Annotated in this window: 98 protein-coding genes (1 of these 98 only partly in view); 52 read left to right on the plus strand and 46 right to left on the minus strand. The window is 71.3% G+C overall.

All coding sequences use genetic code 11. The features are described from left to right. The first annotated feature begins 10 nt into the window (after positions 1-10). On the plus strand, positions 11-889 hold the full coding sequence (locus ACH4DZ_RS28250) for a helix-turn-helix transcriptional regulator (protein ID WP_398290170.1): 879 nt from the start codon (positions 11-13) through the stop codon (positions 887-889). 172 nt (positions 890-1,061) lie between these two features. Here the strand turns inward: ACH4DZ_RS28250 and ACH4DZ_RS28255 are convergent, their stop codons facing one another. The 10 genes from ACH4DZ_RS28255 to ACH4DZ_RS28300 form a co-directional block, all read right to left on the minus strand. Further along, positions 1,062-1,745 (minus strand): response regulator, encoded by a 684-nt coding sequence (locus tag ACH4DZ_RS28255; protein ID WP_398290171.1) that lies wholly within the window; start codon positions 1,743-1,745, stop codon positions 1,062-1,064. Further along, complete coding sequence (locus ACH4DZ_RS28260) at positions 1,742-2,989, minus strand: sensor histidine kinase (RefSeq protein ID WP_398290172.1); 1,248 nt, start codon at positions 2,987-2,989, stop codon at positions 1,742-1,744. Before ACH4DZ_RS28260 ends, ACH4DZ_RS28255 begins: the two co-directional genes overlap by 4 nt. A gap of 7 nt (positions 2,990-2,996) precedes the next feature. After that, complete coding sequence (locus ACH4DZ_RS28265) at positions 2,997-5,240, minus strand: MMPL family transporter (protein ID WP_398290173.1); 2,244 nt, start codon at positions 5,238-5,240, stop codon at positions 2,997-2,999. A 172-nt stretch (positions 5,241-5,412) separates the two neighbouring features. Further along, positions 5,413-6,741 carry an alpha-glucosidase/alpha-galactosidase gene (locus tag ACH4DZ_RS28270; protein ID WP_398290174.1) on the minus strand — a complete coding sequence of 443 codons (1,329 nt, stop codon included), beginning with the start codon at positions 6,739-6,741 and terminating at the stop codon, positions 5,413-5,415. Then, positions 6,741-7,781, minus strand: coding sequence for a carbohydrate kinase family protein (locus tag ACH4DZ_RS28275; RefSeq protein WP_398290175.1), 1,041 nt, complete (start codon positions 7,779-7,781; stop codon positions 6,741-6,743). The genes ACH4DZ_RS28270 and ACH4DZ_RS28275 overlap by 1 nt, the downstream gene beginning before the upstream one ends. Positions 7,782-7,915: 134 nt before the next feature. Further along, entirely contained in the window at positions 7,916-8,839 is a 924-nt protein-coding gene (locus tag ACH4DZ_RS28280; RefSeq protein ID WP_398290176.1) for a carbohydrate ABC transporter permease, read from the minus strand. After that, complete coding sequence (locus ACH4DZ_RS28285) at positions 8,836-9,870, minus strand: carbohydrate ABC transporter permease (protein ID WP_398290177.1); 1,035 nt, start codon at positions 9,868-9,870, stop codon at positions 8,836-8,838. The genes ACH4DZ_RS28280 and ACH4DZ_RS28285 overlap by 4 nt, the downstream gene beginning before the upstream one ends. Positions 9,871-9,881: 11 nt before the next feature. Further along, positions 9,882-11,219, minus strand: a complete 1,338-nt coding sequence (locus ACH4DZ_RS28290) for an ABC transporter substrate-binding protein (protein WP_398290178.1) — start codon at positions 11,217-11,219, stop codon at positions 9,882-9,884. A gap of 673 nt (positions 11,220-11,892) precedes the next feature. Next, positions 11,893-12,738 carry a hypothetical protein gene (locus tag ACH4DZ_RS28295; protein ID WP_398290179.1) on the minus strand — a complete coding sequence of 282 codons (846 nt, stop codon included), beginning with the start codon at positions 12,736-12,738 and terminating at the stop codon, positions 11,893-11,895. A gap of 545 nt (positions 12,739-13,283) precedes the next feature. After that, a complete protein-coding gene (locus ACH4DZ_RS28300) occupies positions 13,284-14,759 on the minus strand; it encodes an XRE family transcriptional regulator (protein ID WP_398290180.1) in 1,476 nt (491 codons plus the stop codon). Positions 14,760-15,126: 367 nt separating this feature from the next. On the opposite strand from ACH4DZ_RS28300, the gene ACH4DZ_RS28305 reads away from it, so the two are divergent. The 3 genes from ACH4DZ_RS28305 to ACH4DZ_RS28315 all read left to right on the plus strand — a co-directional run bounded on the left by ACH4DZ_RS28305 (position 15,127) and on the right by ACH4DZ_RS28315 (position 16,574). Beyond that, positions 15,127-15,453 (plus strand): hypothetical protein, encoded by a 327-nt coding sequence (locus tag ACH4DZ_RS28305; protein ID WP_398290181.1) that lies wholly within the window; start codon positions 15,127-15,129, stop codon positions 15,451-15,453. A gap of 134 nt (positions 15,454-15,587) precedes the next feature. After that, entirely contained in the window at positions 15,588-15,770 is a 183-nt protein-coding gene (locus tag ACH4DZ_RS28310; protein WP_398290183.1) for a hypothetical protein, read from the plus strand. Positions 15,771-15,803: 33 nt separating this feature from the next. Then, positions 15,804-16,574 (plus strand): hypothetical protein, encoded by a 771-nt coding sequence (locus ACH4DZ_RS28315; protein WP_398290184.1) that lies wholly within the window; start codon positions 15,804-15,806, stop codon positions 16,572-16,574. A 189-nt stretch (positions 16,575-16,763) separates the two neighbouring features. Here the strand turns inward: ACH4DZ_RS28315 and ACH4DZ_RS28320 are convergent, their stop codons facing one another. Together ACH4DZ_RS28320 and ACH4DZ_RS28325 are read right to left on the minus strand one after the other, a co-directional pair. Beyond that, complete coding sequence (locus ACH4DZ_RS28320; RefSeq protein WP_398290365.1) at positions 16,764-18,101, minus strand: AbfB domain-containing protein; 1,338 nt, start codon at positions 18,099-18,101, stop codon at positions 16,764-16,766. Positions 18,102-18,272: 171 nt separating this feature from the next. After that, on the minus strand, positions 18,273-19,517 hold the full coding sequence (locus tag ACH4DZ_RS28325; protein WP_398290185.1) for a right-handed parallel beta-helix repeat-containing protein: 1,245 nt from the start codon (positions 19,515-19,517) through the stop codon (positions 18,273-18,275). A 303-nt stretch (positions 19,518-19,820) separates the two neighbouring features. Between ACH4DZ_RS28325 and ACH4DZ_RS28330 the strand changes: the two genes are divergently transcribed. The 5 genes from ACH4DZ_RS28330 to ACH4DZ_RS28350 all read left to right on the plus strand — a co-directional run bounded on the left by ACH4DZ_RS28330 (position 19,821) and on the right by ACH4DZ_RS28350 (position 26,871). Further along, complete coding sequence (locus ACH4DZ_RS28330; RefSeq protein ID WP_398290186.1) at positions 19,821-20,192, plus strand: four-helix bundle copper-binding protein; 372 nt, start codon at positions 19,821-19,823, stop codon at positions 20,190-20,192. A 108-nt stretch (positions 20,193-20,300) separates the two neighbouring features. Next, a complete protein-coding gene (locus tag ACH4DZ_RS28335; protein ID WP_398290187.1) occupies positions 20,301-21,491 on the plus strand; it encodes an acyl-CoA dehydrogenase family protein in 1,191 nt (396 codons plus the stop codon). 119 nt (positions 21,492-21,610) lie between these two features. Continuing rightward, complete coding sequence (locus ACH4DZ_RS28340; protein ID WP_398290188.1) at positions 21,611-22,468, plus strand: oxygenase MpaB family protein; 858 nt, start codon at positions 21,611-21,613, stop codon at positions 22,466-22,468. 74 nt (positions 22,469-22,542) lie between these two features. Beyond that, a complete protein-coding gene (locus tag ACH4DZ_RS28345; RefSeq protein ID WP_398290189.1) occupies positions 22,543-24,948 on the plus strand; it encodes a tetratricopeptide repeat protein in 2,406 nt (801 codons plus the stop codon). Between the two features lie 360 nt (positions 24,949-25,308). Continuing rightward, on the plus strand, positions 25,309-26,871 hold the full coding sequence (locus ACH4DZ_RS28350) for a phytoene desaturase family protein (protein ID WP_398290190.1): 1,563 nt from the start codon (positions 25,309-25,311) through the stop codon (positions 26,869-26,871). Between the two features lie 132 nt (positions 26,872-27,003). Here the strand turns inward: ACH4DZ_RS28350 and ACH4DZ_RS28355 are convergent, their stop codons facing one another. Then, positions 27,004-28,809: a serine hydrolase gene (locus ACH4DZ_RS28355; RefSeq protein WP_398290191.1), complete on the minus strand. Its 1,806-nt coding sequence runs from the start codon at positions 28,807-28,809 to the stop codon at positions 27,004-27,006. 181 nt (positions 28,810-28,990) lie between these two features. Between ACH4DZ_RS28355 and ACH4DZ_RS28360 the strand changes: the two genes are divergently transcribed. The 4 genes from ACH4DZ_RS28360 (at position 28,991) to ACH4DZ_RS28375 (ending at position 35,539) form a co-directional block, all read left to right on the plus strand. Next, positions 28,991-30,100: an NAD(P)H-dependent flavin oxidoreductase gene (locus ACH4DZ_RS28360; RefSeq protein ID WP_398290192.1), complete on the plus strand. Its 1,110-nt coding sequence runs from the start codon at positions 28,991-28,993 to the stop codon at positions 30,098-30,100. Beyond that, positions 30,097-31,647, plus strand: a complete 1,551-nt coding sequence (locus ACH4DZ_RS28365) for an acyl-CoA synthetase (protein WP_398290193.1) — start codon at positions 30,097-30,099, stop codon at positions 31,645-31,647. The genes ACH4DZ_RS28360 and ACH4DZ_RS28365 overlap by 4 nt, the downstream gene beginning before the upstream one ends. 159 nt (positions 31,648-31,806) lie before the next feature. Then, positions 31,807-33,381, plus strand: a complete 1,575-nt coding sequence (locus ACH4DZ_RS28370; RefSeq protein ID WP_398290194.1) for an acyl-CoA synthetase — start codon at positions 31,807-31,809, stop codon at positions 33,379-33,381. A 169-nt stretch (positions 33,382-33,550) separates the two neighbouring features. Next, a complete protein-coding gene (locus ACH4DZ_RS28375; protein ID WP_398290195.1) occupies positions 33,551-35,539 on the plus strand; it encodes a sulfatase in 1,989 nt (662 codons plus the stop codon). A 75-nt stretch (positions 35,540-35,614) separates the two neighbouring features. Here ACH4DZ_RS28375 and paaK read toward each other — a convergent pair whose 3' ends face one another. Then, positions 35,615-36,910: a phenylacetate--CoA ligase PaaK gene (gene paaK, locus ACH4DZ_RS28380; protein WP_398290196.1), complete on the minus strand. Its 1,296-nt coding sequence runs from the start codon at positions 36,908-36,910 to the stop codon at positions 35,615-35,617. A 177-nt stretch (positions 36,911-37,087) separates the two neighbouring features. Between paaK and ACH4DZ_RS28385 the strand changes: the two genes are divergently transcribed. Beyond that, positions 37,088-37,546: a hypothetical protein gene (locus ACH4DZ_RS28385; RefSeq protein WP_398290197.1), complete on the plus strand. Its 459-nt coding sequence runs from the start codon at positions 37,088-37,090 to the stop codon at positions 37,544-37,546. A gap of 9 nt (positions 37,547-37,555) precedes the next feature. Here ACH4DZ_RS28385 and ACH4DZ_RS28390 read toward each other — a convergent pair whose 3' ends face one another. Continuing rightward, positions 37,556-39,175 (minus strand): acyl-CoA synthetase, encoded by a 1,620-nt coding sequence (locus ACH4DZ_RS28390; RefSeq protein ID WP_398290198.1) that lies wholly within the window; start codon positions 39,173-39,175, stop codon positions 37,556-37,558. Positions 39,176-39,405: 230 nt separating this feature from the next. Between ACH4DZ_RS28390 and ACH4DZ_RS28395 the strand changes: the two genes are divergently transcribed. The 9 genes from ACH4DZ_RS28395 to ACH4DZ_RS28435 all read left to right on the plus strand — a co-directional run bounded on the left by ACH4DZ_RS28395 (position 39,406) and on the right by ACH4DZ_RS28435 (position 48,831). Further along, positions 39,406-40,206 carry a crotonase/enoyl-CoA hydratase family protein gene (locus tag ACH4DZ_RS28395; protein ID WP_398290199.1) on the plus strand — a complete coding sequence of 267 codons (801 nt, stop codon included), beginning with the start codon at positions 39,406-39,408 and terminating at the stop codon, positions 40,204-40,206. A gap of 137 nt (positions 40,207-40,343) precedes the next feature. Further along, positions 40,344-41,324, plus strand: coding sequence for a Zn-ribbon domain-containing OB-fold protein (locus tag ACH4DZ_RS28400; RefSeq protein WP_398290200.1), 981 nt, complete (start codon positions 40,344-40,346; stop codon positions 41,322-41,324). Next, positions 41,325-42,413 carry a thiolase domain-containing protein gene (locus ACH4DZ_RS28405; protein ID WP_398290201.1) on the plus strand — a complete coding sequence of 363 codons (1,089 nt, stop codon included), beginning with the start codon at positions 41,325-41,327 and terminating at the stop codon, positions 42,411-42,413. It abuts the gene before it with no gap. Then, on the plus strand, positions 42,410-43,612 hold the full coding sequence (locus ACH4DZ_RS28410; protein ID WP_398290202.1) for a thiolase domain-containing protein: 1,203 nt from the start codon (positions 42,410-42,412) through the stop codon (positions 43,610-43,612). Before ACH4DZ_RS28405 ends, ACH4DZ_RS28410 begins: the two co-directional genes overlap by 4 nt. 82 nt (positions 43,613-43,694) lie before the next feature. Continuing rightward, the gene (locus tag ACH4DZ_RS28415; protein WP_055617755.1) at positions 43,695-43,937 is read left to right on the plus strand and encodes a DUF397 domain-containing protein; all 243 of its coding nucleotides are present in this window, start codon (positions 43,695-43,697) and stop codon (positions 43,935-43,937) included. A 153-nt stretch (positions 43,938-44,090) separates the two neighbouring features. Further along, positions 44,091-44,555, plus strand: a complete 465-nt coding sequence (locus ACH4DZ_RS28420; protein ID WP_398290203.1) for a universal stress protein — start codon at positions 44,091-44,093, stop codon at positions 44,553-44,555. A gap of 9 nt (positions 44,556-44,564) precedes the next feature. Beyond that, a complete protein-coding gene (locus tag ACH4DZ_RS28425; RefSeq protein WP_398290204.1) occupies positions 44,565-44,990 on the plus strand; it encodes an ACT domain-containing protein in 426 nt (141 codons plus the stop codon). A 125-nt stretch (positions 44,991-45,115) separates the two neighbouring features. Further along, positions 45,116-48,247, plus strand: coding sequence for an ATP-binding protein (locus ACH4DZ_RS28430; protein ID WP_398290206.1), 3,132 nt, complete (start codon positions 45,116-45,118; stop codon positions 48,245-48,247). An 86-nt stretch (positions 48,248-48,333) separates the two neighbouring features. Then, complete coding sequence (locus ACH4DZ_RS28435) at positions 48,334-48,831, plus strand: hypothetical protein (RefSeq protein WP_107019075.1); 498 nt, start codon at positions 48,334-48,336, stop codon at positions 48,829-48,831. Here ACH4DZ_RS28435 and ACH4DZ_RS28440 read toward each other — a convergent pair. The 4 genes from ACH4DZ_RS28440 to ACH4DZ_RS28455 all read right to left on the minus strand — a co-directional run bounded on the left by ACH4DZ_RS28440 (position 48,828) and on the right by ACH4DZ_RS28455 (position 55,122). Further along, a complete protein-coding gene (locus ACH4DZ_RS28440) occupies positions 48,828-50,039 on the minus strand; it encodes a type III PLP-dependent enzyme (RefSeq protein WP_398290207.1) in 1,212 nt (403 codons plus the stop codon). The two genes, ACH4DZ_RS28435 and ACH4DZ_RS28440, sit on opposite strands and share 4 nt — an antisense overlap. Beyond that, the gene (locus ACH4DZ_RS28445; protein WP_398290209.1) at positions 50,036-51,931 is read right to left on the minus strand and encodes an IucA/IucC family protein; all 1,896 of its coding nucleotides are present in this window, start codon (positions 51,929-51,931) and stop codon (positions 50,036-50,038) included. The genes ACH4DZ_RS28440 and ACH4DZ_RS28445 overlap by 4 nt, the downstream gene beginning before the upstream one ends. A 99-nt stretch (positions 51,932-52,030) precedes the next feature. Continuing rightward, complete coding sequence (locus tag ACH4DZ_RS28450) at positions 52,031-53,887, minus strand: IucA/IucC family protein (protein WP_398290366.1); 1,857 nt, start codon at positions 53,885-53,887, stop codon at positions 52,031-52,033. 53 nt (positions 53,888-53,940) lie between these two features. Next, a complete protein-coding gene (locus ACH4DZ_RS28455; protein WP_398290210.1) occupies positions 53,941-55,122 on the minus strand; it encodes an acetyl-CoA carboxylase biotin carboxylase subunit family protein in 1,182 nt (393 codons plus the stop codon). A 288-nt stretch (positions 55,123-55,410) separates the two neighbouring features. On the opposite strand from ACH4DZ_RS28455, the gene ACH4DZ_RS28460 reads away from it, so the two are divergent. After that, entirely contained in the window at positions 55,411-56,265 is an 855-nt protein-coding gene (locus ACH4DZ_RS28460) for a (2Fe-2S)-binding protein (RefSeq protein WP_398290211.1), read from the plus strand. Positions 56,266-56,312: 47 nt separating this feature from the next. On the opposite strand, the gene ACH4DZ_RS28465 is transcribed toward ACH4DZ_RS28460, so the two are convergent. Next, positions 56,313-58,331 (minus strand): N-acetylmuramoyl-L-alanine amidase, encoded by a 2,019-nt coding sequence (locus tag ACH4DZ_RS28465; RefSeq protein WP_398290212.1) that lies wholly within the window; start codon positions 58,329-58,331, stop codon positions 56,313-56,315. A 311-nt stretch (positions 58,332-58,642) separates the two neighbouring features. Then, positions 58,643-59,785: an aminoglycoside phosphotransferase family protein gene (locus ACH4DZ_RS28470; RefSeq protein ID WP_398290213.1), complete on the minus strand. Its 1,143-nt coding sequence runs from the start codon at positions 59,783-59,785 to the stop codon at positions 58,643-58,645. A 232-nt stretch (positions 59,786-60,017) separates the two neighbouring features. On the opposite strand from ACH4DZ_RS28470, the gene ACH4DZ_RS28475 reads away from it, so the two are divergent. Beyond that, a complete protein-coding gene (locus ACH4DZ_RS28475) occupies positions 60,018-61,517 on the plus strand; it encodes a hypothetical protein (protein ID WP_398290214.1) in 1,500 nt (499 codons plus the stop codon). A 50-nt stretch (positions 61,518-61,567) separates the two neighbouring features. Here ACH4DZ_RS28475 and ACH4DZ_RS28480 read toward each other — a convergent pair whose 3' ends face one another. The 4 genes from ACH4DZ_RS28480 to ACH4DZ_RS28495 all read right to left on the minus strand — a co-directional run bounded on the left by ACH4DZ_RS28480 (position 61,568) and on the right by ACH4DZ_RS28495 (position 67,042). After that, a complete protein-coding gene (locus tag ACH4DZ_RS28480) occupies positions 61,568-63,040 on the minus strand; it encodes a PP2C family protein-serine/threonine phosphatase (protein ID WP_398290215.1) in 1,473 nt (490 codons plus the stop codon). A 190-nt stretch (positions 63,041-63,230) separates the two neighbouring features. Next, entirely contained in the window at positions 63,231-63,986 is a 756-nt protein-coding gene (locus ACH4DZ_RS28485) for an HAD family hydrolase (protein WP_398290216.1), read from the minus strand. Between the two features lie 166 nt (positions 63,987-64,152). Beyond that, on the minus strand, positions 64,153-65,250 hold the full coding sequence (locus ACH4DZ_RS28490) for a chemotaxis protein (protein WP_398290217.1): 1,098 nt from the start codon (positions 65,248-65,250) through the stop codon (positions 64,153-64,155). Positions 65,251-65,404: 154 nt separating this feature from the next. Beyond that, positions 65,405-67,042 (minus strand): alpha/beta hydrolase, encoded by a 1,638-nt coding sequence (locus tag ACH4DZ_RS28495; protein WP_398290218.1) that lies wholly within the window; start codon positions 67,040-67,042, stop codon positions 65,405-65,407. Between the two features lie 283 nt (positions 67,043-67,325). Between ACH4DZ_RS28495 and ACH4DZ_RS28500 the strand changes: the two genes are divergently transcribed. Further along, the gene (locus ACH4DZ_RS28500; protein WP_398290220.1) at positions 67,326-68,039 is read left to right on the plus strand and encodes a chaplin; all 714 of its coding nucleotides are present in this window, start codon (positions 67,326-67,328) and stop codon (positions 68,037-68,039) included. A 105-nt stretch (positions 68,040-68,144) separates the two neighbouring features. Here the strand turns inward: ACH4DZ_RS28500 and ACH4DZ_RS28505 are convergent, their stop codons facing one another. Both ACH4DZ_RS28505 and ACH4DZ_RS28510 read right to left on the minus strand, forming a co-directional pair. Then, the gene (locus ACH4DZ_RS28505; RefSeq protein ID WP_398290221.1) at positions 68,145-69,254 is read right to left on the minus strand and encodes an acyltransferase family protein; all 1,110 of its coding nucleotides are present in this window, start codon (positions 69,252-69,254) and stop codon (positions 68,145-68,147) included. A gap of 61 nt (positions 69,255-69,315) precedes the next feature. Beyond that, on the minus strand, positions 69,316-70,551 hold the full coding sequence (locus tag ACH4DZ_RS28510; protein ID WP_398290222.1) for an MFS transporter: 1,236 nt from the start codon (positions 70,549-70,551) through the stop codon (positions 69,316-69,318). Between the two features lie 212 nt (positions 70,552-70,763). On the opposite strand from ACH4DZ_RS28510, the gene ACH4DZ_RS28515 reads away from it, so the two are divergent. After that, on the plus strand, positions 70,764-71,543 hold the full coding sequence (locus ACH4DZ_RS28515) for a GNAT family N-acetyltransferase (protein WP_398290223.1): 780 nt from the start codon (positions 70,764-70,766) through the stop codon (positions 71,541-71,543). Positions 71,544-71,730: 187 nt separating this feature from the next. Here ACH4DZ_RS28515 and ACH4DZ_RS28520 read toward each other — a convergent pair whose 3' ends face one another. The 3 genes from ACH4DZ_RS28520 to ACH4DZ_RS28530 all read right to left on the minus strand — a co-directional run bounded on the left by ACH4DZ_RS28520 (position 71,731) and on the right by ACH4DZ_RS28530 (position 73,388). Then, positions 71,731-71,997 carry a GlsB/YeaQ/YmgE family stress response membrane protein gene (locus ACH4DZ_RS28520; protein WP_398290224.1) on the minus strand — a complete coding sequence of 89 codons (267 nt, stop codon included), beginning with the start codon at positions 71,995-71,997 and terminating at the stop codon, positions 71,731-71,733. Between the two features lie 279 nt (positions 71,998-72,276). Then, positions 72,277-72,834 (minus strand): GNAT family N-acetyltransferase, encoded by a 558-nt coding sequence (locus ACH4DZ_RS28525; RefSeq protein WP_398290225.1) that lies wholly within the window; start codon positions 72,832-72,834, stop codon positions 72,277-72,279. A 53-nt stretch (positions 72,835-72,887) separates the two neighbouring features. Further along, positions 72,888-73,388 (minus strand): phosphotransferase, encoded by a 501-nt coding sequence (locus ACH4DZ_RS28530; RefSeq protein ID WP_398290226.1) that lies wholly within the window; start codon positions 73,386-73,388, stop codon positions 72,888-72,890. 189 nt (positions 73,389-73,577) lie between these two features. Here ACH4DZ_RS28530 and ACH4DZ_RS28535 point away from each other — a divergent pair, with 189 nt between their 5' ends. The 6 genes from ACH4DZ_RS28535 (at position 73,578) to ACH4DZ_RS28560 (ending at position 80,001) form a co-directional block, all read left to right on the plus strand. Further along, positions 73,578-74,348, plus strand: a complete 771-nt coding sequence (locus ACH4DZ_RS28535) for an ArsR/SmtB family transcription factor (RefSeq protein WP_398290367.1) — start codon at positions 73,578-73,580, stop codon at positions 74,346-74,348. 164 nt (positions 74,349-74,512) lie between these two features. Further along, on the plus strand, positions 74,513-75,799 hold the full coding sequence (locus ACH4DZ_RS28540; RefSeq protein ID WP_398290368.1) for an NAD(P)/FAD-dependent oxidoreductase: 1,287 nt from the start codon (positions 74,513-74,515) through the stop codon (positions 75,797-75,799). A 146-nt stretch (positions 75,800-75,945) separates the two neighbouring features. After that, the gene (locus tag ACH4DZ_RS28545) at positions 75,946-76,608 is read left to right on the plus strand and encodes a DUF1365 domain-containing protein (protein WP_398290369.1); all 663 of its coding nucleotides are present in this window, start codon (positions 75,946-75,948) and stop codon (positions 76,606-76,608) included. Next, on the plus strand, positions 76,605-77,873 hold the full coding sequence (locus tag ACH4DZ_RS28550) for a class I SAM-dependent methyltransferase (protein WP_398290227.1): 1,269 nt from the start codon (positions 76,605-76,607) through the stop codon (positions 77,871-77,873). Before ACH4DZ_RS28545 ends, ACH4DZ_RS28550 begins: the two co-directional genes overlap by 4 nt. After that, a complete protein-coding gene (locus tag ACH4DZ_RS28555) occupies positions 77,870-79,198 on the plus strand; it encodes a class I SAM-dependent methyltransferase (protein ID WP_398290228.1) in 1,329 nt (442 codons plus the stop codon). The genes ACH4DZ_RS28550 and ACH4DZ_RS28555 overlap by 4 nt, the downstream gene beginning before the upstream one ends. Next, positions 79,195-80,001, plus strand: a complete 807-nt coding sequence (locus tag ACH4DZ_RS28560; RefSeq protein ID WP_398290229.1) for a DUF1295 domain-containing protein — start codon at positions 79,195-79,197, stop codon at positions 79,999-80,001. Before ACH4DZ_RS28555 ends, ACH4DZ_RS28560 begins: the two co-directional genes overlap by 4 nt. A 79-nt stretch (positions 80,002-80,080) precedes the next feature. Here ACH4DZ_RS28560 and ACH4DZ_RS28565 read toward each other — a convergent pair whose 3' ends face one another. From ACH4DZ_RS28565 to ACH4DZ_RS28575, 3 genes are all read right to left on the minus strand, one after another. Then, complete coding sequence (locus ACH4DZ_RS28565) at positions 80,081-80,833, minus strand: anti-sigma factor domain-containing protein (protein WP_398290230.1); 753 nt, start codon at positions 80,831-80,833, stop codon at positions 80,081-80,083. Then, positions 80,830-81,414 carry a sigma-70 family RNA polymerase sigma factor gene (locus ACH4DZ_RS28570; protein WP_398290231.1) on the minus strand — a complete coding sequence of 195 codons (585 nt, stop codon included), beginning with the start codon at positions 81,412-81,414 and terminating at the stop codon, positions 80,830-80,832. Before ACH4DZ_RS28570 ends, ACH4DZ_RS28565 begins: the two co-directional genes overlap by 4 nt. A 507-nt stretch (positions 81,415-81,921) precedes the next feature. Beyond that, the gene (locus ACH4DZ_RS28575) at positions 81,922-82,527 is read right to left on the minus strand and encodes a sigma-70 family RNA polymerase sigma factor (protein ID WP_398290232.1); all 606 of its coding nucleotides are present in this window, start codon (positions 82,525-82,527) and stop codon (positions 81,922-81,924) included. A gap of 124 nt (positions 82,528-82,651) precedes the next feature. Between ACH4DZ_RS28575 and ACH4DZ_RS28580 the strand changes: the two genes are divergently transcribed. Then, positions 82,652-83,773 (plus strand): MerR family transcriptional regulator, encoded by a 1,122-nt coding sequence (locus ACH4DZ_RS28580; protein WP_398290233.1) that lies wholly within the window; start codon positions 82,652-82,654, stop codon positions 83,771-83,773. A 49-nt stretch (positions 83,774-83,822) separates the two neighbouring features. Here the strand turns inward: ACH4DZ_RS28580 and ACH4DZ_RS28585 are convergent, their stop codons facing one another. Together ACH4DZ_RS28585 and ACH4DZ_RS28590 are read right to left on the minus strand one after the other, a co-directional pair. Beyond that, positions 83,823-85,196 carry a cryptochrome/photolyase family protein gene (locus tag ACH4DZ_RS28585; protein ID WP_398290234.1) on the minus strand — a complete coding sequence of 458 codons (1,374 nt, stop codon included), beginning with the start codon at positions 85,194-85,196 and terminating at the stop codon, positions 83,823-83,825. A 136-nt stretch (positions 85,197-85,332) separates the two neighbouring features. After that, positions 85,333-86,865: an SDR family oxidoreductase gene (locus ACH4DZ_RS28590; RefSeq protein WP_398290235.1), complete on the minus strand. Its 1,533-nt coding sequence runs from the start codon at positions 86,863-86,865 to the stop codon at positions 85,333-85,335. Between the two features lie 189 nt (positions 86,866-87,054). Between ACH4DZ_RS28590 and ACH4DZ_RS28595 the strand changes: the two genes are divergently transcribed. After that, positions 87,055-87,222: a hypothetical protein gene (locus ACH4DZ_RS28595; protein ID WP_398290236.1), complete on the plus strand. Its 168-nt coding sequence runs from the start codon at positions 87,055-87,057 to the stop codon at positions 87,220-87,222. A gap of 25 nt (positions 87,223-87,247) precedes the next feature. Here ACH4DZ_RS28595 and ACH4DZ_RS28600 read toward each other — a convergent pair whose 3' ends face one another. Beyond that, a complete protein-coding gene (locus tag ACH4DZ_RS28600; protein WP_398290237.1) occupies positions 87,248-88,168 on the minus strand; it encodes a LysR family transcriptional regulator in 921 nt (306 codons plus the stop codon). 143 nt (positions 88,169-88,311) lie between these two features. On the opposite strand from ACH4DZ_RS28600, the gene ACH4DZ_RS28605 reads away from it, so the two are divergent. The 7 genes from ACH4DZ_RS28605 (at position 88,312) to ACH4DZ_RS28635 (ending at position 94,927) form a co-directional block, all read left to right on the plus strand. Then, complete coding sequence (locus tag ACH4DZ_RS28605) at positions 88,312-88,389, plus strand: putative leader peptide (RefSeq protein WP_398290370.1); 78 nt, start codon at positions 88,312-88,314, stop codon at positions 88,387-88,389. A 201-nt stretch (positions 88,390-88,590) separates the two neighbouring features. Further along, positions 88,591-89,775, plus strand: coding sequence for a dimethylsulfone monooxygenase SfnG (gene sfnG / locus ACH4DZ_RS28610; RefSeq protein ID WP_398290238.1), 1,185 nt, complete (start codon positions 88,591-88,593; stop codon positions 89,773-89,775). A 51-nt stretch (positions 89,776-89,826) separates the two neighbouring features. After that, positions 89,827-91,023, plus strand: a complete 1,197-nt coding sequence (locus ACH4DZ_RS28615; RefSeq protein ID WP_398290239.1) for an acyl-CoA dehydrogenase family protein — start codon at positions 89,827-89,829, stop codon at positions 91,021-91,023. A gap of 56 nt (positions 91,024-91,079) precedes the next feature. Then, positions 91,080-91,634, plus strand: coding sequence for an NADPH-dependent FMN reductase (gene ssuE, locus ACH4DZ_RS28620; RefSeq protein WP_398290240.1), 555 nt, complete (start codon positions 91,080-91,082; stop codon positions 91,632-91,634). Positions 91,635-91,636: 2 nt separating this feature from the next. Then, on the plus strand, positions 91,637-92,860 hold the full coding sequence (locus tag ACH4DZ_RS28625) for an SfnB family sulfur acquisition oxidoreductase (protein WP_398290241.1): 1,224 nt from the start codon (positions 91,637-91,639) through the stop codon (positions 92,858-92,860). Between the two features lie 82 nt (positions 92,861-92,942). Then, positions 92,943-94,088 carry an LLM class flavin-dependent oxidoreductase gene (locus ACH4DZ_RS28630; RefSeq protein ID WP_398290242.1) on the plus strand — a complete coding sequence of 382 codons (1,146 nt, stop codon included), beginning with the start codon at positions 92,943-92,945 and terminating at the stop codon, positions 94,086-94,088. A 143-nt stretch (positions 94,089-94,231) separates the two neighbouring features. Continuing rightward, positions 94,232-94,927 carry a DNA polymerase beta superfamily protein gene (locus tag ACH4DZ_RS28635; RefSeq protein WP_398290243.1) on the plus strand — a complete coding sequence of 232 codons (696 nt, stop codon included), beginning with the start codon at positions 94,232-94,234 and terminating at the stop codon, positions 94,925-94,927. Between the two features lie 10 nt (positions 94,928-94,937). On the opposite strand, the gene urtE is transcribed toward ACH4DZ_RS28635, so the two are convergent. From urtE to ACH4DZ_RS28665, 6 genes are all read right to left on the minus strand, one after another. Beyond that, positions 94,938-95,633 (minus strand): urea ABC transporter ATP-binding subunit UrtE, encoded by a 696-nt coding sequence (urtE, locus tag ACH4DZ_RS28640; protein WP_398290244.1) that lies wholly within the window; start codon positions 95,631-95,633, stop codon positions 94,938-94,940. Continuing rightward, positions 95,630-96,481 carry an urea ABC transporter ATP-binding protein UrtD gene (gene urtD / locus ACH4DZ_RS28645; RefSeq protein ID WP_398290245.1) on the minus strand — a complete coding sequence of 284 codons (852 nt, stop codon included), beginning with the start codon at positions 96,479-96,481 and terminating at the stop codon, positions 95,630-95,632. The genes urtE and urtD overlap by 4 nt, the downstream gene beginning before the upstream one ends. Further along, positions 96,478-97,656, minus strand: a complete 1,179-nt coding sequence (gene urtC / locus ACH4DZ_RS28650) for an urea ABC transporter permease subunit UrtC (RefSeq protein WP_398290246.1) — start codon at positions 97,654-97,656, stop codon at positions 96,478-96,480. Before urtC ends, urtD begins: the two co-directional genes overlap by 4 nt. Next, a complete protein-coding gene (gene urtB, locus ACH4DZ_RS28655) occupies positions 97,653-98,549 on the minus strand; it encodes an urea ABC transporter permease subunit UrtB (protein ID WP_398290247.1) in 897 nt (298 codons plus the stop codon). Before urtB ends, urtC begins: the two co-directional genes overlap by 4 nt. A 61-nt stretch (positions 98,550-98,610) precedes the next feature. Continuing rightward, positions 98,611-99,837, minus strand: a complete 1,227-nt coding sequence (gene urtA / locus ACH4DZ_RS28660) for an urea ABC transporter substrate-binding protein (RefSeq protein ID WP_398290371.1) — start codon at positions 99,835-99,837, stop codon at positions 98,611-98,613. Between the two features lie 287 nt (positions 99,838-100,124). Continuing rightward, positions 100,125-101,267, minus strand: coding sequence for a substrate-binding domain-containing protein (locus tag ACH4DZ_RS28665; RefSeq protein ID WP_398290249.1), 1,143 nt, complete (start codon positions 101,265-101,267; stop codon positions 100,125-100,127). Positions 101,268-101,454: 187 nt separating this feature from the next. On the opposite strand from ACH4DZ_RS28665, the gene ACH4DZ_RS28670 reads away from it, so the two are divergent. The 3 genes from ACH4DZ_RS28670 (at position 101,455) to ACH4DZ_RS28680 (ending at position 104,509) form a co-directional block, all read left to right on the plus strand. Then, positions 101,455-101,901 (plus strand): MarR family winged helix-turn-helix transcriptional regulator, encoded by a 447-nt coding sequence (locus ACH4DZ_RS28670; RefSeq protein WP_398290250.1) that lies wholly within the window; start codon positions 101,455-101,457, stop codon positions 101,899-101,901. A 91-nt stretch (positions 101,902-101,992) separates the two neighbouring features. Next, the gene (locus tag ACH4DZ_RS28675; RefSeq protein WP_398290251.1) at positions 101,993-103,393 is read left to right on the plus strand and encodes an aldehyde dehydrogenase family protein; all 1,401 of its coding nucleotides are present in this window, start codon (positions 101,993-101,995) and stop codon (positions 103,391-103,393) included. 228 nt (positions 103,394-103,621) lie between these two features. Continuing rightward, a complete protein-coding gene (locus ACH4DZ_RS28680; protein WP_398290252.1) occupies positions 103,622-104,509 on the plus strand; it encodes a glycoside hydrolase family 19 protein in 888 nt (295 codons plus the stop codon). A gap of 71 nt (positions 104,510-104,580) precedes the next feature. Here ACH4DZ_RS28680 and ACH4DZ_RS28685 read toward each other — a convergent pair whose 3' ends face one another. Further along, positions 104,581-104,799, minus strand: coding sequence for a DUF4190 domain-containing protein (locus ACH4DZ_RS28685; protein WP_398290372.1), 219 nt, complete (start codon positions 104,797-104,799; stop codon positions 104,581-104,583). Positions 104,800-104,902: 103 nt separating this feature from the next. After that, positions 104,903-105,070, minus strand: a complete 168-nt coding sequence (locus ACH4DZ_RS28690; protein WP_398290253.1) for a hypothetical protein — start codon at positions 105,068-105,070, stop codon at positions 104,903-104,905. 208 nt (positions 105,071-105,278) lie between these two features. On the opposite strand from ACH4DZ_RS28690, the gene ACH4DZ_RS28695 reads away from it, so the two are divergent. From ACH4DZ_RS28695 to ACH4DZ_RS28705, 3 genes are all read left to right on the plus strand, one after another. Next, positions 105,279-106,595, plus strand: a complete 1,317-nt coding sequence (locus ACH4DZ_RS28695) for an acetyl-CoA carboxylase biotin carboxylase subunit family protein (RefSeq protein ID WP_398290254.1) — start codon at positions 105,279-105,281, stop codon at positions 106,593-106,595. A gap of 75 nt (positions 106,596-106,670) precedes the next feature. After that, on the plus strand, positions 106,671-108,728 hold the full coding sequence (locus ACH4DZ_RS28700; protein WP_398290255.1) for a CocE/NonD family hydrolase: 2,058 nt from the start codon (positions 106,671-106,673) through the stop codon (positions 108,726-108,728). Positions 108,729-108,813: 85 nt separating this feature from the next. Then, on the plus strand, positions 108,814-109,206 hold the full coding sequence (locus ACH4DZ_RS28705; RefSeq protein WP_384813939.1) for a DUF3662 domain-containing protein: 393 nt from the start codon (positions 108,814-108,816) through the stop codon (positions 109,204-109,206). Between the two features lie 56 nt (positions 109,207-109,262). Here ACH4DZ_RS28705 and ACH4DZ_RS28710 read toward each other — a convergent pair whose 3' ends face one another. Then, positions 109,263-109,754 (minus strand): DUF5709 domain-containing protein, encoded by a 492-nt coding sequence (locus ACH4DZ_RS28710; protein WP_398290256.1) that lies wholly within the window; start codon positions 109,752-109,754, stop codon positions 109,263-109,265. A gap of 251 nt (positions 109,755-110,005) precedes the next feature. On the opposite strand from ACH4DZ_RS28710, the gene ACH4DZ_RS28715 reads away from it, so the two are divergent. Then, entirely contained in the window at positions 110,006-111,370 is a 1,365-nt protein-coding gene (locus ACH4DZ_RS28715) for a phospholipase (RefSeq protein WP_398290257.1), read from the plus strand. Between the two features lie 76 nt (positions 111,371-111,446). Here ACH4DZ_RS28715 and ACH4DZ_RS28720 read toward each other — a convergent pair whose 3' ends face one another. Continuing rightward, on the minus strand, positions 111,447-112,157 hold the full coding sequence (locus tag ACH4DZ_RS28720; RefSeq protein WP_398290258.1) for a dienelactone hydrolase family protein: 711 nt from the start codon (positions 112,155-112,157) through the stop codon (positions 111,447-111,449). A 166-nt stretch (positions 112,158-112,323) separates the two neighbouring features. Between ACH4DZ_RS28720 and ACH4DZ_RS28725 the strand changes: the two genes are divergently transcribed. The 3 genes from ACH4DZ_RS28725 to ACH4DZ_RS28735 form a co-directional block, all read left to right on the plus strand. Then, positions 112,324-112,734 (plus strand): VOC family protein, encoded by a 411-nt coding sequence (locus tag ACH4DZ_RS28725; RefSeq protein WP_398290259.1) that lies wholly within the window; start codon positions 112,324-112,326, stop codon positions 112,732-112,734. Between the two features lie 48 nt (positions 112,735-112,782). Beyond that, positions 112,783-113,880, plus strand: a complete 1,098-nt coding sequence (locus tag ACH4DZ_RS28730; RefSeq protein ID WP_398290260.1) for an adenosine deaminase — start codon at positions 112,783-112,785, stop codon at positions 113,878-113,880. A gap of 284 nt (positions 113,881-114,164) precedes the next feature. Next, on the plus strand, positions 114,165-114,901 hold the 5' portion of the coding sequence (locus ACH4DZ_RS28735; protein ID WP_398290261.1) for a cytochrome P450. The gene runs 490 nt beyond the window's last position; only the first 737 of its 1,227 coding nucleotides appear in the window; it begins with the start codon at positions 114,165-114,167; its stop codon lies beyond the right edge, outside the window.

Raw genomic sequence — 114,901 nt, forward strand, 5'->3', positions numbered from 1 at the left:
TCGTGACGGCATGGACAGTGGCAATCCCTTGGGCGGGTTCCTCCGCGCCCGGCGAGAGATGACCGATCCGTCCCGGGCCGGACAGCCCTGGTCGGGCCGGCGCAGGACGCCGGGCCTGCGCCGGGAGGAGGTCGCCCGGTTGTCCGGAGTCAGCGCCGACTACTACGCCCGGCTGGAACAGGGACGGGAGAAGCATCCCTCCGCGCAGGTGGTGCACTCCCTGGCCGGCGCCCTCGGACTGGACCCCGAGGAAACGGCGCACCTGCACCAGCTGGCACGAACGGCTCGGGGCTCCGTACGACGAGGTGGCCGTGCGCCCGTCGGGCCGAGTCTGCTGCGCCTCATGGACGGCTGGCACCACACACCCGCGCTGGTCCTCGACCGCCGACTGGACGTACTGGCAGGCAACCGCCTCGGACGCGCCCTCTTCGCCACGATGCTGGACCGGGGCGAGACCAACCTGGTCCGGTTCACCTTCCTCGACCCGGACGCCCGGGACTTCTACCCCGACTGGGAGCGCGTCGCCCGGTCGGGGCTCGCGGCCCTGCGCGCGGGCGGCGGCGACCTGGTGAACGACCCCGGGCTCACCGAACTGGTCGGCGAACTGTCCCTGAAGAGCCCGGAGTTCCGCGCGCTGTGGGCCCGGCACGACGTACGGGGCAAGGGCCATGAGGCCAAGTCCTTCCATCACCACGAGGTCGGCGAACTGACCCTGACCTACGACTCGTTCACCGTCGACAGCGCGGCGGACCAGCAGCTCGTCGTGTACCAGGCCGAGCCCGGCAGCGCTTCCGGGCAGTCCCTCGCACTGCTCGCCACGGTGGCCGCCGATCTGCCCGCCTCCGACCTCGTGACCGTCCCCCGGGTGGGTGCGAGGGACCCTGCCTGAACTACGCCCGCGGTCCTGGCGTCGAGTCATGACCCATGAGAACGACGAACGAGCGATCGCGGAACTGCACAGCCGATGGGTGTCTCATGTCGTCGACGACGGCCCGCACGTCGTGGCCGGCCACGCCCTGGCCGCGTCCGGCCCGCAAGAACGGCGGACCCCCGGCAGCGCACTACGACAAGCTGTCGGGGGCGGTGCGGGCCAGGCCCGTCCGGTAGGCGATGACGACGAGCTGCGCCCGGTCGCGGGCCTCCAGCTTCGTCATGGCGCGCTGCACGTGGGCACGTACGGTGAAGGGGCTGAGGAACATCCGCTCGGCGATCTCCTGGTTGGACAGACCGGTCGCGACCAGCGCCACCATCTCGCGTTCGCGCGGGGTGAGCACGGCGAGCTGTTCGGCGTGCTGCGGCAGGGCGTCGTCCGGCGTGGCCAGGAAGCGGGCCACCAGGGAACGGGTCGCGGCGGGCGACAGAAGAGTGTCCCCGCCCGCGATCGTCCGCACGGCGTCCAACAGGTCCTCGGCCCCGATCCCCTTGCCGATGAAGCCGCCGGCCCCCGCGCGCAGCGCCTGAGCGACGTACTCGTCGGTCTCGTACGTGGTGAGGACCAGGATGCGGCTGGAACGCAGTTCAGGGTCCGCGCAGATCTCCGAGGTGGCGGTGAGACCGTCCACCTCGGGCATACGGATGTCCATGATCACCACGTCCGGGCGCAGCTCCCGGGTGAGTCTCACCGCCTCCCTGCCGTCGCCCGCCTCGCCGACCACGGTGATGTCGTCGGCGCTGTCGAGCAACATCCGGAAGGCGCCGCGCAACAGGGCCTGATCGTCGGCGAGGAGCACCCTGAGCGTCGTCACGGCGTCTCCCCGGTGTCCTTGGCGGGCGGGAGGGGCAGCTGGGCGGAGACGAGGAAACCGCCCTCCGCGCGCCTGCCCGCGGAGAGGTGACCCCCCACCGCGGTGGCCCGCTCGCGCATCCCGATCAGACCGAAACCGGGCGGACGATCCGGCCCCGTGGACCCGGCCGGTGTCGTAGGTGGCGTACGTGTCGTATGCGTCGTACGAGCGCCCCCTCCGTCGTCGGCGACCGTGATGGTCACGCGCTCGCGGTTCCAGGCGAGACGCACCCGGGCGCTCCGGGTTCCGGCGTGTTTGGTCACGTTGGTCAGGGCCTCCTGGACGATGCGGTAGGCGGTGAGGTCCACTCCCGGCGGCAGCGGTCTGGCCGTGCCCTCCTGGTGCACCGACACCTCCAGACCCGCGCGGTGGAAGGACTCGATGAGCGTGGGAAGCCGGGACAGCCCGGGCGCCGGTTCGGCGGGCGCGACCGCGTCCCCCGACTGCCGCAGCAGACCGACCGTGGCCCGCAGTTCGTCGAGCGCGTGGCCGGTGGTCTCGACCAGCTCCCCGAGGCTCTTACGGGTCTGCTCCGGGCGTGTGTCGAAGAGGTGGGCGGCGACCGTGGCCTGCGCGTTGGCCAGGGTGATCTGATGGGCCACGAGGTCGTGCAACTCGCGGGCGATACGCACCCGTTCCTCGGCCACGCGCCGGCGCGCCTCCCGGTCCCGGCTCTCCTCGGCCCGCCGGGCCCGCTCCTCCACGGCCGCCAGATAGGCCCGGCGGTTGCGCACCGAGTGACCGAGCACGCCGGCCATCAGCGGGAAGGCCGCCACCACTCCCATCCGGCTCGCGTCCTGCCACGAGAGGCCCCCGGTCAGGGGGAAGATGGAGGCCACCAGCAGCACGACGGCACTGAGCGACACCGCGCCCGCCGCGCGCCGTTCGGTGCGCGCGGCGAGCGCGTAGGAGTACGCGGTGATCACGGCGGGGGCCACGACGAGCGGGCTCAGCAGGAGGCCCAGGGGCGGTGCCAGGACGCCGGCCGCGGTGGTGGCCGCCAGGGTGGCCAGGTGCGCCCGGTGCCGCACCGGCAGCACCGCACAGGACAGCACGGCGACGAGGTAGGCGGCGACGGGCGGCGCCGACAGGGTGTCGTCGACCCGCACCGCGCCGCCGAACAGACAGAGCACGAACGCCGTCGCCGTGACCGCTGCCTCCCGCCACCACGTGCCGGGTGACCGCGGGCCGTCTGCGTCCGTCATGGCCGGTTCAGCGCCGGCCGACGGGGAACGGCGGCACCGCCGCGCCCGGCCCGGTCGTGGCGGCCGGGGCATGCCTGCTCAGTGCCTCACCCTCGATGTCCACATTCGGCAGCACGCGGTTCAGGATACGGGGCAGCCACCAGGCCCGGTGGCCGAGCAGGGCCAGGACCGCGGGTGCGATCGCCATCCGGACCACGAAGGCGTCGAAGGCCACAGCGGCGGCCAGACCGACCCCCATCGTCTGGATGGTCGGGCTGCTCATCCCGACGAAACCGCCGAACACACTGATCATGATGATCGCCGCCGCGGCCACCACACGCCCGCTGTGCCGGAAGCCGGTGACGATCGCCTCGCCGGGGGACGCGCCATGGACGTAGGCCTCCCGCATCCGGGTGAGGAGGAAGACCTCGTAGTCCATCGCGAGGCCGAACACTATGCCGATGATGAGGATCGGCATCAGCGACATGACCGGTCCGGTCTGCTCGATGCCGAGGAGGTCGGCCGCCCAGCCCCACTGGAAGACGGCGACGAGGACGCCGAAGGCGGCACCCACCGACAGCAGGAAGCCGAGCGCGGCCTTGACCGGGACCAGGAGCGAGCGGAAGACCACCGTCAGCAGGAGGACCGCCAGGCCGATGACCACGGTCAGATAGGGGAGGAGGGCGTCGGACATGGCTTCGGAGATGTCGATGTTCAGCGCGGTGGTGCCGGTCACCAGGACGGTGGCGCCCGTGCCGGCCTCGACGTCGGAGACCGCGTCCCGGATCGCCTGCACCAGGTCCTTGGTCTCGCCGCTGTTCGGCGCGGTCCGCGGGACGGCGGTCAGGACGGCCGTGTCCTTGGCCCCGCTGAGCACCGGATCGCCGACCGAGGCGACCCCGTCCACTCCCCGTACGGTCCTGACGACCAGGTCCGTGGTGGTCCGGGCGTCCTTGGCCTCCGAGGTGTCCACGACCACGGTCAACGGCCCGTTGAAACCGGGACCGAAGCCTTCCGACAGCAGGTCGTAGGCGCGGCGCTGAGTGGTCTCCACCGACTTGGACTCGTCGCCGGGCAGGCCGAGTTCGAGGCTCAGCGCCGGCAGGGCGACAGCCCCGAGACCGAGTACGGCGGTCAGCAGCACGGCTCCCGGCCGGCGCAGCACGAACCGCGCCCAGCGGGTGCCGAGCCCGGACCGGACAGGGGCGGCGGGCGCCTGGTGCACGCGCTCGCCGCCCGGCCGGCCGGCCTTGCGGACGGCGCGGGACAGTACCCGCCGGCCGAAGAAGCCGAACAGCGCGGGGACCAGGGTCAGCGCGACGAGTACGGCGAGGGCCACGGCGCCCGCGCCACCCATGCCCATTCTGGTGAGTTCGGGGATACCGACGACGCCCAGTGCGACCAGGGCGATGAAGACGGTCGCGCCGGCGAAGACGACGGCGGAACCGGCCGTGCCCACCGCCCGCCCGGCGGCCTCCTCCGGGTCGCTGCCCCGGGCACGCTCGTCGCGGAAGCGGGAGGTGATGAAGAGCGCGTAGTCGATGCCGACCGCGAGGCCCAGCATCAGCGCCAGGATGGCGACGGTGGACGTCAGTCCCAGTGGCACCGCCAGCGCGGAGACCAGGCCGAAGGCGATGGCCACGCCCACGACGGCGGTCAGCAGTGACAGCCCGGCCGCGACCAGTGATCCGAGGGCGAGGACCAGGACCACCGCGGCCACGGCCACGCCGATGACCTCCGTCGTGCCGCCCGGCTCCTCCTCCGAGTCCAGGGCTGAGCCGCCGATCTCCACGGTCAGCCCCGCGTCCCGGGCGCGGCTCGCGGCGCTTTCGAGGGCGCTCTTCGTCGGCCCGGTCAGGTCGACGGCGTCCACGGCGTAGGTGACCGTGGAGTAGGCGATGGTGCCGTCCTCGCTGACGGCGCCGGACTCGTAGGGGTCGGAGGCGGACGCGACCTGTTCGCTGCCGTTCAGCGAGCCGAGGGTGTCCTCGACGGCCGTCCTGTTCTTCCGGGCCGCCACCCGCTGCCCGTCCGGGGCCCGGAACACCAGACGGGCCTCGGCGCCCTGGGAGTTGCTCTCGGGGAAGCGCTCGTCGAGCAGGTCGAACGCCTTCTGCGACTCGGTGCCGGGCATGGAGAGGTCCTCTTCCTCCCCGGCCGGCGCCAGGGCGGCGGCGGCCACCGCCAGCACCAGGACACCCAGCCACATACCACCCACGAGCCGCCGGCGCCGGAAGGCCCACCGTCCGATCCGGTAGAGAAAAGTTGCCACCTGTTGATCACTCCAGACACCGGGAGAAAGGGGAGACGCGTGCGGTTCACGCGTCTCCCACACTTCCCTCCGGCGCCCCTGCCGGGCATCGTTCCCTGCCGCCGTCCTCCCCTGGTGCCAACGGACCAGTCACGCCCAAGTCCTGGTGCCTACGCACTACATCGGGTCGGTGTCAGTGGCCCAGGGTGGCACGCAGCGACGGCTGGAGCAGCTCAGCGTGGGCTCGTACCATGTCGTCGCACAGGTCCCAGATGCGCTCGACCGGGAGGGCCGCGGCGGTGGCGGGATCGGCCATGGCCGCCTGGCGGACGGACCGGGGGTCGTCCTCCACGGCGGCGCGGACCACCAGCTCGTTCATGCTGAGGTAGTTGCGGTTGAGCGCGGCCAGCTGTGCGGGCAGCGGACCGACCCTGGTGGGCTGGACGCCCAGCCCGTCCACCAGGCAGGGCACTTCGACGGTGCCGGAGGCCGGGAGGTTGTCGATCAGACCGTGGTTGGGGACGTTGCCGTAGACCGTGCGCGGAGTGCCGGTCACGATGCTGTGGATGATCTGCGGGGCGTACTCCATGGTGCCCTCGACCGTGAGGGGCGTACCGGCGGCGAGTGCCTGGCGGGTCTCCTCGTAGGCGGCGACGTTCTCGTCCACGATGCCTAGGTAGGCGCCGATCGGGAGCCGGAGCCTTTCGATCTCGCTGTCGTGGTGCAGGTACCAGGGGACGTACTCGGAGGAGTGCTCGCTCGTCTCGGTCGGGTAGAAACCGAGGCGCCGGTACATGTCGACGCGGACCCGGCGCCGCAACTGCGGGTCCTGCTCGATCAGTTTGTCGAGGAGGGGGTAGAGGTCGGTGCCCTGGTGCTCCAGGCGCAGCACCCACGCCTGGTGGTTGACGCCGGCGGCACGGTAGGTGATCTCCTCGTACGGAATGCCGAGCAGTTCGCCCAGGTCGTGGATGGTCCAGTACACCGAGTGGCACAGTCCCACCACGCGGGTCAGACCGGTGGCCCGGGTCAGGTACTGGACGTTCATGGCCATCGGGTTGGTGTAGTTGAGCAGCCAGGCGTCCGGGCAGACCTCGGCGATGTCGGCGGCGAGCGACTTCAGCACGGGAAAGGTCCGCAGCGCGCGGAAGATGCCGCCGATACCCAGGGTGTCGCCGATGGTCTGCCGCAGGCCGTGACGCTGCGGGATCTCGAAGTCGGTCCGGGTGGCCTCGCCCATGCCGACCTGCACGATGTTGATGACGAAGTCGGCGTCCTGGAGAGCCGCGCGGCGTTCGAGGTGAGCGGTCACCCGAGGACGGGAAGAGCCGGTCCCGGTGAGCCGCTCCGCGATCTGCCGGGCCGCTCCCTCGGCGGTGGCGAGGCGCTCGGTGTCGATGTCGTGCAGCGCGATGTGGGCGCCCCGCAGTTCGGGGAAGGCCAGCAGATCGGCCAGCAGGCCCTGGGTGAACACGACGCTGCCCGCGCCGATGAACGCGATCTTCGGAGTGCTGAGAGTCATCAGAGGTTCTTTCCGTTACGGGAGAGTGCGGCCACGGCCTCGTCCCAGGTGGGCTGGGACGGGGTGCCGCCGTGGGCGCGGGTGGACAGCGCGCCGCAGGCCGCGGCGAGGGCGAGGGCGTCGGCGGTGGACAGGCCGCGCAGGTGCGCGGCGACGAATCCGGCGTCGAAACTGTCACCCGCCCCGACGGTGTCCACCGGCCGGGCGGGGATGCCGTCCGTGCGCAGGAGGATGGAGCCGTCGTGGGCCACGGCTCCGTCCGGACCGTTCTTGACGATCACGTGCGGGCCGTACGCCGCCAGGGCCGCGGCTGCCGCTTCGACGGACTCAGGGGCCGCTCCGGCGGCACTCGACGAGCCGGGGCTCCACGAGCCGGAACTCGACGAGCCAGTTCTCGACGAACTAGTTCTCGACGAGGCGGCGGCCGAAAGGGCCATGGCCTCCTGGGCGTTGGGCAGGAGGAAGTCGGTGACGGCGAGCGCGTCCGGCAGAGCGTCCGGCGCCCATCCACCCGAGGGGTCGTCGTTGGTGTCGAGAGAGGTGGTGGCTCCTCGGGCCCGGGCCGTCCCGAACAGCTCCGGCAGCGCGGCGGCCAGTCGGGGCAGCAGGAAGTACGAAGCCGCGTGGACGTGGCGGGCGGCGCCGAGCAGGGACTCGGGTACGTCCTCCGGTCCCGTGGCGGTCAAGGTGCCGGGCGAGGTGAGGATCGCCCGGTCACCGTCCGGCCGGGTCAGGACGACGGTCAGGGGAGTGGCCAGCGTCCTGTCGACGCGCAGGGCACCGGTGTCCACGCCGCGGTCGTGCAGAGCGGCCCGTACGAAACGGCCCGCGTCGTCGTCACCGATCCGTCCGGCGAAGGCCACCTTGAGACCGAGCCGGGCCGCGCCACAGGCCATGATGGCGGCCGAGCCACCGAGGGTGAGGAGTCCGGAGTCGACGAGTTGTTCGTGCTGCCCGAAGGCGAGCGGTGCGTCGAGCGGACCGAGGACGACATCGGGATTGGCGTCCCCGATGACCAGCAGGTCGAAGGTGTGCGGCATACGTCTTCCTGAGAGGGGGTGCGGGTGCGTGCGCGTACGGGCGGAGCCGCACGGGGCACGTGGGCGTACGGGCGGAACCGCCGTGGGCAGCCGGACGGCGGACCGGGCGGAGTACGAGAGACGCCGGACGGGGGCTACCCCTTGAGGCCGCTCGACGTGATCGACTGGATGAAGGTCTTCTGGGCGAACAGGAAGGCCAGCAGCACGGGCAGCACGGTGATCATGTTGCCCGCCATGACCGCGGACCACCTGGTGTGGTGCTGGCCCTGGAAGGTCGTCAGGCCCAGTTGCAGGGTGTACTGGGTGTCGTGGTTGATGGCGATCAACGGCCAGGTCAGGTCGTTCCACGTGGTGAGGAACGTCAGGACGGCCACGGTGCTCAGTGCCGGCCGGGACAGCGGCAGCACGATCCGCCAGAGCACGCCCAGCCGTGAACAGCCGTCGAGCCAGGCCGCCTCCTCCAGCTCCCTGGGCAGCGACAGGAAGAACTGGCGCAGCAGGAACACCGCGAACGGCGTGACCAGCGAGGGGACGATCAGCGCGCCCAGCGAGTCGATGAGTCCCAGCCGCTTCATGACCAGGAAGGTCGGGATCATCGTCAGCTGGAAGGGGATCGCCATCGTGGCCAGCATGAGGGCGAGCAGGACCCGCGAACCGGCGAACCGCATACGGGCGAAGGCGTAGCCGCCCAGGGAACCCAGCACCAGGTTGGACGCCACCGCGGTCAGGGACACGATCAGCGAGTTGGCGAACCACCGGGGGAACATCGCGTTGCCGATCACATACCGGTAGCCCTCCAGGTCGATCCCCGAGGGCCACAGCGAGGGCGGGAACCGGTTGATCTCGGCGTCGCTCATGACGGAACTGAGCAGCAGCCAGATCAGCGGGATCGCGAAGACCAGACAGAGCGGGGCGAGCAGGAGGTGCCAGGCACTGAACGGCAGCAGTCTCCGGCGCCGGCCCGGTCCGGCGGCAGGTCCGGCGGCAGCGGGATCAGCGGTGTCGGCGTACACGGCGGCTGTGGTGGACGCGGCGGGCGAGGGGGATGCGGTCGTCATCGTGCGGCTCCTTCGAGGTGCCGGTCCGCGCGGGCCCGGTCACGCAGGCCGCGTGTCAGCCGGGGGACCGCGGCGAGCACCAGCAGGGCCAGCGCCAGGGCGTACGCCGCCGCCGCGCCGTAACCCGCCGTGAAGTTCTTGAACGCCTGCTCCCAGATGAAGTAGACGATCACCGTCGTCGACCCCAACGGGCCGCCCTTCGTAGTGACATAGACGAGGTCGAAGACCTGCAGGGAGGTGATGGCCTGCCACAGCAGGAGGAAGACCATGACGGGTCCGAGCGAGGGGAGGACGACATGGCGCAGCAGGTGCAGACGCCCGGCCCCGTCCAGGCGGGCCGCCTCGATGAGGGAGGGCGGGACGTCCTGCAGAGCCGCCAGCAGCACCACCACGCAGAAGCCGGTGCCGCTCCACAGGGAGATCGCCAGCAGGGCGGCGAGCGCCTGACCCGGGTCGTTGAGGAAGCCCTGGGGCGAGATCCCGACCTTGTCCAGGAGGGCGTTGGCCGCTCCGAACTCCGGGTCGAGGATGAAGGAGAACAGCACTCCCTGGGCGGCGGCCGAGATGACGAACGGCACGAAGATGAGGGTCCGGTAGAGCCCGACCAGCCGGATGCGCCGGTTCAGGGCGAGGGCGAGCAACAGGCCGAAGCCGATGCTCAGCGGTACGTACAGCACCGTGTACACGATGGTGTTGCGCACCGCCTGGTCGAAGTGGGGGTCCTGTGCGAGAGCCCGGTAGTTGTCCAGGCCGACCCACCGGCTCGGCGTCACGAGATCGTCGGCCTGGAAGGACAGCAGGAGCGACCAGATCACGGGGACGACACTCAGTCCGAGGATGACCAGGACGGAGGGCGCGACGAACGCCCAGGCGGTCGCCGTCTCCTGCCGCAGCCGCCGGCGTGGCGTGTGACGGCCCGGCGGGGCGTCGGGAGCCGTACCGCCCTTGCCGAGGAGGGGTCGTGTTCGCGTACGGGGACTGCGCTTCTCGCCCCGGTCCGGGAGAGTCACAGGGGTGGGCAGGCGGGGCATGACAGGTCCTCTCAACGCGGAATGAGCAGAGCGGCGTTGGCTTCGTCCACGCAGTCGCGGAGGGCCTCGGCGGGGGAGCTGCGGCCGAGGAGCACGGCGGTGATCGCCTGGCCGAGTGACTGCGAGATCTGCGGATACGCCGGATGCACCGGCCGCACCCGCGCCGATTCCAGGGACTTGGTGAACACCCGCAGCCCCGGGGTGTCGTCCTCCTGCTTCCGCCACCGGGGCAGCGCCTGGGTGCCCCGGCTCATGGGCAGGCTGCCCGCCTGGATGTCCCACTGCACGTCCTGGGCGGGCCGCGACAGCCAGGTCACGAAGGTACGGGCGGCCTCGACGCGGGCGGCGCCGTTGTCGAAGACGGTCCAGGTGTCGGGCCCGGAGATGGTGAGGGGTCTGCCGCTGTAGCTGGGCAGCGGTACGACGTGGTAGTCGACCTTCGCCTGCCGGATGTCGGGGAGTTGCCACGGGCCGGTGACAGCCATGCCCATGCGGCCCGAGAGGAAGACCCGGTACATCTGTTCGCTGCCGGACTTGGCGTCGATGTAGACGCTCCGCGTCTTCACCAGGTCCTCCACCGTCTGCAGGGCCCGGAGACCGGTGTCCTCGAAGCCGATCCGCCGTCCGTCCCGGCTGGTGACGTCACCTCCGAGGTCCCAGATCATCGGCCACAGCCGCCACACGGTGTCCTCGTCGCCCACTCCGGGCCAGCCCGTGCCGAAGACACCGCGCGCACGATCGGTCAGCTCGGCCGCCGTCCTGGTGAAGTCGTCCCAGCTCCAGCCGGGCCGGGGCAGTGGCAAACCGGCGTCACGGAAGAGCTTCTTGTTGCACACGACCGCCAGCGAGTCGATGAGGGCGGGCGCGGCCCGCACCTGCCCGTTGAGGGTGACGGCCTCGCGGGCCGGTGCCCAGAAGTCCTTCCACGGAACAGGACCGGAGTGGAACGTGTCCGTCAGATCCACCACGGAGGGACTGCGGGCGACGCTCGCCAGGTCGGAACCGAAGATGTAGGCGATGTCCGGGAACGAGCCGGAGGCGAGGGCGGCGGTGATCTTCTGCAGCATCGCGTCGGAGAGGACACCGCCGCCGAGGTCGACCCGGATGCGCGGATGCGTCCGGTTGAACTCGGCCGTCAGGTCTTCGATCGCGGCCCGGCCGGTGTCGGTCTGTCCGTGCCACACCTCGATCCCGACCCGGCCGTCGGCGTCGACACCGCTGCCGGGTCCCGCGCATGCCGACACGGCTGCCGCCGCGGCTGCGCCTCCCGCCACCGCCGCACCGCGCCGCAGCACCGTGCGGCGGGTCGGTCGTGCGGGAGTGCCGCTCGGGCGATGTGCTGCGGCCATATGAGCCCCCAGGAGTACGTGCGTGAGGCGGTACGGGACGGTGGTGCGGGACTGTGGTGGTGCGGGCGGTGGTGCGCGGCGCCACGACACGGCCGGCTGTGCGGGTCGGTGAGGTGACGCGCGCTGCCACCGGCGGCAATGGCGGTACCGGCGGCAACGGTGATATCGGTACGACCGGCAGCGCGGGTTGCCCAAGAACGCGGAGTGCGCGGTGCGGGGTGCGCGATACGCGGTGCGCGGGGCTGCGCCGAGGCGATCAGCGCGTACGGTGTCGCACTCGCGGAGGGGTCGGCTCCTGGCACCCGGCCACGTTCGCGTGGTCGCCGAACGAGATCGTCCGGTGGGGGAGGGGGAGGAACATGATGAGCTCCAGAGACCGGGGGGTACGTCCCCGCCTCGGAATCCGCCGCTGCGCGGCCGTCCTGGCGACTTTGTCCGGGCTCACGGTGCGTCGACCGTCTACCGGCTGGGCGTCCCTCTCGCGCCAGGTGCTCGGCTGGCGTTGGATGGAGTAAAGCGACCTGGTCGGGGCGTGTCAAGAGCCGCCGGGGAGAGCCCCATTGCGCGTGACGGGCCGAGCCGCCCCGTGTCGCGCCAGGTCACGCGTCTGCACCCGTGGGCGTACGGCGGAGGACGGCGGAGGACGACGGAGGACGACGGCGTACGGCGGAGATCAGGTCCGGCCGAGCAGGCGGTGGAGCGATGCCCTGAAGCTCGCCACGAAGGAGTCACGGGTCGCGTCGTCCAGGAGGTCCAGGGACAGATAGGGGTTGAGATCCTCCAGCTCGACCAGCAGCAGTCCGCCGTCCGGGGCGCGGCAGGCGTCGACGCGCTGGATTCCGTGGTCGATGTCGTTCCAGTCGATGAAACGTGCCGCGAAGTCCAGGTCGGCGGGGGTGGGTTCGTAGCGTTCGAGATGCCAGCGCCGGTCGGGGCGGGGCGCGTACAGGGCGTACTGGAAGGTGTGGTCGACGTAGTAGAACGACACCTCGTACCGGAAGTCGATGCGCGGCTGGACGAGGACGCCGGGTCCGGCGTCGAACGCCAGGGTCCGCAGCCGCCGGCGGGGGACGAACTCCAGGCCGATCGAGTCCGCGCCGAGCTTCGGCTTCACCACGTATGCGGCCGTTTCCGGGAGCAGCCCGAGATCCTCCGGCCGGTCGACGGTCGGGATCACGGGAAAGCCCTGGGCGGTGAGGTCGACGAGGTACTGCTTACCGGCCTGGTCGCCCTTGCCCGTCAGCTGGGTGCAGACCGGTACACCGCGGGCCGTCGCCCGGTCGCGGAAGGCGTCGTACGCGGCCTGGTGGTGCAGGACGGGTCCGCTGTTGCGGACCACGACCGCGTCGAAGCCGGGGGCGTCCACCAGCGCGGGCGCGTCGAGCGGGTGGCACAGCGCGAGGTCGAAGTCCTCGCGGAGCCGGGAGGTCAGGAAGATGTCCTCGTCGCAGTACCGGCGGCCCTTGGCGGGGTAGGTCAGATCGGTCACGAACAGCAGTCTGGGCCGGTCGGCGACCATGGACACTCCTGGTGGTGCGGTCTCTGGCCCCCCATTACACACCGGCCGATTCCACTCGCCGGACGGCGGGTTCCGGTGGGGGTGGAGCGCGGGCGGGACGCGGCCGGGCTTTCGAGGTGCCTGACCAGGGGTGGGACGGAGTTGGCCGGATGCGGACTGTGCGGGGCGTTGACTAGAAAGCGCTTACCGAATACGTTCCGGTTCATCAGCGTGACCCGCGTCCGGAAACCCGAACGCGAGATGCGCCGGAGAAGTACTGCCCGGCAAGAAGCTCCGCCCCGGACGGTGATTCCGGCCCCACCCGGAAGCGCCGCCCGGACACCGCCCATGAGCACGCCGACGTCCGGCGGCCGGACGGACCTCTCTTCCCCCATGGAGGTTCGCCCGGCCCCGGACAAGGGCTCGGGCATGGGCCGGGAGACGGGCTCCGACATGGCTCCTGGACACGGACCGCGGTCGGGGCGTGACTTCCTGCGTGACGGCGGGTGGTGGCCACGTTCAGCAGGCTGGACCGGGGTGTCCGCCGGCCGGTCCGTCAAAGGGACTCACACCAGCGCGCTGGCCCGCCGGTTGCCCGAGATGCCCAGCCACCAGGCCGCCGCCGCGCGTGCGGCGGGCAGGGAGCGGTCGTTCGCCAGGACGCCGGCGAGCAGGTCGTCGCGTGCTGCCATGCCGACCGCGTAGACCAGGCTTTCCAGGGTCGCGGCGGTCACAGGATCCCGGCTGCCCTGCCACGCGGCCTCGTGGTGGGTGACCGCGTCGTGCAGAAAGTCGCCGGCGCACGACTCCGCGCCGACGTGACCGAGACCGCGCACCGCCGCGTAGGAGGTGAAACGGGGCACGCCCGGAGTCACGGCCAGCCATTGCAGGAGAGGGCGATGGCGATGGTCCCCCAGGACGCGCAGTCCCTCCAGCACCGGCACCGCGATCCTCTCGCGCCGGACGGCCATCGGCCGCGTCAGCTCGGTGGCGAGCGCGTCCGCCACCACCGCCCGGAACGGTGTGGCGGCCAGCAGGAAGGCGGCGTACAGCCGAACGTCGAACAGTGGGCTGGCCAGCGCCTCCGCGATCAGGGCCGCCGGTACCGCGAGGTCGTGTATGCGGTCGAGGTCGATCGCGCTCAGACTCGCCACGACGCGGTGCACGACTCCCGCCGTGTCCTGCGGGGTACGGTGCGCCGTCGTGCGGTCCCGCGCGGCCTCGCCCGGGGGCGGGGCGCCGCCGAGGAGCGCGCGGGCGTACTCCGGGTGCACCGCGGCGAGGTGCCACTTCAGTGGTTCTACCTGGTCGCCGAAGGGGCTGCTCCCGGCGGAAGCCCGCACCGAGCGGGCCAGCAACTCCAGTTGTCGTTCGTCGAAGTGGCGGTAGTCCACCTTGCGGAAGCTGGCCATGACAGCTCCGCGATGTGCCAACGGCCCGCTGGGGCTGCGTAGTTCACGCAGTACGCGGTGGGAAGCGTCCGGGTGCGCGCAGTTGTCCAGGGCGCAGACGATCTCGGTCGCCGTCGGGCGGGCGCGGCCGGAGGCCATCGCCGCGCAGACGGCGATCACCGTCCGTGCGCCGCGCGGATGGTTGAGCAGCCGGTTGAGCGACTCGAAACGGAGCATCCACGGCACGTCGTCCGCGATCACCATCTCCTCGACGAGTCGTTCGGCGACGTACTCCCAGGAGCCGGTGGGCATCAACACGATGTCGGGGCGGGCACACAGGCCGTCCACCAACCGGTCCCAGTCGTCGCCGGTCATCACGTCGTCGGACATGGCCCGGTCGAGCAGGTCCTCCAGCGGTGTCGGGGAGGCTGCTACGGCCTCGACGTCCAGGACCGGCCCGGGAGCCCAGTAGCGCCACACGGTGCGCGCGGTTGCGGTCAGCTGGTTGCGGGGGAGGCCGAGCAGTTCCTCGTAGCGGCGCATCGCCCGCCAGGGGACGGGGGTCTGTGCGGTTTCCCAGCGCGAGACCGTGCTGACGCTCACCTCGCGGTCCCAGGAGCCCCCGCGGAAAGCCGTCGCGAAGGCGGGCATCGCCCGGAAAGAACTCTCCTCCGCCCCGAGGCGGTTGGACCGTAACAGCCATGCGACGCGAGATCGCCGCCCGAGACGCGAGCCCGCGGCGTGCGCGGTATCCCCGTTCATCGGGTCAGTGTGGCACCAGTCGGTCCACGACATTGCAAGAACGACAAACCGGAAGCACATATCCGAATTCACGCTCTCCGGGGGACCGCGTTGCAGTGCACCGGCCGGTCTGCAACGCAGACGTACGGGGCGACACGGAGGTGGTACCAACGACGAACCAGCTCTTCGGACGCGGGAGTTGAGACAGGCACGCTGAGACAGGTACGTCGAGACAAGCGCGTCGAAAGGGCCCGTAGAAGGAGAAGGAGGGGGAGCGGTGGAAACGGTCATGGCACTCGGGCATCTGCTCGGACTGGGGATCGCGATGTGGACGTTCAACGCGCGGGCGGGCGGCTCGTTCTGGCACGGGGTTCCGCCGCGGCTGATGCTGATCAGCCCGGAGTGGACCCTGGTCAGTTTCGGCAAGGCGTTCGCCTGGGAGATCACGCTCGTCGTCTGGCTGGTACGTGGAAAGCCGTCCTCGCCGTGGGGTGTGCGCGCGGACAGCCGCTCCGGGCGCATCGCCCGGCTGTCCCCGGCGGAACGAGCCGCGCGGGACCGCGCCGCACGCGAGGCGGAGAGGCAGCGGATGCCCGGGAGGTGAGCCGGCCGGGCGCCGATCCGGCGCTCGCGCCGACCGCGGGACCACGACGCTTTTCGGCGCGGACGGCATGGCGCCCTCCGAAACGGACGGCATGGCACGGCAGAACACCTGTGGCACAGGGAATCGAGGTCAGCATGCGTTACACCGGCGACAAGGACGTTCACTGCGGCGACCGGCGCTGCGGCAAGAGGGTGCGGGCGGTCCGCTGTCCGCGCTGCGACGGCAGGGTGGGCCCGCACACGACCTGCCGGCGGTGCGGCAACACGGGTTACGTCTGCCCGAATTCGACGGACGACCACCACACGAAGGTCGGCTGAGGCCGGCCCGGACCTTCGGACACCCAGGGGGACATGATGGAGATATTGCGCAGACTGCTGCAGCCCAGGCTGCTGCCGCCCACCAAGGACGGCTACCAGGCGCCGGTCGGCGCGCTAGCCGACGGCTGGACGTGTGACGACCCGAGCTGCGGAGGCGGAGAGTTCTTCGATCCCGCGAAGGCCGCGATCCCGCGTCGCTGCGCGAGCTGCGGGAGCGGCACCTACCCCGTTCCCGCCTGGCCTTGGTGGCACGGGGCGCGGCGGGCCGAGCTGGACGCCCTGTCGGACCAGGCCGGACAGGAGGGCGACGAGGTCCTCGGGACCTTGGTCGACTTCCACCTTCTGACCTGGACGTTCGAGAACCATCTCATGCTGGGACACCGCAGGGACGCTCTGGTGTCGCTGCAGGAAACCGACGTGAGGCTGCGCACCGCGATGCGCGAGGACCGCTTTTTCACGGAGGGCTCGTACCGCCTCGAACTCGTGCGGGGGGCGTTGCGCAGCGGCGACCCGGACACGGCACTGCGGGTGATCGAACCGTGGGTCGCGCTCGCCCGCGAAGAGGGCGCCGGCTACGGCACGGACCTGAAGTCGGACAACGCGGCGCGTACCAACTACCGCTGCCTGGTGGCCGCTTGCCTCGCCTGGACGGAGGATGCGCGCACCTCGAATCACGGCAGGCGCACCACCCTGGTGACGTGGACATTGGACACGGCGGGTGCCCATCATGTGCGGGACTGGCTGACCGGCCCCCAGGACGCGGCCCTCGACGCCCTCGAACCCGGCCGGCGCGGGCGCCGCTGACCCCACCGCCGGACGGAACGGCAACCGGCCCGCGGGGGCCGGTGACCCCACTGCCGGGCGGAACGGCAACCGGCTCGGCCCTCGACGGGCTTGCCGGTGAGATCGCTGCCGGGCCGCCTCCGGAGGTGGCCCGGCAGGAGTCCGCATGCGATGGGCGACGGCTCCTCACCGGCGAGGCCGCGGCGCGGGTCAGAGCGGGTTCACCGCCACGAACGAACTGTCCTGCCGGAAGAGGTCCGTGCCGTCCGACGGGGCCACGCCCAGCTGGTAGTTGTAGTGCCGCAGGTAGTAGCCGGGATAGTTGTACGACTCCAGCCGTACGGAGCCACTTGCGCTGCCCGTCCGGGCGATGAAGGTGGCGTCCCTGGCGAACGTGGACGTGCCGTTGTTCGCGTCGAAGCGGCCCCGGAAGTCCCAGTGCCGCAGATAGTTGCCGGCCGCGTTGCGGAACGAGTAGCCGTTCCCGTCGGCGAGGCCCGCCACGACGGTGAACGTGGACGCCTGCTTCTCCGCTGCCGTGCTGGACGCGGTCACCACGGGGAGGTTGAGCAGGGCGGACTGGTCCTGCCAGTAACGGGTGGTGTAGTTGCCCGACCGGAGCGAACGGGTCACTCCGGTCGGCAGGCTCACCCCGCCGGAGACCGTCTCCTTGACCACGGTGAAGTGGCGCGCGGTACCGGAGATGCCCGGCAGTGCCCGGGGTGCGCTCCAGGTGGTGAAGCTGTCGTAGCTGTCGCTGTAGTAGTAACTGCCGTCGCCGTACCCGTCGAAGAAGATCCGCCACGCGCCGTTGTCGAGCTGGATCAGCGCGGCGCCCTCACGGGTGCCGCCCCAGCCCGCCCAGTTCCCGGTCCGGCTGATGGTGTACGGCCCGGTGAGCGCGCCGGCCGTGGCGTACTCGATGTACTTCGACGTCTCGTTCTTCGTGAAGGCGTGGTAGGTCGAGCCGGTCCGCACCACGAACGTGTCGATGTGGTTGCTGCCGATGCCGGACAGCGTGACCGGTGAACTCCACGCGGTCAGAGCCGAGTTGGTGGCCCGCAGACGGTACGGGGTGAAGATCCACTCGTCGTTGGTGGTCGAGCAGGACACCAGGATGTTCACGCTGCCGTCGCTGTCGACGAACCACTCCGGCGCCCAGGCGCGCGACAGGTTGGCGATGGGGACCGGGTAGTCGTACAGGAACGTCCAGTTGCTCCGGTCCGAACTGCGGGCGAAGCCGATGGTGGTGCTGGTGTCCTGCCAGGTGTGCGTGGTGTAGGTGATGTAGTAGTAGCCGTCGGTGTGCTTGAAGATGCTGGCGTCACGGATCCGGTTGGCCGGCGGGGTGTACGCGGAGGCCTTGAGGAGCCGGAAGTCCGTCGCGTCGTCCGACTGGTAGACGTTCACGGTGCCGTCGTTGCTGTTGAGGAACGGCACGATGGTGTAGCGGGTGGCGGAGCCGCTGGGCGGCGCGGTCGCCGCGGCCGAACCGAGCAGGCCCGGCAGTCCGCCCACGGCGAGGGCCGAGACGGGCAGGGCCGCCATCGCCCGCAACAGGCTCCGGCGCGAGGGCGCCAAGGACGCAAAGGACGCAAAAGGCGCAGAGGGTGTGAGGGGTTCGACGGGTCCGTCTGGCGTGATCATGTGCGGCTCTCCTTGTTGGCGCGTTCCGGCGTTCCGGCGTTCCAGCGTTCCTGTGTCCCTGGCCGTTGTGGTTCAGAACCTGGCGCCGATCGGCGTGCCGTCCCGCGGGACCAGGAAGTCCCGGGCCGGTGGCAGTGAGCCGTCCGACGCGCGCGGGCCGGTGACGGCGCCCGCGTCCGTGCTCACGACCGACGACTCAACCCAAGTGCCGCCCAGGTCCCAGGAGTTGCCGGAGGACGTGGTCGTGGGACCGAGGGCGGCGGCCCGGGAGTCCGCGACGGAGAGGTTGGCGGTGAGGACCGCCGTCCCGCCCGTGCCGTCCGCGTCGAAGCCCGTGCCCGTGTTGCGGAACGTCGTGTTGCGGTTCAGGGCGAGCGCGCCGGGATTGCCGTTGTCGGTGACACCGTGCGCCGCGTTCCGGTACGCGACCGAGTTGCGCAGCGTGTGGGCCACCGCCGGAGCCGGGCTCCCGCCGCCCAGCTTGAAGCCGTTGCCGTCACCGGCGAAGTCGGGGAAGTTCCAGCGGTTGTAGCCGTTGCCGTACGCGATGGTGTTCTCCACCACGACCGGCGAGGTGAACTTCCAGGCGTCGTAACCGTCGTCCACGTTGTTCCACAGCCGCGCGCCCCGCACGATGTTGCCGGTCCCGCTGCCCTCCTTGATGGCCAGCCCGTCGGCGCTCTCGCCGTTCTTGCGCGGGTCGCGGTTGCCGTAACTGTCCAGGTTCAGGATCTGGTTGCCCGCGGAGGCGCCCTGGAGCTGGAAGCCGGACTCGTAGTTGTCGTGCGTGGTGAGGCCGGAGAACACGTTGTTGTCGCAGCCGTCGCAGTAGTAGCCGTACGGGCCGTTGACGATCTCCAGACCGGAGACCTTCCAGTACGAGGCCTCCTGGTGGACGGCGCCACGCTCGGCGCGCGGGATGCTGCCGCCGACCGGTGTGTGAGCGGCCGGCAGCTGTTCGCCGTCGATGACGACCCGTTCGCCCTGGTAGGCGCCCAGCGAGATCGGCTGCGACGCCGTTCCCGAGGCGGTGACGGTGATGTTGTCGGTCAGGGGGTAGGTGCCGCCGCGCACGGCGATGACGTCGCCCGGCTTCGCCCTGTCGACGGCCTGCTGGATGGTCCGCAGGGGTTGTCCGAGGGTGCCTGCGGCGGAGTCGTTCCCGTCGACCGCCACCACGATGGTCGGCGCGGTCGGCGCGGTCGATGCGGTCGACGTGGTCGACGTGGTCGGTACGGCCGTCGCCTGAGCCGCGGTCACCACCGTCGTCAGCACGGCACTCAGCGCTGTCCCTGTGAGCATGCCCGCAGTGCGCACGAGGCCTCCTTGTCTGCCGATCCGTACGTTGTCGTGGATCAGTGGTCGCCCGCACCGGGTTGGTTGCCGGGACACGCGGTCGCGGTGGCCTGCCGGAATCCAACGGCATCCGACGGTCTCCGTCGGCCGTCGACGGATCTGTCGATATATCGAACGAGGTTCGGCGAGCCGGTCAGAACGTAGAGCGCGGTCGTGACCACGTCAATAACTTCTGCACGCTCGGTCCGCCCTGCACGCTCGGCCACTCGCGGCGCGCTTGTTTTCGCCGGGTTTGGCGCGGCGGCGTCCGGCTACCCGGACCATGTGTCAGTAACAGAGCTTCAGGAACTCGTTCGTTTCCTTGAGGACCGGTTCGCCTGCGCGCAGGCCTGCACCGAGTGCGCGAGGGCGTGTGCCCTGCGTGCGAGCCTCGCCGACATCGACGGTCCCGAGGACCAGCAACTGATCCGGCGCAAGGGCATTCTGTGCACGGAGGTCTGCGACGCGACCTGCCGTCTCCTGGCGGAGCAGGTCACCCAGTCGGAGGACGCCATGCGTTCCCAGGTCGAGTGGTGCCGCACGGTCTGCCTCGAAACCGCCCATGTCTTCGACCTCGGCCCCGGTTCCGAGGAGAGCGCCCAGGCCTGCCGCGACTGCGCCCGTGCCTGTACGGAATTCCTCGCTCAACTGCGGTGAGCCGGCCGGGCCTGTCACCGGCATTCCCTATTTCTGAAACACGTTCTACGGTGTGCGCCGTCAGGTCCGGGTGCCCGCGGCAGTGGGCCGGGGAACCAGGGAGGCGCCGTGCATCTCGAATACACGCCGGAGCAGCAGCGGTTGCGCACCGAACTGCGCGCCCATTTCGCCGAACTCGTGCCGGCCGACGTGCACACCCGGTACGACGACCCGGCCGCGCAGAAGCGCTTCTACCGTGACACCATCCGTCGGCTGGGCTCCGACGGCTGGCTGGGCGTCGGCTGGCCGAAGGAGTACGGCGGACGCGGTCTGACGCCGATGGAGCAGTTCATCTTCTTCGACGAGGCCGCCCAGGCCGGCGTACCGCTGCCGCTGATGGCGCTGAACACGGTCGGTCCGACCATCATGAGGTTCGGCACGGACGAGCAGAAGGCGTACTTCCTGCCGAGGATCCTCTCCGGCGAGATCGACTTCGCGATCGGCTACAGCGAACCCGACGCGGGCACGGATCTGGCCGCCCTCAAGACGCGGGCGGTCAGGGAGGGCGACGAGGAGAGCGGCCACTACACGGTCGACGGGCAGAAGATCTGGACGACGAACGGCGACACGGCCGACTGGGTCTGGCTCGCCGTCCGCACCGACCCCGACGCGCCGCCGCACAAGGGCATCACCATGCTCCTCGTCCCGACCTCCGACCCCGGCTACTCCTGCACGCTCATCAACACCCTCGCCTCGCACGACACCACCGCCAGCTACTACGAGAACATCCGCGTCCCCGCCTCCCGCCGCGTCGGCGAGGAGAACAAGGGCTGGCGGCTGATCACCAACCAGCTCAACCACGAACGCGTCACGCTCGCCGCCCACGGCACGATGGCCATCCGCGCCCTGCACGACGTACAGCGCTGGGCCATGGAGACCAAACTCGCCGACGGCCGCCGGGTCGCCGACCTGCCCTGGGTACGTCGGACGCTCGCCCGGACCCACATCAGGCTGGACGCGATGAAACTGCTCAACTGGCAGATGGTGAACGCCGTCCAGGAAGGCAGCCTCACTCCGCAGGACGCCTCCGCGGTCAAGGTGTACGGGTCCGAGGCCCGCCGTGACGCGTACGCCTGGCTCATGGAGGTCGTCGCCGCCGCGGGCGCCCTGAAGGACGGGTCGGCGGGCGCGGTCCTCCACGGCGACCTGGAGCGCGGCTACCGCTCGGCCGTCATCTTCACCTTCGGCGGCGGCAACAACGAGATCCAGCGGGAGATCATCTCGTGGATCGGCCTGGGAATGCCGAGGGTACGACGCTAGCCGAACCCGCCGTACCACCGGCTTGTGCCGATCGGTGACGTCTACTCATGGCTATCGCCGTGACGGTGCCCGCGCCATGTGCAAGTCGGTAGGCGCATTGGGCAGTTAGGGTTGAACACATGGATGTGGAGCACACAGACGATCCCGGTCTGTTCGGTCCCGGCTCCGTGACCTGGCAGTTGCACGGCGACCCCATGATGTGGGTCGCCGGGGTCCGCGCGCTCTACCTCCAGGCGCTGCACCCGCGCGCGGTACGCGGTGTCATGCAGAACTCCGACTTCCGCAGGGACGCCTGGGGCCGCCTGATGCGTACGGCCCACTTCGTCGGCACCACCACGTACGGGACGAAGGAGGCGGCCGAGAAGGCCGGTGCGCGCGTGCGGAGGATCCACACGATGCTCACGGCGACCGATCCCGCCACGGGGGAGTGCTACGGCATCGACGAACCCGCGCTGCTGCTGTGGGTCCACTGCGCCGAGATCGACTCCTATCTGCACGTCCTGCGCCGCTCCGGCTTCCGGCTCACGGACGCGCAGGCCGACCGGTACGTCGACGAACACCGCGTCAGCGCACGGCTGGTGGGGCTCGACCCCGCCGACGTACCGTCCGACCAGGGAGAACTGGCCGCCTACTTCGACAGGACGCGGCCGGAACTGACCGCCGGCCCGGAGGCGCGGGACGTCGACGACTTCCTGCGCAGGCCGCCCGTCCACCCGCTGCTGGTCCCGGCGCGGGCCCTGCTGTGGCGCTGGGTGGCGCAGACCGCGTACGCCTCACTGCCGCCCCACGCCCATGAGTTGTACGGAAGATCCGTACGGTCGCCCCGGGCGGTGACCCGGCGGCTACGCCTCACAGGCACCGTGCTGCGCTGCGTTCCCGCACGTCTGCGCTGGCAACTGCCGCCCAAACACATTATCCGGGCCATGTCACGGCTCGGCCCCGGCTCGCGCCCCGCACCGTACAAAGTCGGACCATAGCTCGTCATACTGGGCTCGTCATACTGGGCGGGCCAGGGGAGGGCGGGCCCGGACGACGGGGGCGATCGCGGCAGATGGGGGAGACCAGGCTCATCCAGGGCCGGTACCGATTGCTCGACCTGATCGGTCGAGGCGGCATGGGAGAGGTATGGCGGGCGCGGGACGAGTCGCTGGGCAGGCTGGTCGCCGTCAAGTGCCTCAAACCGCTGGGCCATCATCAGGAGAACGCGTTCACACGTGTGCTGCGGGAGCGGTTCCGGCGCGAGGCCCGGGTGGCCGCGGCCCTCCAGCACCGCGGTGTGACCGTCGTCCACGACTTCGGTGAGTCCGACGGTGTCCTGTACCTGGTGATGGAGCTGCTCGGCGGCCGCAACCTGAGCCAGCTCCTGGAGGACAACAGGCAGCACCCCCTGCCGGTCGGCGACATCGTGGACGTCGCTGAACAGGTCGCCGCCGCCCTCGCCTACACCCACCAGCAGGGCATCGTGCACCGCGACCTGAAGCCCGCCAACATCATGCGGCTCGACGACGGCACGGTGAAGATCTGCGACTTCGGCATCGCCCGCCTCGGCCATGACATCGGCTTCACCTCACGCCTCACCGGCACCGGCATCGCCATGGGCACCCCGCACTACATGTCGCCCGAGCAGATCGGCGGCACCGAGGTCGACCAGCGCAGCGACCTCTACTCCTTCGGCTGCGTCCTGTACGAGATCGCCACCGGAGCCCCGCCGTTCGACCTCGACGACGCATGGGCGGTCCTCGTCGGACACCGTGACACGGCACCCGAGCCGCCGCGCAGCCACCGGGCCGAAATCCCCGAGTTCCTGGACCGGATCATTCTCGACCTGCTGGCCAAGGAGCCCGGACGGCGACCGCACGACGCCCGCGAGCTGGGACGCCGGATTGGCGCGGGCCGCACCACACCGCCATATGTGCCGACCATGGTGTCGGCGCCCGTGCGGCCCGAGGCGGTGAAGTGGCCCGAGGTACGGGAGTGGCCCGAGGCGGCGGGACACCTTGAGGTGACGGTACGTCCTGAGGCGACGGCAGGCCCTGAAGCGACAGCAGGCCCTGAAGCGACGGCAGGCCCTGAAGCGAAAGCGGGCCCTGAAGCGAAGGCGGGCCCTGAGGTGGCCGAGCGGCCCGTCCCGCGCGAGGCGCGTCTGCCGTCCTGGACCCGCGGCATGACCACCGGCCACAAGGCGACCGGGACCGGCGTGGGACCGCGCGCCACACCGCCGGACGCCGCCGCGGGCCTCACCGGCGACTGGATCGCCCGTACCGACACCCGCGGCGCCCCGGACCAGACTCCCGCCGAACGGCCCACCCCGTCCCCCGAGTTGCTCACCGCACTCACCGGCCGCCACAACGCGGGGCTGAGCCTCGGACGGCTGAGCCGCTGGGCGGAGGCCGGCGAGGTGCACCGCGCCGTCGCCGCCGAACGCGAGCACGCCCTCGGACCCGACCACCCCGACACCCTGGCCAGCCGCTACGAGGTCGGCTTCACCCTCAGCCGCACGGGCCGCCCCGCCGACGCGCTGCGCGCATACACGCACGTGGCCCGCACCAGGGAGCACGTGCTCGGCCCCGAGCACCCGGACACCCTGGCCGCCCGCCAGGAAATGGCGTACGTACTGGGCCAGTTGGGACGCCACTTCGAGGCGCACCAGGTCTATACGGGCGTGCTCGCCACCCGAGAACGCGCGATGGGCCCCGACCACCCGGACACCCTGCGCTGCCGCCACAACCTCGCCTTCAACCTCAGCAGGCTCGGGCGCCTTGAGGACTCGTACCGGATGGCGAGCGAGGTGGCCGCGGCCCGCGCCCGGGTGCTCGGCGCGAACCATCCCGACACCCTCGTCACCCGGTACGAAGTCGCTTACGCGCTCAGTCAGTTGGGGCGGTGGACCGAGGCGCTGGGCACCTACCGGGAGGTCGCCGGGGCTCGGGCGCAGGCGCTCGGACCCGACCATCCGGACACGCTCGCCGCCCGCTACGAGGTCGGCATCAGTCTCGGCAGGCTCGGGCACAGCGCGCAGGCCCTGGTGCTGTACCGCGCGCTGATCGACGACCGCACCCGTGTGCACGGGCCCGTCCATCCCGAGACCCTGCGCGCCCGGCACGGCCTCGGGGTCAACCTCGGACGGCTCGACCGGTGGGAGGAGGCGCTCGCCGAGTCCCGTGACGTGTGTGCCATCCGGGAGCGGATCCTCGGGCCCGATCACCCGGACACCCTGGTGAGCCGTCGCGAGGTCGCCGTCGGGCTCGGCTGGCTCGGCCGGTGGGGGGACGCGCTCGCGGAGTACCGGCTGGTGGCCGGGGCGCGTGAGCGGGTGCTCGGGGCCGACCATCCCGATGCTCTGGCCAGCCGTAATGACGAGGCGCACTGTCTGGAGCAGTTGGGGCGGGTGGGGGAGGCGGCGGAGTTGTATAGGAGGGTGGCTTCGTTGCGGCAGCGGGTTTCCGGGGCCTATTGAGGCACCGGGCTGTCTTTTGCCTGTACTGGGGCTGCGCCCCATGCCCCCTTGGTCGTTTTTCGGGTGCGGGTCGGGTGTGGCTGGTCGCGCAGTTCCCCGCGCCCCTTGGGGGGTGGGGGTGGGCGGGGTTTGGTGGGTGCGGGTTGGGCGTGGCTGGTCGCGCAGTTCCCCGCGCCCCTTAGGGGGTGGGGGTTGGGCCGGGTGTTCGGGTGCCGGCCGGCCGCGGGCTGGGTGCGCAGTTCCCCGCGTCCCTTAGGGGCGCAGCTCCTCGCGTCTCTTCGGGGGAGGGCGCCCCACATGGGGGGCCGCCGGGTGCGTGTGGGGGTGGTCGGTGTGGATCTTTGCGTGTTACCTAGGGGGATGGGTGCTCACGAGGGATACCGGGAACACGACGTCGTCATTGTCGGCGGAGGGCACAACGGACTGGTGGCCGCCGCCTACCTGGCCCGCGCGAGAAAGTCCGTGCTCGTGCTGGAGCGGCTGGCGAACACCGGCGGTGCCGCCGTGTCGACCCGGCCGTTCGCCGGGGTCGACGCCCGGCTGTCGCGTTACTCCTATCTGGTCAGTCTGCTGCCCCGGAAGATCGTCCGGGACCTGGGCCTCGACTTCCGGGTCCGCGGCCGCAACGTGTCCTCGTACACCCCCACCGAGCGGAGCGGCCGACCCGCCGGACTGCTCGTCGGGGGCGGCGAGCGGCGTACCCGGGAGGCCTTCGCCAAGCTCACCGGTTCGGGCAGCGAGTACCAGGCCTGGCAGCGCTTCTACGGCATGACCGGCCGCCTCGCCAAGAAGGTCTTCCCCACCCTCACCGAACCGCTCCCCACCCGCGACGAACTGCGCCGCCGCATCGACGACGAGGACGCCTGGCGCATCCTCTTCGAGGAACCGCTCGGGATCGCCGTCGAGGACACCTTCGCCGACGACCTCGTCCGCGGAGTCGTCCTCACCGACGCCCTCATCGGCACCTTCGCCGACGCCCACGACCCGACCCTGCGGCAGAACCGCTGCTTCCTCTACCACGTGATCGGCGGCGGCACCGGAGCCTGGGACGTCCCGGTCGGCGGCATGGGCGCCCTCACCCACGCGCTGGCCACCGCCGCGCGCAGCGCCGGCGCGGTCCTCGCGACGGGCCACGAGGCGCTCCGGGTGGAGACCGACGGACGCGCCGCCGAGGTCACCTACCGGACCGCGGACGGCGAGGGAACCGTCGCCGCCCGGCACGTGCTCGTCAACGCCTCCCCGCAGGAACTCGCGCGGCTGACCGGCGACGAGCCGCCCGCCCCCGCCGAGGGCGCCCAGCTCAAGGTCAACATGCTGCTGAAGCGGCTGCCCCGGCTGCGCGACACCTCCGTCGACCCGCGCGAGGCCTTCGCCGGGACCTTCCACATCGCCGAGGGGTACGAGCAACTGGCGACCGCGCACGCGCAGGCCTCGTCCGGTGTGCTGCCCGAGGCACCGCCTTCCGAGATCTACTGCCACTCGCTGACCGATCCCACGATCCTGGGCCCCGACCTGGTCCAGCAGGGCTACCACACGCTCACGCTCTTCGGACTGCACACACCGGCCCGGCTCTTCGCCCAGGACAACGACGGCGTACGCCGGGAACTGCTCAAGTCGACTCTGGCGCAGCTGGACGCACACCTCGCCGAACCGATCGTCGACTGCCTGGCGGCCGACTCGGACGGCCGCCTCTGTGTCGAGGCGAAGACACCCCTCGACCTCGAACGCGACCTCAGGCTGCCCGGCGGCAACATCTTCCACCGCGACCTCGCCTTCCCCCACACCCACGAGGACACCGGCCGCTGGGGCGTCGAGACCGCCCACCCCAACATCCTCCTCTGCGGCGCGGGCGCGGTGAGAGGCGGAGGCGTGAGCGGCGTCCCGGGCCACAACGCCGCCATGGCGCTCCTGGAAGCCCCCTAGGGGCTGTTCAGGGGCGCGGGGAACTGCGCTGAGCAACCCCCACGACCCGCAGTCGCATCCGTTACGGCAGGACCAACGGCGAACGCGACCGCGGGTCGTGGGGGCTCGGGTCCCCCGGGTCCCCCAGGGCGCTCAGTCCGAGGACGCCACCCACCCCACGGCCTCGACGCGCGCCGAGTCCGCCGGACGGCCGTCGTCGAACAGGACATGCCCGGCGTCACCGACCCGCAACGCGTCCACGTACGCCCCACGCCCCACGTACAGCCGGTCCGTCGCGTACCGCCACCGCAGGACGAGCCGCGCGGCAGCGGGAAGGTCCGCGCCGACCAGGTGCCACACCCGGCCCGACCAGCCGGTCACCGACCCGGCAGGATGCCCGGCGGGAGCCTCCCCGTCGCGGACGGTCGTGAACGGCACCACCTGCCACGTCTGCCCGCCGTCTTCCGACGACTCCAGGAAGAGCGCATCCGCCTGCGGTTCGGTGTCCCACCACAGCGCGCACCGCAGCCGCCCGCCGGCGCCCACGTCCAGCGCGGGCAGCGTCAGCGTCGCGGAGGCCGCGGTCGCCATGCCGGAGAACCAGGCCGTACGCCCCCGCGTGGGCCGCACCGGAACGGCGCGGGCCAGGTGGTTGGCCGCGGCGACGCGCGGAGCGGAACCGGAGCGCCAACCGCGCACAGGGTGAACGGAGTTGCCCAGCAGGACGAGGAAGGAGTCGGTCGTCGGGTCGAGCACGAGCGAGGTGCCCGTGAAACCCGTGTGACCCGCGGTCCGCGGAGTGGCCATCGCGCCCATGTACCAGTGCTGGTAGAGCTCGAAGCCGAGACCGTGCTCGTCGCCCGGGAAGGCCGTGTTGAAGTCGGTGAACATCAGGTCCACGGACTCCGGCTCCAGGATGCGCGCCCTGCCGTACACCCCGCCGTTGAGCAGTGTCCGGCCGAGGACCGCGAGGTCCCACGCGGTGGAGAAGACACCGGCGTGCCCCGCGACACCGCCCAGGCTGTACGCGTTCTCGTCGTGCACCTCGCCCCATACGAGGCCGCGGTCGAGCCCGGACCACGGCTTGCGGGCGTCCTCGGTGGCCGCGATCCCCGGCTTCCAGGAGGGCGGCGGGTTGTAGCGGGTGCGGCGCATCCCGAGCGGAGCGGTGATCTCGGTGCGGAGCAGAACGTCCAGGGTGCGGCCGGTGAACTTCTCCAGGACCAACTGCAGCGAGATCAGGTTGAGGTCCGAGTAGAGGTAGGCGGAGCCCGGCGGGTTGAGCGGCGCCTCCTTCCAGACGAGCTGGAGCTTCTCCTCGTACGTCGGCGCGCTGTAGAGCGGGATCCAGGCACGGAACCCCGAGGTGTGGGTGAGCAGTTGGCGGATCGTGATGTCCTGCTTGCCCGCGCCGCCGAAGTCGGGGAGGTACGAGGCGACCCTGCCTTCCAGGTCCAGCGTGCCGCGCTCGATCTGCTGCACGGCGAGGATCGAGGTGAACAGCTTCGACACCGAGGCCAGATCGAAGACCGTGTCCTCGGCCATCGCGATCTGCCGCTCCGCGGGGAACTCCACTCCCGTGTCGGTCTTCTCGTCGTACGCCGAGTAGCGCACCGCCTGGCCGATCGGCTCGTGCAGGGCGACCGTACCGCCGCGGCCCGCGAGCAGCACGGCACCCGCGTACCAGGGGTGCTGGGGGGAGGGGCCGAGGAACGACTCGGCGTCGGTGACGAGTTGGCGCAGAGGATCGGAGAGCAGGCCGGCGCGTTCGGCGGAGCCGTGGCGCAGGGTCGGGTGCTTGTCGCCGGCGCCGTCGCTCTCGGCCGTGCCGGGCGCCGCCGACGCCGCGGGCAGGGGCGCCAGGATCAGCGCGCCTCCCAACGCCGTCAGACCGCGCCCCACTTGACGCCGCGTCGGCCCGTCGCCCGCTCTGTCCCCCGCCGATGACATCGATGCCATTGAAGAGCCTCCCGTCGCACCGCCTGAAAGTATCTTTCCGCCCGCACTGTGCCCGGTGAAACTTTTGTGTCAGAGGAGGGCGGTGTCAACGGTGGCGCCCCGACTCGTCCGCCGTCCAAAAAACTGACGGGTCATCAGAAAAGGTCTTCCCTCGTCCGGAGGACTGCGGCATCCTGCGCCCATGCAGACGGAGCTGAGCAAGAAACTGGGAGTCGAGCACGCCCTCTTCGGCTTCACGCCGTTCCCCGCCGTCGCCGCTGCCATCAGCCGGGCCGGCGGACTCGGCGTGCTCGGCGCGGTCCGCTACGCCGACCCCGACGAGCTCAGACGGGACCTCGACTGGATCGAGGCACACGTCGACGGAATGCCGTACGGGCTGGATGTCGTCATGCCTGCCAAGAAGGTCGAGGGCGTCACCGAGGCCGACGTCGAGGCCATGATCCCCGAGGGGCACCGCCAGTACGTCCGGGACACCCTGGCCAAGTACGCGGTGCCCGAACTCGACGAGGGCGAGGCCTCCGGCTGGCGCATCACCGGCTGGATGGAACAGGTCGCCCGCACCCAGTTGGACGCCGCCTTCGACTATCCGATCAAGCTGCTGGCCAACGCGCTCGGCTCGCCGCCCGCCGACGTCATCGAGCGCGCCCACGAGAAGGGCGTTCTCGTCGCCGCCCTCGCGGGCAGCGCCCGGCACGCGCGCAAGCACGCCGAGGCGGGCATCGACATCGTCGTCGCCCAGGGCTACGAGGGCGGCGGCCACACCGGTGAGATCGCCTCCATGGTGCTCACTCCCGAAGTCGTCGAGGCCGTGGCGCCCCTGCCCGTACTCGCCGCCGGAGGTATCGGCAGCGGACAGCAGATGGCCGCCGCGCTCACGCTAGGCGCCCAGGGTGTGTGGCTCGGCTCTATATGGCTGACCACCACAGAGGCCGACATGCACTCGCGCGCCCTGACACAGAAGCTCCTCGCCGCCGGATCCGGCGACACGGTCCGCTCACGCGCGCTGACCGGAAAACCCGCACGGCAGCTGCGTACCGAATGGACCGACGCCTGGGACGACCCGAACGGACCCGGCACGCTCCCCATGCCCCTGCAGGGACTCCTGGTCGCGGAGGCGGTCTCACGGATCCAGAAGCACGAGGTGGAACCGCTGCTCGGCACACCCGTCGGGCAGATCGTCGGCCGCATGAACAGTGAACGCGGCGTCCAGGCGGTCGTCGACGACCTCACCCGCGGCTTCGAGGAGGCCGTGGACCGACTCGACCGCATCGCCGGAAGGAGCCACGAGTGAGCAAGCCCCCGAACGGCTTCTGGTCCCAGGCCACCGCCGACCCCGAACGCGTCGTGCTCGTCGCGACCGACGGCGAGGAGTGGACCGCCGGACGGCTGCACGCCGAGGCCAACCGCCTGGTCCACGGACTGCGCGCCGCCGGGCTCGAACGCGGCGACTCCTTCGCCGTCGTGCTGCCCAACGGCGTCGAGTTCCTCACCGTCCACCTCGCCGCCTCGCAGGCCGGCTTCTACCTCGTGCCCGTCAACCACCACCTGGTCGGCCCCGAGATCGCCTGGATCGTCGCCGACTCCGGGGCGAAGGCGCTCATCGCGCACGAGCGGTTCGGCGACGTCGCACGCCACGCGGCCGACGAGGCGAAGCTCCCCGCGGACCGGCGGTACGCGGTCGGCACGGTCGACGGCTTCCGGCCGTACGGTGACCTCCTCGACGGGCAGTCAGGGACCGTTCCCGGGGACCGGACGCTCGGCTGGGTCATGAACTACACCTCCGGCACCACGGGGCGACCGCGCGGCATACGTCGCCCGCTGCCCGGCAAGCTCCCCGAGGAGACGTACCTCGGCGGCTTCCTCGGCATCTTCGGCATCCAGCCGTTCGACGGCAATGTGCATCTGGTGTGCTCACCGCTCTACCACACGGCGGTCCTGCAATTCGCGGGCGCTTCCCTGCACATCGGGCACCGGCTGGTGCTGATGGACAAGTGGACACCCGAGGAGATGCTCCGGCTCATCGACACCCATCGGTGCACCCACACCCATATGGTGCCGACCCAGTTCCACCGCCTGCTCGCGTTGCCGCAACACACCAGAGAGGCGTACGACGTGTCGTCCATGCGGCACGCCATCCATGGCGCCGCCCCGTGTCCGGACCATGTGAAACGGGCCATGATCGAGTGGTGGGGCCACAGCGTCGAGGAGTACTACGCGGCCAGTGAGGGCGGTGGGGCCTTCGCCACCGCCGAGGACTGGCTGAAGAAACCCGGCACGGTCGGCAAGGCGTGGCCCATCAGTGAACTCGCCGTCTTCGACGACGAAGGGAACAGGCTGCCGCCCGGCGAACTCGGCACCGTCTACATGAAGATGAGCACCGGCGGATTCTCGTACCACAAGGACGAGACCAAGACGAGGAAGAACCGCATCGGGGACTTCTTCACCGTCGGCGACCTGGGGTACCTCGACGAGGACGGCTATCTCTTCCTCCGCGACCGCAAGATCGACATGATCATCTCGGGCGGGGTCAACATCTACCCCGCCGAGATCGAGGCCGCGCTGCTCACCCACCCCGCCGTCGCCGACGCGGCCGCCTTCGGGATCCCGCACGACGACTGGGGCGAGGCGGTGAAGGCGGTCGTCGAACCCGCTCCCGGCTTCGAACCGGGCGAGGCGCTGGCCGCGCGGATCCTCGAACACTGCGCGCAGCGACTGGCCGCGTACAAACGCCCCAGGAGCGTCGACTTCATCGAGACGATGCCACGCGACCCCAACGGGAAGCTGTACAAACGACGGCTTCGGGACCCCTACTGGGAGGGTCGTACGCGACCGGTGTGAGGCCTCGGCCCAGCTGCGGTCCGGCCCCATGTGGTTGCGGCCCACATGTGCCCCGGTCCCGTGTGGTCCCAAGCCATACGGGACCGTCCATGTCCCCCGTTCCGGAGCCCGTGCCGCCCGGCTTGACCTGCGACCTGGACGGAACCAGGATCAGGTCCCATGACGCCTGGACACGGCAGCACGGTTGACGGGGTGCTGCGACGCAGCGCCCGGCGCACCCCGGTTCGCGTCGCGGTCACCTACCGCGAACGCACCTGGACCTACGCCGAACTCGACGAGGCCGTGTCCCGCGCGGCCGAGGTACTGCGTTCCTCGGGACTCGCCCCGGGCGACCGCGTCGGCGCCTACGGGCACAACTCCGACGCGTACCTCATCGGTTTCCTGGCCTGCGCCCGCGCCGGACTGGTCCATGTACCGGTGAACCAGAACCTCACCGGCGACGATCTCGCGTACATCGTGGGGCAGTCGGGCAGCACACTGGTGCTGGCCGACCCGGACCTCGCGGACCGGCTCCCCGACGGCGTCCGGGTGCTGCCGCTGCGCGACGCCGAGGACTCGCTGCTCGCCCGGCTGGAGTCGACGCCCCCCTACGACGGCCCCGAGCCGCGCACCGAGGACCTGGTGCAGCTGCTCTACACCTCGGGCACGACGGCACTGCCCAAGGGGGCGATGCTGACCCACCGCGCGCTGGTGCACGAGTACCTGAGCGCCATCACCGCCCTCGATCTGAGCGCGGGCGATCTGCCCGTGCACTCGCTGCCGCTCTACCACTCGGCGCAGATGCACGTGTTCCTGCTGCCGTACCTCGCGGTCGGCGCCTCGAACACCATCCTCGACGCACCCGACGGGGACCAGTTGTTCGACCTGGTCGAAGCCGGCCGGGCGGACAGTCTCTTCGCGCCGCCCACCGTGTGGATCGGCCTGTCGAATCGCCCCGACTTCGCGACCCGCGACCTGGGCGGACTGCGCAAGGCGTACTACGGGGCGTCGATCATGCCGGTGCCCGTCCTGGAACGGCTGCGGGCCCGGCTGCCGAAACTATCCTTCTACAACTGCTTCGGCCAGAGCGAGATCGGTCCGTTGGCCATGGTCCTCGGGCCGCACGAGCACCGCAAGAAGCGGATGGACTCCTGCGGGCGTCCGGTGCTCTTCGTGGACGCGCGGGTGCTCGACGAGGACGGCAAGGACGTGCCCGACGGCACCACCGGTGAGGTCGTCTACCGGTCACCGCAGCTCTGCGAGGGCTACTGGGACAAGCCCGAGGAGACGGCCGAGGCTTTCCGGGACGGCTGGTTCCACTCCGGTGATCTCGTGGTGCGGGATGCCGAGGGATACTTCACCGTCGTCGACCGGGTGAAGGACGTCATCAACTCCGGGGGCGTACTGGTCGCTTCCCGTCAGGTCGAGGACGCGCTCTACACCCACCCCGAGGTGGCCGAGGCCGCGGTGATCGGTCTGCCCGACGAGCGGTGGATCGAGGCGGTCACCGCGGTCGTCGTCCCCCGCGGCGAGGTCACGGAGGAGGAACTGGTCGCCCACGCACGCGAGAAACTCGCCCACTTCAAGGCGCCGAAGCGGGTGGTGTTCGTGGATGAACTGCCGCGCAACGCGAGCGGGAAGATCCTCAAGCGGGAACTGCGGGACCGGTTCGGGGAGGGCTCCCCGGCGGCGGGCCCCGATGACCTTGACCTACCAGTGACCGAATCTTTGCCGGGCGAACCCCCGCCCCACTGAACCGGACCCGCCGGTGGGCCGTACCAGTTACGTTACGGCGGTCCGACCACCCGAGCCTGGTCCGCCCAGCCACCACCGGGTTTCGCACGGAAGGACCTTCGGGTTGTCTAGCACCACGAACTCTCACCAGTTGCCGGACCTGGACCGGACAACGCCGAAGGAACCCGAGATGCCCGAGGCAGTGCCTCCGGCGGACAGCACGCCCTCCGAGAAGGCCGGCAGGCCCCCCGAGAAGGCGGACACGCCCGCCGGGACAGCGGACGCGCCGATCGGTGCGGCGGTCGCCCCGGCCGAGACCGAGGACGAAGAGGCCCACGCCGGGGAGGACGAGGCCGCAGCCGCCGACGCGGACATACCTGCCGACGCGGACGCATCCGCCACCGGGGAGGCGCCCGCCGTCGCGGGTGAGGGTGCCTCCGCCGATGCCGATGCCGATCCCGATGCTGACGCTGATGCCGACGAGGACGCCCCAACCGGCGTCGACGGGACTGCCGAAGCACCCCCCACCCCCCGCGGCTGGCGCGCCAAGCACCCTGGCGCCGCCCGGACGGTGACCTACACGATCACCTCGCTCGCCGCCGTGCTCGTGCTCTTCGCGCTTCTCATGCCGAACGAGCCCGACCGCTTCCGGCCGGCCGTGTTCCTCCGGCTGCCGGTGGAGGCGATCTTCGGCGCGGCCGTCCTCATGGTCCTGCCGAAGACGCTGAGGCTGGTCACGGCCGTCCTCGCCGGTCTGAGCCTCGGCGCGATGACCGTCCTGAACCTCCTCGACCTCGGCTTCAACGAATTCCTCGGACGCGGCTTCAACGTCGTACTCGACTGGGTCCTGTTCGACGACGCCCGGACGTACCTTGAGGACTCGATGGGCAAGTCCGGCGCGGTCGGTGTCGTCGTCGCGGTCATCGTGCTCGTCGTCGCCGTGTTCGCGCTGATGGCCCTCTCCGTCGTCCGCCTCGCCAACCTGCTGGCCCGGCAGGGCGCCCGTGCGACCCGTGCCACGCTGGTCGCCGGCACGGTCTGGGTGGCCTGCTCGGCGCTCGGCGTGCAGTTCGCGGGGGTGCAGTTCGCGGCCCGCAGCACCGCGGGGGCCGTCCAGAACCGCGTGGACCGGGTGCAGGCGACCCTCAAGGACGAGGCGGAGTTCGCCAAGATCGCCAAGAAGGACGAGTTCGCGAAGACACCGCCCGCCCAGCTCGTCCCCGACCTGCGCGGCAAGGACGTCATCTTCGCCTTCATCGAGAGTTACGGCCGCAGCGCCATCGAGGACCCGGTCATGGCGCCCGGAGTCGACGCCACGCTCGACGACAAGACGGCGGAGCTGACCGAGGCCGGTTACGCCGCCAAGAGCGGCTGGCTCACCTCGGCGACGTACGGCGGCAGCAGCTGGCTCGGCCACTCCACGTTCCTGTCCGGGCTGTGGATCAGCAACCAGGCCCGCTATCGCACCGTCACCGCGGGCGACCACCTGACGCTCACCGGTGCCTTCCAGCGCTCCGGCGCCTGGCGGACCGTCGGCATCATGCCGGGCATCCAGAAGAACTGGCCCGAGGGTTCGTTCTACGGCCTCGACAACGTCTACGACTCACGCGAACTCGGCTACCAGGGCCCCAAGTTCAGCTGGTCGACCATGCCCGACCAGTACGCCCTGAGCGCCTACCAGCGTCTTGAGCACGGCAAGAAGCGCGACAAGCCGCTGATGTCGGAGATCATCCTGACCTCCAGCCACCAGCCCTGGGCGCCGATCCCCAAGACGATCCCCTGGGACGAGGTCGGCGACGGCTCGGTCTACGAGGACATCCAGAAGGACGGCAAGAAGGCCTCGGACGTCTTCTACGACTCCACCAAGGTCAAGGAGGAGTACGGCAAGTCCATCGAGTACTCCGTGACCAGCCTCATCGACTACGTGGTCAAGTACGGCGACAAGAACACCGTGCTGGTCTTCCTGGGCGACCACCAGCCCCTCGCCCGGGTGAGCGGCGACCACGCCAGCCGGGACGTGCCGGTGTCGATCGTCGCCCACGACAAGTCCGTACTCGACAAGATCGACGGCTGGAACTGGACCGAGGGCCTCAAGCCCGACGACACGGCCCCGGTCTGGCGGATGGACTCCTTCCGCGACCGCTTCCTGACGGCGTACGGCTCGACGCCCCACCCCTAGGGCCTGTCTGGCACCCCACCCCCAGCCCGGAACCACCTGGTCCGGACCCATCCGGCACCGAACAGGCGGCGCCGGCTATCGCGGGCGCAGGTCCACGATGCGCCTGATCTTGCCCACCGACCGTTCCAGCGACTCCGGTTCGACGATCTCGACCCGCGCCGAGACGCCGATGCCGTCCTTCACGGCCGCCGCGATGGCGCGCGCGGCGGCGTCGCGGATCTCCGGGGTGGCGCCCGCGCGCGCCTCGGCCCGTACGGTGAGCGAGTCGAGGCGGCCCTCGCGGGTCAGCCGCAGCTGGAAGTGCGGGGCGACGCCCGGGGTGCGCAGGACGATCTCCTCGACCTGGGTGGGGAAGAGGTTCACCCCGCGCACGATGACCAGGTCGTCGCTGCGGCCGGTGATCTTCCGCATCCGGCGGAAGACCCGGGCCGTACCGGGCATCAGCGTGGTCAGGTCCCGGGTCCGGTAGCGGATCACGGGCATCGCCTCCTTGGTGAGGGAGGTGAACACCAGCTCGCCCTCCTCGCCGTCCGGCAGCACCTCGCCGGTGAGCGGATCCACGACCTCCGGGTAGAAGTGGTCCTCCCAGATGTGCAGTCCGTCCTTCGTCTCCACGCACTCCTGGGCCACGCCGGGGCCGATCACCTCCGACAGCCCGTATATGTCGACCGCGTCGATGGCGAACCGCTCCTCGATCTCCCGGCGCATCTCCTCGGTCCACGGCTCGGCGCCGAAGATGCCCACGCGGAGCGAGGTGTGGCGCGGATCCACACCCTGCCGCTCGAACTCGTCGAGAATCGTCAGCATGTAGGAGGGCGTCACCATGATGATCCCGGGCTTCAGGTCCTGGATCATCTGGACCTGGCGCGCGGTCATGCCGCCGGACGCGGGAACGACCGTACAGCCGAGCCGTTCGGCGCCGTAGTGTGCGCCGAGCCCACCGGTGAACAGCCCATAGCCGTAGGCCACATGTGCGATGTCACCGGGCCGGCCGCCCGCCGCGCGGATCGAGCGGGCCACCATGTCGGACCACATGGAGAGGTCGTTCTCGGTGTATCCGACGACCGTGGGCAGCCCCGTGGTGCCACTGGAGGCATGGATGCGGCGAACACGCTCCCGCGGCACGGCGAACATCCCGTACGGGTAGTTGTCGCGCAGGTCCGCCTTCGTGGTGAAGGGGAAGCGGGCCAGATCGGCGAGCGAGTGGCAGTCCTCGGGCCGCAGCCCCGCCTTGTCGAAGGAGTCGCGGTAGAAGGGCACGTTCTCGTACGCGTGCCGCAGCGTGGTCCGCAGCCGCTCCAGCTGGAGCGCGCGCAGGCCGTCGGCGTCGAGCCGTTCGCCCGCGTCCAGCGAGTCCGTCGCATCCGCCACAGGCCTTCTCCCTCGCCCTGCACCATTTCGGGCGACCGATCATTCGGTCGTGTTCCCGGGGATCAAGTAATCCAGCCGTACGGGCGGCCGTCAAGGTGTGCGGCGGGAACCGCACCTCCCGTTCACCCCTCTTCCCCGCCGAGAGAACGATCGCTGTCCGGGAGCGGAGGGGTACGGGTGCCACGTACGGGGAAGAGGGCCGCCGGGACGGCAGGACTGGTCGCCGTGCTGGCACTGACCTGCCTGGGGTGCGGAGCGTGGGAGACGGCGCCCGCCGTACGCGACGAGGGCGGGGCCGCGCGGACGGCGGAGGTCCCCTGCCGGGAGGCGCTGCGGTTCGCGGACCAGGAGCGGCTGCCGTCCGGGGCGGAGGGCGCGTCCTGCACCATGCAGCACGGCATCGACACGCTCTACGACATCCGGTTCCGTATCGGCCGGACCGACCTCGACACCTGGCTCGCCGACGCCTACCCCGGCATGGAGTTGCGTACGGGCTGTGTCCAGGAGGAGGCCGACCGCTGCGGGCTCCTGACCCTGGACCCGTACGCCGAGGGAGGCGCCGTGGCGGTGGAGCTGACGGTGCGGGACGGGAGCGACGGCCACGCCCTCGTGCACTACCGGCCCTTCAACACGTGAACCGCCCCTTCAGCGTGCGGCCTCCGCCGCCACCGACCGTGCCCACCGGTAGTCCGCCTTGCCGCTCGGGGACCGCTGGATGGAGTCCGTGATCACCAGCCGGCGCGGGATCTTGTAGCCCGCCAGATGAGTACGGCAGTGGGTCTGGATCTCGTCCAGGGAGGGCCGCCCCCCGCCTTCGCGCAGTTGCACCACGGCCGCCACGTGGTTGCCCCAGGTCTCGTCGGGCACTCCGGCCACCAGCGCGTCGTACACGTCGGGGTGCGACTTGAGCGCCTGCTCGACCTCCTCCGGATACACCTTCTCCCCGCCGGTGTTGATGCACTGCGAGCCGCGGCCCAGCACGGTGACGATGCCCTCCTCGTCGACGGTCGCCATGTCGCCGAGCAGGACCCATCGCTCGCCGTCCTTCTCGAAGAAGGTCTCGGCGGTCTTCCCCGGGTCGTTGTAGTAGCCGAGAGGCACGTGTCCGCGCTGCGCGATGCGTCCGGGCTCGCCGACGGCGACCGGCTCGTACGTCGCCGGGTCCACCACCCGCGTACGGGAGTTGACCTGGATGCGGAAGCCGCGGCCGGGGCCCGAGTCGGCGGTCGCCGTGCCGTTGAAGCCGGACTCCGAGGAGCCGAAGTTGTTGAGCAGCATCACGTTCGGCACGAGGGCCTGGAACTGGGCGCGGACCGTCTCCGACATGATCGCACCCGACGAGGAGACGCTGAACAGGGAGGAGCAGTCGGTGCCCTTCATGGGCCCGTTCAGCGCGTCGATCAGTGGCCGCAGCATCGCGTCGCCGACCAGCGACACGCTGGTGACCTTCTCCTTCTCGATGGTCCGCAGCACCTCCTCGGGCACGAACTTGCTGTGGATCACGATGCGTTGGCCGAAGTGGAAGCCGATGAAGGCGGTGAGGGTCGAGGTGCCGTGCATCAACGGGGGCGTGGGGAAGAAGGTGATCCCGTCGCCGCCGGCCGCCACCCGCTCGGCCAGCTCCTCCGGCTTCTTCACCGGCTCGCCGGTCGGAGCGCCACCGCCGAGGCCCGCGAAGAACAGGTCCTCGTGCCGCCACATCACACCCTTCGGCATCCCGGTGGTGCCGCCGGTGTAGATGATGAACTGGTCGTCGGCCGAGCGTGCCGGGAAGCCCCGCCCGGGGGATCCGACGGCCTCGGCCGCCGCGAAGTCCAGCGCCGGCAGCGGGGGCGCGTCCAGGGCCGGGACCCCCACCCGCACGAGCAGGCGCAGCGCCGGGGCGTGCGGCAGCGCCGCCGCCACCCGCTCGGTGAACTCCGCGTCGAAGACCAGCGCGACCAGGTCGGCGTCCTGGTAGAGGTAGATCAACTCCTCTTCGACATAACGGTAGTTGACGTTGACCGGCACGATCCGCGCCTTCAGGCAGCCCAGGACGGTCTGCAGGTACTCGATGCCGTTGTAGAGGTGCAGCCCGAGGTGCTCACCGGGACGGATGCCGGCGTCGATCAGGTGGTGGGCGACACGGTTGGCCGCCGCGTCCAGCTCCGCGTAGGTGAGGCGCCGCTCGGCTCCAGTACCGGGATGGTCGAGGTGGACCAGCGCCTCACGGTCGGGGACCACGTCGACGACCGACTCGAACAGATCGGCAAGGTTGTACTCCACCGCTCCTCCAGACCCCGGCAAGCATCGACGGACATCGACGTGCGCCGGGACGGGCATCGGACGCGCATCGATGAGTGGACGTGCGTCATCGCTTCGCCGGTCATCAGAGCAAAGCCCGCCACAACTGTGAAGGGTCCGCGCAGAAGAAATCTGACTGTCTGTCAGAAAACCCTTGAACTGCTTCGGCGCCTCCTGCAACCTGTTCTCGTTCCTGAGACGGGAGGACGGCTATGGGTGGGACGGAACACCTCACCGTGCAGCGCGAAGGCGCCACACTGGTGCTCACACTCAACAGGCCCGAGGTCAAGAACGCGCTCTCGCTGCCGATGCTGGTCGGCCTGTACGACGGCTGGGTCGAGGCCGACGAGGACGACGCCATCCGCTCGATCGTCCTGACCGGTGCGGGCGGCGCGTTCTGCGCGGGCATGGACCTGAAGGCCCTCGCGGGCAAGGGGATGGAGGGGCAGCGGCACCGGGACCGCCTCACGGCCGACCCCGATCTGCACTGGAAGGCGATGCTGCGCCACCACCGGCCGCGCAAACCCGTGATCGCCGCGGTCGAGGGCCACTGTGTGGCCGGCGGCACCGAGATCCTCCAGGGGACCGACATCCGGGTCGCGGGGGAGTCCGCCACGTTCGGGCTCTTCGAGGTGCGGCGCGGGCTGTTTCCGATCGGCGGCTCGACGGTCCGCCTCCAGCGGCAGATTCCGCGTACGCACGCGCTGGAGATGCTGCTGACCGGGCGGCCGTACTCGGCGCGGGAGGCGGCCGGCATCGGGCTGATCGGGCATGTCGTGCCCGACGGGACCGCTCTGGAGAAGGCCCTGGATATCGCCGAGCAGGTCAACGCCTGCGGCCCGCTCGCCGTCGAGGCGGTGAAGGCGTCCGTGTACGAGACCGCGGAGATGAGCGAGACGGAGGGTCTCGCGGCCGAACTGAAGCGGGGGTGGCCGGTGTTCGACACCGCTGACGCGAAGGAGGGGGCTCGGGCCTTTGCCGAGCGGCGGGCCGCGGTGTATCGGCGGGAGTGACGTGCCGTCAGTGGGACGGTTCGTAGCTGCGGGCCCGTCGTGGCCGGCCGCGCAGTTCCCCGCGCCCCTTTCGGAGCGCAGCCCGTTCGCAGGTGCAGCCCGTGCCGGAGCGCGGCCCCAAACTGTGAGGAGATTCCGTGCCCGAAGTTCTCAAAGCTCCCCTTGTCGTCGAGTTTCCTTTTACGCGGTCCCTCGGGCCCGTTCAGAGCGCGTTCCTGACCGGGCTGCGTGAGCGGGTCGTCCTGGGGGTGAAGACCGTCGACGGGCGCACGCTGGTGCCGCCCGTCGAGTACGACCCGGTCAGCTCCGAAGAGTTGAGCGAGCTCGTCGAGGTCGCGGCGACCGGGACGGTCACCACCTGGGCCTGGAACCATGAACCCCGTCGGGGACAGCCGCTCGACCGGCCGTTCGCGTGGGTACTGGTGCGGCTCGACGGGGCCGACACCGGGCTGCTGCACGCTCTCGACGCCCCCGGCGGCCCTGACTCCGTGCACACCGGTATGCGCGTCCGGGTCCGCTGGGCCGCGGAACGCTCCGGTGGCATCACGGACATCGCCTGCTTCGAGCCGCACGAGCCGCACGAGCCGCACGAGCAGTACGAGCCGGCCACGGGGGAGACCTTCGAACCGGCCGGTCACGACGGGCGGTTCGAGAATCCGGTGACAGGCATCGTCGCGCCCGCCCGGCTCGACTACACGTACTCGCCCGGCCGTGCCCAGACCGCCTACATCCACGCGCTCGCCGAGCGGCGCGTCGTCGGGGAGCGCTGTCCGTCGTGCCGCAAGGTGTACGTCCCGCCGAGGGGGGCGTGCCCCACATGTGGTGTGGCCACATTGGAACGGGTCGAGGTGGGTCCGCGCGGCACAGTGACGACCTACTGCATCGTCAACATCAAGGCGAAGAACCTCGACATCGACGTGCCGTACGTCTACGCGCACATCGCTCTCGACGGTGCCGACCTCGCCCTGCACGGCCGGATCGGCGGCCTCCCCTACGACCAGGTGCGCATGGGGCTGCGGGTCGAGCCGGTGTGGTCGGACGGGGGCGGCCATCCCGACCACTACCGGCCCACCGGCGAACCCGACGCGGACTACGAGACGTACAAGGAGCTGTTGTAGATGCCCGCACCGAGGCCTGCGCCGAGGCCCGCAGCCGGCCCGCTCAGGGACATCGCCGTCGTCGCCTTCGCGCAGACCGACCACCGGCGCACCAGCGACGAGCTCTCCGAGGTGGAGATGCTCATGCCGGTCCTGCACCAGGTCCTGGCGCAGACCGGGATGAAGACCAGCGACATCGGCTTCACCTGCTCCGGCTCCACGGACTATCTCGCGGGCCGGGCCTTCTCCTTCACCATGGCCCTCGACGGCGTGGGAGCCTGGCCGCCGATCTCCGAGTCGCACGTGGAGATGGACGGCGCCTGGGCGCTGTACGAGGCCTGGACGAAGCTCCTCACCGGCGACGCGGACACCGCGCTGGTGTACGCGTACGGCAAGTCGTCCCCCGGCTCCGTACGCGATGTGCTGACCCGGCAGCTCGACCCGTACTACGTGGCCCCCTTGTGGCCCGACTCCGTCGCCCTGGCCGCCCTGCAGGCGCAGGCGCTCATCGACGCGGGCGACACGGACGAGCCGGCGCTCGCCGCCGTCGCCACCCGCAGCCGAGCCTCCGCCACCGGCAACTCCCATGCGCAGCTGCGCGGTTCGGTGCCGCGGGGCGAGTACGCCGTACGCCCCCTGCGCACCGGGGACTGTCCGCCCATCGGGGACGGAGCCGCCGCCGTGATCCTCGCCGCGGGGGAGCGGGCCCGTGAACTGTGCGAGCGGCCCGCCTGGATACGGGGTATCGACCACCGCATCGAGGCACACGGCCTGGGGGTACGGGATCTGACCGACTCGCCCTCCACACGGCTGGCGGCGGAACGGGCGGGCGCTTTCGAACGGCCCGTGGACACCGCCGAGTTGCACGCGCCCTTCAGCTCCCAGGAGGTGGTGCTGCGCAAGGCCCTGCGGCTGGGCGACGGTGTCGACGTCAATCCGTCCGGGGGAGCGCTCGCCGCCAACCCCGTCATGGCCGCGGGTCTCATCCGGATCGGCGAGGCCGCCGCACGGATAGGGCGCGGTGACTCCGACCGGGCTCTGGCACACGCCACTTCGGGGCCCTGCCTGCAACAGAACCTGGTCGCCGTACTGGAAGGAGACCCGCGATGAGCCCCGCGACAGGTCCCGCGACGAGCCCCGCGACGGGCAAGGAGCCCGTGGCCGTCGTCGGGATCGGCCAGACCAAGCACGTGGCGGCCCGACGGGACGTGTCGATCGCGGGACTCGTCCGCGAAGCCGCTCAACGCGCCCTCGCCGACGCGGAGGTGACCTGGGCCGACATCGACGCCGTCGTCATCGGCAAGGCGCCCGACTTCTTCGAGGGCGTCATGATGCCCGAGCTGTACCTCGCCGACGCCCTCGGCGCGGTCGGCAAACCGATGCTGCGCGTCCACACCGCGGGCTCCGTCGGCGGTTCCACGGCGCTCGTCGCCACGAACCTGATCGCGGGCCGCGTCCACGGCACCGTGCTGACCCTCGCCTACGAGAAGCAGTCCGAGTCGAACGCCATGTGGGGCCTGTCCCTGCCGATCCCCTTCCAGCAGCCCCTGCTCGCCGGAGCGGGCGGCTTCTTCGCCCCGCACGTGCGCGCCTACATGCGACGCACCGGCGCGCCCGACGCGGTCGGCTCCCTGGTCGCGTACAAGGACCGTCGCAACGCGCTCAAGAACCCGTACGCGCATCTGCACGAGCACGACATCACGCTGGAGAAGGTCCAGGCCTCACCGATGCTCTGGGACCCGATCCGCTACTCGGAGACCTGCCCGTCCTCCGACGGCGCCTGCGCGATGGTCCTCACCGACCGGGCGGGGGCCGCCCGGTCGCCGCGGCCGGCCGCCTGGATGCACGGCGGCGCGATGCGCAGCGAACCGACGCTCTTCGCGGGCAAGGACTTCGTCTCCCCGCAGGCCGGCAAGGACTGCGCGGCCGACGTGTACCGGCAGGCGGGCATCGCGGACCCCCGCCGGGACATCGACGCGGTCGAGATGTACGTCCCGTTCTCCTGGTACGAGCCCATGTGGCTGGAGAATCTGGGCTTCGCCGCCGAGGGCGAGGGCTGGAAGCTCACCGAGTCCGGGGTCACGGAACTGGACGGCGACCTTCCGGTGAACATGTCGGGCGGGGTGCTCTCCACCAACCCCATCGGTGCCTCCGGAATGCTCCGCTTCGCCGAAGCCGCGCTTCAGGTGCGTGGACAGGCCGGAGAACACCAGGTCGACGGCGCCCGCCGGGTCCTCGGGCACGCCTACGGCGGCGGCTCCCAGTTCTTCTCGATGTGGCTGGTCGGAGCCGAGCCGCCCACCTCGTGAACTGTCCCTCTTACGTGGCCTGTGCGCGGCAGGTGCCGAAAGCTAGGCTGGCCGCGGACGACGAACCGGGAGGAGCACGGACGTGGCCGAGAGCACCATCCAGCAGCACCCGCTCGCGGGCTGGGACAAGCCGGAGCTTGACCTCAGCAGCGCCGACTGGCATTCGAGCAGCCGAGGGCAGGGGGATGTCCAGATCGCCTTTGTCGAGGGTTTCATCGCTATGCGCAACAGTGGCCGCCCGGAGAGCCCGTCCTTGATCTTCACGCCCGCGGAGTGGGGCGCGTTCGTGTCGGGGGCGCGGGAGGGGGAGTTCGACCTCACCTGAGACCTGATCCCGCCGGAGACCCGATCCCGCCTGAGGAGGGGGCGTTTCCCGTCCCTTCTTCCGGACGTGCGATCTTCGACGCCTTCCTGGGGTCCTGCCTGAGCGAGGCCGGCCACAGGAAGCGGAAGAAGGCGTTCCGGAGGCGAGAATCCCATGAACACCCTGCCGGCCATCGCTGCGGTCGACGGATCGGACGACAGCCTGCGCGCTCTCGACCGGGCCCTCGACGCGGCCCGCCGACGCGAGGCTCCGCTCCGTGTGGCCCACGTGCGGGAGTACGGCCCCTGGCTGCGGCCGGAGACGCTCACCGCCGCCCAGCCCGAACCGGACACCGACCAGGTGCTCGACCTGGCCCGCGACCGGCTCAAGGGCCTGGGCGAGGAACGCTTCCTACCTCAAGAGTCTGTGCGCGACGGCTCGGACCTCGCGCCGGCCCTGGCCCGTGCCGCCGATGCCTTCCTCGCGAGCCCCGACCGGCAGCGGTTGCGCGCCTGCCTCGCCCCGCGCTGTGTGCGCTACTTCCGCAAGGACCACCCGCGCCAGGGGTGGTGCACACCCTCGTGCGGAAACCGTGCTCGTGTCGCCCGCCACCACGAGCGGCACAAGAAAACGGCATAACCTCCTGGCATGAGCGGAACGAGCGGTGGAACGGGCGCGGAACGTGATCTCGGGCGGCTGCTGAGCGGTATGGAACCCGCCCTGCACCCCGGCCGCTACGTCTTCACCACCGTCCCCGGCAGCACGGCACCCCCCGGTCTCTCACCCGTCGTCACCGTCGTCGAGGACGAGGGCCTGACCCTCGTCGTCGAACAGGAGGACGCCGACGCCGCACGCCTGACCTACGACTATGTGGCCGGGTGGATCACCCTGCGCATCCACTCGGCGCTGGACGCCGTCGGACTCACGGCAGCCGTCGCCCAGGCACTCGCCGCAGAGGGCCTGAGCTGCAACGTCGTCGCGGGCTTCCACCACGACCACCTCTTCGTCCCGCACGAGCGGGCCGCCGAGGCGGTGGCCCTGCTGGAACAGCTGGCCGAACGCTCCGGCCGGTAACAGCCGGACGGGCCCGCGGCACTCGCCCCCGGCGTACGCTGAGCTGCCTGTAGGCCACGGTGCGCACCGTCTCCCCGCGTCGGCCGCACCACCGTGGCAGGGGGTGCGTCATGGGGCGGCAGGGCATGCGGAGCAGGAGAACGCTCTTCGAACGCGAGATGGAACTCGCCGCGGTGGACGAGGCGTTGGGCGAAGTGACCGGGCTGCGCACGGACCCCTTCGGACCCGGTACGGACACCCTCGGACTCAGCGCGGACCCTCTCGGACTCAGCGCCGACCCTCTCGGGCTCGGCGCGGACCCTCTCGGACTCCGTGCGATCGCCGCCGGGGCCCGTACGGACACCCCCGAGCCGCAGCAGCCGCGCCGAACAGCCCCCGAGCTGCAGCACGACACCGTCCGTCCCAGGAACACCGTCCCTCCCGGGAACACCGCCCCTCTCAGGGACGGCGCCGAGCCGCCCGACCGGTCCCGGGGCGGACTGCTCGCCTTCGCCGGACGGGCCGGCATCGGCAAGACGAGCCTCCTCGCCGAAGTGCGCAGGCGCGCCGAGGACAAGGGCTGCACGGTCCTGTCCGCACGAGGCGGCGACCAGGAACAGCGCGTCGCCTTCCACGTCGCACGGCAACTCCTCCAACCCCAGCTCGCGGGCATCCCCGAGATCGAACTCCGTACCTCGCTGGGCAGTTGGTACGCCATCGTCGGACCCGCACTCGGACTGTGCGCCGCCACCGACGGCCCGCCGCCCGACCAGCAGGGCCTGCGCGACGGACTCGACTGGGTCCTCACCCACCTCGCCGTGCGCCGGGCGCCGATGGTTCTCGTCCTCGACGACGCGCACTGGGCCGACCCGGAGTCGCTGCGGTGGCTCGCCGCGTTCGCACCCCGCGCCGAGCAACTGCCCCTGCTCCTCGTCGTCGCCTATCGCCCCGACGAACTCCCGGACCACGCCGAGGCGTTCAGGGGCCTGCCCGGCCGCGCGGGCGGACGCCCCCTCGATCTGGAACCGCTGAGCGCCGACGCCGTCGCCCGCCTGGTACGCGAGACGCTCGGCACGCGGGCCGACGACGCGTTCTGCCGCGAGTGCTGGGCCGTCACGGCGGGCAACCCGTTCGAGACCGTCGAACTCACGGCGAAAGTACGCGACCGCGGCCTGGCCCCGACCGAACCGGGCGCGCACCTGCTGCGCGACCTGGCCGCCGCGGTCAAGGGCAGCGGACTCGTCGCCCGCCTCGAACGCCTCGGCACCTCCACCGTGCGCTTCGCCTGGGCCTGCGCCCTCCTCGGCACCGAGATCTCCCCGACGCTCGCCGCGGCCGTGGCGGGCCTCGGCTCCGAGGAAGCGGCCGACGCGGCGGACGCCCTGCGCGACGCGCGTATCCTGACCGGCGCCGTGACGGGCGAGGGCCCACTCGAATTCGTCCACCCGCTCATCGCCACCGCCGTCTACCGGGCCATCCCCGGCAGCTTCCGTGTCGCACTGCACGGACAGGCCGCCTGGTGCGTCATCGACGCGGGGCTCGGCCCGTCCGCCGCCGCCCGGCACCTCATGGAGACCCACCCCGACGGCGACACCTGGGTCGTCCAGCAACTGCGTGCCGCCGCCCGCGAGACCCTGCGCGCCGGAGCCCCCGACGCCGCGCGCCGCCACCTGGCCCGCGCCCTGCGCGAACCCCCGCCCCTCGCGGAACGCGCCGCGGTCCTCTACGAACTCGGCTGCGCCTCCCTGCTCACCGAGCCGGCGACCACCGTCAACCATCTGCGCGCCGCCCTGGAGGAGCCGATCCACGACCCCGGGCTGCGCCACAACATCGTCTACCGGCTCTCCCAGGTCCTCGCCCACAGCGACCGGCTCGGCGAGGCCTCCGACACCCTCGCCCGCGAGATCAGGGTGACCGCAGACGTACGCGTACGGCTGCGGATGCAGTCGGAACAGTTCATGTGGGACGCCTTCCGGGCCGACGAACCCGAGTCGCCGGCCCGCTCCCGCCGGCTGGCCCGGCTCGCCGACCGGCTCACCGGCCGCGACCTCACCGAGCGCTATGTGATCGGCCTGCGTGCCTGGGACGCCACCCTGCGCGGCGAACCCGCCCACCTCGCGGTCCACCACGCGGAGCGCGCCCTGGCCGGCGGCTTCGGCTGGGCCGAGGCCGACCGTGGCTTCGAGGTGCCCGTCCTCGTCGCCCTCACCTTCATGTACGCCGACCGGCCCGGGCGCGCCGAGGAACTGTTCGCCGCCGGGATCGCCGACTTCGAACGGCAGGGCTGGCACGGCGCCCACCTCTCCTTCGGCTACACCCTGCTCGCGTACGTACGCTTCCGCCGCGGCAGGCTCGCCGAGGCCGAGGACTTCGTCCGCGCGGGGCTCGGGCTCGCCGAACGGGTCGGCCCCGGCACCCCCGCCCACTGGTACGCGGTCGGCATCCTCGTCGAGGTCCTGCTCGCCCGCGGCCGGCTCACCGAGGCCACGCGGATCGCCGAGGACCACGCCTTCGAGGAGCCGTTCCCCGCCGCGGTCGTCTTCCCCGACTCCCAGACCGTCCACGGCGAGCTGCTGCTGGCCAGGGGCCTGGCCAAGGACGCCGCCGCCGAACTCGCGGCGGCCGGGCGCCGCCTCGACCCGCGCGGCATGCGCAATCCCGCCTGGTGTCCGTGGCAGCTGCACCTGGCCCGGGCCGAGAGCCACGACGCGCCGGAGCGGGCCGTGGCCACGGCGGCCGACGCGGTGCGGCGGGCCCGGCAGTACGGGGCGCCGTCAGCGGTGGGCCAGGCGCTGCGCGCGGCGGCCGACGTCTCCTCGGGACTGGCCCGCGTCAACCTCCTCGAAGAGTCCGTGCACCATCTGGAGCGCTCCCCGGCGGCGTACGAACTGGCCTGCGCGCTCGTCGCCCTCGGCGCGGAGCTGCGCCGCAGCAGCCGTCCCGGGGAGGCCGCCGAGCACCTGTACCGGGGGCTCGACGCGGCCGTGCAGTGCGGCGCCGACGGGCTGGCCGCGGCGGCGCGCGACGAACTGGAGGCCGCCGGGCTGCGGCCCCGCCGCCTGCACAGCGCCGAGACGGACACGCTCACCGCTCGGGAGTGCGCGGTCGCGGAACTGGCCGTGCGGGGCCTCACTCCGGCGACCATCGCCGAACGGCTCCGCACGGAGGAGACCACGGTGGTACGGCTGCTGTCGGCGGTGTACCGGAAGGTGGGAACGGAGCGGACGGGGCTGAGGGCGGCGTTGGGCACGGCGAGGAGGGAGAGCCCTCGGGCCTAGGGGCTGCTGGGAGAAGTTCGTGGATCCAGGCTCGGTGGCCGCCGACCCCAAGGCCGTACGCCCTCCGATGCACGTACCATTGCGGCATGTCCTTCCTCCGCCGCCGTAGCGCCACTCCCGCCGGGCCAGACTTCGACGTTCTGGCCATGGATCCGGGCGACTGGCCGGGCAATCTCGGCGCGGGCCTGCTGCCCGCCCCCGATGGCAGCTGCCAGGGTGTGTTCTTGCGTTACGACCTGTTCGGCGGCCGCGGTCCGGCGATGATCATCGGCAATCTGCCGGAGGGCTCCCCGGCCCGGGAGGTCGCCGAGGGAGAGGTCCCCTTCGAGGTGGCGCAGCTGCTGCAGGCGCTGGAGAACGACGAAGAGGTCGTCGTCACCGGCGCCGAGGACATGCCGGTCATGCAGGGTGACAACCTCCTCATCGTGCGCCGCCTCAAGCTCTCCGAGACGCGTATCTCCTGTGTGCAGTTCGACCGCAGCGACAAGGTCCTCGTGACGATCGCCGCCTGGGACCGCCCCATCACCGACGACCTGTACGCGCTTTTGAAGCCGCTGCCCGCGGAGCTGTTCCAGCAGGGCTAGCCCGGCGCACCGACGAAGTGGAAACCGGGGTGCGGGTGCATGAGGAAGTCGTGGTGCGAGATGTTCCACGCGTAGGCACCCGCCAGCCCGAACGCCACGCGATCACCCGCGCGCAACGCAGGCGCGGGGACGTCCCGGGCGAGCACGTCCTTCGGAGTGCACAACTGGCCGGTGAGCGTGACGAGTTCGCCCCGCGTGACCGGCCGGGCCCACGGATGCGGCCAGTCCTCCACCCTGAGCAGGGTGCAGGGCTGGTCGTGCCCCTTGGTCGCCGGAGTGCGCAGGTGATGCGTGCCGCCGCGCACGACGGCGAACTCCTCGCCGTGGCTCGGCTTCACGTCCAGTACCTCGGTCGCGTACCAGCCGCAGTACGCCGTCAGCGCCCGCCCGGGCTCGATACGCAGGGTCAGATCCGGGTGCCGGGACAGAAGGCGGGCGAGCCCGGTCCCGTACGCGGCCCAGTCGAAGCGTTCGTCGGGGGCCGCGTAGTCGACCGTCATGCCTCCGCCGACGTTCACCTCCGCCGGCCGGACCCCGTGCCGCGCAGCCAGTCGGACGGCCCAGTCCACGATGGACTCGGCCACCGCGAGCTGCTCCGGAGCCCGGAGTCCCGACGCCAGATGGGCGTGCACACCCTTGAGTTCGAGATGCGGGTACGTGCCGTCGGTGAGCAGACCCATGACCGTGTCCGCCTGGGCCGGGTCCAGGCCGAAGGGTGAGGGGCGCCCGCCCATGGCGAGGGAACTCGCCGCCAACGAGCCCGCGGCGACAGGCAGGTTGAAACGGGGCAACACTCCCACCCGGCCGTCGGGACGCACCTGCCGGGCCAGCTCGGCCAGCATGTGCAGCTCGTACTCGCTCTCCACATGGAAGCGCTCCACGCCCAGCTGCAACGCGGCGACGATCTCGGCGGGAGTCTTGCCGGGACCGCCGAAGGCCAGCGGGCGGCCCGGCACCGCCTCGGCGACATGGGTGAGTTCGCCGCCCGACGCCACCTCGTATCCGTCCACGTACGCGCCCAGTGCGGCCAGGATCTCCGGCTCCGGGTTCGCTTTCGCCGCGTAGTACAGCTCGACGCGCTCGGGCAGACAGGCTCGTACGGCCGCCGCGTGCGCGCGCAGCGCCGTCAAGTCGTAGATGTAGGCGGGAAGTTCCCCGGAGGGCAGGGAGCGCACCCGGTCCCGTACGGCGTCGGTGGGATCGGTCATCGGGTGCCCCCGGTAGCGGTAGCGGTAGCGGTAGCGGTAGCGGTAGTGGTAGCGGTAGCGGTCGTGCGGGGCGGGGCGTCTCCGCCGAGCGGCTCACCGAGTGCCTGGCTGATCGGCTCGCCGAGTGGCGAGGGCAGACGGACGTATCCGGCTTCGCGGTCGGCCTTGCGCTCCCAGCGGGTCAGAAGGTTCGTCTTGGCGGGCAGGGGCACGCCAGCGAGCAGCGCGGCCAGCGGCGGTGGACAGCCGTAGCGGTCGGCGTACGTCCGCAGGGCGCCGCGGACCTCGGCCCACAACGCGGCCTCGGCACGGGGATGCAGATCGGCGATGGCGGCGAGCAGCTCGGCGACGTGGTTCACCAGCAGGCAGTAGACGACCCGGTCCCAGCCGCGTTGCGCGTCGTACGTCATCGGGCCCGCGACCTCGGGCGGCAGCGAGGCGAGGGTCTCGGCGTGCCGCTCGGGCACGAGCTTGGTGCCCTCCAGGTCCCGGAACAGGACCTGCGCGGGCATGCCGTCGCCGTCGACGCAGATCAGCACGTTCTGCAGATGGGGTTCCAGTACGAGGCCGTGGTCGAAGTAGGCGGCGAGTACGGGCGGCACGAGCAGCCTGAGGTAGGCCGCCCACCAGTCGAGTGCGGCCCGCGGCCCGGCCCCGGCGAGGAGCCGGGAGATGTGCGCGGGACCGGTGGGGTACTCGTCCGCCACGGCCGCCGCGAGCAGCGGGGTGGTGCCGGGCAGGAGCCGGTGGGCCAGGCCCTCGCGGACGATGACGCCGAAGCCTTCGAGAAGGTCGCGGTCCGGTGTTCCGTCGGGACCGGGCAGGGCGAGGCTGCGGTAGGCGGGCTCGCGCAGCACCGCGCTGCCCGGGAACCGTTCGGCCAGGTCGGCCAGGACCGGACCCAGTACCCGGGTGAGCGCGACGGCGCCGGACAGCTCGTAACTGGCGTTTTTACGCAGGCAATTGGTGATTCTGATGTTGAGGCTGAACTTCAGGAACGACTCGCCGTCGTACAGGGTCCGTACCGAGGCGGTGGCGGCGAAGGGCCTGCCGCCCGGCCCGAGGTCGAGGATGTCCCCGCGTCCGAGAGCCGCGCGCAGCGTCGGGTGTTCGCGCAGCATCTCGTACTGCCAGGGATGGGCGGGCAGCAGCCGGTAGCCCTCGGGGAGGGAGACGGGTGCGATCAGCCGGTCGAGTGCGTCCAGGGCGCCGGGCCCCGCGGACTCCTCAGCGATCAGGTGCTCGCGCACGGCGAGGTTGCGCAGCGGGAAGGCGGCGCCGGCCTCCGGCGCGTAGGCGGGCCAGGAGTCCGCGTCCCCGGTGCGGGCCTTGGGCGTGGGGTGGAAGCGGTGCCCGAACAGCAGCGACTGCTCGGAGGCGAGGTAGGCGGCGACGGGCGTGTCCGCCGCCGGGCCGGTGCCGGGCCGTACGCGCGGAGCGCCTGTCCGTGCGGGAAAGGACGCGGCGATACTCCGGTGGCTGGAGTCGATCTGCTCCAGGAACTCCTCGTTGCGCGCACCGGTCCGCAGGGACAGCTCGTCCTGTGTGTGCTCCGCCAATCGCCGCCAGCCGATCTCGCTCCAGTCGCCGTCAGCCGTCCGCTCGCTCACCGGTCCGGTGAAGCGGTGCGCGCCGAGCATCGACGTACGCCGCAACGCGATCCGCAGCAGCACACCTCGGCGGGGCAGCCGCAGCAGCAGATGGCGGTCGGTGAGGGCGGTCTGCTGCTCGGGGGCCGACACCTCGCGCACCAGACAGTTGAGGAGTGTGTGCGCCACGACCTCGTCGGCCGAGGGGAGTTGCGCCTGCGCTGCGGATTCGGGGGCGGGGCTGGGGGTGCGGCTGGGGATGGCGAGGGAGGTGCTACCGAGCGACTCGGTCAGCGAGGGCATGTGCGGCTCCAGCAGGTGCGAAGAGAGCGAAGAACGGTCGCGCGTCGGAAGATCCGGGCACCGGCCGGGGAGGGGGCCGGCAGCGCCGGGCCTCGGCACTCATGCCGACGTCCCGATGCGGCGCAGGTAGTTGGGCCCGCTGGTGTAGTGCTTGTTGATGTCCACCGCGCCCGAACGTTCCTTGGTGAGGAGCGTTCCGGCGGTGACCATCGCCTTGACCGGCAGGCGCGGCGCGTCCAGCACCCGGGCCCGCAGCACGGCACCGGGTTCGCCGGTTCCCGTCCCGAGCCGTTCGATCGCCTCGGCGAGCCGGTCGCGCACGAGCCGCAGCAGCACCGGAAGGGGTGCCCGGCCGTGCCCCGCCAGTCCGAAGGCGTAGGCGCCCGCGCACAGATGGACCGTGATCGTGGTGAACAGGTCGACGATTGGCCCGTCCTCCTCGGTGAAGGTCCTGACGTCGTCGAAGTCCCCGGGTCCCGGAGCCGCGGCCCCCAGCCGCTCGGTCAGCCGCGTCCCGTTGATGCGCGGCCCGTCGTTGTCCTTCAGCAGCAGGCGCAGCCGGGTCCGGCCGTCGTGCCGCCGGTCGAGGACCAGTGAGATGTTCTGCTGGTGCGACTCCAGCGCGACCCCGTACCCGAACAGGGTGGTCTGCCAGTCGAAGAGCAGGGTCAGACAGGTGTCCAGCAGTCCGAGGACGTCACCGTCGAAGAAGCGGTCGGTCAGATGGTCGACGACCAGTCGTCCGCCGGGTGCTTCGGCCAGGAGCGCGGCCATCGGAACGACGACGGCGTCCTGGAGGCTGTCGGGGTACCGCCGGAACAGCGCGGCGAGCAGCTCGTGCCCGGCGTGCGCGTACGCGGTCTCGTCGGCGTGCAGGATCGTGCTCCGGAAGCGTGGCTCGCGGTCGATGATCCGCTCGACCAGACGCTGTCCCGCGGCCCCGTCGAGGAGTGTGCCGGGTTTGATGGTCCGCCGGTTGCGCAACCCCAGCGTGGCGGTCGCCAGGGGGAGTTTGACATGCAGGGACGGCTGCGCGGAGAGGGCCACGGTACGCATCGACAGGGTCGGCACGGCTTCGAGGTGGGGGCGGTCGGCGAGCACGGCGCGGTCCGCCAGCCCGGTGGCGCGCAGGGCCCCGTCCAGCGCGGGCCCGACGGTCAACGGGTGTACGGGCATGGCCACATGGGTGCCATCGAGTCCGGTGAGCCCGAGTCGCGCGGGGGTGGGCCAGCCGTCCGGGAGCGTTCCGGTGACCGTGACCGCGTCACGCGGCAGCGCGAGCCAGCGCAGAGCGAAACGGGGAAACAACTCCGGCGCGTAGGCGCGGAGTTGCCGCTCGTTCAGCCCGGAACGGCCGCGTGCGGTGGGATAGACGGGATGGTCCAGACGGGCGGCGAGGGTGTCGTACGCCAGCCCTCCGGTCATCCCCTGCCAACGTGCCGGCTCATGGCCGTGACGGCCCGTCAGTTGCCTGACCACCTCGTCGCGGGTCGCCGTGTGCAGCCGCATGGTGGCCAGCGTCTGACGGCACTCCTCGCCGAACGCGTCGAATCCGTCCCGGTCGAGAGGGTGGGCGAGGGGGCGCAGGGCGGCGAGGATCGTGTCGCACGTCTCGTAGGACACGGACACGGGCACGGGCACGGACACGGGCTCGGACGCCCCGGGCCCTTCGGGTCCCTCCGCCTTCCCGGGCGCCCCGAACTCCTTCACGAGCAGGGGCAGTCGGGCCGCGTACTCGCACTGGAACCCGTCCTCGACGACCGGCAGCAGAAGGGACTGCCCCGTCCCGGCGGCCCGTCGGAGCCAGGCGCCGTCCGGTCGGTGTACGAGCCTGCCGGACGAGCGCAGGCCGACGACGTCCTCGCGCAGCAGGGCGCTGAGCACCCGGATCACCAGTTCGCCCTCGGCGGTGCCGGCCGCCACGCCCGCGACACCGACACCGACACCGGTACCGATACTGGTACCGGTACTTTCGCCGTCACCGGTTCCGGTTCCGGGGAGCGAACCGATCACGGCTGGATCTCCCACCGCTGACCGGCCAGGAACCCGGCCACCGCCTTGTCCACGTCCTCCTGGACGGTTCCGGTGGCCCTCACCACGCCGAGGAAGTCGCGGTTGGTGCGGTACACCTCGTGACGCTCACCGATCTCCCGGAGCGGACGGTAGGTCAACCGCACCCCGTCGACGGTGAGGTCGGCCGGGGCCGGGGCCGCCGTCAGCGTTCCCGCGCTCTCCGCGCACGGATAGTCCAGCCGGGCCACGCCGTCGCGCCGTTCACCGAGCGAGGCGGGCAGGGGCTCACCCAGATGCGTACGCAGGAGGTGTTCGAAGAACGGAATCTCCAGCAGGTGCGCCAGCAGCAGATCGCACTGGTCGCCTATGGCGCGGTAGTTGACCTCGATGATCCTCGCCCGGCCCTCGTGCACCACGAACTCGGTGTGGCAGGCGCCGAAACCGACGCCGATAACGTCGAGTTGGGCGAGTACCTGGGCGACGACCGCTTCGGGATGGGCCGCGACGAAGGTCAGCCGCTCCTCTATGAAGTACGGCGGCGGGGACAGCACGGTGTGGAAGCCGCCCAGGACATGGCGGACGTGACCGTCACCGAGTGTCTCCAGGGTGTACAGCTCGCCGGGCAGATACTCCTCGACGACCAGGGCGGCACCGGGGCGCCGGCCACGGATCTCCGCGCAGCGGGCCGCCAGTTCCTCCGGGCCCTCGACGCGTACGACGTCCTCGCTGGCCACGCCCTCACGCGGCTTGACCACACACGGGTACGGCGCGTCCAGAGCGGCCACGTCCGTGTCCTCGGTGACTTCCGCCGACCACACCGTGTCCGCGTCGGCGGACGCGAGGCGGCGCCGCATCTCCGCCTTGTCCTTGGTGCGCAGGGCGACCCGCCAGTCCTTGCCCGGCAGGCCGAAGTAGTCGGCGGCCAAGGCGGTCTGGGTCTGCAGATGGTCGCTGTTGGAGAAGACCGCGTCGGGACGGCCGAGCGTCGATATACGGGTGATGACGGAACGGAAGTCGCGGACGTCGCACCCCACGATCTCGATCTCCGGATACACGCGCCGATGGGCGTCCGGCTGGTCGGTGAGCACCGTCACGTCCAGGCCCAGCCGGGCGGCGGCGGGGAGGAACCCTTCCGTGACGGAGTCGGTGGGGTTGCGGGCAAGCAGATACATACGCACGCGGAGAACAACTTCCGCTCGTGGGCGGGCGGGTGAGGATGGCCGGTCGGCCGGTGGGGCGTGCTGAGGCAGGGCTCTGCCCGCGCAGGCGCGGCCTGTTCGGTCGTAGTCACATCAAGTGAATTCAGGGGAGGCATGTTTTGTTTCTCAACCGGCCATGAAGGTGCTGTGACGTGCGCCTCCCTTGATCGCTGTTCGGGGGGTGTTGTCACGCACCGCTGTTAGCGATCTCTATACTAAGGTAAGGCTTACCTCCTTTTCTTGCTTTCCCCCTGCGCAGGAGTACCGATGACCGTGGCCCTGGAGACCGTGTCGACCGGTGTGCCCGCGACCGTGTCAGGCCTGCTCTCCGACACCTATCGGCACCTGACGCAGGTGTGCCAGGCGTTGGCGGTACGGGTGGCGGACCCGGCGTCGGACTTCACCCGTACGAGCCTGAGCGGCGCGGAGTTGACGAAAAATCAGGACGCTCTTGAGGCGTTCCTGTCGGCCGAGGACTCCCGCATCAGGGAACGCTACGACCACGTCCCGCGCCGTGACGTCGCCGCGTCCCGTGCCCTCCACGACTACGCGTGGTCGGTCGGCCTGCTGATGAGCGGCGTCTGGTACCTCACCGGCCGGGTGCCGCGTGTCCGCCCCGAGGATGTGCGGATCGACCTGTCGTCCGGCACGTTCGAGATCACCCCCGGACCGGACCTGGCCTGTCTGCCGAAGGACTCGGCCGGCTCTCTCCCCGGGGTCCTGACGGTCCCGCACGAGGAGGCTCTGCGCGCGGAGTTGAGGGTCGCCGTCGCCGACCACATGGAGCCGCTGCTCTCCGCGATCGCCCCCTACATCCGGCGCGGCCCGCGCGCGCTGTGGGGCCTGGTCACCGACGACCTCGTCTCCGGCATCTGGTACCTCGGCCGCATGCTCGGCAGGGAACCGGACTCCGTACGGGCCGCCACCGCCCTGTTGCCCTCAGCGGTCGCACCCTTTCCCGGTGGAGCGGACTTCCGCCACCTCACCGGCGGCGACGGCCGGCAGCACCCGACCCGCACCCGGATGGGCTGCTGCCTCTACTACACGATCCGCCCCGCCGAGGCCTGCGCCACCTGCCCGCGCACCTGCGACGCCGAGCGACTGCGCCGGATCGAGTCCTGACCCCGGCGCAGCCCGCCCTGCTCACGCGGACGGCTCATGAGGATGGCTCACGCGGACGGCATCACCCGCACATCGGCGGCCCGTACGAACGCCACCCGGTGCCCGAACTGGATCTCGTAGTACATGTCCGAACCCCGCACCACCCGGTGCGGTGTCGTGTCGAAGGTCGGCGCGTAGAAGTACTCGCCGGGCACCTTGTCACCGACCGCGTACCTCTGCCCCGCGAGCAGCTTGTACGGCAGCGGCGAGACCGACTGGACGGGCACGCCCTCCGGGTACGCCTCCTTCTCCGGGTAGGCGCGCCCGTACACGGGGATCTCGGTCAGTCCGGCCTTCGGGGTGATGACGGCACCGGCCGCGTCCACCGCCGTCGGCTGCTTCGCCGGGTTCTTGAACCAGGCCTTCCGGCCGAGATACCAGATCGCCGTCCAGTCGCCGTCGCGCCCGGCGACCGCGTACCGCTGACCGGTGGAGACCCGCGAGCCGAGGTCGTTCACACCGGTCGTGGAGTCGCCGCCGTCAGGTCGCAGACCGATGTCCTTGACGAGCGGGGCGTCCTCGCGCGGCTCGGTGTAGAGGCGTACGGCGCTGGATCCGTGGGCCGCGCAGGGCTCGGCCGCCGTGACGCAGCCGGTGAACACCGGCTTGTTCGTGGCGAACCTCGGCGCGACGGTCACCAGCCCGCCCTTCGGTCCTGCCGTGGCGCGCAGGGGCTTGCCGAGCAGCGCGAAGTAGTGCTGCCAGTCCCAGTACGGGCCCGGGTCCGTATGCATCCCCGGGATGGTCGCGGTCGTCGTACCGGGCACGGTGTCGTGGCCGAGGATGTGCTGCCGGTCCAGCGGGATGCCGTACTTCTTGGCCAGATACGTCACCAGACGCGCCGACGACCGGTACATCGCCTCCGTGTACCAGGTGTCGGGCGCGGTCAGGAAACCCTCGTGCTCCAGGCCGATCGACTTGGCGTTGATGTACCAGTTGCCCGCGTGCCAGGCCACGTCCTTGGCCTTCACATGCTGGGCGATGTGCCCGTCGGTGGAGCGCAGGGAGTACTGCCACGACACATAGGTCGGGTCCTGCACCATGTCGAGGACGCCGTCCCAGGCGCCCTCGGTGTCGTGGACGACGATGTACTTGATGCTCTGGGACTTCGGCCGGTCGCCCAGATCATGGTTGCCGTAGTCGCCGTCCCCGAACTCCTCGTACGGCGCCGGGATCCACTCGCAGGACACGGTCGACGGACACTCGGTGGTGCCCGCGGCCGGTGCCCGCAGCCCCGCCCCCTTCAGCTGGGCCGTCGCCGGTCGCAAGCGTGGCCGCGCGGCCAGCGAGATCCGCTGCCCCGAGTCCGTCGTGCGCTCCTCGCCGCGGCGGATCACGTCGAAGACGTCATCGGCGTACGTCGCCGCCGTCGCCGTGTCGTCGGCACCCGAGTAGCGCGCCACCGCTCCGTACCAGTCGGCCGCGTCGTCGCTGAGCGGTTCGCCGAGCTGCTTCTGCGCCGCCGCCAGCAGCGCGGCACCGCCCGCCACGTTCGCGGCGGCGTCCGTACGCAGCCGCTCCGCGGGAATGCCGCTCAGCTCGGCGGCCTTCGTCAGCGTCTTGAGGCGGGCCGGAAGTTCGGCGTTCTCCGGAACCCGCGTGTCCGCATCCCGTGTGTCGGGCAGACGGGCGCCGCGTGAATCGTCGCCCCGAGGGTCCTCCGTACCGTCGCTGTGATGCGATGCCGCGGTCCGGGCGAGCGCCGTGCGGGCGTCGGTCAGATGCATCGGGCCGTAGCCGCCCGTGACGCTCGGAGCCCCCTCGTGCGCCTCCCACCGGGACTGCAGGTACGAGACGGCCAGCAGCACGCTCTGCGGTACGTCGTACTCGTCGGCGGCGTTGGCGAAAGCATTCTGCAGATGCGCGGAGGGCGCGGACGTACGGCCGCTGTCGCCGTCGCCGACGCCGTCGTACGGGGCGGCACCGAGCAGGGGCAGCAGCAGTGCGGCCGAGGCGACGGCACCCGCGGTCCGGCGGGCACGTCCGTGCCGGGCGCAGGTGCTGGGGTCGGTGGGGGATCCTCGCAAAGCAGGCCTCCTGGGACGATCGGGCGTGACGGTGCGTACGGGGGCGGGTGTGCGTCAGTGGTACCGGCTCTCCGACGATCCGTCAATCATTCCCCGAGGCGGACGATTTCCCACGTCAGCGGTGGGGGTTCACCGATTTCGGCGCGGTGGTGACCCGGCCTGCGAGGCGTCAGTGGAGTGGACCTTTGGCGAAAAGCCCGCGGAAGAGGCCGCGGAAGAGGCTGGGGGAAAGGGCTGCGGAGAAGGACGCGGCCACGAAGAAGGCCCGCGGTGCGCCCTGTCCCTGGGCGTACCGCGGGCCTTCGTTCCCGTCAGCGAGTACCGACCGCCGCGCGAACGGCCTTGCGGGCCATCTGGCAGTCGTCGTGCAGCCGCCTCAGCAGCAGCCGCTGTTCCTCGCCGGACGGCGCGGCGCCCGGGTGGGCCGCTCCCGGTGCCGCCGGAGCCGTCTCCTGCATCGACCGCTGCACGGCCGTCTCGTACGTACGGATCTCCCTGGTCAGGACGAGCATCAGGTTCACCAGGAACGCGTCACGCGCCGCGGGTCCCGCCGACTGGGCCAGCTGGCTGATCTGCCGGCGGGCGACGGGCGCCTCCCCGAGGACCGCCCACAGCGTCGCCAGGTCGTACCCCGGCAGATACCAACCCGCGTGCTCCCAGTCCACCAGCACTGGACCGGCCGGTGAGAGGAGCATGTTCGACAGGAGGGAATCGCCGTGGCAGAACTGGCCCATGCCCTGGCGGCCGGCCGAGTGCGCGATGCCGTGCACCAACTTCTGCAGGTCGCCCATGTCCCGGTCCGTGAGCAGCCCCAGCTCGTGGTAGCGGGAGATCCGCGCCGCGTAGTCCAGCGGGGCGTCGAAGGTCCCCGCCGGCGGCCGCCACGCGTTCAGCCGGCAGATCGCGCCGAGCGCCGCCCTGATGTCCGCGCGGGGCGGGGCCTCCACCGGATGCCGGTTCAGCGCCGCCACCCGTCCCGGCATCCGCTCGATCACCAGGGTGCAGTTGTCCGGGTCCGCCGCGATCAGCCGGGGCACCCGGACCGGCGGGCGGTGCCGGACGAACGAGCGGTATGCCGCTATCTCGTGCCGGATCCGCTCGGTCCACACGGGTGAGTGGTCCAGTAAACACTTGGCGACCGCGGTGCTGCGCCCTGTCGTACCGACAAGGAGCACGGAGCGTCCGCTGCGGCGCAGCACCTGAACCGGAGCGAACTCCGGGCAGATCCGGTGCACCGACGCGATCGCCGTGCGCAGCTGGGCGCCCTGGGGGCCGGACAGGTCGAGTCTCCCGCTGAGCGGCGGCGTCCCGAGCCCCGGAATGCGCCGCGACCGGCCGCCACCGAGCACGGGAGCCGCCGCGGGACGCGCGGGGTCGAGGTAGGGGCCGCCGCCTGCCGGGCGGGCGTGCAGCGACCGGGGTGGGGCGGACACGGAGGACGATGCTGTGTACATGGGCGAAACAGATCCCTTCGTGTGCCGGCGAGTTGCCGCGCTACCCGCCCCGGTCGCGTCGGTACACCCTGGGGAGTGGCCCTCGGTGACCGGGTCGGGGTGGCGCGTTCCTACCTGACACCCGGCGCCCACTGGCACACCATCTGGCGTGCCCTGGCGAACCCTGGCGAATAGTCGCTCAGCAACTGACAGACGGTTACTGTCAACTCAGCCGAGAACCTGGGGGCTTGACGTGAGCGGACAACCCAATACCCGACTGTCGGACCTGTTCGGCCTGGCCGGCTGGTCCAAGGGCGAACTCGCGAGGATGGTCAACCGGCAGGCGGCGGCCATGGGCCACCCCCAGCTGGCGACGGACACCTCAAGGGTGCGGCGGTGGATCGACACGGGCGAGATCCCGCGCGATCCGGTGCCACGGGTGCTGGCAGCACTGTTCACCGAGCGTCTCGGCCGTGTCGTGACCATCGAGGATCTCGGTCTGGTCCGGCACGGGCGCACGGGGAAACGGCAGGGCGGCGGGAGTGCGGAACATCCCGACGGTGTGCCGTGGGCGCCCGAGCGGACCGCCGCGGTCCTCACCGAATTCACGGGAATGGACCTCATGCTCAACCGACGCGGCTTGGTGGGCGCGGGCGCCGCGCTCGCCGCAGGATCCGCAATCAGCAGCTCCATGCACGAGTGGCTGCACACCGATCCGGCCCTGGTGGCCGACGCCCCTGAAACCGACAGTCCCCTGCACGCCGACCCCGCCGGGTTCGACCGCTACGAGGCCGCCCCCATCGGGTCGCAGGAGATCGAGGAACTGGAGCGCTCGGTCGAGGTGTTCCGGGCCTGGGACGCGGCCCGCGGTGGCGGCCTGCAGAGAAAGGCTGTCGTAGGGCAGCTCAACGAAGTGGGAGGCATGCTCTCCTACCGGCACCCCGACCATCTGCAGCGGCGCCTGTGGGGCGTCGCCGCCAACCTCGCCGTCCTCGCGGGCTGGATGTCGCACGACGTCGGCCTGGAGCCCACGGCGCAGAAGTACTTCATCATCGCCGCCCACGCGGCCCGGGAAGGCGGTGACCGGCCCCGCGCGGGCGAGGCGCTCTCCCGGGCGGCCCGTCAGATGGTGCACCTGGGCCGGCCCGACGACGCGCTCGACCTCATGAATCTCGCCAAGTCGGGATCCGGCGACGAGGTCCTGCCGCGTACGCAGGCCATGCTCTACACCATCGAGGCCTGGGCGCAGGCGTCACTGGGCAAGGGCCAGGCCATGCGGCGCACCCTGGGCGAGGCGGAGGACCTCTTCGTCTCGGACAGGGGTGACGTGCCGCCGCCGAGCTGGATGCAGCTCTTCGACGAGGCGGACATGCACGGGATGCAGGCCCTGGCGTACCGGACGCTCGCGGAGCACGACCCGGCCGCGGCCGCCGTCGCGCAGCGCCACGCCAAGGAGGCTCTGGCGCTCCGGGAGAAGGGCCGGGACCGGTCGAAGATCTTCGACCATCTCTCGCTCGCCTCGGCCTGCTTCATCGCCGACGACCCCGAACAGGCCGACCGGTACGCACGCCTGGCCCTGACGTCGATGGGTTCGAACTCGTCCCATCGCACCTGGGACCGGCTCCGGGAGATGTACCGGCTGACGGGACAGTACTCCAGCTATCCGAAGATCCACGATCTGCGTGAGGAGATCAAACTGTCGTTGCCCAAGGGCGCGTTGAAACCGAGGGGCAACAACAGCGCACGGGCGTAGGGGGCCTGTGCCCTGGGACCAGCGACCTGGGCCGCCCGCCGCAGTATTCCTCAGGTGGTGACCCGGGCGACGAGTACGCAGGCGTCGTCCTCGCGTTCCGTCGCCCCGAACTCCTCCACCACGGTCCGTACGCAGTCCTGTGCGCTGCGGGCCTCCTGGAAGCGGGGGGCCAGGTCGAGGAGGCGGCTGACGTCCGCGGTGCTTTCCACTGTCCCGGTCGCGTCCGGGCGGGGGCGCCCCCACCGTGGGGGGACCAGTCCGTCGGTGTGCAGGAGCAGCAGGTCGCCCGGTTCGAGGGGCACTTCGGCCTGCCCGTAGACGGCACCCGAGGTGGCGCCCAGGAGGACGCCGTCGGGCGGAGCCAGCATGCGGCCCGTCCCGTTGCGGAACAGCAGCGGGGCGGGGTGTCCGGCCTGCGCCCAGACGAGGGTCCGGCTCTGCGGCCGGTAGCGGCAGCACACCGCGCTGCCCAGGGCCGGCTGGAGGGAGGCGTCGAGTAACTGGTTGAGCCATGCCAGGAGCTGGCCGGGTTCGGTGCCCGCCACGGCCATGCCGCGCAGCGCGCCGAGGAGCATCGCCACGCCCGAGGTGACGGCGACCCCGTGACCGGTGAGGTCGCCGACGCTCAAGAGCTTCTGCCCGTCGGGCATGTCGAGGGCGTCGTACCAGTTGCCGCCGATCAGCGAGCTGGTCGAGGAGGGCAGATAGCGGGCGGCCAGGTCCAGAATTCCCGGGCCCTGCCGCGGGGGCGGCGGGGATCCGCGCCACGGCGGCAGGACGGCTTCCTGCAACTCGACCGCGAGGCGGCGTTCGGTCTGTGCGACCTGTCGCTGTCGCTGCAGCGAGTCACGGGTCTCACTGACGGTCCGCTGGCTGCGGCGCAGTTCGCTGACGTCCCGCAGGACGGCCCACATCGAGGCGGTGCTGCCGTCCGCGTCCAGCACCGGCTCACCCATCATGTGCACGGTCCGTACGCCGCCGTCGGGCCGCACCATGCGGAACTCCCCGTCGATCGGTTTGCCGTCGATCAGACAGTCCGTGACCATCGAGGTCAGCCTCGGCCGGTCCTTGTCGAGGACGACGGAGGGCAGCTCGTCGAGAGTGAGCGGGGGAGCGGCGGGGTCCCTGCCGAGGATCCGATACAGCTCTCCGGACCAGGTCGCCTCGTCCGTCAGCAGGTTCCACTCGGCACTGCCGACCCGGCTGATCAGCGAGCCGCGACCGGCAGGCGCCGGAGGCACGGCCCGTACGGCGGGGGGTGCCTCCTCCCGCTCGGCGGGCACGGTCGAGGGACCGTCCCGCAACTGCGCCAAGTGCGCGTCGAGATCGTCGAGCTGATGCACGGCCAGGTCGCACAGGGCGCGCTGCCAGCGTCCCTCCGGGTCCGTGCCGTCGGCCGGCGCGTCGCGTCGGACGGCGTCCATGTCGCCCCGGAGGCGGCGCGTCTGCGAGATGAGCGCGTCGACCGCGCCGCGCGGAGGCGGCTGGGCGGCAGGGTGGTCCGCCGAGAGATGGGACGGCATGACGTACTCCGATACAGGCACGGTACGACCAAGGCAGAGGGAAGGACCGTTACGACTGTTGCACAGCGCGCGACGCGCTGTAAGGGATTCGGCAACACACGACAGGGTGGTGCCGCGGGCACGTGCCACTGTCCTGCCGAGGGGCCTGACCGGGACGAATCCGGTACGCGGATCGGCGGTCGGGCCGTACTCAACAGGGGCGAGTCGAAGGGGTGCGACCCACTCCTGCCAGTCGCAGCACGGCGTCCAGACCCCGGGGCGCGCCCGGGGCGGCTCCGGCGGGCAGCACATAGGCGCGGAGCCCGGCGCCCGCCGCCCCGCCGTCCTTCGCCGGATGGTCGCCCACCATCAGCGTCTCGGCCGGCGCCACCCCCAGTTCGCGGCAGGCGCGCCCGAAGAGCGCCGGGTCGGGCTTCTCCGTGCCGTGGGCGTAGGAGTGCACCCACGACGAGAAGTGCCGGGCGAGTCCGTGGTGCGCGAACGTCGCCCGCAGATCCCAGCCCACGTCACTGACCACGCCGAGGGCGATCCCCTCGTCGGTCAGCCGTGCGAGCGTGGACCGCGTGTCCGCGTACGGCACCCAGTGCCCGGGTGCCTGCAACTGCGCGTAGAGCGCGTCCGCGTGCGGCGCGAGCTCCCGTACCGACGCGTACCACGTGGTGAACGCGTGCCGGTGCGCGCGCGAGGACACATCACGGCCGCGCTGCGCCTCGACCACGTCCGGCTCCGTCAGCCCCTTCTCCAGCCCGTTCAGCAACTCGTCCATCTCCCGCCCGCCGACCGGCCGTCGCAGCGCGGTACGGATCCGGTCCGCGTACGAGCGCATCTGGAAGAGTGTGCCGCCGAAGTCGAACAGCACGGCCCGGACGGGGAGCGGCCCCTCCCCGGAGGGCATGGCGCGCAGGGGGCCCTCGGGGCCGCAGACCGGGAGCGGGGAGCGAGTCATCCGATCTTCCTAGCCGCTCCGCGCGGCACAGGCAATGGCCGTCCTCCGCCCGGCGCCCTCGGACGGGTGGCGGGTCAGTACCGCTGGGCCTGGGACAGCTTCGGAGTCAGGGCCGGTTCGGCCGTGCTGGACTAGCGGTACCAGGCCCGCTCAGTACCGGATCCGCTCAGTAGCGGAGCACTCCCGCGATGCCCTGCGCGTCCGCCAGCGTCCCGTCCGGGACGAAGCGGACCCGCGCGCCGGTGTCCAGGCACTGTTCGACGATCTCGTCCACGATGTCGTGCCGGGCGTCGAGATCGTCGCCGCCGGCCGGGACGAGATGGTCGCCGCCGTCGTCGCGTACCGTCACGCGGTAGTTCTCCTCGACGGCCAGCAGGCGCACGCGGCCGGCGGTCGCGTTCTGCCAGACCTCGTCGACGCCCGCCGCGAACGCCCGGCGGCCCCTGGCGCTCTCCAGCTCGGTCGTCACGGTGTCGATGTTCCTGAGGTCCTCGGCCGTGACCAGCGGACGGACCGCCTGCCACACCGCCTCGGCCCCGGCGTGCCCGAGACCGCCGTGCGGGACGTGGACGGCGTCCGCGGCGACGGTGCCGACCTCGCCCAGGAGCGAGAGCGCGGCCTGTTCACCGGCGACGTACAAGGGCCGCGGGGCGGAGCGCAGGACACCGGCGAGGGCGGTGTCGGCGTCCCGCAGGAAGCGGCGCGTCTCCTCGTCGCGGAAGGTGCTCGGCACATCGCCGACCCGTTCCTCGCGCTCGACGTCCTGCGGTTCCAGGCTCCGCGTGAGCGGGAACCCCGCCATGTCCGCCTCGACGACGCGCTCTCCGCCGCCGCTCCACAGCGAGATCCGGTCGGCGGAGACCGTCAGTACCCAGAACGGGCTCTCGGCGGCCTGGGCGGCGACGAGATTGCGGGTGAGGAACGTGTCCGAGAGGACGACGCGCTCCGGAACGGTCCGGGCCAACGACCACACCTGGTGCTCCCCGGGAGCCGCGAAGATCGCGAGGCCGTCCTCGGAGTGGCTCAGATCGACCTCCGCCAGCGCCTGTTCGAGCTGCTGGACGACGTCCGTCCGCCGCTCACGGGTGACCGCGGGGTCGGCTTCCAGTTGCTTCTTCGCCTCGGCCAGCACATTGCGCAGCCGGACGGGATCCTGCGCCTTGTCGGGCTCCCTGCGGTGGGTCGGCGTCAGCACCGACACCGCCGGGTAGGGCCGCGGCCGACGCAGCTCGGTCAGAGTGGCGGAACTCAGCACATGCTCCATAAAGGCACCATAGGACCGAATCGACGGCGAGGCATTCGGAGGAACCCGGCCGGGCAGAAGGTGGTCGCCTCCGTGGTCCTCATGGGCATGGCGGGCCCGGCGGTCGGGCGGGTTCAGAACGCCACGCCACCGTCCCGCGTCGTACGCGGCCCGCTCAGTCCTCCGAGCCGCACGAGCTGCCGTCGGCCGGCAGTCGCCCGTACAGCAGGAAGTCGTCGATCTTCCGGTGCACGCACTTCGAGGAGGAGTAACCGGTGTGGCCCTCACCCTTGTTGTCGAGGACGACGGCCGACGGGCCGAGCCGGTCCGCGGTCTCGGTGGTCCAGCGGTACGGCGTGGCGGGGTCGCCGCGGGTGCCGACGAGGAGCATCTTCGGGGTGTCGACGTCCCGTACCTCGTCGCGGATGTACGAGGTGCCCTTGGGGCGCCCGTAGCACATCAGGGCCTGGGCGAGCCGGTACCGGCCGAAGACCGGCGACGCCTGCTCGTACGCGGCACGCAGCCTGTCGAGGTTCCCGACGACCTGGTCGGCGGTGGGCCGGTCGGGGTCGTCGGCGCAGTTGATGGCCATGAGCGCGGCCGGCAGGTTGTCGAGTGGGATCTCTCCCTCGTCGACGAGACCGCCGTCCTCACGGCGGGAGTCCTGACGGGGGGAGTCGTGAGGGGGAAGGTCCTTGCGGGGAAGGTCCTTGTGGGGGAGCGAGCTGCCGTCGACGTGGAACCCCATGATGCCCCGGGTGTCCCCGTCCTGGACCAGTGACGTGAGCGCCTGCGAGAGGGCCGGCCACAGCTCCTTGCTGTAGAGGGCCTGTCCTATGGCCCCCACCAGGTCCTGGCCGGAGAACGGTATGCCGAAGTCCGACGGCACCGGGTTCTCGTCCAGCGAGCCGATCAACTGGAGCACCTTCTCGCGGGCCGAGCGCGAGTCCTGGCCGAACGCGCAGTTGACGTCCTCGGTGCACCAGTCGAGGAAGTCCTCCAGGGCGGTCTGCTGCCCCTGGGCGCCGGTGATGCCCTGTTCGCTCAGCGGTTCGGTGAGGGTGTCCACGCCGTCGAGGACCATACGGCCGGTCCTGTCGGGGAACTGGGCCGCGTACACCGCGCCCAGCCGCGTTCCGTACGAGAAGCCGAGGTAGTTGAGCTTCTTGTCACCGAGGGCCGCGCGCATCACGTCGAGGTCGCGCGAGGCGTCGACCGTGCCGATGTGCGGCAGCACGGGCCCGGAGCGCTCGGCGCAGTCGGCGGCGAGCTTGCGGAGCACTTCGAGAGCGGCCCGCGGATCGTCGCTCTCGTCCGCCTCCGTCTCTGCCTCCGCCCCGGTCTCCGCGTCGGGGTCGGGGGCGTCCGTTCCGTCGTCCATGCCCTCGCCGCAGCTGACCGGCGAGCTCCGGCCGACGCCGCGCGGATCGAAGGTCACCACGTCGTAGCCGTTCGTGAGACCCATGAAGTCCTCACCGCCGTCGGCCAGTTCGCCGACTCCGGGACCGCCGGGGCCGCCGAAGTTCAGCAGCACCGAGCCTCTGGAATTGCCGGTCGCCCGGAATCTGGCCATGGCCAGGTCGAGCGTCCCGTCGGCGGGCCTCGCGTAGTCGACGGGGACGGTCACCTTCCCGCACTGCAGGCCGTCGGGCAGTCCGTCGCCCGGGCAGGCCGACCACTTGATCGTCTGGTCGTGGAAGCGGGACAGGTCGGGTCGGTCGTCGGCAGCCGCGGCCACCGACGGCAGCCCTGCTCCCAGCAGGGCCAGCGTCATGGCGCAGGTGAAGGCACGGCGTTGGCGCGTTGACAGCATCAGGCCTCCCGGGACGCCCCGGCCCGCGGCCGGGATTTCCCCCTCGAACACGATAAGGGGGCACCTGCGGCCACGCCTCTCGGCGAGCGGGGCGACGGAACAGGCCGTATCCTGCGCGACCCTGCGCGGCGCGGCGCGGCCGGCCCGGCCTCAGCCCTGCCCCGCTCAGCCACCGCCCGCTCGAAGGGGGTGTTTGCCGGATGGGCCATAACCTGCGCGGTTTGCCCGCGTTTAAACGGTGCGGGCGCCTGCTCGCGACCATGTCCTGGAAGGCAGGGAACCTATGAAGCGGGTTGCCCGAAGTGGTTTGATCATCGTGGCCGCCGCCTCCGGCGCCGTGGCCGTGACCATGCCGGCGTACGCGGACTCCGCGGCCGACGGCGGCACGGCCCACTCGCCCGGGGTGATCTCCGGCAACACCATTCAGCTCCCGGTGGACGTGCCGGTGAACGCGTGCGGGAACACCGTGAACGTGGTCGGGCTCCTAAATCCGGCGGCGGGCAACAGCTGCGCCAACGAGGGCGGCGACGGCAAGGGCGGCGGGCACGGGGGCGGCGCGGTCGCCGAGGGTGCCGAGAAGGATTCACCGGGCCTGATCTCCGGCAACGGCGTGCACCTCCCGGTCCAGCTCCCCGTGAACGTCTCCGGCAACTCGGTGAGCGTGGTCGGCATCGGCAACCCCGCCGTCGGCAACGAATCCACGAACACCTCGGCGGAGGGGCCGCAGCTCCCGGACACGCCGTCCGGCCCGAAGCCGGCCCAGCCGGCGGAGCCGCCCGTGGACCCGGCCGACCCCGCCGACCCCGTGGAGGCAGCGGAGGCCGAGGGGCCGCAGATCCTGCCGCAGGCGGTCCCCAGGGCCGCCCTCGCCCAGACCGGTACGGATCTGATGGGTCCGACGGTCGCCGCGAGCGCCGCGCTGCTGCTGGGCGGAGCCGCGCTGCACCGCCGCTTCCGGCCCGCCGCACAGCGGTCGGGACGCCGGGACGGGCACTGACCTGAACGCGTCGGCACGCACGACCCCGGGCGCGCGCCCGGGCCCGTGCGTGCCGACGCTTCTGTGTGGTGACCGATGGTGCCTCTTTCTCTCCCTGGAACTCGGTCAGGCGTCCTTCGCCGCTCGCCCCGACGGGACCTCGTCGCGGCGGCGGAACATCCATTCCATGCGGGGCTCGACGGCGAACCGGAACACCGTGCGGACCGGGGCGGAGCACAACGCGGTGATGAGGCCCACGGCGGCCGCGGTGACGGCCAGTTCGCCGAGGGCGGTGTGCAGCCAGGGACGGTCGTACCAGTCCCAGAAGCGGGACGCCTTGATGACGAAACCGTGCAGCAGATAGCCGTACATCGTGCCCGCGCCGAGCGCCGTGCACCAGAGGTGCCGGCCGGGAACCCAGGACAGGAAGCAGGCCGTCAGGACCAGCGCGAGGCAGAACAGCGCCGGAGTGGTGAACAGGCCCGCCCAGTTCGGCGCGCCCTGGCCGGTGACACTGCCGCGGTGGTAGAGCCAGCTGGCGCTGAACCAGGGCGCCACCAGGTACGCCGTGACCAGCGCCGCCGCTCCCACCGGCAGCGCGAACAGCCGTACGCGCCAGGTCCGCAGCCGTTCGAAATGCTCGGCGCGCAGCGTCAGACCGAGCACGAAGAACGGCAGGAATCCCAGGACCCGCTGGATGGAGATGTCCCCGCCCAGCTCCGGCGAGGCGGCGGCCAGCACGGCCAACGCCAGCGCGACCGGCACCGGGTGACGCAACGTCAGCCACAGAGGAGTCGTGATCCGCCAGATGAAGAGGGCGAGCAGGAACCACATCACGTACCACGGGTCCAGCAGACTCAGCGGATAGCCGGGGTCGTCCTGCGCCCACCGGTAGAACAGCGTGTACGCGGTCTCGAAGACCAGATAGGGCACGACGACACTCGTCAGGAGCCGCCGCACCCGGCCCGGCGCCATGTCGAAACTCCGCGAGAAATAACCGGAGACGAGGGCGAACGCGGGCATGTGGAAGGCGTAGACGGTCAGATACGCGGCGGTCGCGAACCGGCTCCCGTGGGTCAGGGGCTCCCAGGCGTGACCACAGGCCACCAGCACGATGGTGAGGTACTTCGCGTTGTCGAAGTACGGGTCCCGGCGGGTGGACGCCTGCTTGGCCGGGGCCGCGGTGAGGCTCTCCCGCGGCGCGGTCGGCGCGGGGGCGGACAGATCGTGCGACACCACATCTCCTGGCCTCGGTGGCGGTGAGCCGATCTCTCCCGCCTGCCCCCTCACGTACGGCTCAGTCGTGCCCCGCGTTCGCCCGTACGTCCGAGGGTCGTTCGAGTGGAAAGGCGCGGCGGCGGCCCGCGGCGACGGTCGCGAGGGTCACGGTGACCAGCGCGAGCGTCGTCCAGGGCAGGGCTCCGGAGCCGGAACTCTCCAGGACCAGACCGCCGGTGAGGGATCCCACCGCGATGCCCGCGTTGTAGACGGTGGTCTGGAGCGAGGTGGCCACATCGGCGTACGCGGTCCCGGAGGCGTCGACCAGGGCGGTCTGGATCAGCGTCGGCGCCCCGCCGAACGCCATGCCCCACAGGGCGACCGCGGTCAGCAGGACGGTGACCTGCCCGGCCAAGGCGCCCAGCGCGAGCATCGCCGCCGCGAGCAGGGCGAGGGCCCCCAGCAGGGTCCGCCGCAGATGCCGGTCGACCAGTACGCCGGTGAGCCAGATCCCGGCGACGGTCGCGACACCGAACACCAGCAGCACAAGCCCCGTCCGGCCGAAACCGGCGTCCTTCGCGAAGGGCGCGACGTACGTGTACATCACCTGGTGGCCGACGAGCAGCGTCAGCGTGACGGACAGCACCGTGCCGATCCCGGGCAGCGCGGCGACGCGTACCAGCGGCACGCGCTCTTCGGACGGTTCGCCGGGAAAGCCCGGCACCCGGCGCCGTATCCACACCACGAGCAGCACGGCCGACACCGCGGGCGCGGCGAACGCGGCACGCCAGCCGAGCGCGTCGGCCAGCGCCGTGCCCGCGGGAAGGCCCACGGAGAGGGCGAGCGTGATGCCCGCCAGCACGATGGCGATGGCCCGGCCGCGCCGCTCCGCGGGCACCATCCGGGCCGCGTACCCGACGAGCATGGCCCACAGCGTGCCGCCCATGACCCCGGCGGTCAGCCGCGCGGCGAACGTCAGCCCGTACGACGAGGACAGGGCGGTGACGGTGTTGGCCGCCGCGAAGCCGAGGAGCGCGCCGATGAGTACGGGGCGCCGGGGCAGCCCCCGCAGCGCGGCCGTGAGCGGGATCGCCGCGAGGAACGACGCGAGCGCGTACCCGGTGACCAGAAAGCCCACCCGCGCCTCGGAGACGCCGAGATCCGGGGCCATCCGGGGCAGCAGGCCCGCCGGTAGCAGTTCGGTGAGTACGGCGGTGAAGGCGGCCGTGGACAGCGCGAGCAGTCCGGAGAGCGGCAGCCGGGGCGTGGTGGCGGCGGGCGTACCGGTGCCACCGGAGACAGGGGCGGTCGTCATCGGGCCAGGCTGGAACACTCACATCGATGTGAAGGCAAGGCGTGAGTCTCCACGCCCGCATGCCGCCGGCATCGGTGATCGTGCCGGCCCGCCACGGGACGTGGCACGAAGGCGCACGCCGGCCCTGCAGCCGGCCCTCCACTACCGGCCGGGGCCCGCGCGGCCCCCGAAACTCCGTTGCCCGGCGGGTCCGCGGATGCTGGAGTGGCCGGATGGATCACAAAGCGGTACTGGCACTGTTCGACCGGGACATGCGGGAGAACGCGCGACCCTTCGGCACCGGCTCCGTCGTGGAACGCGTCGGCGGGGTGGTCCGGCACGTGGGATCGGAGCAGGGCTGGAACGGAGTGCTCTGGTCGGACCTCACGGCGTCGGACGCGGACGCGGCGATCGCCGAGCAGTGCCGCTACTTCACGCGGCTCGGCCGAGAGTTCGAGTGGAAGCTGTACGGGCACGACCTGCCGCAGGATCTGGGGCAGCGCCTGCTGGCCGCCGGGTTCACCCCCGAACCGGCGGAAACCCTGATGGTCATCGAGGCCGGGGAACTGGATCTCGACGCCGAGCCACCGCCGGGCGTCGAACTGCGGCCCGTCACCGACGCCGCCGGGGTCGGCCTCATGGTCGACGTGCACGAGCAGGCCTTCGGCACGCCCGGCACCGGGCTGCGCCACCAGTTGCTCGCCCTGCTCGACGAGGCCCCGGACACCGTCGTCGCGGTCGTGGCTCTCGCCGGTGACGTCCCCGTCAGCTCGGCCCGGATGGAACTCGTCCCCGACACGCAGTTCGCAGGGCTGTGGGGCGGCGGCACCGTCGAGGCCTGGCGGGGCCGCGGCATCTACCGTGCCCTGATCGCCCACCGCGCCCGGATCGCCGCCGACCGCGGCTACCCCTACCTCCAGGTCGACGCCTCCGACCAGAGCCGCCCCATTCTGCGGCGGCTGGGTTTCACCCCGCTCACCACGACCGTCCCGTACGTCCACCCGGCGCCCTGACCCCGGGCCGGGCGCACGGCCGGGTGCGGGGCGAGCCCGCGGACGTCGGGCATGACGGAGACGTCCTGCGACGACTCTTCGTACGGTGCCCTGCCGAAAGGCGTGCGGCGCGCTTTCCGGCAAGCGGCGTCCGGGGCGCGGTCCGTGGAACCCGGCGTGCGGTGCGCCGCCGCGCGGTCCGCTCCCGTCAGCGGCGGCCCGCCTTCGACCGGTCCAGGGCCGCGACACCGAGCGCCGCGAGCCCGATCTGGATCAGCCACTCGATCCAGTCCACCCCGTCGGTGTCGCCCACGTCGAACGCGTTCGCGACCACCGAGCCGATGAGTGCGGCCACGATGCCCACCGCGATCGTCCACAGGATGCCGATCCGCTGACGGCCCGGAACCACGAGCCGGCCCAGCACACCGATGACAATGCCGATCACGATGGCACTGATGATGCCCGAGATCTCCATCTCATCCCCTCTTCGTCGTACTCCTTACACAGAGGAGTGCCCCCTGGAACCGAGTGCAGTCCGAACCGTCTCAACTCACCGGCCGCGGCTCCTGCGGCCCACCGGCCGCCGGCCGAACCCAGCCCGTGACCCGAGATCGGCTCGGAGCTGGAGCAGGAGCTGGGGGGCAGCGCGAACAAGGCGCGGGTGCTGCCGGATTGCGCTCGGTGACGCGGGCCCGGTGAGGGTCGTCCTTCGGGGGCGGATGTCCCCAATGCGCAGCCTGCCACTCACCGGCTCTCACGGAGCGCTGGTGAGACTCCATGTCCGCAGTGTGATCTCGCGTCCTCGTGACATCCGCAGGAGCGGCTCGTCGTCGGTGAGGACGAATCCGGCGCGCAGGGCGACGGCCGCACTCGCCGCGTTGGCCTCCTCGATGCACAGCACCACGCGGCGGGCGCCCGTGTGACCCAAGGCGTAGGAGGAGAGCAGCCGGACGGCCCGGGAGGCCAGGCCCCGGCCGCGGTGGGCGGCGCCGACTCCGTACGCGATCTCGGCGTCCCGCTCGTCGGCCTTGCTGGGGAACAGCAGTACCTCGCCCCGGGGCAGGCCACCGTCCGTGGTGATGGCGAGCTGCACCTTGCGGCCCTGCGCGCGGGCCTCCTGCGCCTCGGCGAGATAGACCCGCGCGGCGGGCGGGTCGAAGGGTGAGGCCACCGGTGTCCAGCGGGCGATCTCGGGGTCGTCGTACATCGCGATCAGCGCGTCCAGGTCGTCCCCGGACCATTCGCGCAGGTGAACTCCCTCCCCTTCGAGCCGGAGGTACGAGGGGGCGTCGAGTGTCAGCGGACTGTCCATGGGGTGATCCTGCCCCGCGCACGGGTGGGCGGCCAAGGGCGCGTCGCTCCCGCTCACCACGCCATGGTGCGCCCCGGGCCGGCGAGGCGCGGGTCGGGAACGGTCGCACGGCGTACCGCCTCGCGGCTCGCGGAAGCGGGATCGCCCTGGTGGTAGGCCCGTTCCGACGGTTCGACGCCGTCCAGGAACTCTGGGTGACGCACGGCGGGAGCGAGGGGCGCGAGCGGTTCGGCGACGGCCGGGGCACGGGCCGGATCACTGTCCGGAACTCGCTCCCGCCAGGCTTCGGCCCAGGCGCGCGCAACGCTCGCACGTACCGGCTCGGGCAGGAAGGAGCACAGGCGCAGACCGTCGAGGACCGGGTTGCCCCAGTGTGCGTCGGCGAAGTCGACCACGACCGGCGGCCCTTCGTCGGCACGCCAGTTGCCGGGGTGGAAGTCGCCGTGCACGACCGTGTCCGGCAGACCGCACACCCCCGGCAGCCGCCGGCCCGCGGCGGCCGGTGTGCGCGTCGACCAGTCGAGGAGTCCCCGCAGCCGTCGACGTCGGCCCATGGCGCCCGAAACGGTTCGTGTCCTCTCAACAGCCCTGGATCGGCAGGGAGTGGGCACGTGCGGTCGCTCCAAGGCCTCGACGTGCCTCTTCCGATTGACATGCAGGTAATCGCCTGCATAACGTTGAGTGTGCGATCGGATGAGGGAACAGAGGCAGAGGGCGAGCCGGGCCCGAACGGCGGCCCGGGGATGGACCAGGTCTTCAAGGCGCTGGCCGACGGGACACGCAGACGGCTGCTCGACAGGCTGCACGAGCACGGCGGGCAGACGCTGGGGGAGCTCTGCGAGCACATCGACATGACCCGCCAGTCGGTGACCCAGCACCTGTCCGTACTGGAGGCGGCGAACCTGGTCGCCACCGTGCGACGAGGACGGGAAAAGCTGCACTACCTCAATCCCGTACCGCTCCACGAGATCCAGGAGCGGTGGATCGACAAGTTCGAGCGCCCGCGCCTTCGCGCGCTGAGCGCACTCAAGCGACGAGCCGAGGAAGACATGACCGACAAGCCGACATTCGTGTACGTCACCTACATCGCCAGCACGCCGGAGAAGGTCTGGGACGCGCTCACCGACGCCGATCTGACCGCCACCTACTGGGGCCACAGCAACGTGTCCGAGGACTGGCGCCCCGGCTCGCGGTGGGAGCACCGGCGCACGGACGGAACCGGCGTCGCCGACGTGGTCGGCACCGTCGTGGAGAGCGAGCGGCCCACCCGCCTGGTGGCCACCTGGGCCTCGCCCGAGGAGGAGGGGCAGGAGGACAAGCACTCAAGGGTCACCTACGACATCCGGCCGCACGGCGACATCGTCCGGCTCACCGTCACCCACGAGGACCTGGCCGACGAGACCGCGGTCAAGCAGGTCTCCCTCGGCTGGCCGGCCGTCCTGGCCAACCTGAAGTCGCTCCTGGAAACCGGAAAGCCGCTGCCGCAGGAGCCGTGGCTGGTGCCCGAGCACTGACCGCGGGCGCGAAGTAGGGGGCGCCGGTCGTATCGGGAGGTCATCCGGCCAATCCACGCCTGCCGCTGCTTCGGAATACCCACGACGGCTCCGAGTGGAGACGGCTGGGAGGAAGCACGATGGCAGCAGCGTCACGGGACGCCACGGCGGAGGACGGGGAGGATATACCGGGGCGGACCAGGCGGACGGCCGTCGTCGGCTCGGGCGTCGCCGGGCTCACCGCCGCGTACCTCCTCGGACGTACGCACCGGGTGTCCCTGTACGAGGCGGACGAGCGGCTCGGCGGACACGCCCACACCCACGAGCTGACCTCGTCGGACGGCCGGGTGCACCGGGTCGACTCCGGCTTCATCGTGCACAACCGCCGCACCTATCCGAACCTGCTCCGGCTCTTCGCCGAACTCGGCGTCGCCACGCAGGAGTCGGAGATGAGCATGTCCGTACGCTGCGACGGCTGCGGCCTCGAATACGCGGGCGCGCGAGGCCCCGCGGGACTCTTCGCCCAGCCCCGTAACGCCCTCCGCGGCCCGTACCTGCGCATGCTCGCCGAGGTGCCGCGCTTCCACCGCGCCGCGCGGCGACTGCTGGCCCGGGCGGACGCGGGTACCGGGGAAGAGGGCGACACCCTCACCCTGGGTGGGTTCCTGACCCGGCAGCGGTTCTCCGCCTACTTCGTCGCACACTTCATGACACCCATGGTGTCGGCGGTGTGGTCCTGCGACGCCGAGACGGCGCGGCGCTATCCGGCCGCCTATCTGTTCCGCTTCCTGGCGAACCACGGAATGCTGTCGATCGGCGACTCCCCGGCCTGGCGCACCGTGAGGGGCGGCTCGCGCGAGTACGTGGACCGGGTCGCCGAACACATAGACGCGGTGCACACCTCGACCCCGGTCCGCGCGGTCCGCCGGCACCACGACCGCGTCGAGATCACCACCGAGGACGGCACCACCGACACGTACGACGCGGTGGTGCTGGCCGTCCACCCCGACCAGGCCCTGCGCCTGCTGGCCGATCCCACCGACGAGGAGCGGGAGGTGCTCGGCGCGTTCCGCTACTCCCGCAACTCCACTCTCCTGCACACCGACACCTCACCGCTGCCGCGCGCCCGGGGAGCGCGCGCCTCCTGGAACTACCTGATGCCGTCGTGCGCGGCGGGTGCCGACCGGGTCAGGGTCAGTTACGACATGAGCCGGCTCCAGCGCCTCGACGCACCCGAGACGTACGTCGTCACCCTGGGCGGCCTCGACCGCGTCGACCCGGACCAGGTCCTCGCCCGCATGGTGTACGAACACCCCGTCTACACCCCCGAGTCGGTGGCCGCCCAGCGGCGGCTTCCCGCGCTGAACACCGCCGTCACCGCGTACGCCGGCGCCTACCACGGCTGGGGCTTCCACGAGGACGGCTGCCGTTCCGGCGTGACGGCGGCCGAGGCGCTGGGGGTGACCTGGTGACCCACACACCTGCCTCTCGACCCGGCACCGGCGCACCTGCCTCTCGACCCGGCACCGGCACGCCCGCCCGCCAGTCGGGCACGGTCACGCCCGCCCTCTACCCGTGCACGGTCACCCATGTCCGCACGGCGCCGACCCGGTACGCGATGCGCCACCGCACCTACCTGTGGTGCATCGACCCCGACCGGCCGCCCGAACTGCCCTGGTATCTCAGGCCGTTGGCCAGGTTCGACGCCCGCGACCACTTCGGCGGCGGCGCGCCGACGATCCGCGCGGGCCTGGACCGCTTCCTCGCCCCACGAGGCGTCCATCTCGACGGCGGGCCGGTGGTGATGCTTGCCCACGCCCGCGTACTGGGCCATGTCTTCAACCCGCTCAGCCTCTACTGGTGCCACGGCCCCCAGGGCGAACTGCGCTGTGTCGTCGCCGAGGTCCACAACACCTACGGGCAGCGGCACAGCTATCTGCTGACCCCGGACGACGCCGGAGTGGCACGCACCGACAAGGAGTTCTACGTCTCGCCGTTCTTCCCCGTCGACGGCGCCTACCGCATGCGCCTGCCCGCGCCGGACGACCGCCTCGACCTGAGCGTGCGGCTGGAGCGCGACGGCGGCCGGCCGTTCACCGCGACCGTCCGCGGCACCCGCCGCCCCGCCACCCGGGGTGCGCTGGTGCGCGAGGCCCTGCGCCACCCGTGGTCCACCGCGGCCGTCTCGGCCGCCGTCCGCATCCACGGCGTACGCCTTTTCCTGCGGGGACTGCCCGTCCAGCCCCGCCCCCGTCACCGATCCCAGGAGAGTGCCGAATGAGGACAGCGGAGCCCGGTTCCATCGCCGGACGGCGCATGGACGTGGACCCCGAGCTCTGGCCGGACGTGGTCGACCGGCCGGGCGCCTCGCGCGCCCGGACCGCTCTCACCCGGGCCCTGGTGCGCCGAGCGCTCGAACGCCTGCCGCTGCGCGTGCGGTTCCCCGACGGGACACAGCTCGGCGCGGGCGGACCGCTCGTCGAGATCCACGACCCGGAGGCGTTCCACCGCCGTATCGGCACCCGGGGACTGATCGGCTTCGGCGAGTCCTACATGGCGGGGGAGTGGGACGCGCCCGACCTGGTCGCCGCCCTCACCGTGCTCGCGGGCAGCCTGGCGGAGCTGATCCCGGCGCCGCTCCAGCGGCTGCGCGGACTGTGGGCCCCCAGGCAGCCGGGCGCCCAGCGCAACACACCCGGCGGCGCCCGCGACAACATCAGCCGCCACTACGACCTGTCCAACGCATTGTTCGCGCTCTTCCTGGACGACACCCTCAGCTACTCGGCGGCCCTCTTCCGGGGCTTCCCCGCCACCTGGCCGCTCCTGGCCACCGCCCAGCACCGCAAGATCGACCGGCTCCTCGACCTCGCCGAGGTCGGCGAGGGCACCCGGCTCCTTGAGATCGGCACCGGCTGGGGCGAGCTGGCCCTGCGCGCCGCCGCCCGCGGCGCCCACGTCACCTCCCTCACCCTCTCCCGCGAACAGCGCGACCTGGCCCGCGAGCGCGTCCGCGAGGCCGGCCACGCCGACCGGGTCTCCGTCGAGCTGTGCGACTACCGCGAGGCCACCGGGACGTACGACGCGGTGGTGAGCGTCGAGATGATCGAGGCGGTCGGCGTGGAGTTCTGGCCCGTCTACTTCCGTACGCTCGACGCCCGCCTGGCCCCCGGCGGACGCGCCGCACTGCAGGCCATCACCATGCCGCACGAGCGGATGCTGGCCGCCCGCCACACCTTCACCTGGATCCAGAAGTACATCTTCCCCGGCGGCCAGCTGCCCTCCGTCGAGGCGGTGGAGCAGACCGTCCGCGACCACACGCGGCTGGCCGTCACCCGGCGCGACGCCCACGGCGCGCACTACGCGGAGACCCTCCGTCTGTGGCGCGAACGGTTCACCGCCTGCGCGGACGACGTCGACGCGCTCGGCTTCGACGAGACCTTCCGCCGGATGTGGACCTTCTACCTGTCCTACTCGGAAGCCGGGTTCCGCTCCGGCTACCTCGACGTCCAGCACTACCTGTTCACGAAGGAGAACCCGTCCCGATGAGTACCGCCCGCCCCGCCCGCCCCGGAGCCGCCCACCGGCTCGCCGCGCTGGCCGAGGACGCGCTCGGCGGCCGTCTCCCGGTCCGGCTGCGCACCTGGGACGGCAGCGAGACCGGTCCCGCCGGCGCCCCCGTGGTCGTCGTACGTTCACGGCGCGCCCTGCGCAGGCTGCTGTGGCAGCCCGGCGAACTGGGCCTGGCCCAGGCCTACGTCACCGGCGAACTCGATGTCGAGGGCGACCTCGCCCAGGGGCTGCGGGCCCTGTGGAGAGCCGCACGCGAACGAGGTGTGGACGCTCCCCGGTTCACCCCGGCCGACCGCGTCAGGGCGGCCGGGACGGCCGTGCGGCTGGGAGCCGTCGGCCCGCGCCCCGCAACCCCCGCCTCCCAGGCACGACTGCGGGGCGGACTGCACAACAAGGCCCGCGACCGCGCCGCCATCAGCCACCACTACGACCTGTCCAACGACTTCTACCGGCTGCTCCTCGACGAGACCATGGCGTACTCGTGCGGCTACTGGAACGGCGACGACGCCGGGTTCACCGACGCCGACGAGTTCACCGACGCCGACGCCCAGCGGGCCAAGCTGGAACTGATCTGCCGCAAACTCGACCTCGTCCCGGGCGCCCGGCTGCTCGACATCGGCTGCGGCTGGGGTTCCCTCACCCTGTACGCCGCCGAACAGCACAAGGCGCGGGTCACCGCCGTCACCCTGGCCCGCGAACAGGCCGCGTACATCCGGGAGCAGGTCCGTGAGCGCGGTCTGGAGCACCAGGTCGACGTGGTGTGCCAGGACTACCGCGACATCACGGGCGGCGCCTACGACGCGGTCGCCACGGTCGAGATGGGCGAGCACGTGGGAGACGCCGAGTACCCGGCGTTCGCCGCCGCCCTGCACCGCATGGTGCGACCGCGGGGCCGTGTCCTGGTCCAGCAGATGTCGCGGGGCGGCAACGCCCCGGGCGGCGGCGAGTTCATCGAGGCGTACATCGCGCCCGACATGCACATGAGGCCCATGGGACAGACGGTCGGCCTGCTGGAGGCCGCCGGCCTCGAAGTACGGTCCGTGGAGTCGATGCGCGAGCACTACGTGCGCACCATCGAGGGCTGGCACCGCACCCTTGAGGAGCACTGGGACGCGTTCGTCCGCCTCGTGGGCGAGGAGACCGCCCGGGTGTGGCGGCTGTACCTGGTCGGCGGCGCCCTCGCGTTCGAGGAGGGACGCATGGGCGTCGACCAGATCCTCAGCATCCGTCCCGCGCCGGGCGGGGACAGCGGAATGCCGCTCTCGCAACGCTCCTGGTACACCGCTCTGGACGCACGATGAACGGGTTCCCCTGGGCGGCCTTCGCCCAGAACCTCGCCTTCGCGGCCGGCGCCGCGCTGACCGTCATGCTCGTCACCTTCGCTGTCGCCGTCCGCAAAAACCTGCACCGCGTGGTGGACGTGGCCTGGGGGATCGGCTTCACTGCCGTCGCCCTCGTGTCGTTCCTCGCGTCCGCCGGTGAAGGGGACGAGGGGCGGCGCCTGCTGGTCACCGTACTGACCGCGGTGTGGGGGCTGCGCCTCGCCGCGCACATCGCCTGGCGCGGCCGGGGCCACGGCGAGGACCCGCGCTACGACGCGATGCTCGCCAAGGCCCCCGGCAACCGCAACCTCTTTGCGCTGCGCATGGTCTACCTGCTGCAGGGGGCCCTGGTCTGGCTGGTGTCGCTGCCGGTGCAGGCAGCGCAGTACGGGTCCGGCCCGCTGAGCGGATTCGTGTGGGCCGGGGTCGCGCTGTGGGCGGTCGGGATGTTCTTCGAGTCGGTCGGGGACTTCCAGCTCGCCCGCTTCAGGGCGGACCCCGCGAACCGGGGAAAGATCATGGACCGGGGCCTGTGGAACTGGACCCGGCACCCCAACTACTTCGGCGACTTCTGCGTGTGGTGGGGTCTGTTCCTCCTGGCATGCGACTCGGGCGTGGCCGCCGCGGTGACCGTGGTGTCCCCCCTCGTGATGAGCTTCCTGCTCGTCAACGGCAGTGGGAAGCCCATGCTGGAGCGGCACATGTCCGAGCGTCCGGGATTCGCCGAGTACCGGGCGAGGACCAGCGGGTTCTTCCCGCGACCGCCGAAGCGGCGCGGCTGACGTCCTCCTGAGGGTTCACCCGCGACTGACTGTGCCGTTCCCTCCCCCGCCGGGGAGGGAACGGCACAGTCGGTTCGGGTCAGGCGGGGAACGTCATGAGAGCGATGGGATCAGCGGTCGGTTCGGCCGAGCCGCCGGCCGGTTCGACGGTGATGCCCATGCCGGACGCCTGGTCCACGGACCCTTCCAGGAGGACCGCCTCGGCCGTCCGGCGGGAGTCCATCAGCCCGGCGGACCGCATGGTGCCCCCGTCGTTGAACCACAGCTGATAGACCTTGCCGCTCGGCGGGGTCGCCAGGCCCGAGGCGATGAAGACGGCCTCGTCACGGCTCCTGGAGACCACGACCGTGCCGCGGGCCCCGTCCGCCAGTTCGGCGCTGCTCGTCCTGGCGTCCGAGGCGGCCAGTACCGACGCGATCGCGTCCGTGCGCCGCTCCGACTGCCGTGCCTGCTCACTCGCGTCCTGCGCCCGGTCGTACTGCCACACGGTGGTGCCGCCGAACGCGGCCACCCCGGCCACACAGGCGGCGAGCGCCCACCGGGACAGCCGGCGGGCCCGGACGCCGCCGCCCGGGGGCCGCGTCAGGGGCACGACGCGCGGGCTGTCCTGGCGGACCGTCGTGATCCGCCGCATGACCCGGCTCTTGAGAGCGGAGGGAGGGGAGGCGGAGACCGCGAGAGCGAGCCGGGCCGCGGTCTCGCTCAGTTCGAGAGCCTCCCGCGCGCAGGCCTCGCAGTCCGCGGCATGCCGTTCGAACGCGCCCCGCTCCTCGTCGGAGAGCGCGTGCAGCGCGTACGCGCCCGTCAGCGTGTGCAGATCGACCGTGCTCACGCGGTCACCCCCAGGCAGTCACGCAGGCGGATGAGGCCGTCGCGCAGCCGGGTCTTGACCGTGCCGAGCGGCAGCGCCAGCGACTCGGCCACCTCGCGGTAGGTCATGCCGCGGTAGTACGCCAGCGTCACCGACTGACGCTGGAGTTCCGTCAGGGTGCGCAGACAGCGTCTGACCTGTTCGCGTTCCAGCCGGGCTTCCACCTGTTCCGTCACCTCGTCGTACTCGGGGGCGTGGTCGAGCAGGGCCGCCCTGTGCTCACGTGCGGCGGAGGCCTCGACCGAGCGGACCCGGTCGACGGCCCGCTGATGGGCGAGGGTGAGCACCCAGTTGATCACCGAACCGCGTTCGCTCCGGTAGCGGGCGGCGGACCGCCACACCTCGACCAGTACTTCCTGGGCCACCTCCTCCGACTGGGCCTGATCGCGCAGCACGCCGCGCACGACGCCGATGACGGGACCCGCCACGACGTCATAGAGCCCGGCGAAGGCCTGCTGGTCACCGAGGGCGATCCTGCCCATCAGTTCCTGCGGATCCGGTTCGGCCGAGGGGTTCTTGCCGATGTGCACGGCTTCTTTCACGAGGGGGTCCTCCGGGAGGCGAGCTTCGTACGGCTGGAATCCGTTGCCGGGGCGCCGGCGGATTGGTCAGGGGCGGATCTCTCCGTCCGCCCGCCCGTCCGCCGGGACGCGTCGGCCGAAACCCGGGTCCGGGGCGCCGTCGGTGATCTGGGACGGCGCCCCGGACCGCTGGGCCGCATCGGCGGGCCGAACGCCGACGCGGCCTCCTCCTCCCGGGACAGCCGACTGTCCCGGGAGGAGGGTCCGTAGGAGGGGCGTCACGGCTGTCCGTGGCCCGAGGTCCCGGGCCGTGCCTCCCCTTGTCCTCCGGTTCTTCCGGGCCTACGAGGCATCCGGATGCACCGGAGCGACATCGGTACGTTCCGAAACGAAAGAGGCATGCATCGAAAGGAAGGCGACGTGAAGTGAAGCGAAGTTGGTCCGGTTTGTGCTGCCGGGAAAAAGATTGCATCGTTTTTGCGTCGAACTGGGTCACGACAGGCGTGTACCCGTTCGGCCGCGGTCATGTCAGCCGCTCGCTTCGCGGCGCAGCCCGTGCCTCAGCTGGTGCAGCCCGCGGCGGGCATGGCTCTTGACGGTCCCCAGTGGCAGGCCGGTGCGCCGGGCGATCTGGGTCTGGGTGAGGTCCTCGTAGAAGGCGAGGCGCAGGATCCGTTGCTGCGGGGTGGGCAGCTTGGCCATCTCGCGTCCCACCAACACCCGGTCGAGCACGGCCTCGGGCCGCTCCGCCACGGGATCGGCGAGCACCAGGACGGCCCCCGCCGAGGCGACCAGCTCGGCGCGGCGCGTCCGGGCCGCGAGGGCGTCGGCGATCTTGCGCTTGGTGATGCCGACGATCCAGCCGGCGAGCGCGCCGCGCTCGGGCCGGTAGCCGTGTCGGCCGCGCCACATGCCCAGGAACACCTGCTGGGTGACGTCCTCGGCCTCCTTCTCGTCGCCCAGCGCCCGCCGGGCGAGCGTGTGCACCAGGGGCGACCACCTGTCATGGGCGGCGGCGAGACAGGCCTCGTCGCCGCGCACCAGGCCCCGGGCCACCTCTTCTTCGGTGAGCGGTTCCTCCAGCAGCGCCCGCCGGGGCACGGAGATCCGCGCGGGCATCGGTTGTCCGGTCATGGCTCACGGCTCCTCGCCTCGGACGTCGGCCTCCAGGCCGCGCGGGGCGGCCCGGTGCGGTCATCCTCGGAGCGATGGGGCGAAGGCTTCAAACCGCGTCGATTCTGCGTCGTATAGTCGCTCCATGGATGAGCCGAGGGGGGAACCGGGTCCCACGGAGCCCGATACGAAGGAGACCGCGGCGGTCGGTACGGGGATGACGACCGGGGGCCTCGCGCGGCGCCTCGGGGTGTCGCCGACCACGCTGCGCTCGTGGGACCGCCGGTACGGAGTGGGTCCCGCGGTCCGCGCCGACGGACGGCACCGCCGCTGGACGTCCCAGGACGTGGCGGTGCTGGAGACGATGTGCCGGCTCACCTCGGCCGGAGTGCCGCCCGCGGAGGCGGCCCGCGCGGCCAGGGAGGCAGCCGCCGGAACAGTGACCGCCGAGGGCCGGGCCGCGCCGGACGGAGCCCGCTCAGCCACTTCCGACGGATCGCCGGACGACCGCACCCCCGCGGTGGAGGACCTGCCGCCCTCGGCCGACGCCCGGCCCTCCGGCGGCGGCCGGCGCTCCCAGGCGGCCACGCTGCCCCTCGGCGATGTGCGCCAGGAGTGCCGGGGCCTGGCCAGGGCGGCCGTGCGTCTCGACGCCCCGGCCGTGGACGGGCAGCTGACCTCGGCCGTGCAGCGGTACGGCCTCGCCGTCGCCTGGGAGGAGGTGATGGTGCCGACCCTGCACGCCGTCGGACGCAAATGGGCGTCGTCCGGCGACCGCTACGTCGAGGTCGAACACATGCTGTCCTGGCACATCTCCACCGTGCTCCGCCGTGTCACGCCCGTCTCGCGGTCGGCCGTGCCGGACGGCGCGCCGGGGCCCGTGGTCCTGGCCTGCGTACCCGGCGAGCAGCACACCCTGCCCCTGGAGGCGCTCAACGCCGGGCTCACCGAACACGGCATGCCCACCAGGATGTTCGGCGCGGCGGTGCCGGCGGAAGCACTCACCGCGGCGGTACGCCGCCTCGGACCGGCGGCCGTGGTCCTGTGGGCCCAGGCCCGTTCCACGGCGAGCCTCCCGCTGGCCCGGCACGTCGCCGCCACGCAGTGGGGTGTGCGAGGTGCGCGCAGGCATCCGATGGTCGTGCTCGGCGGCCCCGGCTGGGCGGGCCGATCGGCCCAGGGCATGCTGCGCCCGCCGAGCCTGAACGAGGCCCTGTCCGTCCTCACGGCCCGCTACGAGAGCGCGGCACCGGGACCCGTGGGCTGACGCAACGTGCGGGACGGCGGGCCTGTCGGCGGGCTGCCCGGTCGCCGTCTCAAGCGCGCCCGCGGGCGTGCTTGAAGCGCGCCAGCGCGTCGGGGAGGTCGACGATGGGCTCGGGATAGTCGTAGGCGGCCCGTTCGGGCCCCTTGAGTTTCCACGGTTCGTGCACGGCGGCCCCGGCGAGCCCTTCGAGTTCGGGCACCCAGCGCCGTACGTACGCGCCCTCGGGGTCGTACCGCTTCCCCTGGATGACGGGGTTGAGGACCCGGTTGGGGCGGCTGTCGGTGCCCGTTCCCGCCACCCACTGCCAGTTGAGCTGGTTGTTGGCGATGTCGCCGTCCACGAGAAGGCCGAGGAAGTGCTCGGCGCCCACCCGCCAGTCGACGTACAGCGTCTTGGCGAGGAAGCTCGCGGTCAGCAGGCGTCCCCGGTTGTGCATCCAGCCCTCGTGCCGCAGCTGCCGCATCGCCGCGTCGACGACGGGATAGCCGGTCCGCCCCTCCTTCCAGTCCTCGATCTCCCGCCCGGCCGAGTCCGGTGACCGCCACAGGTCGTTGCGGGGGCGGAGGTCCTTCCTGGACGCCGCGGGCCGCGCCGCCAGCACCTGGTGGTGGAAGTCCCGCCACGCGACCTGCCGTACGAAGGCGTCGGCGCCCGGACCGCCCGCCCTACGGGCCCGGTGCACGACCTCCACGGCGGACAGCGTGCCGAAGTGGAGATGCGGGGAGAGGCGCGAGGTGGCGTCCCCGGCGAGATCGTCGTGGCCGTCCACGTACGAGTGGATCCCGTTCCGCAGCCACGCCGTGAGCACCTTCCGGCCCTCCCGTTCGCCGCCCTTGGCGAGCCCCGCCGACAGGCCGGACAGTTCCCCGCGCGTCGGCAGCCGCTCCGAACCGACGTCCTGCGGTACGCGCACGCCGCGCGGCGCGCCGAGCACCTGACGCTGCTGATGCCGTTCCCAGCGCCGGAAGTACGGGGTGAACACGGCGAAGTGATCGGACGAGGCCGGCGTGACGGCGCCCGGTGCCAGCGCGGTGACCACCTCGTCGTGCACGTGCAGCCGGCGCCCGTCGCTCTCCAGGGCGGCGCGCAGCCGTTCCTCGCGCCGGTGCGCGTGGGCGGAGACCCCGGCCGCCATGTGCACCTCGTCGGCGTCCGTCTCCGTGACCACCTTGCACACCTCGTCGACGAGGTCGCCCGAGCGAAACACCAGCCGCCCGCCGCGCTCACGCAGACCCGCGTCCAGGTCCCGCAGACAGTCGGCGAGGAACGCCAGCCGGTTGGGGGCGGCGAAACCGGCCCGGTCGACGGCCCGGTCGCGGACGAAGAGGGGCACCACCGTGCGCGAGCCGTCGAGCGCCGCGCGCAGCGGCGGATGGTCGTGCAGCCGCAGGTCGGAGGTGAACAGGACGACCGAGACGTTCATGACGGGACTCCGGAACTCCGGGACGGGAAGGGGGAGGGGTGGGCCGGGCCGTGGCGCTCGCGGCCGTCAAGTACTTCCGGACCGGGACGCCCGGCGGATGCGGCGGTCGGGGGAAGGCCCGGGGCAGTGGTACGCGTCAACCGGCGGGCGCGCGCGACGGCGCGGCGGCCGGGGGGCCCGTCTTCTCGGCGGTCCGCGCGATGTTGCGGGCCATGCCGCCGAAGACGACGGCGTGGAACGGCGACACGCTCCACCAGTAGGCGTGGCCGAGCAGCCCGTGCGGATGGAAGAGGGCGCGCTGGCGGTAGCGGACCCGGCCGTCGTCGTCCGTCTCCGCGTACATCTCCAGCCAGGCCAGCCCGGGCAGCCGCATCTCGGCGCGCAGCCGCAGCAGCCGGCCCGGTTCGATCTCCTCGACGCGCCAGAAGTCGAGCGAGTCCCCGACCCGCAACCGTGCCGCGTCGCGGCGCCCCCGGCGCAGGCCCACACCGCCGACCAGCCGGTCGAGGAGGCCGCGGGCCGCCCAGGCCAAGGGGAAGGAGTACCAGCCGTTGTCGCCGCCGATACCCTCGATCACCCGCCACAGGGCCTCGGGCGAGGCGTCGACGACGCGTTCGCGCCGGTCCGTGTAGAGGCTGCCGCCCGCCCAGTCGGGGTCCGTGGGCAGGGGGTCACTGGGGGCGCCGGGCACGGAGGCGGACGACCAGCGGGTGGTGACCCGGGCGTCCTGGATGCGCCGCAGGGCCAGGCGCACCGACTCGTCGAAGGGGATCGGCCTGCCCGGCGGGTCGGGCACGTACCGGGCGATGTCGTGCTCGTGGCAGACCACCTCGTGGCGCAGCGACTCGGTCAGCGGACGCGCGATGGACCGCGGTACCGGGGTGACCAGGCCGACCCAGTGACTGGAGAGCCGCGGCGTCAGGACGGGCACGGGCACGATGAGCCGCCGGGGCAGCCCCGCCACGGCCGCGTACCGCACCATCATCTGCCGGTACGTGAGGATCTCCGGGCCGCCGATGTCGAAGGTCCTGCTGACGTCGTCCGGCATGCGCGCGCTGCCCACCAGCGTGCGCAGGACGTCCCGTACCGCGATCGGCTGGATCCGGGTGTGGACCCAGTTGGGCGTGACCATCACCGGCAGCCGCTCGGTGAGATAGCGCAGCATCTCGAAGGAGGCCGAACCCGAACCGATGATGACGGCCGCCCGCAGCACGGTCGTCGGGACACCGGAGTCCAGCAGGACGCGGCCGACCTCTGCCCGGGACCGCAGATGCGGCGAGAGTTCCCGGTCCGGCACCCCGGCGGGGGTGAGCCCGCCGAGATAGACGATCCGGCGTACGCCCGCCGCGCGGGCCTGCTCCCCGAAGATCCGCGCCGCCCTGCGGTCGGTGTCCTCGAAGCCCTTGCCCGTGCCCAGCGCGTGCACCAGGTAGTACGCGACATCGATGTCCCGCATCGCGGCGGCGACCGACTCGGCGTCCGTGACGTCACCGCGCACCACCTCGACCTCACCGGCCCACGGATGGTCCCGGAGCGCGCCGGGGGAGCGGGCCACACAGCGCACCCGGTGCCCCTCGGCGAGGAGCTCCGGGACCAGACGGCCCCCGATGTACCCCGTCGCACCCGTCACCAGGCAGCGCAGCCCGGCTCCGGCGTCGTCACCGCTCATGGTGTTCCGGCCCTTCTCCTCGGCACTTTTCGACTCCGTGCAGCTCTGTTCGGTGTCCTCCTCGTGATCCCTTCCCCGTGTCGGCCCGCCACGGATGCGCCGTGTGGGCCACTCGGGTCACATGTGCGGCGCGATCGGGGGCAGACGGGATTCTGCGGAGACGTCGGTTCACACGGAAGGTCGGCCGTCATGGGTGCGAAGGTGCTGGAGCAGTTCCCCGCGGGAGCCCCGCGTGGGTCGTGGCCCGCGGAGGAGTACGCGGCGCGTTGCCGCGCCGAGGGCGAGCCCGCGGCCGTGGTGATGGATCTGGAGTCGGACGCGTTCCTCGTGGTGGTCCCGGGGCGCGACGGGGACTGACAGCCCGGCGCTGTCCCTGCGGCGGTCAGGTGGCCCGGGTCATCGTTCCCCCGAGTGCCGCCGCCCGCCGCACGAACACCTCGTGCAGGTCGTGCGCGGCCCGCGGCACCGAGTCCGCCCGGCGCCGCTGGAGCATCAGCAGCACCCGTGTGGAGTCGCCGGCCAGCGGGCGGCAGGTGATCGCTTCCTGCCGGGTCAGTGGATCGTCGATCACACTGAAGTCGGGCAGCACCGTGGCACCCAGCCCTTCCGCGACCATCAGCTTGCCCATCTCCGCGCCGTCGGTGGAATAGGAGAAGGACGGCTCACGGTCGCCGAGGAGCCGGTGCACGAACCGGTTCATCACATAGCCGGACCGCATGGCGATGAGCGGCTGCGCGAGCAGGTCCGGCACGGTCACCACGGACAGCGACGCCAGCGGACTGTCGGGCCGGACGCACACCACCGGCCGCCCCCACAGCAGTTCCGTGTACTCGAAGTCGGCGGCCACGTCGTCGCCCTCCAGGTGGTTCACCAGACCCAGGTCGAAGCCGCCCTCCAGGAGGGTCCGGTGGATGTCCGACTGCTGGGCGCCCACCACCTCCACCTGCGTCTCCGGATGCGAGGCCCGGAACTCCCGTACGGCCGGGAACAGCAGCGGGACCGTCGCCGCGTTCACCGTGCCGACGCGGACCATGCGGCTGATGCGGTGCTGCTCGCCCGCCGCACCCCGCAGCCGGTCCACCGCCTCCAGCACATTGATGATGTGGGGCAGCAGCTCCCGCCCCTCCGCGCTCATCTTCGCCCCGGAGCGTTTGCGCTCCAGGAGGTCGACCCCGAGTTCCCGCTCAAGATTGCGGACGGTCTCGCTCAACGCGGGCTGCGAGAGGTGGAGTTCCTCGGCGGCCCGGCGCAGTGAGCCGAGCCGGGTGACCGCCGTGATGTATTCCAGCTGCTCTATTCGCACCCGGCCAGAATGCGGGGCCCGTACCGCCCTGTTCAAGGGTTGCCCTGTCACGCCTTCGTGAAATTCGCCGGTCCGGGATACGAGACCGATCGGGTATTCCTTGACGGTCCGGACCTGCGGCTGCCACGATCGAGAACATGATGATGCGACTGGACCTCACGCGGCGACGCCATGTCGACCTCGCGCGTGTCTCCAGTGCCGCCTGTTGCCCCGTGGCCTGATCCACCGGATCCGCGGCCCGATTCGCCGGGCCCGCCGCGCCCCACCGTGTTCCTTCCACGGTCCCGACCGCGGCCGACCGCTGCCGATCGCCGTGCGACGTATTCCGCCGCCCGAATTCGACGATTCATCGAACGCCGCCGACGCCGCTGAATCGACCCCCTGAATTCGGCCTGCCCGAATTCCCGCAACAGGAGTTCCTCATGCCTGCAGAGAACCTTTCCGCAGACCCCGTCCGCTTCGCCTACTGGGTGCCCAATGTCAGTGGCGGCCTGGTCACCAGCACGATCGAACAGCGCACCGACTGGGGCTACGACTACAACCGCGAACTCGCCGTGCTCGCCGAGAACAACGGCTTCGACTACGCCCTCAGCCAGGTCCGCTACATGGCCAGCTACGGCGCCGAGTTCCAGCACGAGTCGACCAGCTTCAGCCTCGCCCTGCTGCTCGCCACCCAGCGCCTGAAGGTCATCGCCGCGGTCCACCCCGGTCTGTGGCACCCGGGCGTCCTCGCCAAACTCGGCGCCACCGCCGACCACCTGTCGAACGGCCGCTTCGCCGTCAACGTCGTGTCCGGCTGGTTCAAGGGCGAGTTCACCGCCCTCGGCGAGCCCTGGCTGGAGCACGACGAACTCCCCCACTTCTCGGCTCCGCTCGAACCGGGAGGGGCCCCCATCCGCCGCTCCGAGGAATTCATCCGGGCCCTGCGCCAGATCTGGACCGAGGACCACACCGAACTCGCCGGTGACTTCTACCGGTTGCGTGACTTCTCCCTCAAGCCCAAGCCCCTCAACACACCCGAGCGCCCGCACCCGGAGATCTTCCAGGGCGGCAACTCCAGCGCCGCGCGCGCCATGGCGGGCCGGGTCTCCGACTGGTACTTCTCCAACGGCAAGGACTTCGACGGAGTCGTCGAACAGCTCGCGGACGTACGGGCATCGGCGGCCCAGGCCGGCCGCGCCGCACCCAAGTTCGGTCTCAACGGCTTCCTGATCGCCCGCGACACCGAGGCCGAGGCCCGCGAGACCCTCCGCGAGATCGTCGCGCACGCCGACCGCGAGGCCGTCGAGGGCTTCGGTGCCGCGGTGAAGCAGGCCGGACAGTCCGCCGGCGACGGCAAGGGCATGTGGCAGGACTCCTCCTTCGAGGACCTGATCCAGTACAACGACGGCTTCCGTACGGGGCTCATCGGCACCCCGGAGCAGATCGCCGAGCGGATCGTCGCCTACAAGCGCCTCGGCGTCGACCTCCTGCTCCTGGGCTTCCTGCACTACCACGAGGAGGTCGAGTACTTCGGCCGCCGCGTACTGCCCCTCGTGCGCGAACTGGAGGCCCGACTCCCGGACACCCGAGCCGAGTCCGGGCCCGTCGCGCCCGTCCACGCCTGAGCCGGTCCGCTTCCGCACCCCACTGCGAGCCCCATGCGAGAGAGGTTCACCATGAGCACCGCCACGCCCGCCGACTGGCAGACCCGCCCCGCCCCAAAGACCGCCCAGGACTGGATCGACCGCGCCACCGAGGTGGCCGCCGTCCTGGCCACCGACGCCGCCGCCCGCGACCGGGCCGGCGCCACCCCGTACGCCGAGGTCCGGCTGCTGAAGGACGCCGGACTCGTTACCCTGCTCGGCCCCGCCGCACACGGTGGCGGCGGCCAGGACTGGCCCACCGCCTACCGGGTCGTCCGCGAGATCGCCAAGGCCGACGGCTCCATCGGCCAGCTCCTCGGCTACCACTACCTGTGGAACTGGGCCGCCCGGTTGGTCGGCACCCGCGAGCAGTGGGAGCACGTCGAGGCCGAGGCCGCCCGCAACCAGTGGTTCTTCGGCGGAGCCGTCAACCCGCGTGACAAGGACGTCGTCGTGACCGAGGACGGCGACGACCTCGTCTACACCGGCAGCAAGGTCTCCGACGTCACCGTCCTGGAAGGTGTCCTCGAAGGCACCGACCAGCACGTCTTCGCCATCGTGCCGTCCGACAGCGCGGGCCTGACCTTCCACGACGACTGGGACAACATCGGTCAGCGGCTCACCGAGAGCGGCAGCGTCACCCTCGACGGCGTCCGCACCCCCTGGGCCTCCGCCGCCGGATACGTCGACAAGGAGTTCCGGCCGCGGATCTACAACACGCTCAACGTCCCCACCATCCAACTGGTCTTCGTCAACTTCTACCTCGGTGTCGCCGGCGGAGCCCTGGAGACCGCGGCGGCGTACACGCGGACCAAGGCGCGCTCCTGGCTGCACGGCGGCCACGAGCGTGCCGTCGACGAGCCGTACGTCATCGATCTCTACGGCGACCTGACCGCCAAGCTCCGGGCGGTCGAGGCCCTGGCCGACACCGTCGCCGCCGAGGGCCGGAAACTGCACGACGACCCGGACGCGGTGACCGAGAAGACCCGGGGCGACTTCGAGGTGCGGGTGGCCGCCGTGAAGGCGCGTGCCACCGATGCCGCCCTGGAGATCAGCAACCGCATCTTCGAGGTGACCGGCGCCCGCTCCACCACCAGCGACGAAGGCCTCGACCGCTTCTGGCGCAACGTCCGCACCCACACCCTCCACGACCCGGTCGCCTACAAGCGCCGCGAGGTCGGCCGCTGGGTCCTCGAAGGAGAGCTGCCCGAACCCACCTGGTACTCCTGACCGCCCACCTCGGGGCGCCTCCCGCACGGAGGCGCCCCCGTCCCGAAAGAGGACCCATGGCCACCGTCCTGTCCGTCTCCGGCAGCCCCTCCGCCTCCTCCCGCACCAACCGCCTGCTGCGCCACCTCGACAACCGGCTGGCGGCACAGGGCCACGAGGTGATCCCGCTCGACGTCCGTACGATCCCCGCCGAGGCGCTGCTCGGCGCCGACTTCCGGCATCCGGCGATCGTCGAGGCCACCGCCCTCGTCGCGCGGGCGGACGGCGTCGTCATCGGCACACCCGTCTACAAGGCCGCCTACTCCGGGGTGCTCAAGGCACTGCTCGACCTGCTCCCGCAGTACGCCCTCACCGGCAAGACCGTGCTGCCCCTGGCCACGGGTGGGACGACGGCCCATGTGCTGGCCATCGACTACGCGCTGCGCCCGGTCCTCAGCTCCATGGGTGCCCGACACATAGTCCAGGGCTGGTTCACCCTCGACAAGGACATCGTGGTCGGTGAGGACGGCGGCCTCACCGTGGCGCCCGCGGCCACCGAGGCGCTGACCCAGGTGCTCGACCAGTTCTCCGAGGCGCTGGGCCGCCGGCCGGTCCTGGCCGCGGCGAGCTGACCATGTCAGCAGACACGGTCACGGGGACCGCTTCCGAACGGGGCGCCGCCAAGGTGATCGCCGACGACACCGAGGCCCTGGCCGTGGCCGCCGCCCTGGCCGACGAGTTCCGGGCCGGGGTAGCCGGCCGGGATGCCGAACGCAGGCTCCCCCGCGAGGAGTTGGACCGGCTCTCCGACTCCGGCCTGCTCGCCGTCACCGTGCCCGCCGAGCACGGAGGCGCCGACGTGACCCAGGAGACGCTCGCCGAGATGTTCCGGCTCCTCGCGTCCGCCGACGCCAGCCTCGCCCAGATCCCGCAGAGCCACTTCGTCTACGTCAACGTGATCCGCCGGCAGGGGACAGCACAACAGCGCGCGTTCTTCTTCGGCGAGGTGCTGGCCGGGCGCCGCTTCGGCAACGCCCAGTCGGAGGCCGGCACCAAACACGTCCAGGACATCCGCACCCGCCTGGCACGGCAGCCGGACGGCTCGTACGTCCTCACCGGCGTCAAGCACTACTCCACGGGCGCCCTGTTCGCCGACTGGATCCCCGTCCTCGCCCGCACCGAGGACGACAACCTGCACGTCGCGTACGTACCCGGGGACGCCGAGGGCCTGACGGTCGTCGACGACTGGGACGGCATGGGGCAGCGCACCACCGCCAGCGGTACGGTCCGCCTCGACGCCGTGCCCGTGCCCGCCGACCGGGTCCTCCCGCACCACCTCACCTTCCAGGAACCGCAACTCCACGGCGCCGTCGCCCAGTTGCTGCACGCCGCCATCGACGCCGGGATCGCGGCGGGCGCGCTCTCGGAGGCCGTGGACTTCGTCCGCACCAAGAGCCGGCCGTGGTTCGAGAGCGGTGTGGAGAGCGCGGCCGAGGACCCGCTGCTCATCCAGCGCTTCGGGGAACTGGCCGTCGGGGTGCGGGCCACCGAGGCGCTGCTCGGCGCGGCGGCCCGTGAGGTCGACACGGCCCGCGACGGCCTCACCGAGGAGTCGGCCGCCGAGGCGTCCATCGCGGTGGCCGCGGCCAAGGCGCACGCGGCGGCGACCGCCGTCGAGATGTCGAGCGCGCTCTTCGAGGTGTCCGGCACCCGGTCCGCCCTCAACTCCCTGAACCTGCACCGGCACTGGCGCGACGCACGCACCCACACCCTGCACGACCCGGCCCGCTGGAAGATCCAGCACATCGGCCGGTACGTGCTGAACGGCACCCTCCCGCCGCGCCACGGACTCCTCTGAGCCGAAACCGTGGAGCCGCCCGCCCACGCAGGTGCCCGCACACCCCCTCACACCGCCCGCGCCCCGATCGGAGAACGCACCCGTGTCCCTCACCTTCCACTGGTTCCTGCCCACCAACGGCGACAGCCGCCATGTCGTCGGGGGCGGCCACGGCACCCCGGCCACGGTGTCCGGCCGGGACCGGCCGCCGACGGTCGCGTATCTGAGCCAGATCGCCCGCGCGGCCGAGGACCTCGGCTTCGTCGGCGCGCTCACGCCCACCGGCGCGTGGTGCGAGGACGCCTGGCTGACCACCGCGATGGTCAGCCAGAACACCGAGCGGCTGAAGTTCCTGGTGGCCTTCCGGCCCGGGTTCGTCTCGCCGACGCTCGCCGCGCAGATGGCGTCCACCTTCCAGCGCCAGTCCGGCGGACGCCTCCTCCTCAACGTCGTCACCGGCGGCGAGAGCCACGAGCAGCGGGCGTACGGCGACTTCCTCGACAAGGACGCCCGCTACCGCCGGACCGGCGAGTTCCTGGAGATCGTCCGGGGCCTGTGGCAGGGCAGGACCGTCGATCTGGACGGCGAGTTCCTCAAGGTCGAGGACGCCAAGCTGGCGCGCGTGCCCGACCCGGTCCCCGAGGTGTACTTCGGCGGCTCCTCGCCCATCGCCGGTGAGGTCGCCGCCAAGCACGTGGACGTCTACCTCACCTGGGGCGAACCGCCCGCGCAGGTCGCCGAGAAGATCGCACGGGTGCGCGCGCTGGCCGAGAAGGAGGGCCGCACCGTCCGGTTCGGCATCCGGCTGCACGTCATCACCCGGGACAGCTCCGAGCAGGCCTGGGCGGAGGCGGAGCGGCTGCTCGCCGGGTTCGACCCGGAGACCGTGAGGTCCGTACAGGCCGGGCTGGCCCGCAGCGAGTCCGAGGGCCAGCAGCGCATGCTCGCCCTCCACGGCGGTGGCAGCCGGGACGGCCTGGAGATCCACCCCAACCTCTGGGCGGGCATCGGCCTCGTACGCGGCGGCGCGGGCACCGCCCTGGTCGGCAGCCACGACGAGGTCGCCGAACGCGTCACCGAGTACCACCGCCTCGGCATCGACGAGTTCGTGCTCTCCGGCTACCCGCACCTGGAGGAGGCGTACTGGTTCGGCGAGGGCGTCCTGCCCCGGCTCGCCGCGCGGGGCCTGTGGCAGCACCCCTTCGCCGCCCGGCCGGCCCCTTCGGCGCAGGTGCCGTTCGCGAGCTGAGCCGCTCCCCGCGCGCCTGCCCGGCCCGGCCCCCGTACCCGCAGGAAATTCGCTGTACGCGACGGTCCTCCGGGTGATGACCTTGTGCGAGCCGCCCGGCTCGCACAAGGCAGCGGGGCGGCGGGGGAGAAGGGGGGACGGCCGTGGCCGCCGAGAACATCCTGCTGTCCGGCATCGTCGGCTCGACCGCGTACGGACTGGCCCGGGAGGGCTCCGACGTGGACCGGCTCGGCATGTTCGCCGCCCCCACCGAGGACTTCCACGGCCTGCACGGGCCGAGGGAGACCCACGTCACGACCAAGCCCGACAACACCCTCCACGAAGCGGCCAAGTGGTGCCGGCTCGCCCTGGGCGGCAACCCGACCGTGACCGAACTGGTGTGGCTGCCCGACGAGTTGTACGAGGTCCGCACACCGCTCGGCGACGAACTGATCGGCATCCGCACGACCCTGCTCTCCGCGAAACGGGTCCGTGACGCCTATCTCGGCTACGCCACCCAGCAGTTCAAGCGGCTCTACGACCGCCGGGCCGACTCCTCCTCCGCGGTGACCCGCGGGCGCACCGCCAAGCACGCCCGGCATCTACGGCGCCTGTGCCACCAGGGCTTCGAGCTGTACGCCACCGGTGCCCTGACCATCCGCGTGGAGGACCCGGACGACTACCACCGCTTCGGCGAGCAGGTGGCGGCCGACGCGATGGTCGCGCTGCCCCTGCTCCAGCGGTACGAGGCGGCCTTCGACGACACCCGCAGCGCCCTCCCGGACCAGGCCGACGAGGCCCCCGCCGAGGCCTGGCTGCGCCGGGTCCGGGCCCACCACTACGCGCGGTCCGGGCCGTGACCTGCCCCGCTCACACGCTCAACGCCTCCCGCACCGACCGCTCGGCCTCCTGACCACCCTCGCCCGACGACGTGACCCGCCCGGCCTCCAGGACGTAGTACCGCTGGGCCGCCCGCATCGCGAAACCGACGTGCTGCTCGACGAGGAGCACGGAGAGTCCGCCGCGCGCGGCCAGGGCGAGGACCGTCTCCTCGATCTCCGCCACGACCGAGGGCTGGATGCCCTCGGTCGGCTCGTCGAGCAGCAGGATCCGAGGGTCCGTCACCAGGGCCCGGGCGATGGCGAGTTGCTGACGCTGGCCGCCCGAGAGCAGACCCGCCCGCCGCGTCGACAGGGCGCGCAGCACCGGGAACAGGTCCAGCGCCTCCGAGACCGCCGCCTTCCCCCGTCTGCGGCCGTCGGCCACGAGCTGAAGGTTCTCCGCCGTCGTGAGGTGAGGGAAGACCTGCTGCCCCTGCGGCACGTACGCCATACCGCGCGCCACCCGCTCGTGCGGTGCGCGGCGCGTGATGTCCTCGCCGTCGAGCCTGATCGCGCCGCTCACCGGAGTGAGCAGGCCGACGGCCGCCCGCAGCAGGGTGCTCTTGCCCGCGCCGTTGTGTCCGAGCACCGCCGCGACACCGTCGTCCGGCACGTCGACGCCGACTCCGTGCAGGACGAGACTGCGGTGGTAGCCGACCCGGATGTCGTCGATCTCCAGTTTCATGCGCCTCGCACCTCCTGTACGGCGGCGCCGGTCATGCCGGCCGCGGTCCCGCCGGACGGCTCCGGCTCGTCCGGCAGCAACAGTTCGGCGGAGCCGAGGGCCGCGGGTCCGACGGCCGCGTGCCCGAGGTACACCTCCTGCACCGTGGGATCGGCCTGGACCTGCGCAACCGTCCCCTCGCTGAGCACCTTGCCCGCGTGCAGCACGCTGACGCTGCGCGCGAAGGACCGCATGAAGTCCATGTCGTGCTCGATGACGACCACGGTCCGCTCCTCGCTGATGTGCTCCAACAGCTCGCCGGTTGCCTGCCGTTCGTCGTGGCTCATCCCGGCGACCGGCTCGTCGAGCAGCAGCAGCCGTACGTCCTGGACGAGCAGCATGCCGATCTCCAGCCACTGCTTCTGGCCGTGGGCGAGCGTGCCGGCGAGGCTGTCGGCCAGGTCCGCGAGCCCGACCGTCTCCAGCGCGCGGGCGACGGGCTCCGGCACGCCCTTGCGGCGCCGCAGCATCGTCAGCATGCCGCGCCCGGCGCCGGCCGCGATGTCCAGGTTCTGCAGGACCGTCAGTTCCTCGAAGACGGTGGCGGTCTGGAACGTCCGGCCGATGCCCGACCGGGCGATCCGGTGCACGCTCCGGCCGAGCAGTTCCTCGCCCCCGAAGAGGACCGAGCCCCGCGCCTTCACGAGTCCGGTGACGGCGTCGACGAGCGTGGTCTTGCCCGCGCCGTTCGGCCCGATCAGAAAGCGGAGGTCGCCGGGTCGGACGTCCAGGTCCACCCCGTCGACCGCCGTGAACCCGTCGAAGGACACCCGCAGTCCGCGTATCTCAAGCCCGGACAGCTCACTCATGCCGCTCCTCCCAGCGGGAGGGCGGACGATTTCTCCCTGCCGACATCCCCGTCCGCTTCTCCGTCGGTGTCCCGGCCGGCGCCCCCGCTCGGGTGCGGGGCCCTGCGCCGCCGCACGATCCCGGCCAGTGAGACGAGGCCGCCCGGCAGGAACGCCAGGGCCACGACGAACAGGAGCCCCTGGAAGTAGGTCCAGGCCGCCGGGAACTCCTCCGACAGGGCCGTCCTCGCCCAGGCCACCCCGATCGCGCCCAGCACCGCCCCGGCGAGGCTCGCCCGGCCGCCGACCGCGGCGCCGATGACGAACTCGATCGAGGGCACGATGCCGATCATCGCGGGGGAGATGATGCCGACCGCGGGCACGAAGAGCGCACCCGCGAGCCCGGCGGTGCCGGCCGCCACGACGTACGCGACGAGCTTCACGTTCGCCGGGTCGTACCCGAGGAAGCGCACCCGCTCCTCCGAGTCCCGTACGGCGACCAGGAGTTCGCCGTACCGGCTGTGGATCAGCTGCCGGACCAGGGCGATCAGGAGCAGCAGGACGGCGGCGATGACGAAGTACACCATCCGCTGATTGACCGGGTCGTCGAGGTCGTAGCCGAAGAAGCCCTGGATGTCGGTGAGCCCGTTGGTGCCGCCGGTCGTCGCCTGCTGGCCGATCAGCCAGATCGCGAAGGCCGCGGCGAGCGCCTGGCTGAGGATCGCGAAGTACGCTCCCTTGACCCGGCGGCGGAAGATGAACGAACCGAGGATCGCGGCGACGGCCATGGGCAGCAGCACGACGGCCGCGAGTGCGAACAGCGGGTTCCCGAACGGCTGCCACCACCAGGGAAGTCCGGTCGCGGTGCCGTACAGCTGCATGAAGTCGGGGAGGTTGCCGGGACCCGCGTCCGCGATCTTCAGATGCATCGCCATGGCGTAGCCGCCGAGCCCGAAGAACACGCCCTGGCCGAGCGTGAGCAGACCGCCGCGGCCCCAGGCCAGGCAGATGCCGACGGCGACCATCGCGGTGCACAGGTACTTGGCGAGCAGCCCGAGCCGGAAGTCGGAGAGCGCCAGCGGCGCGAGGGCGAAGAGCGCGACGGCCGCGACGGCGAATCCGGCCCACGCGCGGGCCGAGCGGCCGGTGGACGCCGACGGCCCCTTGCCCGCCGGGGCGCCTTTGAACAGGGTCATACGAGACTCCTCGTACGCAGTGTGTACAGCCCCTGGGGCCGCCACTGGAGGAAGGCGACGATGGCCACGAGGACGAGTACCTTCGCCACGCTGACGGTGGTGGAGTACTCCAGGACGGACTGCATGACTCCCAGGGCGAACGCGACGATCACCGTGCCCTTGAGCTGCCCGATGCCGCCGACCACGATCACCAGGAACGCGTCGATGATGATGTTGGTGCCCATCGTCGGCCCGATCGGGCCGACCAGTGTCAGCGCGACGCCCGCGACGCCGGCGAGTCCGGAGCCGAGGAAGAACGCGGTCCGGTCCACCCGTGAGGTGGAGATGCCGGACACCTCGGCCAGGTCCCTGTTCTGCACGACCCCGCGGATCCGGCGGCCGAGCGAGGTCAGCCGCAGGGTCAGCGACAGGGCGACGACGGCCGCGACCGCGAGGCCGAGGATGAACAGGCGGCTGTTCGCGAACGTCAGCGGGTCGTCGCCGCCGAGGACGGTGATGTTCCCGGTGAGCCGGTCGGGGGCGCGGGTCTGCACGTTGGGCGCGCCGAAGATGTCCCGGGCGAGCTGCTGGAGCATCAGCGACACACCCCAGGTGACGAGCAGGGTGTCGAGGGGGCGCAGATAGAGGCGGCGGATGAGCACCCACTCCAGCAGCGCGCCGAGCGCCCCCGCCACCAGGAAGGCGACGGGCAGCGCCACGAGCAGGGACAGACCCGCGCCGGAGATGGACTTCTGCAGGACGTAGGTGGTGTAGGCGCCGGCCATGATGAACTCGCCGTGGGCCATGTTGATGACGTTCATCTGGCCGAAGGTGAGCGACAGACCGAGCGCGATGAGCAGCAGGACGGCACCAATGCTGATGCCGGTGAAGGTCTGACCGAGGATCACGGTCATACGGCGGCTCCGAGGAGGCAGGACGCGGGGGCCTCGCACGAGGGCCCCCACGCGCGGTCGGTCAGGAGAGGCCGGAGGCCCAGTCGTAGCCCTTGAGGAACGGGTCCGGCTCGATCGGCTTCCCGGAGTCCCACACCTGCTCGATCAGCCCGTCGGTGCCGATCTTCCCGATCCTGGCGGTCTTGCGGATGTGCTGGCTCGCGCCGTCCACGGTGACCTTGCCCTCGGGGGCGTCGAAGGTGATGCCGTCCGAGGCCGCCTTCACCTTCTCCGGATCGAAGGACTTCGCCTTCTCGACCATGGCCTTCCAGAGGTGGACCGAGGTGTACGCGGCCTCCATCGGGTCACTGGTCGGCTTGTCCTGGCCGTACTTGGCCTTGTACGCCTTCACGAACTCGGTGTTCGCCGCGCCCGGTGTCGTCTGGTAGTAGTTCCAGGCCGTCAACTGCCCAGCCAGGTACTGCGGTCCGATCGACTTGACCTCTTCCTCGGCGATCGACACCGAGACGACCGGCATGCTCCCTGCGGTCAGGCCCGCCGACTTGTACTCCTTGAAGAAGGCCACGTTCGAGTCGCCGTTGAGGGTGTTGAAGACCGCGTCGGCCTTCGACGCCTTCACCTTGTTGGCGATCGTGCTGAACTCGGTGGAGCCCAGGGGCGCGTAGTCCTCGCCGAGCACCTTCATGCCGTTGGCCTTCGCGTACGCCTTGATGATCTTGTTGGCGGTGCGCGGGAAGACATAGTCGCTGCCGACGAGGTAAATGCTCTTCTCGCCCCGGCTCTTGAGGTAGTCGAGTGCCGGGACGATCTGCTGATTCGTCGTCGCCCCCGTGTAGAAGATGTACGGGGACTCTTCGAGTCCTTCGTACTGCACGGGATAGAACAGCAGGGACTTGTTCTTCTCGAAGACGGGTTTCACCGCCTTGCGGCTCGCGGAGGTCCAGCAGCCGAAGGTGGCCGCGACCCGGTCCTCCTTGATGAGCTTGGCCGCCTTCTCGGCGAATGTCGGCCAGTCGGAGGCGCCGTCCTCACTGACCGGCTCGATCTGCTTGCCGAGCACTCCGCCCGAGGCGTTGATCTCCTCGATCGCCAGTTTCAGCGAGTCGCGTACGGTCACCTCGCTGATCGCCATGGTGCCGGAGAGCGAGTTGAGCAGGCCGACCCTGACGGTGTCGCCGCTCGTGTCGGCCTTCGCGGCCCGGTCGGACGAGCCGCCCGCGGCGTCGGTCTTGGCGCCGCACGCGGTGAGCGCGACGGCGGCGGCGAGTGCGGCGGCACCCGCCACCACTCGGCGCCGGGACGAACGGCCTTCGCCAAAACGATTGGAATCGCTGGACACATGGACCCCCTCGGGCTGGGAGGACAACCTCCTCCTGGCGTGCGGTCCACAGCCTCAAGTCAGCCTGTTTCCAAGATGTTTCGCATTACTTTCCCGGCGGTATCTTCCGGCTCTCATCCGGTTTCCGTCGCGAAACAAAAAATACCCCGGACGGAATTCATGAAATGAATTCACAGTTCGCCCGAGGCATTCTAATTACTTCCTGTGGGAAGTATCTTCGCGCAAGCGCGGACATGTCAAGACCGGGACCCGTGAAGATTCAGCTGGGCCACCACGTCGAAGTCCACCCCGTCCGCCCGCGCCAGGTAGATCCGCTGGCGCACATGACCGCCGCGCAGCCGCAGCAGCCCGCGCGGACCCTCGTAGGAGACGGTGTCCGCGACGGCGCCGATGGCGGTCACGTCCAGGGTCCCGGCCCGGTCGACGAGCGCGGCGAGCAACAGCACGCCCTCGTAACACGATTCGCCGAGACTGCCGAGGACCGGTGCCTCCACGCCGTACCGCCCGGCGTACCGGCCATGGAGGTCCAGCGTGTCCTGGTTGGCGAGGGACGCGAAGAACCCGGCCGTGCTGTAGAGGCCGGCGGTGGCCGTAGGGCCGCTCGCCATCAGCATGTTCTCGTCCATCAGCGTGCTCAGGCGCAGACACCGCTCGTCGAGCCCGGCCGCGGCGAACGCCCGGTTGAAGCGCACCGCGTCGCTGCCCACGAGCAGCATCAGCACCCCGTCCGCCTCCGACCGCTCGATGCGCCGCAGCACCGCGTCGAAGTCATGGGTGCCGAGCGGCAGATACGCCTCCGCGCAGACCGCGCCACCCGACTCGCGTGCGTAGCGGTGCGAGGCCCGGGCCGTACGGCGCGGCCACACATAGTCGTTGCCCACGACGAACCAGCGGCGCACCCTGTGCTCGCGGGTCAACAGGCGCATGGCGGGACGCAGTTGGGCGTCCGGCGTCTCGCTCGTGAGGAACACGCCCGCCGTGTTCTCCCCGCCCTCGTACAGCGCCGTATACACATAGGGCACCCGATGGGCGATCCGCGGCGCGAGTGCCTGGCGTACGGAGGAGATGTGCCAGCCGGTGACGCCCTGCACGATGCCGAGGTCCACCAGCGCCTCGACGCTCTCGGCGACGCGCCGCGGTTCGGCACCGCCGTCGACCGGCAGCAGCCGCAGCTCCTTGCCGAGCACTCCGCCCGAGCGGTTGACCTGCTCCGTGGCGAGCCGCGCGCACAACTCGCAGGTGGGTCCGAAGATTCCGGCGGCGCCCTGCAGGGGGAAGACCAGAGCCACGCTGACCACCGAGTCGTCGGCCGTGAACCAGTCGGGCGGGGGCGGGGCGAGCGGGGAGGGGGCGGGCGGAGGCGGATCGGGCCGGACCATGGGGGCATGATTGCGGGAACGTCCCCCGAACTCCAGTCCGTCTCGGGGTACGGTCGGCGCCGCGCCCGCAGGACGGGGGAGATCCTCGGGGAAAGCGGGACTTGTACGATGTGCGGACCCCCTGCTGGTGTGGGGGCCTCCTGTCGGCCCCCCCCGGAAGCGCTGATTCTCGGGAGCGAGGAGAAGGATGCCGACCCCACCTCCGCGCCGGTCGCAGGACCTCGTCCACCTCTTGACACGGGCCGAACGGCTGACCGCGCGCCGGGTCCAGGCCGCCCTGGAGGAACACGGCTGCACCCCCGACGCCTGGCGGGTGCTCTCCCTGCTCTCCGACGGCGAGGGGCACCCCATGACGGCGGTCGCCGAAGCGGCCTTCCTGCCGCCCGCGACCCTCACCAAACTGGTCGACCACCTCGTCGACCAGAACCTGGTCCACCGGCGGGTCGACCCCCTCGACCGGCGGCGCATCCTCGCCCACCTCACCCCGCGGGGCGAGACGTACTGGCGCCGCGTCGACCGCGAGGTGCGCGCGCGGTGGCCCGCCCTGGGCGGAGCCGAGGAGGAACTGCTGCGCGGGCTGCTGCACCGGCTGGTGGACACGCTCGACGGAGCCGCGGCGGAACCGTCCCACTGAGCGGCTGCTCTGCCTCCTGGGTGACCTCACCGTCCCGTTCGGTGTTTCGGGGGGGTGTTTCGACCGGCGTGGAATGTCTGGTGCCGTATAAATGGTTGGTATATACATCGAGCTTGCCGCTCGACGTACCGAGTGCGGGTCACAGGCCCGCCCCGACCAGCGAGGCACCGTGAACCAGCCCACCCCCGAGCAGCCCGCCGACGTCGTGGCCCGGCTGCGCGCCACCTTCCGCTCCGGCCGCACCAAGCCCGTCGAGTGGCGCACCGACCAGCTGAACCGGCTGCGCGAGATGCTCACCACGGACGGCCGGGAACTCGCCGCCGCCCTCCACGCCGACCTGGGCAAGAGCTCCACCGAGGCCTTCCGCACCGAGATCGACTTCGTGGTCCGGGAGATCGACCACACCCTCGAACACCTCGAAGAGTGGCTGCGCCCCGAGCCCGCCCCGGTCCCCGCGCACCTCGGCGCCGACGCGACGGGCTGGACGCGCTACGACGCGCTCGGTGTCGTCCTGGTCATCGCCCCCTGGAACTATCCGGCGCAACTCCTGCTCGCGCCGATGCTCGGCGCGCTCGCCGCGGGCAACGCGGTGGTCGTCAAGCCCAGCGAGCTGGCCCCCGCCACCTCCGCCGAACTCGCCCGGCTGCTGCCCCGCTACCTCGACACCGAGGCCGTCGCCGTCGTCGAGGGCGGCATCCCGGAGACCACGGCCCTGCTCGCCGAGCGCTTCGACCACATCTTCTACACCGGCAACGGCACCGTCGGCCGCATCGTGATGACCGCCGCCGCGCGGCACCTCACCCCGGTCACCCTCGAACTCGGCGGCAAGTCCCCGGCCTTCGTCGACCGCGGCGCCGACCTGACCGTCGTCGCCGAGCGCCTGGCACGCGGCAAGTTCCTCAACGCCGGACAGACCTGCGTCGCGCCCGACTACGTCCTGACCGACCCGGAGACCGCCCGCGCCCTGGAGCCCGTGCTGACCGAGGCCGTCGAGAAGCTGTACGGGTCCGACGCGTCCACCTCCGCCGAGTACGGGCGGATCATCAACGAGCGGCACTTCGACCGGCTCAGCGGGCTGCTCGACTCCGGCCGGATCGTCGTCGGCGGCGGGACCGACCGTGCCACGAAGTTCATCGCGCCGACCGTCCTGGCCGACGTCGACCCCGACGCGCCCGTCATGCGCGAGGAGATCTTCGGCCCGGTCCTGCCGATCGTCACCGTCCCCGGTCTCGACGAGGCCATCGACTTCATCAACGACCGCGACAAGCCCCTCGCCCTGTACGCCTTCACCGAGTCGGACACCACCCGGGAGCGGCTCGCCGCCGAGACCTCGTCCGGCGGCCTGGGCCTCGGCCTGCCGCTCGCCCATCTCACCGTCTCCGACCTGCCCTTCGGCGGGGTGGGGGAGAGCGGCATGGGCAACTACCACGGCCGCTACTCGATCGAGACGTTCAGCCACCGCAAGGCGGTACTGGAGAAGCCGCTGAGCTGAGGCGGCCGACGGGCCGAGCCCGCCGGCCCGAAGCGACGCGGCGCCGGGGCGAGTTGACTGGTCTACACCCTTGACTGGTCCAGACCAAGGTGGTGGAGTGTGCCTCACCACCCCCCACCACGGCCGCCCCGTACGCCGCGGCCGGTCCCACCGGCACGTGCGTACAAGGTCCGCCCCGCGCTGCCCTCGTACGGGTCCGCGGCCGTGCTCCGTGAAGGAGTTGACCCTGTGTCCAGGCGCCGTATCTCCGCGTTCGTGGCCGCGATCGTCCTCGGAACCGCCGCACCGGTGCTCCTGCCGGCTTCGGGCGCTTCCGCCGCGGCCTGTTCGAGCTACCCGAGCTGGGTGGCCGGCAAGTCCTACGTGACCGGGAACATCGTCCGGTACACCGACGGCAAGGCCTACATAGCAGAGCACGACAACCCGGGCTACGACCCCGTCATCAGCACCTGGTACTGGGAGCCGTACGCCTGTGACAACGGACCCACCAACCCCTCAGGGTTCGTCGTCAGCGAGGCCCAGTTCAACCAGATGTTCCCGAACCGGAACTCCTTCTACAGCTACAGCGGGCTGAAGGCCGCGATGAGCGCCTACCCCGCCTTCGCGAACACCGGCAGCGACACGGTGAAGAAGCAGGAGGCCGCGGCCTTCCTCGCCAACGTCAACCACGAGACCGGCGGCCTGGTCCACATCGTCGAGCAGAACACCGCCAACTACCCGCACTACTGCGACTGGGGCCAGCCCTACGGCTGCCCGGCCGGCCAGGCCGCGTACTACGGCCGCGGTCCCATCCAGCTCAGCTGGAACTTCAACTACAAGGCCGCCGGTGACGCGCTCGGCATCGACCTCCTGAACAACCCCTGGCTCGTGCAGAACGACTCCGCGGTGGCCTGGAAGACCGGCCTCTGGTACTGGAACACCCAGTCCGGTCCCGGCTCCATGACCGGCCACAACGCGATGGTCAACGGCGCGGGCTTCGGCCAGACCATCCGCTCCATCAACGGTTCGCTGGAGTGCGACGGCAAGAACCCGGCCCAGGTGCAGAGCCGGGTGGACAGCTATCAGCGGTTCGTGGGGATCCTCGGCACGACGGCGGGCAACAACCTGTACTGCTGACACACCACTTGAGCGCTGTTGCACGGCCGGTTCACCACCGGCCGTGCAACAGCGCTCCCGTATGTCCGCGGTCAGCCGAGAATGCTCCACGACGTGCCGCCGTTCGCCGCCATCAGGACGGCGAGCACCACGATGTCCGCGATGCCGAGCCACAGCCCGAGCAGCGCCCTGAAGCGGCGGGGCGTGCCCCGGCGCAGGGCCATGACGGCCAGCACGATCGCGATCGGGCCGAGGAAGAAGTTGAGGACGAGGAGTCCGACGAGGCCGAGGACGAAGGAGGCCACGGCCATTCCCTCGGTGTCCCGCCTGCCGGTCCGACGCCCGCCGTTCTCCCGCTCACCGGTCTTCCGCTCACCGTTCTCCCGTCGCCGGGACTCCGTAAGCCGCATCACGTCACGCCCTTCCGGTCCGGCTGCCGTGCTTGCGCCGCTCACGCACCGCGAACACGGCCAGCCACGCGGCGATGGCCACACCGGCCACGACGGTCACGGGCAGAGGGAGATAGGCGGCCGATCCGAGCAGGACGGCCAGCACCAGGACGGCCACGACAAGGAAGATCACATCTGCTCCCGTTCGTGCGGGGACAAGGGCAATGCTGTGGATCGCCTCTTCATGAACATGCGGATACGGGTGTCCCGGCGGCTCCACATCACACCTGCGAACACTTTGGGCGACGGCGAAGATTCGCCCCGGCGCTCAGGGGTACCCCACGGTCTTCCGCCCGATCCCAGGGCGAACTGTGCGAACTCGCAGAACAGGAAGGTTGCCGGTGCCCGAAAAGAACCAGCCCGATGTGAAGAACGTCTTCGTGGTAGGCCTCGACGACGCCAACCTGCCCACGCTCGAAGCGGCCGCGGCGGCCAAGTCGCTGCGGTACCACCCGCTGCTGACGATCGAGGAACTGCAGAGCGGCGAGGTGTCCGTCCCGGAGCTCATCGACAAGGCCCGGGCCGTACTGGACGCCTTCGACGGCGAGATCGACGCGATCGTCGGCTACTGGGACTTCCCCGTGAGCACCCTCGTGCCGATCCTCGCCGAGCACTACGGGACCCGTAGCACCAGCCTGGAGTCCGTGGTCAAGTGCGAGCACAAGTACTGGAGCCGGCTGGAGCAGCAGAAGGTCACCGACAGGCACCCGCGGTTCGGCCGGGTCGACCTGGACACCGACGACCCGCGCCCGCCCGAGAACGTACGGTTCCCGATGTGGGTCAAGCCCGCGCTCTCGTACTCCTCCGAACTCGCCTTCGGCGTCGAGGACATGGACGAGTTCCGGGACGCCGTGCGGCAGATACGCGAGGGGATCTCCCGGGTGGGCCGTCCCTTCGAGGACATCCTCGACCGGATCGAGCTGCCGCCCGAGATGGAGGGCGTCGGCGCCCAGGTCTGCCTCGCCGAGGAGACCATGACGGGCCTCCAGGTCGCCGTCGAGGGGTACGTCCACGAGGGCGAGGTCACCGTCTACGGCGTGCTCGACTCCATCAACTACCCCGGCACCTCCAGCTTCCAGCGGCACCAGTACCCCTCGACACTTCCGCCGGCGGTGATCGCGCAGCTGCACGACGTCACCGAACGCGTGATGCGCCGGATCGGCTTCGAGTCGGCCACCTTCAGCGTGGAGTACTTCTTCGACCCGAAGACCCAGGAGATCAGCCTGCTGGAGATCAACCCCAGGCACTCCCAGTCCCACGCCGAGCTGTTCGAGTACGTCGACGGCGTGCCCAACCACCACGCCATGCTCGGCCTCGCCCTGGGCGACGATCCGGCCATGCCGCAGCGCAAGGGCCCGTACGCGATGGCCGCGAAGTGGTACTACCGCTGGTTCACCGACGGCGTCGTGCGGGACGTGCCCTCGGCCGACGACCTCGCCCGCATCGAGCGCGAGGCCGACGGTGTGCGCGTGGACGTCACCACCGAGGAGGGGCAGGTCCTCTCCGATCTCTCGCAGCAGGACTCCTACAGCTACGAACTGGCGCACATATTCACCGGCGGGAACAGTGAGGAGGACCTGAGGGCGAAGTACGACCACTGCGTGGCCGCCCTGGGACTCGCCTTCGACGAGAGCCCCCAGGAACGCCCGCACGCCTGACGCCCGCACGCCTGACGAACGAACGCACAACGGCCGCACGCACGACGGCCGCGCGAAAAGGAGTGAGTCCGCCTCATGCGCTACGTGAGCAATCTGCCGTACGCGACGAAGGAGGAGGAGGACGTCCGTATCCCGATGCCCGACGGCGTCCAGCTGTCGGCCCGTGTCTGGCGCCCCACCTCTTCCGACAACGAGCCCGTGCCCGCGGTCCTGGAGTACATCCCCTACCGCAAACGCGACCTCACCTCGGTGCGCGACTCCCTGCACCACCCCTACATCGCCGGGCACGGATACGCCTGTGTACGCGTCGACGTGCGCGGCACCGGCGACTCGGAGGGGGTGCTGAGGGACGAGTACCTCGAACAGGAACAGGCCGACGCGGAAGCGGTCCTCGCCTGGCTCGCCGACCGGCCCTGGTGCGACGGCAACACCGGCATGATGGGCCTGTCCTGGGGTGCCTTCGCCGCCCTCCAGGTGGCCGCCCGGCAGCCGCCGAACCTGCGCGCCGTCGTCATCGCGTCCTTCACGGACGACCGGCACGCCGACGACATGCACTACATGGGCGGTGCCATGTTGTCGGACAACCTCGCCGAGGCGGGCACCATGTTCGCCTACGCGACCCTGCCGCCCGACCCCGCCGTGGTCGGCGACCGCTGGCGCGAGATGTGGCACGAACGCCTGGAGAACTCCGGCCCCTGGGTCCTGCCCTGGCTGCGCCACCAGCGCCGGGACGACTACTGGCGGCACGCCTCGGTCGCCGAGGACTACACGGCCGTACGGTGCCCCGTCCTCGCCTCCAGCGGCTGGGCGGACGGCTACTCCAACGCCGTGACCCGGCTGCTCGGCAACCTGGACGTACCCCGCAAGGGACTGATCGGCCCCTGGTCGCACAAGTTCCCCCACCTCGGGGAGCCCGGCCCCGCCATCGGCTACCTCCAGGAAGTGGTGCGCTGGTGGGACCACTGGCTCAAGGGCGTCGACAACGGCGTCATGGACGGCCCCGTGCTGCGCACCTGGATGCAGGACAGCGTGCCCCCGTCCACGTCGTACGAGGAGCGCCCGGGCCGCTGGGTCGCCGAGCCGACCTGGCCGTCTCCGCAGATCGAACCCGTCAGGTATCCGCTGACCCGGCACCGGATCGGTACACCGGTCGAGGCCGGTGCCGGCGCCCGAGCCGGCGCCGATGCCGCCGGGGACGGCGCCGTGATGACCGTACGGTCGCCCCTGTCCGTCGGGCAGTTCGCGGGCAAGTGGGCCTCCTACAACGCGCCCCCGGACCTGCCGTACGACCAGCGCGAGGAGGACGGCGGTTCCCTCGTCTTCGAGACCGAGCCGCTGACCGAACGGCTGGAGATCCTCGGCTCACCGACCGTGGAACTCGACCTCGCGGCCGACCGGCCGGTCGCGATGGTGGCCGCGCGGCTGTCCGACGTGAGCCCCGACGGCGCCGCCACCCGCGTCACCTACGGTCTGCTCAACATCACCCGCCGGGAGAGCACCGAGAACCCCCAGCCCCTGGAGCCGGGCACGCGCTACCGCGCCACCGTCCAGCTCAACGGAGTGGCGCAGGCGTTCCCGCCCGGCCACCGGGTCCGCCTCTCCCTGTCCACGTCGTACTGGCCGCTCGCCTGGCCGCCCCCCGAGCCGGCGCTGCTGAGCGTGTACGAGGGCTCCAGCACGCTCACCCTCCCCGTCCGTCCGACGGACCAACCGGACGGGGTGCCGGTGAACCCGTTCGAGGAGCCCGAGGGCACACCTCCGCTGTCCGTCACCCGGGTGACCGCCCCGGACGCACGGTGGGAGGTGAAGCGCGACATGGTCGACTACCGCGCCGAACTGGAGATCGTGAAGGACCAGGGACTCGTCCACTTCGACGAGATCGATCTCGATGTCGGCCGTCGCGCCTACGAGCGCTACACCTCCGTCGCCGACGACTTCACCTCGGCCACCGGTGAGTCGACCTGGACCATGCGCTTCCGGCGCGGCGACTGGGATGTCCGTGTGGAGACGCACACGCGGCTGACCTGCGACGAGACGGACTTCTTCGTGGACGCCACGCTGGACGGCTACGAGGGCGGGCGCCGGGTCTTCTCCCGCACCTGGAACGAGACGGTGCCGCGGGACCTGCTGTAGGCGCCCGGACGCGTCTTTCTCCACCGCCCGGGCACCCGCAGAAGAAGAGCGGAACACGACGACACCATCTAGGAGACGTTGAGGCGTGAGCACACTCACTGGTCTGGAACGAGCCATGGAACGCTTCGGAGGGTCCCTGCTCGCGCATTTTCGCCACAAGGAACCGGTCGAACTGATAGAGGCCCTGCACAAGGAGTGCGACGACCACATCGTGGTGTGCAGCGAGAGCCGGACCGTCGTACCCAACGCCTACGACGTCGAGCTGGCCGAGTTCGCCCACGAGGAACTGGAGCGCAACGGCGGCCGTATCGACCAGGTGCTCACCGACAGCCTGCTGCGCCACGGCGAGAAACAGGGCTACGAATGGGCCGGCCCGCTGACGGTGCACGTCACCAGGTCACCGGACCTCCCCAACGGCCGGTACCGGGTGGCGAGCGCCGTCATGAAGCATGTGCGGGCCGGCGCCTTCCAGCACTGAGTGCCCGCACCTGCCCCGCCCGAGTCCCGCGGGTGCCGGCCGGGCGGACCGCCGGGTCAGTCGCGCCGCAGAGGTGTCGGCGGCAGCTCCTCCTCCTCGGGGATGAGATGGACCGCGGCCTCCTCGGCGCCCGCCGCTCCGCCGTCGATGCCGATGTCCGAGGCGACGGCTTCCTTCGTCATGTCCTCGTGCGTGCCCTCGTCCGGTGCCACCAGCCGGCCGGCGCGCTCGTCACCGGCCTCGGGGTCGGTCGCCTCGCCCTCCCCGTAGGGCAGGTCACCGACGCCGTCGCCGGCCGGGGTCTCCTCGTCGGGGACCTCCTGGCGCAGCCGTTCGTCGAGGCTCTCGCCCTCGTGCTGCTCGGCCGCCGTGACCCCGCTCCTGGTGACCCCCAGCGGCTTCTCGGGGGGTGAGTAGCCCTCGTCGAGCACATCGTCGTACGTACGTTCGTCCACCGCGTCCTGGAGGTCCAGCGGGGCGGCGTCCGCCTGCTCCTCGTTGGTCCCCGTGGGCTGGTAGACGTCGTCCGCCATGCTGTCGTCGCTCATGTCCGTCCTCCTGGCGCGGTGATCATTTCTTGCTCCCCGTAGGAGTACCGCGGTGCCCGGCATACGTCCCGTGAAACACCGGAGCGTCCGAGGTGGGCCGGGACGGTGGCGATCTTCACCGCCCCGACGGCGTCCGGCAGGCCCACGCTATTGACCGGTACATACCAACCCGATTGAGTGTCCCGCGCAGACCCCCCACTTTCCCGGCCGCCGACCAGGCGCCGCCGCGCTGCCGAAGGGACCTCACCACCATGCGGAGATTCCGCCCCTTGTTCGCTGCCACCGCCGCCGGAGCGGCACTGACCACCGCCCTGGCCGCTCCCTCGTACGCCGCGGAGGTGCCGACGGCGGGCGTGTTCCACGTACAGAGCGCGCTCACCGGCCTGAACGCCGCCGACAGCGGGGGAGCGGTCGTCCAGCGCAACCCCAAGGGCAACGAGGACCGCCAGCAGTGGTCGCTGCGGGCCACCGGCGCCTCGTACGTCCTGGAGAACACCGACACGGCCGGCAGCTGCCTGGGCCGGTCGGGGGGCCAGGCGAGAACCGTGGCCTGCGCGAGCGCCGACGCCGCGTGGGAGATCACGTCGACGGGCACCGACCGCTACCGGCTCAAGGTGCCCGGCGCCGACCAGTACCTGACCGTCGGGGCCAAGGCCTCCGGCGCCAACTACCCCGCCCAGCTGGTCGTGGGCGCGGCGGGCGACCCCGCCGCCTGGTACCTGACCCCGGTGACGTCCCCGACCTCCCCGATGCCGTCCGCGGACCGGCGCACCCTGGACCAGGTCACCTTCCTCACCTCCCACAACGCCTACGCGAACGGCGTCGACGGCGGGTTCGCCCCGCCCTTCGTCAACCTCGTCCCGAACCAGAGCCGCGGCATCAACCAGCAACTCGCCGACGGCGTACGCGGGTTCATGCTGGACATCCACCAGACCTCGGACGGCGCGATCCTGTGCCACAACAGCTGCACCCTCGTCAGCAGGCCGGTGGCCCTGAACGTGGACCTCCAGCGCATGGTCGACTTCCTGCGGCAGAACCCGAGTCAAATCGTCACGGTCTTCCTGGAGGACTACGTCGACCCCGGGGTCCTGCGCGGTGAACTGGCCCGGGTGAACGGCCTGTCCGACGTCCTCTACCGCCCGGACCGGACCGGCGTACGCGCCAACGGCTGGCCGAAGGTGGCGGACCTGATCGCCGCCGACGACCGGCTGCTCCTCTTCACCGACCACAGCCGTGCCGCCGACGAGTCCGCCGGGCTCACCCGGGACAGCTTCGGTGTCATGTACCAGCGCGAGTGGACCGTGGAGAACTACTGGTCCATGGGCTCGGGCCTGGGCGGCTCCGACTGGTCCTGCTACAGCCGCTGGTACGACGCCGACACCAACGTCCCCCTCACGGCTACGGCGCCGCCCTTCCGCCCGCTCTTCGTCATGAACCACTTCCGGGACGCGGCCATCGCCTCGACCGCGACCACCGACAACACCAAACTCACCGACCGGGCGCAGCGGTTCTGCCAGCCCGCCGCCCGCAAGAAGCCCAACTTCCTCGCGGTGGACCGGTACGACCTCGGCTCGCCGGCCTCGGCGGTGGCGACGCTCAACACGTACACGTACTGACGCCGGACGCAGGTACGCCGCTTGCCCCGGTCCTACCGGAGGAAGCGGCGTACCGGCAGCCCGACGGGGCGGACGCTCAGCCCAGCTGCGCGTGCAGGAACTCGACCGTGCTCTGCCAGGCCCGCGCCGACGACTCGGGGTCGTGGACCTCCGGGCGGCCGTCGTTGAAGAAGGCGTGGTCGGCCGGGTAGACGCGGAGGTCCGGGGTGATGCCGGACTGCTCGCGGATGGTCTCGCCGAGCGTGGTGAGGGAGTCCACGGGGATGGCGGAGTCGCGTTCGCCGTAGTGGCCCAGGATCTGGGCCCTGAGGCCGGAGAAGTCCGGGGCCTCGCCCTGGATGACCCCGTAGAACGGGACGGCGGCGCGGACGCGGGGGTCGGTGGCCGCCTGGTAGAGGACGAAACCGCCGCCCATGCAGAAGCCGACCGAGCCGACGGTCTCGGACGTGACCTCCGGCATGGCCAGCAGATGGTCGACGGCGCCGGACAGCAGCTCGACACCGCGCGGCACGGGCAGCTCCTGCATCATGCGGTACGCCTCGGAGCTGTCATGGGCGACGTTGCCGCCGTAGAGATCCGGGGCCAGCGCCACGAAGCCCTCCTTCGCCAGACGCTCGGTGACGTCGGCGATGTGGTCGGTCAGCCCCCACCACTCCTGGATGACGATGACACCGGGCCCCCGGCCGGCCGGGGGCAGTGCCAGGTAACCGTGCGCGGTGGTGCCGCCGCTCGGGAAGGTGACGTTCTGATGGGCGGGTGCCCCGGTCGACCTGGGCGTCTCGGACATGGTGTGTCACTCCTGTCGCTTGATCCTGCCTCCAGCATGCAGGAGGCGGGTGCCGCGCGGGCAGGCGACCCCCCGGCGATGGCGTATCCTCGCGTGTTACGTATAACCCTCACTGTCCGTCCCTACCGCCGGCCCCTTGCTGCCGCGAATCCCCGGAGAGGCCCCGATGCGACGCGTTGCCCTGGTCACCCTCGTCGTCGACGACTACGACGACGCGATCCGCTTCTACACCGAGGCACTCGGATTCCGGCTCGCCGAGGACACCCCGCGACCCGACGGGTCCCGCTGGGTCGTCGTGGAGCCGGACACCGGCGGACACGGCACCGGACTCCTGCTGGCCCGCGCCAAGGACGAGGCACAGCGCGAACGGGTCGGCGACCAGAGCGGCGGCCGGGTCGGCTTCTTCCTGCACACCGACGACTTCGCCCGCGACCACGCCCGGATGACCGCCGCCGGAGTGACCTTCCTGGAGGAGCCGCGGCACGAGACGTACGGCTCGGTCGCCGTCTTCCAGGACCTGTACGGGAACCGGTGGGACCTGCTGCAGCCGGCCGCCCGCGACGGAACCGCCCAGTAGTCCGCCCCGACCCGTCCCGCACCCAGAGAACCTGCCGAGGAACACCGCATGACCGTGCCCCGCAACGACTCCAGCACCGATCTCCGTCTCGACGCCGACACCATCCGCCGGCTCCCGAAGGCGGTCCTGCACGACCACCTCGACGGCGGCCTGCGCCCCGCGACGCTCGTCGAACTCGCCGGCCAGGTCGGCCACACCCTCCCCGCCACCGAACCGGACGCGCTCGCCGCCTGGTACTACGAGGCGGCCAACTCCGGCGACCTCGTCCGCTACATCGCCACCTTCGAGCACACCCTGGCCGTCATGCAGACCCGCGAGGGCCTGCTGCGCACCGCCGAGGAGTACGTCCTCGACCTCGCCGCGGACGGCGTCGTCTACGGCGAGGTCCGCTACGCCCCCGAGCTGATGCTGAAGGGCGGGCTCACCCTGCCCGAGGTCGTCGAGACCGTACAGGAGGGCCTGGCCGCCGGTACGGCGAAGGCGTCGGCCGCCGGTACGCCCGTCCGGGTCGGCACGCTGCTGTGCGGGATGCGGATGTTCGACCGCAGCCGCGAGATCGCGGACCTGGCCGTGGCGTTCCGGGACGCGGGTGTCGTCGGCTTCGACATCGCGGGCGCCGAGGACGGCTTCCCGCCCGCCGACCACCTCGACGCGTTCGCGCACCTGCGCGTCGAGAACGTCCCGTTCACCGTCCACGCCGGTGAGGCCCACGGCCTGCCCAGCATCCACCAGGCACTTCAGGTCTGCGGAGCCCAGCGCATCGGCCACGGCGTCCGGATCACCGACGACATCGTGGACGGCAAGCTCGGCCGCGTCGCCGAGTGGATACGCGACCGCCGGATCGCCCTGGAGATGTGCCCCACCTCCAACCTCCAGACCGGTGCGGCCACCTCGATCGCGGAGCACCCCATCACCCGGCTGCGCGACCTGGGCTTCCGTGTCACCCTCAACACCGACAACCGGCTGGTCTCCGGCACGACGATGACCCGCGAGATGTCCCTGCTCGTCGACGAGGCGGGCTGGACCCTCGACGACCTCCGCACGGTCACGGTCAACGCCCTCAAGAGCGCGTTCATCCCGTTCGACGAGCGTAACGCGCTGATCCGGGACGTGGTCCTGCCGGGGTACGACCTCGGGTCGCGCTGACACGTGTCGAATGAGTCGTGGCCGAAAGTTTTCGCCCCTTCCGGGAGCGGCGGTTCGTCGCGGAGCGGACCGCCGCTGTCCCGGCGGCGGAACGATCTCAAATTTCCGGCATAGCGGCCCAAAAGGCTCGGATTTTGCGGGCGAATCCGCCGGAACGCACGATCGGGAGGTACCCGCGGGGCAGGAAGGTCAGGCGTTCAACTTCGGCCAGGACTGGACTGTTTGAGCCATCGAAAGATCATTAACCTGTTCCTCGACGGCACGCATCCAACACGAGGAGTTCCGTGTCCACTGCCCAGCAGGCGCCCGACATCCTCTCTCCCGAGTTCGCCGCGGATCCCTACCCCGCGTACGCGGCGATGCGGGAGAAAAATCCCCTGATCTGGCACGAGGCCACCCAGAGCTACATCATTTCCCGCTACGACGACGTCGAACGTGTCTTCAAGGACAAGAAGTCCGAGTTCACGACCGGCAACTACGACTGGCAGCTGGAGCCGGTCCACGGCAAGACGATCCTCCAGCTCAGCGGCCGTGAGCACGCGGTGCGGCGCGCACTCGTCGCCCCCGCGTTCCGCGGCAGCGACCTCCAGGAGAAGTTCCTGCCGGTCATCGAGCGCAACTCGCTCGCGCTCATCGACGCCTTCCGCGAGACCGGTTCGGCCGACATCGTCAGCGACTACGCCACCCGGTTCCCGGTCAACGTCATCGCGGACATGCTGGGCCTGGACAAGGCCGACCACGCCCGCTTCCACGGCTGGTACACCGCCGTCATCGCCTTCCTCGGCAACCTCTCCGGTGACGCTGAGGTGACCGCCGCCGGTGAGCGCACCCGCCGGGAGTTCGCCGAGTACATGATCCCGATCATCCGCGACCGGCGCGACAACCTGGGTGACGATCTGCTGTCGACGCTCTGCGCCGCCGAGGTCGACGGTGTCCGGATGACCGACGAGGACATCAAGGCGTTCTGCAGCCTGCTGCTCGCCGCCGGCGGGGAGACCACCGACAAGGCGATCGCCAGCAT

The organism is Streptomyces sp. NPDC017991 (genome assembly GCF_044328075.1).
Lineage (GTDB): Bacteria > Actinomycetota > Actinomycetes > Streptomycetales > Streptomycetaceae > Streptomyces.

Excerpts from the sequence above, each read along its gene's own strand:
- ACH4DZ_RS28435 (WP_107019075.1), top strand. The coding sequence starts at position 48,334 with ATGTCCTTCCTCCGCCGCCGTAGCGCCACTCCCGCCGGGCCAGACTTC.
- ACH4DZ_RS28275 (WP_398290175.1), bottom strand. The coding sequence starts at position 7,781 with ATGCCGCACACCTTCGACCTGCTGGTCATCGGGGACGCCAATCCCGAT.
- ACH4DZ_RS28535 (WP_398290367.1), top strand. The coding sequence starts at position 73,578 with ATGGACCAGGTCTTCAAGGCGCTGGCCGACGGGACACGCAGACGGCTG.
- ACH4DZ_RS28350 (WP_398290190.1), top strand. The coding sequence starts at position 25,309 with ATGGGTGCTCACGAGGGATACCGGGAACACGACGTCGTCATTGTCGGC.
- ACH4DZ_RS28500 (WP_398290220.1), top strand. The coding sequence starts at position 67,326 with ATGAAGCGGGTTGCCCGAAGTGGTTTGATCATCGTGGCCGCCGCCTCC.
- ACH4DZ_RS28310 (WP_398290183.1), top strand. The coding sequence starts at position 15,588 with ATGCGTTACACCGGCGACAAGGACGTTCACTGCGGCGACCGGCGCTGC.
- ACH4DZ_RS28495 (WP_398290218.1), bottom strand. The coding sequence starts at position 67,042 with ATGCTGTCAACGCGCCAACGCCGTGCCTTCACCTGCGCCATGACGCTG.
- ssuE (WP_398290240.1), top strand. The coding sequence starts at position 91,080 with ATGGCCACCGTCCTGTCCGTCTCCGGCAGCCCCTCCGCCTCCTCCCGC.
- ACH4DZ_RS28625 (WP_398290241.1), top strand. The coding sequence starts at position 91,637 with ATGTCAGCAGACACGGTCACGGGGACCGCTTCCGAACGGGGCGCCGCC.
- ACH4DZ_RS28525 (WP_398290225.1), bottom strand. The coding sequence starts at position 72,834 with ATGGACAGTCCGCTGACACTCGACGCCCCCTCGTACCTCCGGCTCGAA.
- ACH4DZ_RS28700 (WP_398290255.1), top strand. The coding sequence starts at position 106,671 with ATGCGCTACGTGAGCAATCTGCCGTACGCGACGAAGGAGGAGGAGGAC.
- ACH4DZ_RS28530 (WP_398290226.1), bottom strand. The coding sequence starts at position 73,388 with ATGGGCCGACGTCGACGGCTGCGGGGACTCCTCGACTGGTCGACGCGC.
- ACH4DZ_RS28615 (WP_398290239.1), top strand. The coding sequence starts at position 89,827 with ATGAGCACCGCCACGCCCGCCGACTGGCAGACCCGCCCCGCCCCAAAG.
- ACH4DZ_RS28260 (WP_398290172.1), bottom strand. The coding sequence starts at position 2,989 with ATGACGGACGCAGACGGCCCGCGGTCACCCGGCACGTGGTGGCGGGAG.
- ACH4DZ_RS28375 (WP_398290195.1), top strand. The coding sequence starts at position 33,551 with ATGCCCGAGGCAGTGCCTCCGGCGGACAGCACGCCCTCCGAGAAGGCC.
- ACH4DZ_RS28730 (WP_398290260.1), top strand. The coding sequence starts at position 112,783 with ATGACCGTGCCCCGCAACGACTCCAGCACCGATCTCCGTCTCGACGCC.
- ACH4DZ_RS28550 (WP_398290227.1), top strand. The coding sequence starts at position 76,605 with ATGAGGACAGCGGAGCCCGGTTCCATCGCCGGACGGCGCATGGACGTG.
- ACH4DZ_RS28250 (WP_398290170.1), top strand. The coding sequence starts at position 11 with ATGGACAGTGGCAATCCCTTGGGCGGGTTCCTCCGCGCCCGGCGAGAG.
- ACH4DZ_RS28430 (WP_398290206.1), top strand. The coding sequence starts at position 45,116 with ATGCGGAGCAGGAGAACGCTCTTCGAACGCGAGATGGAACTCGCCGCG.
- ACH4DZ_RS28270 (WP_398290174.1), bottom strand. The coding sequence starts at position 6,741 with ATGACTCTCAGCACTCCGAAGATCGCGTTCATCGGCGCGGGCAGCGTC.
- ACH4DZ_RS28440 (WP_398290207.1), bottom strand. The coding sequence starts at position 50,039 with ATGACCGATCCCACCGACGCCGTACGGGACCGGGTGCGCTCCCTGCCC.
- ACH4DZ_RS28280 (WP_398290176.1), bottom strand. The coding sequence starts at position 8,839 with ATGACGACCGCATCCCCCTCGCCCGCCGCGTCCACCACAGCCGCCGTG.
- ACH4DZ_RS28720 (WP_398290258.1), bottom strand. The coding sequence starts at position 112,157 with ATGTCCGAGACGCCCAGGTCGACCGGGGCACCCGCCCATCAGAACGTC.
- ACH4DZ_RS28355 (WP_398290191.1), bottom strand. The coding sequence starts at position 28,809 with ATGGCATCGATGTCATCGGCGGGGGACAGAGCGGGCGACGGGCCGACG.
- ACH4DZ_RS28395 (WP_398290199.1), top strand. The coding sequence starts at position 39,406 with ATGGGTGGGACGGAACACCTCACCGTGCAGCGCGAAGGCGCCACACTG.
- ACH4DZ_RS28480 (WP_398290215.1), bottom strand. The coding sequence starts at position 63,040 with ATGCCGTCCCATCTCTCGGCGGACCACCCTGCCGCCCAGCCGCCTCCG.
- ACH4DZ_RS28340 (WP_398290188.1), top strand. The coding sequence starts at position 21,611 with ATGGATGTGGAGCACACAGACGATCCCGGTCTGTTCGGTCCCGGCTCC.
- ACH4DZ_RS28560 (WP_398290229.1), top strand. The coding sequence starts at position 79,195 with ATGAACGGGTTCCCCTGGGCGGCCTTCGCCCAGAACCTCGCCTTCGCG.
- urtE (WP_398290244.1), bottom strand. The coding sequence starts at position 95,633 with ATGAAACTGGAGATCGACGACATCCGGGTCGGCTACCACCGCAGTCTC.
- ACH4DZ_RS28410 (WP_398290202.1), top strand. The coding sequence starts at position 42,410 with ATGAGCCCCGCGACAGGTCCCGCGACGAGCCCCGCGACGGGCAAGGAG.
- ACH4DZ_RS28670 (WP_398290250.1), top strand. The coding sequence starts at position 101,455 with ATGCCGACCCCACCTCCGCGCCGGTCGCAGGACCTCGTCCACCTCTTG.
- ACH4DZ_RS28575 (WP_398290232.1), bottom strand. The coding sequence starts at position 82,527 with ATGACCGGACAACCGATGCCCGCGCGGATCTCCGTGCCCCGGCGGGCG.
- ACH4DZ_RS28360 (WP_398290192.1), top strand. The coding sequence starts at position 28,991 with ATGCAGACGGAGCTGAGCAAGAAACTGGGAGTCGAGCACGCCCTCTTC.
- ACH4DZ_RS28710 (WP_398290256.1), bottom strand. The coding sequence starts at position 109,754 with ATGAGCGACGACAGCATGGCGGACGACGTCTACCAGCCCACGGGGACC.
- ACH4DZ_RS28585 (WP_398290234.1), bottom strand. The coding sequence starts at position 85,196 with ATGAACGTCTCGGTCGTCCTGTTCACCTCCGACCTGCGGCTGCACGAC.
- ACH4DZ_RS28295 (WP_398290179.1), bottom strand. The coding sequence starts at position 12,738 with ATGGTCGCCGACCGGCCCAGACTGCTGTTCGTGACCGATCTGACCTAC.
- ACH4DZ_RS28685 (WP_398290372.1), bottom strand. The coding sequence starts at position 104,799 with ATGGCCGTGGCCTCCTTCGTCCTCGGCCTCGTCGGACTCCTCGTCCTC.
- ACH4DZ_RS28320 (WP_398290365.1), bottom strand. The coding sequence starts at position 18,101 with ATGGCGGCCCTGCCCGTCTCGGCCCTCGCCGTGGGCGGACTGCCGGGC.
- ACH4DZ_RS28580 (WP_398290233.1), top strand. The coding sequence starts at position 82,652 with ATGGATGAGCCGAGGGGGGAACCGGGTCCCACGGAGCCCGATACGAAG.
- ACH4DZ_RS28470 (WP_398290213.1), bottom strand. The coding sequence starts at position 59,785 with ATGTACACAGCATCGTCCTCCGTGTCCGCCCCACCCCGGTCGCTGCAC.
- ACH4DZ_RS28300 (WP_398290180.1), bottom strand. The coding sequence starts at position 14,759 with ATGCCCGCCTTCGCGACGGCTTTCCGCGGGGGCTCCTGGGACCGCGAG.
- ACH4DZ_RS28290 (WP_398290178.1), bottom strand. The coding sequence starts at position 11,219 with ATGGCCGCAGCACATCGCCCGAGCGGCACTCCCGCACGACCGACCCGC.
- urtD (WP_398290245.1), bottom strand. The coding sequence starts at position 96,481 with ATGAGTGAGCTGTCCGGGCTTGAGATACGCGGACTGCGGGTGTCCTTC.
- ACH4DZ_RS28445 (WP_398290209.1), bottom strand. The coding sequence starts at position 51,931 with ATGCCCTCGCTGACCGAGTCGCTCGGTAGCACCTCCCTCGCCATCCCC.
- ACH4DZ_RS28285 (WP_398290177.1), bottom strand. The coding sequence starts at position 9,870 with ATGCCCCGCCTGCCCACCCCTGTGACTCTCCCGGACCGGGGCGAGAAG.
- ACH4DZ_RS28545 (WP_398290369.1), top strand. The coding sequence starts at position 75,946 with ATGCGCCACCGCACCTACCTGTGGTGCATCGACCCCGACCGGCCGCCC.
- ACH4DZ_RS28425 (WP_398290204.1), top strand. The coding sequence starts at position 44,565 with ATGAGCGGAACGAGCGGTGGAACGGGCGCGGAACGTGATCTCGGGCGG.
- ACH4DZ_RS28485 (WP_398290216.1), bottom strand. The coding sequence starts at position 63,986 with ATGACTCGCTCCCCGCTCCCGGTCTGCGGCCCCGAGGGCCCCCTGCGC.
- ACH4DZ_RS28315 (WP_398290184.1), top strand. The coding sequence starts at position 15,804 with ATGATGGAGATATTGCGCAGACTGCTGCAGCCCAGGCTGCTGCCGCCC.
- urtB (WP_398290247.1), bottom strand. The coding sequence starts at position 98,549 with ATGACCGTGATCCTCGGTCAGACCTTCACCGGCATCAGCATTGGTGCC.
- ACH4DZ_RS28515 (WP_398290223.1), top strand. The coding sequence starts at position 70,764 with ATGGATCACAAAGCGGTACTGGCACTGTTCGACCGGGACATGCGGGAG.
- ACH4DZ_RS28370 (WP_398290194.1), top strand. The coding sequence starts at position 31,807 with ATGACGCCTGGACACGGCAGCACGGTTGACGGGGTGCTGCGACGCAGC.
- ACH4DZ_RS28605 (WP_398290370.1), top strand. The coding sequence starts at position 88,312 with ATGCGACTGGACCTCACGCGGCGACGCCATGTCGACCTCGCGCGTGTC.
- ACH4DZ_RS28675 (WP_398290251.1), top strand. The coding sequence starts at position 101,993 with ATGGTTGGTATATACATCGAGCTTGCCGCTCGACGTACCGAGTGCGGG.
- ACH4DZ_RS28725 (WP_398290259.1), top strand. The coding sequence starts at position 112,324 with ATGCGACGCGTTGCCCTGGTCACCCTCGTCGTCGACGACTACGACGAC.
- ACH4DZ_RS28510 (WP_398290222.1), bottom strand. The coding sequence starts at position 70,551 with ATGACGACCGCCCCTGTCTCCGGTGGCACCGGTACGCCCGCCGCCACC.
- ACH4DZ_RS28460 (WP_398290211.1), top strand. The coding sequence starts at position 55,411 with ATGACCGTGGCCCTGGAGACCGTGTCGACCGGTGTGCCCGCGACCGTG.
- ACH4DZ_RS28490 (WP_398290217.1), bottom strand. The coding sequence starts at position 65,250 with ATGGAGCATGTGCTGAGTTCCGCCACTCTGACCGAGCTGCGTCGGCCG.
- ACH4DZ_RS28345 (WP_398290189.1), top strand. The coding sequence starts at position 22,543 with ATGGGGGAGACCAGGCTCATCCAGGGCCGGTACCGATTGCTCGACCTG.
- ACH4DZ_RS28520 (WP_398290224.1), bottom strand. The coding sequence starts at position 71,997 with ATGGAGATCTCGGGCATCATCAGTGCCATCGTGATCGGCATTGTCATC.
- ACH4DZ_RS28405 (WP_398290201.1), top strand. The coding sequence starts at position 41,325 with ATGCCCGCACCGAGGCCTGCGCCGAGGCCCGCAGCCGGCCCGCTCAGG.
- ACH4DZ_RS28420 (WP_398290203.1), top strand. The coding sequence starts at position 44,091 with ATGAACACCCTGCCGGCCATCGCTGCGGTCGACGGATCGGACGACAGC.
- ACH4DZ_RS28555 (WP_398290228.1), top strand. The coding sequence starts at position 77,870 with ATGAGTACCGCCCGCCCCGCCCGCCCCGGAGCCGCCCACCGGCTCGCC.
- ACH4DZ_RS28595 (WP_398290236.1), top strand. The coding sequence starts at position 87,055 with ATGGGTGCGAAGGTGCTGGAGCAGTTCCCCGCGGGAGCCCCGCGTGGG.
- ACH4DZ_RS28715 (WP_398290257.1), top strand. The coding sequence starts at position 110,006 with ATGCGGAGATTCCGCCCCTTGTTCGCTGCCACCGCCGCCGGAGCGGCA.
- ACH4DZ_RS28665 (WP_398290249.1), bottom strand. The coding sequence starts at position 101,267 with ATGGTCCGGCCCGATCCGCCTCCGCCCGCCCCCTCCCCGCTCGCCCCG.
- sfnG (WP_398290238.1), top strand. The coding sequence starts at position 88,591 with ATGCCTGCAGAGAACCTTTCCGCAGACCCCGTCCGCTTCGCCTACTGG.
- ACH4DZ_RS28590 (WP_398290235.1), bottom strand. The coding sequence starts at position 86,865 with ATGAGCGGTGACGACGCCGGAGCCGGGCTGCGCTGCCTGGTGACGGGT.
- urtC (WP_398290246.1), bottom strand. The coding sequence starts at position 97,656 with ATGACCCTGTTCAAAGGCGCCCCGGCGGGCAAGGGGCCGTCGGCGTCC.